The sequence below is a fragment of the Mucilaginibacter sp. UR6-11 genome, assembly GCF_020880695.1.
Taxonomy (GTDB): Bacteria; Bacteroidota; Bacteroidia; order Sphingobacteriales; family Sphingobacteriaceae; genus Mucilaginibacter.
In genome coordinates, this window is record NZ_JAJIWO010000005.1 from 115,343 (window position 1) to 230,685 (window position 115,343).

At 43.1% G+C, this 115,343-nt stretch carries 110 protein-coding genes and 2 tRNA genes (2 of these 112 running past the window's edge); 67 read left to right on the top strand and 45 right to left on the bottom strand.

The genetic code is table 11. The features are described from left to right. On the top strand, positions 1 to 146 hold the end of the coding sequence (locus LJ658_RS13000; RefSeq protein ID WP_230546953.1) for a hypothetical protein. 217 nt of this gene lie to the left of the window's left edge; 146 of the gene's 363 nt are visible here — the last part of the coding sequence; its start codon lies off the left edge, out of view; its stop codon occupies positions 144 to 146. Between the two features lie 123 nt (positions 147 to 269). On the opposite strand, the gene LJ658_RS13005 is transcribed toward LJ658_RS13000, so the two are convergent. From LJ658_RS13005 to LJ658_RS13040, 8 genes are read right to left on the bottom strand one after another with little or no spacing between them, the layout of a single operon-like run. After that, positions 270 to 533 (bottom strand): phosphopantetheine-binding protein, encoded by a 264-nt coding sequence (locus tag LJ658_RS13005; RefSeq protein WP_230546954.1) that lies wholly within the window; start codon positions 531 to 533, stop codon positions 270 to 272. Positions 534 to 540: 7 nt separating this feature from the next. Then, positions 541 to 1,827 carry an ABC transporter permease gene (locus LJ658_RS13010; RefSeq protein ID WP_230546955.1) on the bottom strand — a complete coding sequence of 429 codons (1,287 nt, stop codon included), beginning with the start codon at positions 1,825 to 1,827 and terminating at the stop codon, positions 541 to 543. Continuing rightward, positions 1,827 to 2,582, bottom strand: coding sequence for an ABC transporter ATP-binding protein (locus LJ658_RS13015; RefSeq protein ID WP_230546956.1), 756 nt, complete (start codon positions 2,580 to 2,582; stop codon positions 1,827 to 1,829). The genes LJ658_RS13010 and LJ658_RS13015 overlap by 1 nt, the downstream gene beginning before the upstream one ends. Beyond that, positions 2,573 to 3,589 carry a BtrH N-terminal domain-containing protein gene (locus LJ658_RS13020; RefSeq protein ID WP_230546957.1) on the bottom strand — a complete coding sequence of 339 codons (1,017 nt, stop codon included), beginning with the start codon at positions 3,587 to 3,589 and terminating at the stop codon, positions 2,573 to 2,575. The genes LJ658_RS13015 and LJ658_RS13020 overlap by 10 nt, the downstream gene beginning before the upstream one ends. Beyond that, positions 3,579 to 3,986 carry a hypothetical protein gene (locus tag LJ658_RS13025; protein WP_230546958.1) on the bottom strand — a complete coding sequence of 136 codons (408 nt, stop codon included), beginning with the start codon at positions 3,984 to 3,986 and terminating at the stop codon, positions 3,579 to 3,581. Before LJ658_RS13025 ends, LJ658_RS13020 begins: the two co-directional genes overlap by 11 nt. 59 nt (positions 3,987 to 4,045) lie before the next feature. Beyond that, positions 4,046 to 5,185 (bottom strand): beta-ketoacyl-ACP synthase III, encoded by a 1,140-nt coding sequence (locus LJ658_RS13030; protein ID WP_230546959.1) that lies wholly within the window; start codon positions 5,183 to 5,185, stop codon positions 4,046 to 4,048. 5 nt (positions 5,186 to 5,190) lie between these two features. Next, the gene (locus LJ658_RS13035) at positions 5,191 to 6,090 is read right to left on the bottom strand and encodes a hypothetical protein (protein ID WP_230546960.1); all 900 of its coding nucleotides are present in this window, start codon (positions 6,088 to 6,090) and stop codon (positions 5,191 to 5,193) included. A gap of 9 nt (positions 6,091 to 6,099) precedes the next feature. Beyond that, positions 6,100 to 6,591, bottom strand: a complete 492-nt coding sequence (locus LJ658_RS13040) for a hypothetical protein (protein ID WP_230546961.1) — start codon at positions 6,589 to 6,591, stop codon at positions 6,100 to 6,102. 129 nt (positions 6,592 to 6,720) lie between these two features. On the opposite strand from LJ658_RS13040, the gene LJ658_RS13045 reads away from it, so the two are divergent. The 6 genes from LJ658_RS13045 to LJ658_RS13070 are packed head-to-tail and all read left to right on the top strand — an operon-like array spanning position 6,721 to position 11,139. Further along, positions 6,721 to 7,521 carry an SDR family oxidoreductase gene (locus LJ658_RS13045; protein WP_230546962.1) on the top strand — a complete coding sequence of 267 codons (801 nt, stop codon included), beginning with the start codon at positions 6,721 to 6,723 and terminating at the stop codon, positions 7,519 to 7,521. A 43-nt stretch (positions 7,522 to 7,564) separates the two neighbouring features. Further along, positions 7,565 to 8,044, top strand: a complete 480-nt coding sequence (locus tag LJ658_RS13050) for a 3-hydroxyacyl-ACP dehydratase FabZ family protein (RefSeq protein ID WP_230546963.1) — start codon at positions 7,565 to 7,567, stop codon at positions 8,042 to 8,044. Then, entirely contained in the window at positions 8,037 to 9,311 is a 1,275-nt protein-coding gene (locus LJ658_RS13055; RefSeq protein WP_230546964.1) for a beta-ketoacyl synthase, read from the top strand. Before LJ658_RS13050 ends, LJ658_RS13055 begins: the two co-directional genes overlap by 8 nt. Continuing rightward, complete coding sequence (locus LJ658_RS13060; RefSeq protein ID WP_230546965.1) at positions 9,311 to 9,568, top strand: acyl carrier protein; 258 nt, start codon at positions 9,311 to 9,313, stop codon at positions 9,566 to 9,568. The genes LJ658_RS13055 and LJ658_RS13060 overlap by 1 nt, the downstream gene beginning before the upstream one ends. Further along, a complete protein-coding gene (locus tag LJ658_RS13065) occupies positions 9,565 to 10,194 on the top strand; it encodes a 4'-phosphopantetheinyl transferase superfamily protein (RefSeq protein ID WP_230546966.1) in 630 nt (209 codons plus the stop codon). The genes LJ658_RS13060 and LJ658_RS13065 overlap by 4 nt, the downstream gene beginning before the upstream one ends. A gap of 24 nt (positions 10,195 to 10,218) precedes the next feature. Continuing rightward, positions 10,219 to 11,139 (top strand): hypothetical protein, encoded by a 921-nt coding sequence (locus LJ658_RS13070; protein WP_230546967.1) that lies wholly within the window; start codon positions 10,219 to 10,221, stop codon positions 11,137 to 11,139. A gap of 78 nt (positions 11,140 to 11,217) precedes the next feature. On the opposite strand, the gene LJ658_RS13075 is transcribed toward LJ658_RS13070, so the two are convergent. Together LJ658_RS13075 and LJ658_RS13080 are read right to left on the bottom strand one after the other, a co-directional pair. After that, positions 11,218 to 11,580, bottom strand: a complete 363-nt coding sequence (locus LJ658_RS13075; protein ID WP_230546968.1) for a hypothetical protein — start codon at positions 11,578 to 11,580, stop codon at positions 11,218 to 11,220. 162 nt (positions 11,581 to 11,742) lie between these two features. Continuing rightward, positions 11,743 to 12,327: a hypothetical protein gene (locus LJ658_RS13080; RefSeq protein WP_230546969.1), complete on the bottom strand. Its 585-nt coding sequence runs from the start codon at positions 12,325 to 12,327 to the stop codon at positions 11,743 to 11,745. Positions 12,328 to 12,548: 221 nt separating this feature from the next. On the opposite strand from LJ658_RS13080, the gene ald reads away from it, so the two are divergent. From ald to LJ658_RS13105, 5 genes are all read left to right on the top strand, one after another. Beyond that, on the top strand, positions 12,549 to 13,661 hold the full coding sequence (gene ald, locus LJ658_RS13085; protein WP_230546970.1) for an alanine dehydrogenase: 1,113 nt from the start codon (positions 12,549 to 12,551) through the stop codon (positions 13,659 to 13,661). 226 nt (positions 13,662 to 13,887) lie between these two features. After that, on the top strand, positions 13,888 to 14,481 hold the full coding sequence (locus LJ658_RS13090; RefSeq protein WP_230546971.1) for a 2OG-Fe(II) oxygenase: 594 nt from the start codon (positions 13,888 to 13,890) through the stop codon (positions 14,479 to 14,481). Between the two features lie 181 nt (positions 14,482 to 14,662). Continuing rightward, entirely contained in the window at positions 14,663 to 14,860 is a 198-nt protein-coding gene (locus tag LJ658_RS13095; protein ID WP_230546972.1) for a hypothetical protein, read from the top strand. Positions 14,861 to 15,044: 184 nt separating this feature from the next. Continuing rightward, positions 15,045 to 16,670: a sodium/sugar symporter gene (locus LJ658_RS13100; protein WP_230546973.1), complete on the top strand. Its 1,626-nt coding sequence runs from the start codon at positions 15,045 to 15,047 to the stop codon at positions 16,668 to 16,670. A gap of 21 nt (positions 16,671 to 16,691) precedes the next feature. Further along, the gene (locus LJ658_RS13105; RefSeq protein WP_230546974.1) at positions 16,692 to 17,561 is read left to right on the top strand and encodes an inositol oxygenase; all 870 of its coding nucleotides are present in this window, start codon (positions 16,692 to 16,694) and stop codon (positions 17,559 to 17,561) included. A 46-nt stretch (positions 17,562 to 17,607) separates the two neighbouring features. Here the strand turns inward: LJ658_RS13105 and LJ658_RS13110 are convergent, their stop codons facing one another. From LJ658_RS13110 to LJ658_RS13145, 8 genes are all read right to left on the bottom strand, one after another. Then, positions 17,608 to 19,920, bottom strand: coding sequence for a GH92 family glycosyl hydrolase (locus LJ658_RS13110; RefSeq protein WP_230546975.1), 2,313 nt, complete (start codon positions 19,918 to 19,920; stop codon positions 17,608 to 17,610). A gap of 15 nt (positions 19,921 to 19,935) precedes the next feature. After that, the gene (locus LJ658_RS13115) at positions 19,936 to 21,477 is read right to left on the bottom strand and encodes a hypothetical protein (RefSeq protein WP_230546976.1); all 1,542 of its coding nucleotides are present in this window, start codon (positions 21,475 to 21,477) and stop codon (positions 19,936 to 19,938) included. Positions 21,478 to 21,669: 192 nt separating this feature from the next. Next, positions 21,670 to 22,161, bottom strand: coding sequence for an energy transducer TonB (locus LJ658_RS13120; RefSeq protein WP_230546977.1), 492 nt, complete (start codon positions 22,159 to 22,161; stop codon positions 21,670 to 21,672). Between the two features lie 12 nt (positions 22,162 to 22,173). Beyond that, on the bottom strand, positions 22,174 to 23,148 hold the full coding sequence (locus LJ658_RS13125; protein ID WP_230546978.1) for a polyprenyl synthetase family protein: 975 nt from the start codon (positions 23,146 to 23,148) through the stop codon (positions 22,174 to 22,176). A 105-nt stretch (positions 23,149 to 23,253) separates the two neighbouring features. After that, positions 23,254 to 25,392 carry a ribonuclease R gene (gene rnr / locus LJ658_RS13130; RefSeq protein ID WP_230546979.1) on the bottom strand — a complete coding sequence of 713 codons (2,139 nt, stop codon included), beginning with the start codon at positions 25,390 to 25,392 and terminating at the stop codon, positions 23,254 to 23,256. Between the two features lie 149 nt (positions 25,393 to 25,541). Then, positions 25,542 to 27,233: an ABC transporter ATP-binding protein gene (locus tag LJ658_RS13135; RefSeq protein ID WP_230546980.1), complete on the bottom strand. Its 1,692-nt coding sequence runs from the start codon at positions 27,231 to 27,233 to the stop codon at positions 25,542 to 25,544. Between the two features lies 1 nt (position 27,234). Further along, the gene (locus LJ658_RS13140) at positions 27,235 to 27,942 is read right to left on the bottom strand and encodes a 3'-5' exonuclease (RefSeq protein ID WP_230546981.1); all 708 of its coding nucleotides are present in this window, start codon (positions 27,940 to 27,942) and stop codon (positions 27,235 to 27,237) included. 119 nt (positions 27,943 to 28,061) lie between these two features. Further along, positions 28,062 to 29,564 (bottom strand): PAS domain-containing sensor histidine kinase, encoded by a 1,503-nt coding sequence (locus LJ658_RS13145; RefSeq protein ID WP_230546982.1) that lies wholly within the window; start codon positions 29,562 to 29,564, stop codon positions 28,062 to 28,064. A gap of 333 nt (positions 29,565 to 29,897) precedes the next feature. Here LJ658_RS13145 and LJ658_RS13150 point away from each other — a divergent pair, with 333 nt between their 5' ends. Both LJ658_RS13150 and LJ658_RS13155 read left to right on the top strand, forming a co-directional pair. Beyond that, positions 29,898 to 30,284 (top strand): two-component system response regulator, encoded by a 387-nt coding sequence (locus tag LJ658_RS13150; RefSeq protein WP_230546983.1) that lies wholly within the window; start codon positions 29,898 to 29,900, stop codon positions 30,282 to 30,284. Between the two features lie 36 nt (positions 30,285 to 30,320). Then, complete coding sequence (locus LJ658_RS13155; protein ID WP_230546984.1) at positions 30,321 to 30,704, top strand: single-stranded DNA-binding protein; 384 nt, start codon at positions 30,321 to 30,323, stop codon at positions 30,702 to 30,704. 2 nt (positions 30,705 to 30,706) lie between these two features. On the opposite strand, the gene LJ658_RS13160 is transcribed toward LJ658_RS13155, so the two are convergent. Continuing rightward, positions 30,707 to 31,399 carry a hypothetical protein gene (locus tag LJ658_RS13160; RefSeq protein ID WP_230546985.1) on the bottom strand — a complete coding sequence of 231 codons (693 nt, stop codon included), beginning with the start codon at positions 31,397 to 31,399 and terminating at the stop codon, positions 30,707 to 30,709. 176 nt (positions 31,400 to 31,575) lie between these two features. After that, positions 31,576 to 32,970, bottom strand: coding sequence for an arginine decarboxylase (locus LJ658_RS13165; protein ID WP_230546986.1), 1,395 nt, complete (start codon positions 32,968 to 32,970; stop codon positions 31,576 to 31,578). A gap of 241 nt (positions 32,971 to 33,211) precedes the next feature. Between LJ658_RS13165 and eat the strand changes: the two genes are divergently transcribed. The 3 genes from eat to eutC are packed head-to-tail and all read left to right on the top strand — an operon-like array spanning position 33,212 to position 36,695. After that, positions 33,212 to 34,567, top strand: a complete 1,356-nt coding sequence (gene eat, locus LJ658_RS13170; RefSeq protein WP_230546987.1) for an ethanolamine permease — start codon at positions 33,212 to 33,214, stop codon at positions 34,565 to 34,567. Between the two features lie 2 nt (positions 34,568 to 34,569). Further along, positions 34,570 to 35,946, top strand: coding sequence for an ethanolamine ammonia-lyase subunit EutB (locus tag LJ658_RS13175; RefSeq protein WP_230546988.1), 1,377 nt, complete (start codon positions 34,570 to 34,572; stop codon positions 35,944 to 35,946). Continuing rightward, the gene (gene eutC / locus LJ658_RS13180) at positions 35,943 to 36,695 is read left to right on the top strand and encodes an ethanolamine ammonia-lyase subunit EutC (RefSeq protein ID WP_230546989.1); all 753 of its coding nucleotides are present in this window, start codon (positions 35,943 to 35,945) and stop codon (positions 36,693 to 36,695) included. Before LJ658_RS13175 ends, eutC begins: the two co-directional genes overlap by 4 nt. A 28-nt stretch (positions 36,696 to 36,723) precedes the next feature. Here eutC and LJ658_RS13185 read toward each other — a convergent pair whose 3' ends face one another. The 3 genes from LJ658_RS13185 to htpG form a co-directional block, all read right to left on the bottom strand. Beyond that, a complete protein-coding gene (locus LJ658_RS13185) occupies positions 36,724 to 37,236 on the bottom strand; it encodes a DUF4251 domain-containing protein (protein ID WP_230546990.1) in 513 nt (170 codons plus the stop codon). Positions 37,237 to 37,371: 135 nt separating this feature from the next. After that, positions 37,372 to 37,764, bottom strand: coding sequence for a hypothetical protein (locus LJ658_RS13190; protein ID WP_230546991.1), 393 nt, complete (start codon positions 37,762 to 37,764; stop codon positions 37,372 to 37,374). A gap of 10 nt (positions 37,765 to 37,774) precedes the next feature. Beyond that, positions 37,775 to 39,658: a molecular chaperone HtpG gene (htpG, locus tag LJ658_RS13195; protein ID WP_230546992.1), complete on the bottom strand. Its 1,884-nt coding sequence runs from the start codon at positions 39,656 to 39,658 to the stop codon at positions 37,775 to 37,777. A 144-nt stretch (positions 39,659 to 39,802) separates the two neighbouring features. On the opposite strand from htpG, the gene LJ658_RS13200 reads away from it, so the two are divergent. Continuing rightward, the gene (locus LJ658_RS13200; protein WP_230546993.1) at positions 39,803 to 40,771 is read left to right on the top strand and encodes a hypothetical protein; all 969 of its coding nucleotides are present in this window, start codon (positions 39,803 to 39,805) and stop codon (positions 40,769 to 40,771) included. Positions 40,772 to 40,867: 96 nt separating this feature from the next. Here the strand turns inward: LJ658_RS13200 and LJ658_RS13205 are convergent, their stop codons facing one another. Beyond that, positions 40,868 to 41,389: an NADPH-dependent FMN reductase gene (locus LJ658_RS13205; RefSeq protein WP_230546994.1), complete on the bottom strand. Its 522-nt coding sequence runs from the start codon at positions 41,387 to 41,389 to the stop codon at positions 40,868 to 40,870. Between the two features lie 378 nt (positions 41,390 to 41,767). Between LJ658_RS13205 and trxB the strand changes: the two genes are divergently transcribed. From trxB to LJ658_RS13240, 7 genes are all read left to right on the top strand, one after another. Then, the gene (trxB, locus tag LJ658_RS13210) at positions 41,768 to 42,724 is read left to right on the top strand and encodes a thioredoxin-disulfide reductase (RefSeq protein WP_230546995.1); all 957 of its coding nucleotides are present in this window, start codon (positions 41,768 to 41,770) and stop codon (positions 42,722 to 42,724) included. Between the two features lie 137 nt (positions 42,725 to 42,861). Then, positions 42,862 to 45,162, top strand: a complete 2,301-nt coding sequence (locus tag LJ658_RS13215) for a family 20 glycosylhydrolase (protein ID WP_230546996.1) — start codon at positions 42,862 to 42,864, stop codon at positions 45,160 to 45,162. Positions 45,163 to 45,167: 5 nt separating this feature from the next. Continuing rightward, complete coding sequence (locus LJ658_RS13220) at positions 45,168 to 45,929, top strand: PliI family lysozyme inhibitor of I-type lysozyme (RefSeq protein ID WP_230546997.1); 762 nt, start codon at positions 45,168 to 45,170, stop codon at positions 45,927 to 45,929. Positions 45,930 to 46,019: 90 nt separating this feature from the next. Continuing rightward, entirely contained in the window at positions 46,020 to 48,092 is a 2,073-nt protein-coding gene (locus tag LJ658_RS13225) for a BatA domain-containing protein (protein ID WP_230546998.1), read from the top strand. 10 nt (positions 48,093 to 48,102) lie between these two features. Continuing rightward, a complete protein-coding gene (locus tag LJ658_RS13230; RefSeq protein WP_230546999.1) occupies positions 48,103 to 49,362 on the top strand; it encodes a dihydroorotase family protein in 1,260 nt (419 codons plus the stop codon). Continuing rightward, positions 49,362 to 50,030 (top strand): hypothetical protein, encoded by a 669-nt coding sequence (locus LJ658_RS13235; RefSeq protein ID WP_230547000.1) that lies wholly within the window; start codon positions 49,362 to 49,364, stop codon positions 50,028 to 50,030. Before LJ658_RS13230 ends, LJ658_RS13235 begins: the two co-directional genes overlap by 1 nt. 16 nt (positions 50,031 to 50,046) lie before the next feature. Continuing rightward, positions 50,047 to 50,637 (top strand): DUF4199 domain-containing protein, encoded by a 591-nt coding sequence (locus tag LJ658_RS13240; RefSeq protein ID WP_230547001.1) that lies wholly within the window; start codon positions 50,047 to 50,049, stop codon positions 50,635 to 50,637. Between the two features lie 109 nt (positions 50,638 to 50,746). On the opposite strand, the gene rseP is transcribed toward LJ658_RS13240, so the two are convergent. The 10 genes from rseP to LJ658_RS13290 all read right to left on the bottom strand — a co-directional run bounded on the left by rseP (position 50,747) and on the right by LJ658_RS13290 (position 60,206). Then, a complete protein-coding gene (gene rseP / locus LJ658_RS13245; RefSeq protein ID WP_230547002.1) occupies positions 50,747 to 52,105 on the bottom strand; it encodes an RIP metalloprotease RseP in 1,359 nt (452 codons plus the stop codon). A 3-nt stretch (positions 52,106 to 52,108) separates the two neighbouring features. Then, on the bottom strand, positions 52,109 to 53,299 hold the full coding sequence (locus LJ658_RS13250; RefSeq protein ID WP_230547003.1) for a 1-deoxy-D-xylulose-5-phosphate reductoisomerase: 1,191 nt from the start codon (positions 53,297 to 53,299) through the stop codon (positions 52,109 to 52,111). 3 nt (positions 53,300 to 53,302) lie between these two features. After that, the gene (locus LJ658_RS13255; RefSeq protein ID WP_230547004.1) at positions 53,303 to 54,802 is read right to left on the bottom strand and encodes a GH3 auxin-responsive promoter family protein; all 1,500 of its coding nucleotides are present in this window, start codon (positions 54,800 to 54,802) and stop codon (positions 53,303 to 53,305) included. Positions 54,803 to 54,805: 3 nt separating this feature from the next. After that, on the bottom strand, positions 54,806 to 55,540 hold the full coding sequence (locus LJ658_RS13260) for a hypothetical protein (protein ID WP_230547005.1): 735 nt from the start codon (positions 55,538 to 55,540) through the stop codon (positions 54,806 to 54,808). A gap of 6 nt (positions 55,541 to 55,546) precedes the next feature. Then, a complete protein-coding gene (locus tag LJ658_RS13265) occupies positions 55,547 to 56,515 on the bottom strand; it encodes a glycosyltransferase (protein ID WP_230547006.1) in 969 nt (322 codons plus the stop codon). A gap of 119 nt (positions 56,516 to 56,634) precedes the next feature. Next, complete coding sequence (locus LJ658_RS13270; protein ID WP_230547007.1) at positions 56,635 to 57,588, bottom strand: glycosyltransferase family 2 protein; 954 nt, start codon at positions 57,586 to 57,588, stop codon at positions 56,635 to 56,637. 79 nt (positions 57,589 to 57,667) lie between these two features. Continuing rightward, on the bottom strand, positions 57,668 to 58,402 hold the full coding sequence (locus LJ658_RS13275) for a hypothetical protein (protein ID WP_230547008.1): 735 nt from the start codon (positions 58,400 to 58,402) through the stop codon (positions 57,668 to 57,670). A gap of 157 nt (positions 58,403 to 58,559) precedes the next feature. After that, positions 58,560 to 59,150, bottom strand: coding sequence for a hypothetical protein (locus tag LJ658_RS13280; RefSeq protein WP_230547009.1), 591 nt, complete (start codon positions 59,148 to 59,150; stop codon positions 58,560 to 58,562). After that, positions 59,137 to 59,634 carry an RNA polymerase sigma factor gene (locus LJ658_RS13285; protein ID WP_230547010.1) on the bottom strand — a complete coding sequence of 166 codons (498 nt, stop codon included), beginning with the start codon at positions 59,632 to 59,634 and terminating at the stop codon, positions 59,137 to 59,139. Before LJ658_RS13285 ends, LJ658_RS13280 begins: the two co-directional genes overlap by 14 nt. 44 nt (positions 59,635 to 59,678) lie before the next feature. Beyond that, entirely contained in the window at positions 59,679 to 60,206 is a 528-nt protein-coding gene (locus tag LJ658_RS13290; RefSeq protein WP_230547011.1) for a hypothetical protein, read from the bottom strand. Positions 60,207 to 60,272: 66 nt separating this feature from the next. On the opposite strand from LJ658_RS13290, the gene LJ658_RS13295 reads away from it, so the two are divergent. The 28 genes from LJ658_RS13295 (at position 60,273) to LJ658_RS13430 (ending at position 90,830) form a co-directional block, all read left to right on the top strand. Continuing rightward, positions 60,273 to 61,667: a dicarboxylate/amino acid:cation symporter gene (locus LJ658_RS13295; RefSeq protein WP_230547012.1), complete on the top strand. Its 1,395-nt coding sequence runs from the start codon at positions 60,273 to 60,275 to the stop codon at positions 61,665 to 61,667. A gap of 113 nt (positions 61,668 to 61,780) precedes the next feature. Then, a complete protein-coding gene (locus tag LJ658_RS13300) occupies positions 61,781 to 62,203 on the top strand; it encodes a hypothetical protein (RefSeq protein WP_230547013.1) in 423 nt (140 codons plus the stop codon). A 6-nt stretch (positions 62,204 to 62,209) separates the two neighbouring features. Further along, entirely contained in the window at positions 62,210 to 62,896 is a 687-nt protein-coding gene (locus tag LJ658_RS13305; RefSeq protein WP_230547014.1) for a M48 family metallopeptidase, read from the top strand. Positions 62,897 to 62,972: 76 nt separating this feature from the next. Next, positions 62,973 to 63,281 carry a 50S ribosomal protein L21 gene (gene rplU / locus LJ658_RS13310; RefSeq protein ID WP_175269628.1) on the top strand — a complete coding sequence of 103 codons (309 nt, stop codon included), beginning with the start codon at positions 62,973 to 62,975 and terminating at the stop codon, positions 63,279 to 63,281. A gap of 51 nt (positions 63,282 to 63,332) precedes the next feature. Then, positions 63,333 to 63,785 (top strand): 50S ribosomal protein L27, encoded by a 453-nt coding sequence (rpmA, locus tag LJ658_RS13315; protein ID WP_230547015.1) that lies wholly within the window; start codon positions 63,333 to 63,335, stop codon positions 63,783 to 63,785. Positions 63,786 to 63,923: 138 nt separating this feature from the next. Further along, the gene (locus tag LJ658_RS13320) at positions 63,924 to 65,930 is read left to right on the top strand and encodes a hypothetical protein (protein ID WP_230547016.1); all 2,007 of its coding nucleotides are present in this window, start codon (positions 63,924 to 63,926) and stop codon (positions 65,928 to 65,930) included. Between the two features lie 101 nt (positions 65,931 to 66,031). Then, on the top strand, positions 66,032 to 66,787 hold the full coding sequence (locus tag LJ658_RS13325) for an MBL fold metallo-hydrolase (RefSeq protein ID WP_230547017.1): 756 nt from the start codon (positions 66,032 to 66,034) through the stop codon (positions 66,785 to 66,787). Positions 66,788 to 66,923: 136 nt separating this feature from the next. Continuing rightward, complete coding sequence (locus LJ658_RS13330) at positions 66,924 to 67,244, top strand: helix-turn-helix transcriptional regulator (protein ID WP_230547018.1); 321 nt, start codon at positions 66,924 to 66,926, stop codon at positions 67,242 to 67,244. Between the two features lies 1 nt (position 67,245). Beyond that, positions 67,246 to 67,713, top strand: a complete 468-nt coding sequence (locus LJ658_RS13335; RefSeq protein ID WP_230547019.1) for an SRPBCC domain-containing protein — start codon at positions 67,246 to 67,248, stop codon at positions 67,711 to 67,713. Between the two features lie 6 nt (positions 67,714 to 67,719). Next, positions 67,720 to 68,112, top strand: a complete 393-nt coding sequence (locus LJ658_RS13340) for a DoxX family protein (protein WP_230547020.1) — start codon at positions 67,720 to 67,722, stop codon at positions 68,110 to 68,112. An 8-nt stretch (positions 68,113 to 68,120) separates the two neighbouring features. Next, positions 68,121 to 68,678 carry a DUF4256 domain-containing protein gene (locus LJ658_RS13345; protein ID WP_230547021.1) on the top strand — a complete coding sequence of 186 codons (558 nt, stop codon included), beginning with the start codon at positions 68,121 to 68,123 and terminating at the stop codon, positions 68,676 to 68,678. 134 nt (positions 68,679 to 68,812) lie between these two features. Beyond that, a complete protein-coding gene (locus tag LJ658_RS13350) occupies positions 68,813 to 69,154 on the top strand; it encodes a HopJ type III effector protein (RefSeq protein WP_230547022.1) in 342 nt (113 codons plus the stop codon). Between the two features lie 120 nt (positions 69,155 to 69,274). Further along, positions 69,275 to 69,763, top strand: coding sequence for a hypothetical protein (locus tag LJ658_RS13355; RefSeq protein ID WP_230547023.1), 489 nt, complete (start codon positions 69,275 to 69,277; stop codon positions 69,761 to 69,763). Between the two features lie 372 nt (positions 69,764 to 70,135). Next, entirely contained in the window at positions 70,136 to 70,525 is a 390-nt protein-coding gene (locus LJ658_RS13360) for a BlaI/MecI/CopY family transcriptional regulator (protein WP_230547024.1), read from the top strand. A gap of 3 nt (positions 70,526 to 70,528) precedes the next feature. Further along, entirely contained in the window at positions 70,529 to 72,082 is a 1,554-nt protein-coding gene (locus LJ658_RS13365) for a M56 family metallopeptidase (protein ID WP_230547025.1), read from the top strand. Between the two features lie 19 nt (positions 72,083 to 72,101). Continuing rightward, positions 72,102 to 74,516: a TonB dependent receptor gene (locus LJ658_RS13370; protein ID WP_230547026.1), complete on the top strand. Its 2,415-nt coding sequence runs from the start codon at positions 72,102 to 72,104 to the stop codon at positions 74,514 to 74,516. Between the two features lie 169 nt (positions 74,517 to 74,685). Next, positions 74,686 to 75,126 carry a hypothetical protein gene (locus tag LJ658_RS13375; RefSeq protein ID WP_230547027.1) on the top strand — a complete coding sequence of 147 codons (441 nt, stop codon included), beginning with the start codon at positions 74,686 to 74,688 and terminating at the stop codon, positions 75,124 to 75,126. A gap of 150 nt (positions 75,127 to 75,276) precedes the next feature. Beyond that, positions 75,277 to 75,846, top strand: a complete 570-nt coding sequence (locus LJ658_RS13380; protein ID WP_230547028.1) for an RNA polymerase sigma factor — start codon at positions 75,277 to 75,279, stop codon at positions 75,844 to 75,846. A 61-nt stretch (positions 75,847 to 75,907) separates the two neighbouring features. After that, positions 75,908 to 77,011, top strand: coding sequence for a FecR family protein (locus LJ658_RS13385; RefSeq protein ID WP_230547029.1), 1,104 nt, complete (start codon positions 75,908 to 75,910; stop codon positions 77,009 to 77,011). A 230-nt stretch (positions 77,012 to 77,241) separates the two neighbouring features. After that, positions 77,242 to 80,838: a SusC/RagA family TonB-linked outer membrane protein gene (locus LJ658_RS13390; RefSeq protein WP_230547030.1), complete on the top strand. Its 3,597-nt coding sequence runs from the start codon at positions 77,242 to 77,244 to the stop codon at positions 80,836 to 80,838. An 11-nt stretch (positions 80,839 to 80,849) separates the two neighbouring features. Further along, the gene (locus LJ658_RS13395; protein WP_230547031.1) at positions 80,850 to 82,343 is read left to right on the top strand and encodes a RagB/SusD family nutrient uptake outer membrane protein; all 1,494 of its coding nucleotides are present in this window, start codon (positions 80,850 to 80,852) and stop codon (positions 82,341 to 82,343) included. Positions 82,344 to 82,441: 98 nt separating this feature from the next. After that, positions 82,442 to 83,299, top strand: coding sequence for a DUF3738 domain-containing protein (locus tag LJ658_RS13400; protein WP_230547032.1), 858 nt, complete (start codon positions 82,442 to 82,444; stop codon positions 83,297 to 83,299). A 5-nt stretch (positions 83,300 to 83,304) separates the two neighbouring features. Next, positions 83,305 to 85,074 (top strand): FKBP-type peptidyl-prolyl cis-trans isomerase, encoded by a 1,770-nt coding sequence (locus tag LJ658_RS13405; RefSeq protein WP_230547033.1) that lies wholly within the window; start codon positions 83,305 to 83,307, stop codon positions 85,072 to 85,074. Positions 85,075 to 85,136: 62 nt separating this feature from the next. Then, complete coding sequence (locus LJ658_RS13410) at positions 85,137 to 86,600, top strand: S8 family serine peptidase (RefSeq protein ID WP_230547034.1); 1,464 nt, start codon at positions 85,137 to 85,139, stop codon at positions 86,598 to 86,600. 28 nt (positions 86,601 to 86,628) lie between these two features. Beyond that, complete coding sequence (locus LJ658_RS13415) at positions 86,629 to 88,794, top strand: endo alpha-1,4 polygalactosaminidase (RefSeq protein ID WP_230547035.1); 2,166 nt, start codon at positions 86,629 to 86,631, stop codon at positions 88,792 to 88,794. A gap of 318 nt (positions 88,795 to 89,112) precedes the next feature. Then, positions 89,113 to 89,478, top strand: a complete 366-nt coding sequence (locus LJ658_RS13420; RefSeq protein ID WP_230547036.1) for a GntR family transcriptional regulator — start codon at positions 89,113 to 89,115, stop codon at positions 89,476 to 89,478. A gap of 1 nt (position 89,479) precedes the next feature. After that, complete coding sequence (locus tag LJ658_RS13425) at positions 89,480 to 90,430, top strand: slipin family protein (RefSeq protein ID WP_230547037.1); 951 nt, start codon at positions 89,480 to 89,482, stop codon at positions 90,428 to 90,430. 16 nt (positions 90,431 to 90,446) lie between these two features. Further along, entirely contained in the window at positions 90,447 to 90,830 is a 384-nt protein-coding gene (locus LJ658_RS13430; protein ID WP_230547038.1) for a hypothetical protein, read from the top strand. A gap of 146 nt (positions 90,831 to 90,976) precedes the next feature. Here the strand turns inward: LJ658_RS13430 and LJ658_RS13435 are convergent. The 3 genes from LJ658_RS13435 to LJ658_RS13445 all read right to left on the bottom strand — a co-directional run bounded on the left by LJ658_RS13435 (position 90,977) and on the right by LJ658_RS13445 (position 91,775). Beyond that, positions 90,977 to 91,061, bottom strand: a tRNA-Leu gene (locus LJ658_RS13435). Positions 91,062 to 91,109: 48 nt separating this feature from the next. Then, positions 91,110 to 91,182: transfer RNA gene (locus tag LJ658_RS13440), tRNA-Gly, on the bottom strand. 110 nt (positions 91,183 to 91,292) lie between these two features. Continuing rightward, a complete protein-coding gene (locus tag LJ658_RS13445) occupies positions 91,293 to 91,775 on the bottom strand; it encodes a regulatory protein RecX (RefSeq protein ID WP_230547039.1) in 483 nt (160 codons plus the stop codon). A 60-nt stretch (positions 91,776 to 91,835) separates the two neighbouring features. Here LJ658_RS13445 and LJ658_RS13450 point away from each other — a divergent pair, with 60 nt between their 5' ends. After that, complete coding sequence (locus LJ658_RS13450; protein ID WP_230547040.1) at positions 91,836 to 94,298, top strand: bifunctional UDP-N-acetylmuramoyl-tripeptide:D-alanyl-D-alanine ligase/alanine racemase; 2,463 nt, start codon at positions 91,836 to 91,838, stop codon at positions 94,296 to 94,298. A 15-nt stretch (positions 94,299 to 94,313) separates the two neighbouring features. Continuing rightward, entirely contained in the window at positions 94,314 to 94,907 is a 594-nt protein-coding gene (locus LJ658_RS13455) for a DUF502 domain-containing protein (protein WP_230547041.1), read from the top strand. On the opposite strand, the gene LJ658_RS13460 is transcribed toward LJ658_RS13455, so the two are convergent. Together LJ658_RS13460 and LJ658_RS13465 are read right to left on the bottom strand one after the other, a co-directional pair. Further along, positions 94,881 to 96,176: a TCR/Tet family MFS transporter gene (locus LJ658_RS13460; protein ID WP_230547042.1), complete on the bottom strand. Its 1,296-nt coding sequence runs from the start codon at positions 96,174 to 96,176 to the stop codon at positions 94,881 to 94,883. The two genes, LJ658_RS13455 and LJ658_RS13460, sit on opposite strands and share 27 nt — an antisense overlap. Before the next feature lie 40 nt (positions 96,177 to 96,216). Continuing rightward, entirely contained in the window at positions 96,217 to 97,443 is a 1,227-nt protein-coding gene (locus LJ658_RS13465; RefSeq protein WP_230547043.1) for a TCR/Tet family MFS transporter, read from the bottom strand. Positions 97,444 to 97,557: 114 nt separating this feature from the next. Between LJ658_RS13465 and LJ658_RS13470 the strand changes: the two genes are divergently transcribed. Further along, the gene (locus LJ658_RS13470) at positions 97,558 to 99,489 is read left to right on the top strand and encodes a TlpA disulfide reductase family protein (RefSeq protein ID WP_230547044.1); all 1,932 of its coding nucleotides are present in this window, start codon (positions 97,558 to 97,560) and stop codon (positions 99,487 to 99,489) included. Between the two features lie 73 nt (positions 99,490 to 99,562). Here the strand turns inward: LJ658_RS13470 and LJ658_RS13475 are convergent, their stop codons facing one another. Together LJ658_RS13475 and LJ658_RS13480 are read right to left on the bottom strand one after the other, a co-directional pair. After that, entirely contained in the window at positions 99,563 to 100,270 is a 708-nt protein-coding gene (locus LJ658_RS13475) for a TIGR00730 family Rossman fold protein (RefSeq protein ID WP_230547045.1), read from the bottom strand. Between the two features lie 4 nt (positions 100,271 to 100,274). Continuing rightward, on the bottom strand, positions 100,275 to 101,777 hold the full coding sequence (locus tag LJ658_RS13480; RefSeq protein ID WP_230547046.1) for a sodium:solute symporter: 1,503 nt from the start codon (positions 101,775 to 101,777) through the stop codon (positions 100,275 to 100,277). Between the two features lie 218 nt (positions 101,778 to 101,995). Between LJ658_RS13480 and recR the strand changes: the two genes are divergently transcribed. Genes recR through LJ658_RS13495 form a run of 3 tightly spaced genes read left to right on the top strand, consistent with a single transcriptional unit; the run spans position 101,996 to position 104,248 of the window. After that, positions 101,996 to 102,613 (top strand): recombination mediator RecR, encoded by a 618-nt coding sequence (recR, locus tag LJ658_RS13485; protein WP_230547047.1) that lies wholly within the window; start codon positions 101,996 to 101,998, stop codon positions 102,611 to 102,613. 2 nt (positions 102,614 to 102,615) lie between these two features. Beyond that, positions 102,616 to 103,449, top strand: coding sequence for a glycosyltransferase family 2 protein (locus LJ658_RS13490; protein WP_255670505.1), 834 nt, complete (start codon positions 102,616 to 102,618; stop codon positions 103,447 to 103,449). Continuing rightward, on the top strand, positions 103,433 to 104,248 hold the full coding sequence (locus LJ658_RS13495; protein ID WP_230547049.1) for an SDR family oxidoreductase: 816 nt from the start codon (positions 103,433 to 103,435) through the stop codon (positions 104,246 to 104,248). The genes LJ658_RS13490 and LJ658_RS13495 overlap by 17 nt, the downstream gene beginning before the upstream one ends. A 4-nt stretch (positions 104,249 to 104,252) precedes the next feature. On the opposite strand, the gene LJ658_RS13500 is transcribed toward LJ658_RS13495, so the two are convergent. Further along, on the bottom strand, positions 104,253 to 105,230 hold the full coding sequence (locus LJ658_RS13500; protein WP_230547050.1) for an ion channel: 978 nt from the start codon (positions 105,228 to 105,230) through the stop codon (positions 104,253 to 104,255). 313 nt (positions 105,231 to 105,543) lie between these two features. On the opposite strand from LJ658_RS13500, the gene trpD reads away from it, so the two are divergent. Genes trpD through trpA form a run of 4 tightly spaced genes read left to right on the top strand, consistent with a single transcriptional unit; the run spans position 105,544 to position 109,114 of the window. Next, entirely contained in the window at positions 105,544 to 106,533 is a 990-nt protein-coding gene (gene trpD, locus LJ658_RS13505; RefSeq protein WP_230547051.1) for an anthranilate phosphoribosyltransferase, read from the top strand. Between the two features lies 1 nt (position 106,534). Then, positions 106,535 to 107,176, top strand: coding sequence for a phosphoribosylanthranilate isomerase (locus LJ658_RS13510; RefSeq protein WP_230547052.1), 642 nt, complete (start codon positions 106,535 to 106,537; stop codon positions 107,174 to 107,176). After that, entirely contained in the window at positions 107,160 to 108,341 is a 1,182-nt protein-coding gene (trpB, locus tag LJ658_RS13515; RefSeq protein ID WP_230547053.1) for a tryptophan synthase subunit beta, read from the top strand. The genes LJ658_RS13510 and trpB overlap by 17 nt, the downstream gene beginning before the upstream one ends. A gap of 2 nt (positions 108,342 to 108,343) precedes the next feature. Then, a complete protein-coding gene (trpA, locus tag LJ658_RS13520) occupies positions 108,344 to 109,114 on the top strand; it encodes a tryptophan synthase subunit alpha (protein ID WP_230547054.1) in 771 nt (256 codons plus the stop codon). A 9-nt stretch (positions 109,115 to 109,123) separates the two neighbouring features. Here the strand turns inward: trpA and LJ658_RS13525 are convergent, their stop codons facing one another. The 3 genes from LJ658_RS13525 to sucC form a co-directional block, all read right to left on the bottom strand. Then, on the bottom strand, positions 109,124 to 109,744 hold the full coding sequence (locus LJ658_RS13525; protein ID WP_230547055.1) for an L-threonylcarbamoyladenylate synthase: 621 nt from the start codon (positions 109,742 to 109,744) through the stop codon (positions 109,124 to 109,126). 93 nt (positions 109,745 to 109,837) lie between these two features. Next, entirely contained in the window at positions 109,838 to 110,368 is a 531-nt protein-coding gene (locus tag LJ658_RS13530; RefSeq protein ID WP_230547056.1) for a YceI family protein, read from the bottom strand. Positions 110,369 to 110,820: 452 nt separating this feature from the next. Beyond that, positions 110,821 to 112,011 carry an ADP-forming succinate--CoA ligase subunit beta gene (gene sucC, locus LJ658_RS13535; protein WP_230547057.1) on the bottom strand — a complete coding sequence of 397 codons (1,191 nt, stop codon included), beginning with the start codon at positions 112,009 to 112,011 and terminating at the stop codon, positions 110,821 to 110,823. Between the two features lie 258 nt (positions 112,012 to 112,269). On the opposite strand from sucC, the gene LJ658_RS13540 reads away from it, so the two are divergent. The 4 genes in view from LJ658_RS13540 to LJ658_RS13555 are tightly spaced (at most 51 nt apart) and all read left to right on the top strand, a layout consistent with a single transcriptional unit that may run on beyond the window. After that, positions 112,270 to 112,923: an ABC transporter ATP-binding protein gene (locus tag LJ658_RS13540; protein WP_230547058.1), complete on the top strand. Its 654-nt coding sequence runs from the start codon at positions 112,270 to 112,272 to the stop codon at positions 112,921 to 112,923. A 3-nt stretch (positions 112,924 to 112,926) separates the two neighbouring features. After that, a complete protein-coding gene (locus LJ658_RS13545) occupies positions 112,927 to 113,235 on the top strand; it encodes a hypothetical protein (protein ID WP_230547059.1) in 309 nt (102 codons plus the stop codon). Beyond that, positions 113,222 to 113,833, top strand: coding sequence for an HAD family hydrolase (locus LJ658_RS13550; RefSeq protein ID WP_230547060.1), 612 nt, complete (start codon positions 113,222 to 113,224; stop codon positions 113,831 to 113,833). The genes LJ658_RS13545 and LJ658_RS13550 overlap by 14 nt, the downstream gene beginning before the upstream one ends. A 51-nt stretch (positions 113,834 to 113,884) precedes the next feature. After that, positions 113,885 to 115,343: the 5' portion of a S41 family peptidase gene (locus LJ658_RS13555; RefSeq protein ID WP_230547061.1), read on the top strand. It continues 89 nt past the right edge of the window; the window shows 1,459 of its 1,548 coding nt (coding positions 1–1,459); its start codon is at positions 113,885 to 113,887; the stop codon falls past the right edge of the window.

Here is a 115,343-nt window from a genome sequence, read left to right on the forward strand (position 1 = left end):
TTCTGTCGTTGGTAGAGCCATCAACGCCATCACTTCAGTTAAATATAGCTTATCAGCCGGGTGAAACCGATATTAAGGTCAATGCCAGCCTAATGGCCGCCAGGACCGTTTGTATGAAATTACAAGCGATTTTTATTAAAGCGTAATCCGGTATTATACCTACAGCTCAAAACGAATCGGTAACGTATTAGAGTTACGACTGATTTGAAATTATTTGCCAGATACCTGTTTCGGGGGTTAAAACATCCCACCTTTATCGGGTGGTGCTTCTATTTCTTGCGGTGTTCCTCAATATAATCAGCCATCGTATTGATATCTACCAATGCCTTACGGCCCTCCTTGGGGTCACGGATATCAATGCCATATTCTTTCTTCAATAAGACGATCAGCTCAAGCGAGTCTATAGAGTCTAATCCAAGGCCATCGCCAAATAAAGGCTCTTCGTCTTTTATATCGGCAGGGGTAAGGTCCGTTAAGTTTAAAAATTGTATGATCTGTACTTTTAACTGCTCTTTCAGCGCTTCTTTTTCCATAAGGTAATTATATCAAATTTTTTCTTTTCAACCCTAAATAAGTTATGAATTGAATGATAATGGTAATAATAAATAACGAGCCAATATTGTTTAACACATCTTTTAATTTGGCACCCTCTAAAAACAAACTGTAGTAAGCCTGCAGGCACCAATGCATTGGTGATATATTGGTTAATGTTTTTGCCATGCCCTGCATTGCAAAACTGGGCACCATCAAACCACCTATGCAGGCAAGTATAACTATTGATATGGCACCAAAGCCGTTGGCCTGTTCCTGCGTATTAGCGAACACGCCTACACAGATAGCATAGCTAACGGCGCACCAGCCGCAAACCAGGGTAACTACAAACAGGCCAAATAAGTCGGCTGGTAAATTTAAAGCGGGTAGCCCTATAACCGGAAACAACCATATACCAATAGAAAATATTACAACAGCCTGAATTAAGGTAACTGCCAGGTAGGTCATCTGCTTTGATAATAAACCAACCAGGTAATTAGTAGGTAATGTTTTTAGACGGATAAAGCTGCCGCTAACTTTTTCTCTGACCACACTGCCCCCCAGCGACATGATTACAAAGAACATGGCGAAGATGGTCCATGCCGGTACGTTGTGCTGTGAAGCATTGGGCGTAGTGCGGGTGCCGTCTTTAGATACCGGGAGCATGTTGATGGTGGTATTGCTATTCAGCATTTCATTTTCCAGGCTTTTAGGCAGCTCCTTTTCGTTTGATGCGTAGTAAAGCGTTCGCAACGTTTCGCGGGTTTGCACCAGCTGCAGCGCACTGCGTATTGCACCTTGTATAGAAAACCGGAGAGACTCCTGTAAAACAGGATTATAGTATAGCGTCAGCGGATCAATATTGGCTGCTTGTTTTGTAACCGCTTTAACAGAATCTGTTTGACCGCTAAAAGCTGCCATAGCTTTATCTGAAGCCGCTTTGGCTTTATTATTTACCTGGGAAGAGAAATTTGTCGGGATCACTATTCCCAGCAGCGCGTCTTTATCATGCATCGCGTCAGCAATAGTTGTTGCTTTTTCGCCGGGGATTTGTGATACATTGAACATCCCGATTTTATTGACAGATTCAATAAACTGCGCGCCGGCCTTACCCGTGTCTGTATTACAAATAATGATGGGCAGTTTATTTTTATTAACCAGTTGGAAAGTGCTGTTTTGGATACTGGTTACCACAATAACCAATATTATGGGCATAACAAACATCAGCGAGATACCTACTTTATCACGAAGCAGTATCCTTATATCTTTCTTTATTGAGATCCAGAGCTTAAACATTAGTTTCTGTATGCTTTTCCGGTTAAATTGATAAACAGTTCTTCCAGGCTTTCGTGCTTATGCTCTTTTAATACATCGCCAATGGCGCCTTGCGTTATAATTTTACCTTCATCTATCATGGCTATCTGTTCGCACAGGTCCTCGGCCTCATTTAACTGATGCGAAGTGTAGATCAGGGTTGTACCGTTGTCATTGAGCGTGCGCAGGTAGCTGATAATGGCTGTGCGGGTTTGTACGTCAACGCCGACGGTAGGTTCATCTAAAAATAATATCTGCGGATTATGGATTACACCGATAGCCAGGTTAACCCGGCGCTTCATACCGCCCGAGAATTTTTCCACGGGTTTATCACGTACGTCCTCCAATCCCAATATATGCAACAGTTCATCGGTACGGTTAGCAATTTGGATTTTGTTTAGTCCGGCCCAGGCGCCAAAAAATTCCAGATTTTCGGCGGGGGATAGTTCCTGGTAAAAAGAAAAATCCTGTGGGACAAAACCAAATAGCCTGTTTACTTCTTTATTTTGATTGCCTGTTTCCTGTCCCAATAACTTAATGCTTCCTTCATCTGCCGATAGTACGCCGGTCATTAAGTTCATTAAAGTAGTTTTGCCCGCTCCGTTTGGTCCAAATAAGCCAAAACGTGTTCCTGTCGCTACCTGCAAATTCAAATCAGCAAAGGATACGGTAGTGTTATCAGGGTACTTGAATCCCATCTGCTCAATACTTATCGCAAGAGAAGGAGTTACTGCCATTTTATATTTTTTAATGCTGTAAAAGCTTTTTTCTCTATTTCGGCAATTTCTAATAAGTAATCGCCCATGGTATTAAAATCTTCCTGGCTACCCAAGCGGCCCTTGTAAATTCCGGCTGCCTGTACCGCGGCGGTACGCCATAAGTCGCCGGAAGCGGTGAATTGGGTTGATGTTTCTAATAATTCATCATTCGGAATATAAGCATAGGCCTCCTGTAAAAAAGCGCCATAAATATACCTGAAGCCACCGCCGCCTGTGCCTATTTCTTCCTGCATACGCACCAGTTGCGCTAAATATAAACCAGCCTCTTTTAAACCCAATTTATCGCGCCAGCCCTTTATTTTTTTTCCGGTATATCTTATTCCGTTTACGCCGGCTATTGGTCCGGTAAATGGCGATATCATATTGAATACGTTTTTTTTAATACCGCCCTTAATACCCATCTTCATCTGCTCCTTGGTCACCGCTTTTGTTTCTTTCGGATAGTATAACTGACCGTTGGGAGCCAAAGCTCCTTTGGCAAACCGTACACGCTCAAGCTCGTAAGCCGTCATTACATTTGTACCCTCCATTACGGGGTCGCTTACCATATAGTTGCCATCCTCGGTACCATAAACTATCAGATTATGGGCGTTGAAATGAAAGCGGTATTCTTTAGGGAAATAAGGTAAATAATAAACGCCAACCTGGCAGCCAACAGGGTGGCCTCCGGCGAGGCATTCGTTTAAGAATGCTTCTGCCGCTTCTTTCGACCGGAACTTTTTACGTACTACCGGTATATCCAAAGCCTTGCAGGTTCTTTTAAATATTAATCCGGGTAAGGTACGGAAGGCTATTACCGGCCCGTTGTTAATTTTTAATAACGGAAGATAAACAAAGAATAAACCTGCGCCAATACCAAACGCCAAAGGTTCCGTAATCTGTTGAACGCCTGCATTTTTCAACAAGCTCATGGTCACGCCGTTTTCACAGTGTGCGGCCTGTAGGTGTTCAAAATCAAGCTTCATTAATAGTCATTGTTTTTAAATCGGGTACACTAACGTTAAAAACATCAGCATATTTTTGCAGTTTTTTATCAGACAGGGTATTAAATACTTCAGGCTTTAAATGTCGTTTAACCTGCCATTGCCAGAACCCGGTATAACCCGCTAATATTTGTATATCCATTAAGCCTTTTTCCATGAAGAACAGGAGGGGGCTTGCTTCGTTATTCAGCACTTTTTGTTTTGCTGCCGCGATACGCTTTTCTACCTGTTGCCAGGCCGTAGCCAAAGCGGTCGATTTAACGTCCCAGCCATTGCTTAATTGTGTAGTATATTTACCGGATGCGTCCGTAGCATAACAAACCTCCTTGGTTATTTTACCCAAAGCGCCTAAATCCTGCGGAACGTCCTCTTTTTTCATATGTGTATCTTAATTACCAAGAAGAGACGACTTCTTAAAAGTTGTCAAATCTAATGAATTTAGCAAACGGTAAGCATCGCATACATATAGGAGAAGCGTGAGCTTTCAGGGACAAGCAGTAATATCTTTTCGCCTTTCTTTAAACGGCCGCTGTGGAATAGCTCGTCTATCATTAAATACACGGATGCCGCACCAACGTTACCTACGGTATAAAGATTGATAAACCATTTCTCGTAAGGGATGCCGCCACCATAAATTTCAACCAGGTCATATATTTTACTCCTGAAGAAATTGCTGGATATATGTGGCAGAAAATGGTCAATATCACTTGCTGAAAGTCCTCTTTTCTCGAAAATCTCTTTTATTTTTTTGCCGCCAAGCGGGACGATGTTATCGCTCAATAAATTGATATCCTGTTTAACGCTAAAGATGGATTTGGTCATGATCTCTTCGGGCGTGTAATCCATAAAACCTTTCAACGTGCCATCGGCCTGCTTGTCGCCACCCATGTACATACAGGTCTCCATTTCGTTAGCGTAGGATACGCCTTCAATCCAATCTACCTCTAAGCTTATTCCATCTTCATTCGGCTCATCACTTAAATGAAATGCCGAGGCGCCGTCAGATAACATCCAGCGTAAAAAATCTTTTTGAAAAGCAATGAACGGATTATCTGTCAGTTCTTTTAATTTTTGCGCTTCCTCTTCAAATACATCAGAAACCAGCAAACCCGAAAAACGCTCAGAACCGGTCGCGACAGCCGACTTAATTTCGCCGGCTTTTATAGCCAGGTAGGCAAATTTTAACGAGTGCATACCTGCGCAGCAGACCCCGGATGGCGATACTACTTCTATAGGCCCGATCTCTGGCAACCAGCCGTGGGTCATCACGCCGTGCGACGGCATCATCTGGTCGGGTGAAGAAGTGCCGCACGACAGTAATTCAGTCCCGGCCATTTTTTCCGGATTGTTCTTAAATAGTTCTTTAACTGCAAGCGCCGTCATTTCGGCGTTGGTATGGGTAGGTTTGCCACCTTTTTCTAATGCATAATAACGGGTTTTTATACCGTTATTGCGTAATACAATGCTTTTTGATTTTGACGGCTTATCATTAATATAACCCAGGTATAGTTCCATATCTTCATTAGGAACTGGTTCATTCGGCAAAAACTTAGAAGTATTAGTAATATAAACGGGCATACCGGTTAATTTAAATTTAAATAATATTGTTTTTTCGCCTTAATACGTTTAGGCGAGGTAAACCTGAATAAAATTGCATCCAATGTTATTAAGATGGGTGCCCCTACAAAAAAAGCGATCAACAGGTAATATTTATAAGCCCTTATCCAGGGCAGTTTATTTTTCTTTTTAGCTATAATATTGGCCCAAACCTTAAATATTTTGCTGGCTGTGCTTTCAATAACCATAAGGTTATAGTTAAGCACAACAGCTTTATCAACATCGAACTCGTCCTGCAGTCCTTCCCAGTTATTGTTTTGCAAATGCGGCACGACGTGTTCACCAAATACACTGGTATGCTTTATATCTGAATCTGAAACACCCGGAGGGGGGAAAATGTTTAGATACCTGTCTTTTTTTCCGTGCAGCATCCAGTGGAATATGGTTATAAAGCTAACCGGGTTAGGGTGGGTATCAACTAAAGCTATATTACCCACCATTTTGGCCCCGGCAGACCGTAAAAGTTTTTTTACTCTTACAAAGGCGCTCAACCACATATTACGTGCACCGGTAGCGGTAATAACCGGGGTGTCCTTTAATACCGCCCTCAGCTCAGCATTTTGCATTAACGAATTAAAAGGGATGCTGGGCGATAAAAACCATGCCTGGTAGCCCAGGACAACCAGGTCGTATTTTGTTTCTTTTAATTGAAAGGGCTGTAGCTCGGCCGGGATATCCAGCTGGCAATCCGGCATTACGCTAAAAAAAGTATCTGCTGTCCAGGGGAAGTTGGGCTCGTTAACCAAGCTTACGCGCACTTTTTCAACCGAAATACCGGCATCTATTAGTGGCTGGGTAAAATTATCAATGATCTCGCCTAACTGGCCCGATTGCGAATAATATATAGCTAATACTTTTTTGCTCATTCTGCTATTTTAGTTAAGATCCTGAGCGCGTAATAATTTTGAATTTCGGGTATAATCCATAATGGCATGCTGTACAACCGGCGACAGGTTTTTATAAGCCCTGATGATGATTTTTTTATCGGCTTCCAGATCAGCATGGTATTTAACTATTTTGGGCGCATGCTCCTGTATAGCAAAACGCAGGAAATGAAATTCAACATTGTCTTTATCGGCAGATATTGCTGTGTCAAACTTTATCCGGCCGGCTTTAAACAGTTTAAGTTTTTCGGCCGGTCGTTTTACCAATCCCGCTTTTCGCATCAGCAATGCGCCGGTATAACCATCTTTGTCAGCCAATGATAAGGCTGACACAACATCGATCTCACTACTGACTTCGTCTAAATTGCCGCGGTCCATAACCATATAAAATGCAGCTTTATCAAACTTTTGCTGGTTGTTTTTGCTCAAAACAATCGCGCCGGGCATCAATAAAAGCAAGGCAAATATCATTCTTCTTTTCATATTTTAGTTATGGATGTCAGTGGTTACAAATATAGCCAATAATACTGTCTTGTCTAATTAAGTGAGCGGCATAAGCTGTAAATACGAGGATTTGCCTTACTTTTAGACTTTAATATTTATAAAAGTTAAGTGCAAAATAATAATAAACAATTTTCTGATAACTGGGCGCTGATTTTAGGTGGATCCAGCGGGTTTGGATTTGCAACGGTTGAAAAACTGGCACGGCATGGAATGAACATCGCCGTATTATATCGTGAAACCGCGGCTATAGAAAGAGCGTTAAAAGTAAAGCTTTCCGCTATAGCCGAATCTAATCAGGTAATTATAAGCCCTTATAATATCAATGCATTAGATGTATCCGCGCGCAAGGCGTTTGTTGATCAGTTTAGTGCTGATAGAAAACAAAAAGTTAAACTCTTGTTACATTCTATAGCCCGCGGTAACTTGAAGCCGTTAGTTAAGGAGGGGGATAATGAAGCGCTTACACAAGAAGATATCCAGCTTACAACCTATGCGATGGCCACCAGCCTGCTTGACTGGACAAAGGACCTGATTGCTGCCGGTCTGTTTCATGCTGACGGACGTATTATTGGTTTGACAAGTGAAGGCTCAGATAAATATTGGGAGGGATATGCCGCTGTTTCTATCGCAAAAGCATCCCTGGAAAGTTTGACAACTTACATGGCTGTCGAGCTGGCAAAATATGGTTTAAAAACCAACCTGATACTGGCAGGCATAACAGCCACACCATCCCTGAAAAGGATACCTGACAGTGAACGTTTGATAGCGCATGCTCTCGCCAGGAATCCATCTGGAAGAATAACAAAACCAGAAGACGTTGCAAACGTTATATACCTGCTTTGTACAGATGAGGCGGCCTGGATAAATGGCACCGTGATACAGGTAGACGGCGGGGAGCACTGCAGGTAACAGCCTGATTCCAGTTGTTTTATACCTAATTGATTAATTTTAAATGAACGATATCTTAAAATATTTACCTTATAAATCCTCTTTCCTGTTTGTAGATAACATCACATCATTAAACGATGAGGGTGTGTCGGGCGATTTTACATTGAAGGGAGACGCCTTTTTTTACGAAGATCATTTCCCGGGTAACCCGGTAACGCCGGGTGTTATTATCACCGAGATAATGGCGCAGATAGGATTAGTTGTACTGGGGATACATTTAATGATCAGCGGCACACGGCAGGAAGGTGTGGTAATGGATGAAGGTTCTTTCCCGCTGTTAACCTCAACCAACGTCGAGTTTTTTAAAATGGTGCTGCCCGGTGAGAAGGTTATCGTAACTTCTAAAAAACAATATTTTCGGTTCGGTAAATTGAAGTGTTTGGTTGAAATGCAAAACGCGGACGGCGAATTAGTGGCAAAAGGGATATTTTCAGGCATCATTAAAAATGCTGTTAAACAAATGTTAAGTATAAATAATGGGTAACCGCGTTGTTATTACAGGTTTGGGTGTTGTATCGCCAAACGGATTAAATATCCCTGATTTTTTACATGCCATACAAAACGGCATTTCGGGCATTCGGTTTATACCGGAATATGAGGAGCTGAAATTTAATTGCCAGGTGAGCGGCATACCCGAGTTTGAATGGGAGCAGCTGCGTAATTATATTACGGAAACCAGTTTATATGGCCTAAAAGGAAAAGGCATTGCCTACGGTATAAAAGCGGCGCTTGACGCCTGGACAGATGCCGGTAATGAAATTGTAGCTCAAGATACGCTCTGGGAAACAGGCTGTGTATTTGGCAGCAGTGTTGCCGATACAGATGTTATAAAAAATGCCATAACCCGGGTAGATGCCCACGAATCAAAAAAGCTGGGCTCGCGTGTGGTTGAACAAATCATGAACAGTGGGGTTACCGCTTATATATCCGGAAGGTTAGGTTTAGGCAATAAAATTATCAATAACTCTGCTGCCTGCGCCACCGGTACGCAATCCATCTTAATGGGTTTTGAATATATAAAATTTGGCATGGCCAAACGAATGGTGGTTGGCAGCTGTGAATATGTAGATAAATACGTTTTTGGCGGATTCGATTCAATGCGCGTGCTATCACGTAAGTTTAACCATGAGCCCGAAAGAGCATCAAGGCCAATGAGTATGTCGGCCGGTGGGTTTGTACCGGGGTCAGGCGCGGGAGCTTTAGTTTTAGAGGATCTGGATTTTGCTTTGGCCCGCGGTGCTAAAATTTATGGCGAACTCTTAGGGGGCTCAACCAATTCGGGCGGCCAGCGCAACGGTGGCAGCATGACGGCTCCCGGACCGGAAGGCGTTGTAAAATGTATCAGAGAGGCCATAAGCAACGCAAACATTAACGCCAACGATATCGACCTGGTGAGCGGACACTTAACCGCAACGATTGCTGATAAACTGGAAATTCAGAATTGGGTACATGCTCTTAAACGTAGCGGTGATGATTTTCCGATGGTAAATTCATTAAAATCAATGGTAGGACATTCGCTTAGCGCAGCCGGCTCTATTGAGACAGTTGCAGCGGTTTTGCAGCTAAAACATAACTTTGTACACGCTAATTTAAATTTAGAAGACCCAATTCCGGAAATTTTAGATATAATTGGGGAAAACAATTTGCCTACAATTAAGGTAGACAAGGAGATTAACACTGTTGCGAAGGCCAATTTTGGTTTTGGTGACGTTAACAGCTGTTTAATTATCTCAAAATATAAAAACGACTGATGGATAGAAAAGAAATTTTAATTGAATTAAAAAAAGTACTGGCCCCGTACACGGAAAGCAAGGAGATGTTAGAAGGGATTAATGAACAAACAGACCTTATAAAAGACTTAAAAATCAACTCGGCTAACCTGGTTGATATTATTATAGATGCTGAAGCGCAATACAATATTGAAATTGATTTTGATGCAGCTGAAAAAATGTACAACGTTGGGAATTGCATCGACGTGATTGCCGATAAAATCAACAAAACTGCGTGATAAGTGCCGGCAATGATATTGTCGCGCTTAAAGCTATTGATAAAGAGCGGACCTGTCTGCCCGCATTTTATTCAAAATTTATAATCCCTGCAGAACTTTTACTCCATAATCCTGATCAAATTTCTTTCGAAAATTTTGTATGGTTATTATGGTCTGTTAAAGAATCGGCCTATAAATATCTTAAAAGAGGAGATAGTGACCTGGTTTTTGCACCGCATAAATTATCAATCACAGAAATTCGAGTTCCTGATGACCTGGAAACCACGGAATTAAACACCGACCAATCAGTCGGCTTGTTTTACGCTGGAACTGTAAGTTTCAAGGGTGCAGAACACCATTTCCAGTCGGTACTTAATGATGATTTTGTCGGCAGTATAATTAAGGGCCGCCATAGCTGCTGGGGTATCAGGAGAATCAATGCAACCGACTATTCAAGTCAATCAGCAGCGGTACGATTATTTGTACTGGATAAATTGAAGGAATCCCTTACGTTGGATAGCCTGGAAATTAAAAAGCATGCCGCCGGTTACCCCGTTTTATACAACGGAAATGAGCCAATAGATATCCCCATATCATTTTCGCATCATGATCGTTACATAGCTTACTCATTCCAGATTCCGAATTAAAAATTTAATCTGCATTTTTACGACATGCCATCCGCTTATATTCGCCACTATACATTAATTGCCCTGATAAGTGTTGTTTGCTTTGCGTGCAAATTTAATGATCCCATAAAAAACAAAATATCTTTTGAACCGGTAAAACGAATTAACTATATCGAAGTGAGGCGTAGTTTTGATAGCGGGCTGATATTTAACAAAGACGGCTACCAGCTTGCGCCCATATGGAAACTGATGTTTTATTCGGATAAATGGGCAAGTGTTTATAGTCCGGATAAAGATAAGTTCCTGAATTTCGCGGTTACGTTAGATCACGATTCTATTTTCAACATTTCTGGTACCTGGTTAAAAGCAATGCACATAAGCAAAGACAGCCTGAGGTTCCAGGTGTTAAAGGTTGAAGGTAAAACGGTGTATTACGTAAAGTCAAATGTCTATATGACCATGTATGCCGAAAACTATATCAAAAACGTTTTACACAAAACTATTGACGAAGTAAGAAAACCACTAAGGCGGGATAGTTTATACCTTGTTAAACGAACAGCCAGTGTAAACGTTAAGCCTGATAGTTTCTTTGCCGCACGGAAACCGGTGCAGTTTATAAGCGAAAGCCCGCGGGCTACAGTAATAAAAAAAGGTGTGGAAGCAGATATTATGAATAAATGGGATGCCTCAGACGAGTATATGTTTCCTGAATATACCATCACTATAAAAAAAGCCTACGAAGATTTCTCGTATTCTTTTTGGGCTACGGTAGATACAAAGGGTCAGATCCATTACCAAAAATCACTGACCTATGTGTATCCTGAATTTGTAAAATCAACAGATCACACCATAAAGGCCATTATCGATGGCTATTTAAAAGCGTATTTTCAGGTTATTCCAGGCACTACATTAGATATACCGCATAATAGCGCAGTTGCCTTAAATGTAATAGGCAGAAAAAACTAACCTAATTTTGCGGAGCATTTTTTAAATGCTGATATGTAATTATAGAGACGCAAATTTGCATCTCTATAATTACGTGTGTTATTTTTTTGCAACCGGCTTCGCAGGCGCTTTGGCAGCCGGCTTTACCGCGGTTTTTGCAGGTGATTTCACTGCTGCCGGTCTTGCCGGAGCAGCTTTAGGTGCTGTTTCTACTGCTACCGTGGGTGTTTTAGCTACGCTGGCAGGCCTCTTCTTTGCAACAGCCGGTTTATTGTTTGTTATTTTTGTTAATTTTTTTGCAAGATTTTTAGCCGCTTTTTCTATTGCTTTCTCAGCTTTTTTTAGTCCGGGTCCAAATTCACTTACCAGGGTTTTTATTTGACCGGAAATTTTGTCGCTTAAATCTTTCTTTAGCTCTTTTTTAGCTTTTTTTTCTATCGCGTTATTTTTATTTTTTTTCATTTTGTAATATATAGATGTACAATAAGGTTTTGAATTTATGTGTGCAAAGTTAGGTTAATATAAGATGTATTTAATATTATATTTATGTTAACAAAGAATAGTGTGTTAAGTGTTTTAATAAAATTATTAATAAGAGTTGACTGACATTCAGATTATTAACTTTTAAAAATTTACCAACATTCCAATTTTTTGCCCGTCAAAAGTAATTGGATTTTTCATTAAAAATGCGCGTAATTTGTTGCCCGCATTTTTTTCAGAACTGTACATAACCGTATCAAACAACAGTAAAAAAGCACCCTGCATGATTATGGCGTTGCCATAGCCCCGGGATTGATCTGAATTGTTAACAATACCCCGGTGGCTGACATATAAACCGCTCCCGATATAAACCAGGTCCAGCGCACCGTTAACCAGGAATATTTTTTCGAGCTTCTTCTGTTCATCCAGGCTTTCGCGGGCGGTATAGGTGCGGTTCCTATCGCGTTGTGTGCTTGCATAACCCAGTATGGCCACGCCTAAATTAGCGACGTTCCAGATAGCATTCATCTGGTGAAAATACCTTGTTTGACCGGCGGTACGTGCCCAGCCAATGCCGCCAACTGCGATATTGGCCACAGCCCAGCCGCCCAACACCTGCATACCCGTATTTTTGATATGATTTCGGTTAAAATTTAAAGTTTGTAAACTGTCCTGCGCAAAGCATTTTATACTGATAATTAGAAACAATAAAGTATAAAGTTTTTTCATCTTATAATATTAACTGTTAAGCTGATAACATTGTTTGTCACGCCAAATTAAACAAATTGTATTATCTCAATTAATTGATTGCAAAATCTTCAAAGGCAGATTATTTGACTATTTTTGCGGCCTGAAATTTAACTGTCTCAGCATTATATCGCTATACCAGTTGACCCGTTAAAAGGTCAATCAATGATGATTTATTTATCTTATAAAGTAATACTATAAAAATGATAATTGGCGTTCCAAAAGAAATCAAAAACAACGAAAACAGGGTAGCCCTGACCCCGGCAGGTGTAGAAGCATTAGTTGCGGCAGGTCACAAAGTATTAATTCAAAAAACAGCCGGCGAAGGATCTGGTTTTACCAACGCCAGTTATGAAAAAGCCGGGGCTACGCTGGTAGATGCCGCTGCTGAAGCATGGGGCGCCGAGATGGTGATGAAGGTTAAAGAACCTATTGAAAGTGAATTTCAATATTTCCGCAGCGATTTAATGCTGTTTACCTACCTGCATCTTGCTGCCGAGCCAAAACTAACCACAGCATTATTAGAAAATAAGGTTACCGCTATAGCTTACGAAACTATACAGTTGCCAAACGGTACCTTGCCGTTACTTACGCCTATGAGCGAGGTTGCCGGCCGAATGTCAGTACAGGTGGGTGCAAGCTTTTTAGAAAAACCCAACGGTGGCAAGGGCGTTTTATTGAGCGGCGTACCGGGTGTCCGGCGCGGTAAGGTTACCATTATTGGTGGCGGCGTAGCGGGTACAAACGCTGCAAAAATTGCCATTGGTCTGGGCGCCGATGTTACTATTATTGATAATAACTTAGATAGATTACGCCAGCTGGACGATATTTTTGGTTACCAGATATCAACACTTGCTTCAAACTCAAGCAACATAGCTAAGGCGGTTAAAAATTCGGATCTGGTTATTGGTGCTGTTTTGATTCCGGGTGCCAAATCACCTAAGCTGGTAACAGAGGCCATGATTGTCACGATGGAGCCGGGTTCTGTTATTGTTGATATCGCTATTGATCAGGGTGGTATGTTTGAAACTGCTGACCATGCGACCACACATGATAATCCGGTTTATGTAAAACATAACGTATTGCATTATTCTGTAGGCAATATGCCCGGTGCCGTGCCAAATACATCAACCATAGCGCTTACCAACGCAACTTTGGGTTACGCTTTGCAAATTGCTAACAAAGGTTACCGTAAAGCATTTTCTGAAAACCCAGCCTTGTTGAAAGGACTGAATACTTATAACGGTACGGTAGCTTATAAAGCCGTGGCCGATGTCTATCAACATCCTTTTGTTGAGGCCATATTTAAAAATTAAAAATCAACAAATCCGTTTAAAACCACGCTTTTCCAAAAAAGAAAGCGTGGTTTTTTTATACAACACTGCCGGGTTGTCTCGGTAACATGCCCCGCCGGCTATTCCCACAAACCAGCTTAACCTGGTGATGGTACACCAGGCATCTTTAAATTGAAACTTATAACCAAAAGCAATAAATTACAGGTACCTTGACGCCATATCGTTCATTGTGCTTATCTGCTGATTATTGGAAGAAATATTTAATGCCCTTATTGACAGCTTTATAGCGGATAAGGTAGGCATCACTCAAAATTTTATCAGCGCGCAGCTTTCGTTGCAGCTTAAACAAAATTTAGCAGATTGTTATTCCCAAAATCGTTTTAAACAAGCAGGTACTGGAAACGGTACGGATGCTTTGCATGATAGCAAGGTAAGAGGTGATATGATTTATTGGCTTGACCGGAGGCACAACAATAAGCATGAAAACGCTTTTTTTGATTTGATGGACGGCTTTGTGCTTTATTTAAATAATACCTGTTATACGAGTATTACCGGTTACGAATTTCATTACACGTTATATCCCAAAGGCAGCTTCTATAAAAAACACTTAGACCAGTTTAAAAATAATGACAGCCGTAAATACTCGATGATCATTTATTTAAATACCGGCTGGCTGCAGGCAGATGGGGGAGAACTGTGCATCCATCATAAAGACGGCCCACAGAATATATCTCCTGAAGATGGCAAGAGCGTGTTTTTTAAAAGCGGTGAACTGGTACATGAGGTTTTGTGCACCAATAAGCCAAGGATGAGTATAACAGGTTGGCTAAAAGTCGACTAGCCGGTAATTTCTTTAAATTCAGGTCAGTATTCACAGGATAGTGTCTTTTGCTATACAATGCCTTGAATCTCCATAAACTACAAAATACCCTTAAATTAACTTAAAAGGGGTTTTTATAGTCATTAAAATCGCGGCACTCTTTTTGGTTAACTGGTAGCATGAAAAACTAAACAGATAAATTATGTTACTGATAGCCCTACAAATAGGATTAATATTAAGCGCGATATTATTACCCTTATATGTTAAAATACGCCGTTCAACTCAATATAAAATTGATACTGATACTAATGACGCAAATTACGCTATCAATGAACATGGGGTATTAGAGCGGTATAAACGCATTCGTTTAGGTAATCCAAAACAACAGGTAAAAAATTAGGATACCGTTCCTGAAAAAATTCTGCTTCCGTTAAGTAAACTTTGATGTCCCAAAGTCTTGGGGTTATAATTTAACAAAATACCACCATTAATTAAAGGCAATATTAATGGTGGTGATTTGTTTATGACAAATATTTTGCGGTACTTCGATAGTGCCAATTTATAACCCTAATATTTCTACATAAATGAATCATTTATCTACCGGAGATTACATTGTATTCTTCATTTATTTTATTGTGGTATCCGGTTACGGATATTGGGTTTATTACAGTAAGAAAACTAAAAACGTCGATACAAAAGATTATTTCCTGGCGCAGGGTTCATTAACCTGGTGGGCCATCGGCGCCTCCATAATCGCCTCAAACATCTCTTCCGAACACTTTATCGCCATGTCGGGCTCCGGGTTTGCCATGGGGCTGGCAATAGCCAGTTATGAATGGATGGCCGCCGCCACTTTAATTATTGTAGCGGTGTTCTTCCTGCCAATCTACATCAAAAATAAAATTTACACCATGCCGCAATTTTTGTCTCAGCGCTATAACGATATGGTAAGCGGGCTAATGGCGATATTATGGTTGTTGATCTATGTATTTGTTAATTTAACGTCGATATTCTTTTTAGGAGCCCTCGCAATTGAGACTATTACCGGGATCTCTTTTAATGTATGTGTAATAGCTCTTGCTATATTCTCGGCAATAATTACTTTGGGCGGAATGAAGGTTATTGGTTACACTGATGTTATACAGGTGTTTGTGCTGGTAATGGGTGGTTTAATTACCTGCTATATGGCCTTGCACCTGGTATCAGAGAAATTGGGGGCCAAAACCGTTTTTGATGCGTTGCCCTTATTAAGAGAGCAGGCGTCCGACCACTTTCATATGATATTTCATAAAGGCGACAAGTATTACAACGAATTACCAGGCATAGCTGTACTGGCCGGCGGCTTATGGATAAACAACCTAAATTATTGGGGTTGCAACCAATATATTGTACAGCGCGCCTTAGGTGCAGATTTAAAAACCGGGCGCAGTGGTTTAATATTCGCTGCTTTTTTAAAATTATTGATCCCGGTTATTGTGGTGATACCAGGCATTGCAGCTTATGTATTATATCAGCACGGATATTTTCATGCGGAAATGTTAGATGGTAAAGATGTAAAACCAGATCATGCCTACCCGATATTAATGAATTTATTGCCCGGTGGACTAAAAGGATTGGCATTTGCAGCGCTTACGGCAGCCATTGTGGCGTCACTTGCAGGCAAAAGCAATAGTATAGCTACAATTTTTACGCTGGATGTTTATAAAAAGCATATCGATAAAAATGCGTCAGAGCGTAAATTGGTTAATGTGGGCAGGCTGACGGTTATTTTCGCTTCGGTTATAGCCATGTTGATAGCACCTGCTTTACGTACGTTTGACCAGGTTTACCAATTTATTCAGGAATATGTAGGCTTCATTTCGCCCGGCATATTCGCCATATTCCTGCTGGGTTTTTTCTGGAAACGGACAACTTCAAGGGCTGCTTTGGTTACGGCTATTGTTACTATACCGCTATCAGTTCTGTTTAAATACCTTCCACAGCTAAGCCACGGATATATTGAACCCATTCCGTTCTTAAACCGTATGTCATGGGTGTTTTTAATTGTAATTTTGTTAATGGTTGCGGTAACACTTACCGATCCTGAAAGTAAGGATAACAAAAAAGGACTCGAGGTTGATAGCAGCATGTTTAAGGTTACCCCGGGTTTTGTTATTGCGTCGGTAGCTATATGTGGCATATTAACAGCGCTTTATACAATTTTTTGGTAACTTTAATTAAAGAAAACATATATGGAAAATCTAAATGAAAAGGACCTGTCCCCGTTAGCCAGTCTGGACGTATGGGAAGATGATGTTTTAAAAAGATATCCTGAAACCGGGCCCGCGAAAGCTAAAGAAGAATTTAGAAATTATGATGCGCCTGAAATTGATGGCGTCCGCGAGTTTTATCGCCTTAACCATAAATATCAAACCTACGATAATGTGTTAGCTAAGAAAGCTAACTTTTTAAGATTTGATAAAATGGAAATGCCCTGGTGGAAAGCCATGGAGTATCTGAATACATTGGTTGATGATTCAGATCCTGATATCTCCCTGGATCAGCTGCAACACTTGTTGCAAACCGCCGAAGCCATCCGCGCTGATGGTTATCCGGATTGGTTTATACTAACCGGTTTTATCCATGACCTGGGCAAAGTGCTTTGCTTATTTGGCGAGCCGCAATGGAACGTGGTAGGAGATACCTTTCCTGTCGGATGCGCATTCTCTGATAAAATAGTTTACCCGGAGTTTTTTGCTGACAACCCGGATATTCATGACGAGCGCTTTAATACCAAATACGGTGTTTACTCGCACGAGTGCGGATTAGATAATGTCCATATGTCATGGGGGCATGATGAATATTTGTATCATATTACCAAAGATTATTTACCGGAGCCGGCGTTGTATATGATCCGTTATCATTCGTTTTATTCACAACATCGCGAAAACGCTTATCGTCATTTATTAAGTCCGCACGATAAAGAGATGTTTAAATGGGTGGATAAATTTAATCCATATGATCTTTACTCAAAAAGCCCGAAAGTGCCGGTGGTGTCAGAACTTAAACCTTATTATGAGGATTTAATAGCTAAATATTTACCGGCGACAGTTAAATTGTAATACACTGGAAAAGCCTTTCTGCCAAGAAAGGCTTTTCTTATATACATTAAGCTCTAAGCGGCATTTCACCCATCTCCAGCACCAATGTTCCGCCGTTTACCAGGTCATCATGTGAGAACCACATCGAGTCCAGTTTTTTGCCATTCATGGTTGCCGACTGGATATATTTTTTGGTTTTTGAACTGCCGTTGGCTAATAGGGTAAACACCTTACCGTTTGGCAGGTCTATACTAACCTTGCTAAATACCGGACTGGTTATTGTATATACCGGCGATCCTGGTTTTAATGGAAAAAAGCCCATTGCACTAAATACAACCACCGAAGACATGGAACCTCCGTCTTCATCGCCGGGCACACCTAATACCGTATCGTTAAAATAAACATCTAATATAAAGCGCGTCCATTTCTGCGTTTTCCACGGCGAACCGGTGTAGTTAAAGAGGAACGGGATCTGGAACGAACATTGATTGCCCATAGCAAACTGGCCGATGAGCCCCGTCATATCCGGAAATTTGGAATAGAACGTGGCACGGCTGCTTCCCAGCCCTTCTCTGAAAAATTGGTCGAGCTCCTGTTCAAATTTGTCTTTTCCGCCCATCAACTCTATCAGGCCCTCTATATCATGCGTTACGCCCCACTTATAGGTATAACCGTTGTTTTCGTTATAATAGGATTGTCCCTGTGTTTTTGGGTCAATATCTACCCACTCACCTTTATCATCCTTAGGCATAAACAAAACCTTATCCCTGCTCCATAAATTTTTATAGTTTTTGGCTCTGGGCGCAAATTTAAGGTGAACCGGGATGTTACCCAATTCTTTAGCCAGCTCGCTAACCGCCCAATCATTATAGCTTGCAGCCAGCGTAACCGCAACGGCCGATCGCGCGCTGTGGTGGGCCTTAGCCACCGGGTCAGACTCAGCCTCGCCGGGGTGCAGGGCAGGGTAGTAGCCTTTTTCATAATAAAAGTCTTCCAGGGCACCTTTTGGACCGTTGGTAGAGGCGAGCATGGTAGCCTGCTCTGCATTCTTTACCATGCCTTCCAGGGCCTTTTTTGTATCGAAGTTTTTTATTCCCTTACGATAGGCATCCAAAAACATTACCGACGAATAAAACCCAAACATACCCGGCCGGTCGCCAAACACTTTGGGGTATTCGGGCATCCAGCCGCTTTGCTCATACATGTTAACGTACGATTGCAACATATCTCCTTCCTGTTGCGGATTGAGTATTGCGCGCAGCGGGTGTTGAGCGATATAATCGCCCCAGGTATAGTCATCGGTATAGATGTTGCGTTTATCATCATGTACCTTGTTATCATACCCGCTAAAATATTGGCCATCTTCGGTAATATTCACCATGCGTACATAACTACGGTATAATGCGGTATAGAAAGTCCGTTTTTGCGATACGGTGCCGCCTTCAACCTTTATTTGGTTAATAACTTTCTGCCATACTGCTTTGCCTTTAGCGGCCAGCTGATCAAATGTAATACCGGCAAGCTCTTTGTCGTGGTTTTTCTTCGCCTGTTCGGGACTAATGAATGATACACCGAATCTGAATTCAATAACATCCGGATCATTTTTAGCGTAGCTCATAGCCACTTTTTCGCCATTCATCATTTTAGGCGTAGCTAAAGCGCCCTGTACCGTATATTTTCCCCAATCCTTATCTCCCTCTGATTTTGTACCCGCCGGTTTACCTGAAAAGGTTCCGTACATATAAGCTTTCCCCTTTTGCGCATGGATACTGTCAATTACAAACTCGGTTCCGGTAACGCTGTTATCAGTGTCAATGCTGTATAAGCCGTTATCGTAACAGTGTGTAAGCAACACGTGTTTCTCAACATCTTTCGGAAATCTGAACCGGTAAATACCACCTTTATTGCTTACGGTATGTTCAACCCGTATGTCCTTTTCAATCAACGTAGTAGCATAGTACCATGGGCGGGTAATTTCCAGATCGTGGTCATAGGTCAGCCGCTCGTTCCAGTCGGCATCCGTAATCGGGCCTTTTGCCGGCCTTACCGAAAAGATTACCTGTGGCGTAATAACATTTAAGGACAGTAACGTAAAACCCGATACCTGGTCATCCAGATAGTCCTGGCGCCGCGGGTGCGTCCTTACCATTTGATTGGGTAAATGTACCACCGGGCGGTTTGTATTAAGCAGCGGGGCTATATTACCTATTGTTGGGTCGATATATTGCAGGTAATCATCTTCCGGGATATTAACAGTGCTTTCGGCCTGTTTTTCCGCGCCGTTTACAACTTTGGCAGGGATAACTGCAGTGGCGGCAATCATACCGCCGGCTTGCACGAATTTACGTCGCGAGATCCCGTCTTTTAAATCTTCTTTCATATAAAAGTATGTTTGTTAACCTTTCGTCGCTTCGCGGATCGCCCGTCCGGCGGCGTCAATAAGGTTCAAATTCATCTCAGAGTATTTGCGTGATATAATAATCCCGTCCGCACCGGCCCTATAAGCGGCAAGGGTAGCCTTATAAACATCATCAGTGGTTTGTTTACGGCTGTTTTTTCCGGTCGGGATACCGATATCAATACCGGGAAATATCAAACATTTGCCTTTAACACCTTTAAGGGCACGTTGCGTTTCGCGGTAAACATAATCGGGTGATAAGCCGGCCATAGGCAGATTATCGTAAGATGCTTCGTTCTCGCTATAACCCAGCAGGCGGCTGTTAAACCGCATAAGCTCTTCGTGCGGGATATCCTTGAATATCGTCGAACCTATATTTTTTATAAAATGCTGGTAACGCTCGCCGCCGCAGTTGTTATAAACCACTATTTTCAGGAAATCAACCCGGGTAGCGAGGTCTGCATAATCACGCGTAGCGCGAAAGAAAGGATTAAATGAGTTTACATGCTCAATATGCAAACCAACCAATTGCTTTTTACCGAGGGCCTTAATAGCTTTATAAACGTCGTCAACAATCTGGTGCTTGCCGTAGTCAAATAACTGATCCCAGGCAACAATCTCCGGGTATTCCAGCATGATCCGTTGAAACTCGACATAATAGCCATCGCTGGGTCGTTGATCAGCTAAAGCCGCTTTTGCAAAAGCATCCAGTTTATGATAGCCTTCTTTAGTACGTTCTAAGTTAATCCCGCGTTTCTTTGCCGCTTCCTGGTGATACCGGCAAAAGCAGGTAGATTTAGAAGGATCTACCGTGCCAACCAAATGGCTCGCCCCTAAAGCATTCAATAGCGGGCCGCTGCGTTCGTTAAAAAACACAAGCCCGTCAAGATCATAACTCGCGCAGGTATCGGTAGCCAGGGCTGTCCAAAAGGCGCGTACATTTGGGTTGAACAGGCAGGTTGTTTTTGTTTTACGGCCCAGCAGATCAACCTCGCGGCAATCATCAATGCCGGGTACATCATCGCGCCATTGATCTTCAATGGTGGCAAACAATTTCATGCCACGTTTGCGGGTGCCTTTGATCACTTCGGCAACTAAGTCGCGGCTCCCATATTCCGGCGACCGTGTATCTTTTAATGTTGTATTATTATAATATTGGGGATGGGGGATAGCATAGTTACCGCCATGATAATTCAGATCCTTTTCTTGCGGGCCGTGATCAGGAAACGGCTGGCCGCTAACCTGCCTGCCCGAAAGTCCGTCACCATAAGTAAATGTGTTTAAGAATATGGTGTTGATGGCACCGCGTTTTTGCAGGGTATCCAAAACTACATCTACGCCTTCATCAGCAAAGGAAGCTATGCCCACCTGGAGGCCATTGATCAATTCTTTAGCGGGTTTGTTTGCCGCAAATGCCGACATTTTTACCAGCGGGCCGGCAGCTAGCAAAGCAGCCAGTGCTGCACTGTTTTTAATGAATATACGACGTGGATTTTTACCAACAGCCGAAGCGACAGGCGATAGCTTTTTAGGATTCATAAAATCAGTTTATTATTGGTTGACTAAATATGCTAAATCTTCTTAGCATAATGGGTTACAACTGTTGTAAAAAAACTGATACTATAAGGATTTCCTGATGCTGAAGTATGAACAAAATACTTCAATCTTTACACGGCAGGCTGTAATAGGTGTACAAGAGGCCTTTTATTGGTATAATAAACACCCACCGGGCTATTTATTATACAGATCAGACGTTATCGGAATAGTGTAACTAACCCTTACAGGTTTGCCATTCAATAAACCGGGAAGCCATTTGGGGCTAAGCTTCAATACCCTTACTACTTCTGCATTAAAATCGTCTGAAAGGCCCCGTACAATTTTAATATTAGTTATCATTCCGTTTTTTTCTACAACAAAATTGGCAATAACTTTTTCTTTGTAGTCTTTATCTAAATAAGGCCACTTTAGATTTTTTTTCAGAAAAGAAGAGAGTTTTTCCATGCCTCCCCGGAATTGAGGCTGTGATTCAACCTGGTTATAGATAAAATTCTTATCATGCGTTGGGTTTACTTCCGGCTCAGGGATTGGCTCATCAATTCGTATGTCGATTGTTGAGTTATCTTTTGCTTTATCCAATTCGGTTTTTTTAGAATTTTGGGCGTATGTGCAGAATGAAGAAAGAACTCCGAAAAACAATACGTAATAAACTTTGATAAAAGACATATATTAAAGTTACTAATATTCCCTCACCATTAACCCATCAGCAAAATCGCGCAGGTATTGCTTGTTTTCTTCCGGCAGATTGATTTTCTCTAATGCCTCAAAAGCTTTATCGGCGTAGGCCTGCATCGTGGTTTCTGCATGTTGTTTTACCTGCACGGCGCTATAAACAGCCGTAACAGCCTCTACTTTTTCATGGTTATCAAATTGTTTGGCATCAATCCATTTGGTTAGTTCTGCGGTTTGTGTAGCATCCGCCAATTCCAGTGCTTTTATCAGCAGGTAAGTTTTTTTATTGGAGATAATATCGCCGCCAACCTGCTTGCCAAACTTTTCAGGGGAACCATATACATCCAGGATATCATCCTGTAACTGAAAAGCAATGCCAAGGTTTTCGCCAAATTCTGCAATCAGCTCAGCATCTTTCATATCGGCGCCGCCTAATATCGAACCAATTTTTAATGCGCCGCCTAACACAACAGCAGTTTTAAGCTTAATCATGTAAATATACTCGTTGATCTTAACGTCATTCCGGACCTCAAAATCCATATCCAGTTGCTGCCCCTCGCAAACGCCTACAGCAGTTTTGTTAAATATATCCAGGATCACCCGCAGCAAACGGTCCTCAACCTGCATCATCAGCTTGTAACCTTCAATCAACATGACATCGCCCGATAAAATAGCCGCATTGTGGTTCCAGCGCTCGTGTACCGTGACTTTGCCACGGCGTAAGGGGGCGTTGTCCATTATGTCATCATGCATCAGGGTGAAGTTATGGAACACTTCAATAGCCAAGGCAGGAGACAGGGCTTTTTCAACATCGCCACCAAAAAGATCGCAGGCCATTAAAAGCAGGGCAGGGCGCATGCGTTTGCCGCCCATGCCCAGGATATAATTTATAGGCTCATACAGCTCTGAGGGATACTCGGGGTATTTAAGCTGGGTAATCGCGTTGTCAATTAATAATTGTAATTCCTGTAGTTCTCTCATGTTTTGGTAAATGGTGAATGGTTGACTGAGTTAGCGGTAGCCAGATTTAATATCATCCGGACTTTATAACTCAATCAACCAAATCCAACTTAAATCAGCTATATACTAGTCTTGTACTAACGAAAAATCAATTTGTTTTTTTGCCAGATCAACGTTTTTAACACGGATATTTACTTCATCGCCCAACTGGTAAATTTTCTTTTTACGTTGTCCGATGATGGCATAATTTTTCTCGTCTAAAGTATAAAAATCATCAGAGATATCCCGCAGCCGGATCATGCCTTCGCATTTATTTTCAATGATCTCAACATACATACCCCATTCGGTAACGCCGGAGATCACTCCGCTGTAAATTGAACCAACCTGGTCCTTCAGGAACTCGGCTTGCTTATATTTAACTGACGAGCGCTCGGCATCAGCAGCTTTCTTTTCCATTTGTGATGCATGCTGGCACATTTTTTCATAATGATCTGCATTAACCGACTGGCCGCCGTCTAAATAATACTGCAATAAACGGTGTACCATCACATCCGGATAACGGCGGATAGGCGAGGTAAAGTGCGTATAATGATCAAACGCCAAACCGTAGTGACTGCTGGTTTTAGTGGTATAAATAGCTTTCGCCATTGACCGTATAGCTAAATGCGTCAATACGTTTTGTTCTTTCTTGCCCTCTACATCCTCCATTAAAAAATTAAGGGATTTGGCGATTTCTTTGTCTGATTTGGTATTGATTTTATACCCAAACCTGGCCGCGAAATTAGCAAAACTAGCCAGCGCGTCTGGTTTTGGCGAATCGTGCGCGCGGTATACAAAGGTGTATTTCTGTTTGCCCTTGCCCTTGTTGCTAACAAATTCGGCAACCTTGCGGTTGGCTAAAAGCATGTAATCCTCTATCAGTTTATGGGCATCTTTGCGTTCTTTTATATATACGCCCGTTGGCTTGCCCTTTTCGTCCAGGTGAAATTTAACCTCGGTTGTTTCAAAGCTGATAGCACCGTTCTTAAACTTACGATCGCGCAAGATATAGGCAAGTTCATTTAGTTTTAATAGTTCGACTGAATAGTCGCCTTGTTTGGCTTCAATTATTTCCTGCGCCTCCTCATAAGTAAAACGGCGGTTTGAGTTGATAACCGTTTTACCAAACCATTCGGTAACAACGTTAGCTTTGTTATCCAGTTCAAATACTGCCGCGAAACAAAGTTTATCTTCGTTTGGACGCAAAGAGCACAGCCCGTTTGACAGTCGCTCCGGTAACATCGGGATCACGCGGTCTACCAGGTAAACCGAAGTGCCACGGTCAAACGCTTCTTTATCCAGTGCAGAGTCGGTGATAATATAATGCGATACATCAGCGATATGCACCCCGATCTCGTAATTGCCATTCTCTAAAACTTTAAACGATATGGCATCATCAAAATCTTTAGCGTCAAAGGGGTCGATAGTAAAGGTTGTAACGTCCCTGAAATCTCTCCGTTTAGCAATCTCGTGCGCGGTTATGTCCGCTGATATTTCTTCGGCGTCATGTTCAACCTCGGCAGAGAACGATAGCGGGAAACCATACTCGGCAAGGATGGCGTTCATCTCGGTATCATTCTCGCCCTGCGCACCCAGGATATGTTTGATACGTCCCACCGGGTTCTTAGCCTGCGCCGGCCAGTCGGTAATTTCTGCAACGGCTTTGATCCCGTTTTTTGCCCCGTTGAGTTCGCTCATCGGGATAAAAATATCGTGCATCATTTTGCGGTCGTCGGGAATAAAAAAAGCGTACCGGTCTGACAGTTTTACGATACCGGTAAACTCCATTTTAGCGCGTTGTAATATTTCAATTACCTCGCCTTCCTGGCGTTTCCCTTTACTTATTGCATATACATAAACTTTAACGCGGTCGCCATTTAAAGCGTTGCGTAATTTACGCGGGGCAACAAATATGTCGGTTTCATCCGGATCATCCGTAACAATAAAAGCCGAGCCATCATTGGTCAGGTCAACCTTGCCCTCAACAAAAGTTTTTAATTCAATTAATTGAAACTTGCCGGGAGTAACTTCTTTTAAGGTTTGCTTAAATGCCTCCTCTTTTAAAATATCAAGTATGGTATATTTTGCATCAGGATCGCGGATATTTAATTTTGCTGATACCTGTTTGTAGTTTAGTGGTGTATTGCCATTTTGCTCAAAAATATCAAGCACCATTTGCGTGAGCACCTGGTTAATAGTTGAGCTGTGTTTCTTTTTATTAGACATAGATAGATATGTATTTATGCGAAGATACGGAAAAGAAGAATGCGGATTATGCAAAGCCCCGTACGGAAATTTGAATGTGTTTTTGAAATGATGTGGCTGTAACGCTAACTTAAGTGCAGTTTGCAACGTGCATTCACGCTAAAGCAAATTTAAAAATGCGGGATGGAGTCGATCAACCACTTTGTGTAGTCTTGTTTGGGATGATTATAAATATCGTCCGGATCGCCAATTTCAACTATTTCGCCTTTATTCATCACCATCATCCGGTCTGAAATATGTCTGATGACTGACAGGTCATGCGATATAAAAATATAGGTCAGTTTAAATTCCTGTTGCAACTCGCGTATCAGGTTTAACACCTGCGCCTGTACGGAAACGTCTAACGCGGATACCGACTCATCACAAATAATAAACCGGGGTTGTAATGCAAGGGCGCGCGCTATTACAATACGTTGCCGCTGCCCGCCCGAAAACTCGTGCGGGTACCGGTTAAAGTGGGCGGGCAGCAAATTCACCCTTTCCAGCAGTTCCATAACCTTTTGTTTACGTTGCTTGTCCCCGCTATATACGCCATGTACCTGCAGCGGCTCCATAATCGATTCGCCAACAGTTAACTGGGGATTTAAAGAAGAGTAAGGGTCCTGGAAAATGATCTGGATGTTACGCCGCATACGGCGCAGTTCATCTTTACCCAAACTCCGCAGATCATTCCCTTCAAAATTAATGTTTCCTGAGGTTGGCTCGATCAATCGCAGGATGCTCCTGCCCAATGTGGTTTTACCGCAACCTGATTCGCCAACCAGGCCCAGCGTTTCACCGGGGTAAACGTCAAAACTGACCTTGTTAACCGCCTTAATAACATTTTTCGGCTGACCAAAAATGCCGGTGCCGACCGGGAACCAGGTGCTGAGGCCCGTAACCTTTAAAATGGGATCCTGATTGTATAGTTTTGTTTTGTGCTCGGCCCGTTCTTTTTGGGTATAACTATAGGCTGCGCGCAATTGTGCTATGGTTGTATCACTATCCAAAAAGTCGGCAATTACCGGCAGTTTTTTAAGATGATATTTAACCGATGGCCGACAGGCCAGCAAGCCTTTGGTATAAGGGTGCTTCGGGTGGGTAAATAATGTTTTGGCGGCTCCTTCTTCCACTATTTCGCCTTTATACATCACCAGCACGCGGTCTGCTATTTCATTAACCACGCCAAGATCATGCGATATAAAAACAAGGCTCATCCCGCGTTCGTCCTTGATTTTTTTCAGGAGGTCGATGATAGTTTTTTGCACGGTTACATCCAGCGCCGTTGTTGGCTCATCAGCAATTAATATTTCCGGATCACAGGATAGCGCCATAGCAATCATTACCCGTTGCTTTTGGCCGCCGGATAGCTGGTGCGGGTAGCTGTCAAATATGGCTTCAGGGCGGGGGAGTTGCACCTCCTGAAACAGTTTGATGGTTTGAGCCTTTGCCTCCGCTTTGGTTGCCCCTAAGTGTAGCTGTATGGCTTCGGCCACCTGGAAACCGCAAGTCAGCACCGGGTTAAGCGAGGTCATGGGTTCCTGGAAGATCATCGCCAGCCGGTTACCGCGTACGGCCCGCATTTCTTCTTCAGTTAAATCAAAAAGACTAAATTCGTCCAGAACTACTTTTCCGCCGACTATAGAATTGCCTTTGTCCAGCAAACGCATTAAAGCCAGCGAAGTAACAGATTTGCCCGAACCCGATTCGCCTACGATGCCAATGGTCTCGCCTTTGGCCAGATTGAACGATACGTCTTTAACGGCATCAAATAAGCCGTTCGGCGTTTTAAACCCGATGTTAAGATTGGTTACGCTGAGCATATCAACCTACTATGGTAATATTTTCGTCAGCTATCAGCGCTTCGCCGCGGTATCGCCTTAATAGCTGGGCGGTAGCTATTACATCTTTTTGGCAATAGGTGCAAATGCGCTCCAGTTGATTTTCCTTCCAGTATACCGAGCCCACCATACTGCCGTCGATATCATCTTTTGGCGTAGGTATGTTAAATATAGAAGTAAGCAGGTTTAATGATGTATAGCTTTTATAATCGCCAAATTTCCAAAGTTCCATGGTATCCAGGTGACCGATCTCCCAGGGTTTCTTGCCGGCTATGTCCAACTGTTTGGGCAGGGGCAGGCCATTGATAAGCATACGGCGGCAGATGTATGGAAAATCAAATTCTTTACCATTGTGCGCGCACAATACCAGGTTGTTAGACTGGCCCGCCAGCATGCCTGAAAATCTTTCCAACAGGTCCTTTTCATCATGGCCGGCAAACGATTTTATGCGGAGCCCGCGGCTGCTGCCGCCGGTAAAAATACCTACCGATATACAAATGATCTTACCAAACTCTGCCCATATCCCGGCGCTTTCGTAAAACTCTTCGGCGGTTTCATCCTTGCGGATGCGCTGGGTTTTAAGGTCCCAGAGTTTTTTGAAATGGTCGGGCAGGTCATCATGCGTGCTGTATTGGGGCACGGTTTCAATATCCAATACCAATAAATTACCCAGATCGTACTGTTCAAGCATGCGTGTAGTTTATAACAGGCAATATAATAATTGACCGGGAACAATTAAACTAATATAAATCTTACTGACAGCCGCCTGACAGTGCAATGGCTGCTGAATAAGCCTGCAGTAGTTATCAGCTATCCCTCCGGCGGCAGCGTAAACCAAAATATACTGCCGACGCCCGGTTCGCTTTCGGCCCAGATCCGGCCACCGTGACGGCTGATGATCTCCTGCGAGAGGTAAAGGCCAATACCCAGCCCTGATACATTAGGGTTGGATTCGTCAACCCGGTAAAAGCGGGAGAAAACATGCTTTATTTTTTCCGGGGCGATACCTATACCGAAATCCCGGATGCCTACTTTCACATTGCCGGCTTCACGGCTCAGGTAAATAATTATCCGGTTGTTACCGGGCGAATAACGAATGGCATTGGTAAGCAGGTTGTTGATTACCTGTTCAATACGGTTAGGATCGGCGCTTATCATTAATTCGGCCAGGTCCGTCTCCAGTGTAATCTGGTAATTGTTATTACCGTACGAGAACAGCTCGATCACTTCGGTAATGACCTGCCGGATATCAAACCGCTCGATAGAAAAACGCAACTTGCCGGCCTCTATTTTGGATACATCCAGCAGATCTGATACCAGCACGCTCAGCTTTTTAAGCTGCCGGCGGGTTTTTTCCACAAACCGCGCGGCTTTTTCATCTTTTATCAGCGTACTTAATATCTGCAAATAACCACCGATGCTGGTGAGCGGGGTTTTTAATTCATGGCTTGCCAGCCCTATAAATTCGTCTTTCTTGTCATTAAGCGCTTTTACCTGTTCATAAAGCCGGGCCCTTTCTTGCTCGCCGTCCAGCTGTTCGCTAATATCACGTGCGATCTTTGAAGCACCGATTATCTTACCCGTGTCATCCACAATAGGAGATACGGAAAGCGAAATGGGTACCAGGCGCCCGTCTTTGGCCTTGCGGATGGTTTGAAAATGATCCAGCTTGTTGCCTTTTGATACCTCGCCAATGATGAAAATCTCTTCCTCAATCCTCTCGGGCGGAATAATGATGGTGACGTGTTTGCCGATAATCTCCTGTGCGGTATAGCCAAACATTTTCTCCGCAGCTTTATTCCAGCTGGTAATAATCCCGTCCAATGTTTTGCTCAGGATGGTATCGTCTGAACTGTCGACGATTGCAGCCAGCATTCCCTGTTTTTCAGTTACTTTTTTGTAAATGGAAATATCACGAACGATCTTTGAGGCACCGATGATCTTGCCTGACCGGTCGGTGATAGGCGAAATTGTAACCGATATGGGGATCAGGTGGCCGTCTTTAGCCATACGTATGGTTTCAAAGTGGTCTACCTTATTGCCTTTTGCTACGTTACTGATGATCAACTCCTCCTCGTTCATTCTGTCAGGGGGGATAATGAGCGAAATATGACGGCCAACGGCTTCCTGTTCTGTATAACCAAACATTTTTATGGCCGCCGGGTTCCAACTGGTAATAATACCTGCCAGCGTTTTGCTGATAATGGCATCGTCCGAATCAGCAATGATAGCTGCCAGTATAGCCTGCTTTTGGTCAGCTATACTCAGATCGCCCGACAGTAAGGGTATTTGCTTAGGAGCGTTCTTATCCATGTCAACAAATTAACCATTAATATTCCGATTTGTTATAATGTAGTTTCGCTTAGCCTCAGGCGGCCCCGGGTATTAACTGGTAATTATACCGGCATAAAATTGGCGACGTGTTTCAAACCCTAACCCGTTTTTGAACCATCTTATTCAATTAATTGAAAGTTAAGCCATTGTATATTTTATTATATTATACAGGTAGCAATTAAATTATAAAGAAACTTATTTTATTTACCTTTGTTGTTATAAGCGTATATCAGATTTATTTCACAGCCGCATCCTCCCCTTGCTAATTGCCGATAATTCTTTCAGATTTATTTAGTACTAACCCAAAAAGGCATGGAAAAGCGCATTTTAGTTATTGACGACGATATTGAACTCCTGGAAATATTGGACGGTGTTTTTACCCGGAATGGATTTCAGGTAGAGACAGTTACCGGGACGAACGACATCTTTAAAACAATAAAAGAGCGGTCGCCTGATTTGATTGTGGTTGACTACCTGTTAGAGGGTGTTAACGGCGGAGATATTTGTGCGCAAATTAAAAAGAATCCGTTTACGTGTGCTATACCGGTTGTTTTGATGACGGCTTTTCCCAGGGTACTGTTATCATTAGGCACTTATCAATGCGACGAATTTATTGAAAAGCCGTTTGATCTGGATCATCTGGTTAACCGGGTACAATATTATTCAGAAACTCCTGTTATTTCCAATAATATCAACTAACTTTATAATTAGATAATTTCATTTTCAATATGTTATATGCCCGGGATTAATAAGGTTATACTGGTTGGTTATTTAGGAGAGGACCCTGACTTTAAGGTACTGCCTGATGATACCGCAGTTTTATCGTTTCCGTTAGCTACCATTGAAACGGTAAACAAAAACGGGGCAAAGGTTGAACAAACCGAATGGCATAATATTGTTATGCTGCGCAGCCTGGCGTCGGCGGCAGCGCAGGTGCTTAAAAAAGGAAAGTTACTTTACCTGGAAGGAAAATGCCGCACCCGGACATTTGAAGACAACGAACGCGTTAAAAGATATATTACCGAGATATTTGTCGAGAGTTTTAAAATACTCGGCGCAAACAATGATCTTCAGGAAGAAAGCCTGACCAATGAACAATTGCACCTGTTAAAAAAATAGTTTCACTCTTTTACAGAAGGCGTCTTGTGTTTCTTCATCCATCCCCAGTTATAATAATTCATATCAAAGCCCTGTAAGTAACTGATCTTCCAGGTGCCGTTTTCTTTTTTAGCCTTTACGTTATAAAAAAAATTATCACCCCAGGTCCATTTAAAACTGGCTGCGTCCGTGGTGTATTTAATGCCGGTCAGGGTTAATTTATCCCAGTATCTGTCGGGATAGTCCTGGCAATTGCACCATTCGTTTACGTCGTCGTTAAATGTTGGTAACTCTCCTTCAATCCACAAGGACGATCCGTCTTTAAGCTCTTTGTCCATGCGTACGGCAACTGCGCGGTAATCCGCTAAAAATTCGGCGGCAAAAAAGCCGGTTTTAGTTAGGGCTTCAATAGCCCTGCTGTTTTCGGCCAGGTCAATGCCGTTGTATATGGTGTCTGCCGGGTTTTTCTTTGTGCCCGCAAAACCCTCAACTTTGGGCGTGGTGTCATACCATTTGTACATGGCCCTTACCAGTTTGGTAAGTTCGGCGCTATCCCGTTCATGATCAGCAGCAGCGGTCTTAATCTCAGTGATAGTTTTTTTTATTGTACCGGTGCTTTTTGTGGACGTATTTTGCCCGGGTTTATTGTCATTGCCACAACCCGTGACAAGGACGATGATCAACATATAAAAGGAGGCTGAGAGGATTAACTTCATATACTACAAATTAGTTTCCGAATAAAGATCATGGTAATTCCGGTATGATGGCGGGCAGCCAAAGATAATTCTGTCATAAGTTAGATATCACGTCTATAAAGCTAACCATTTGTCTAAAAATAACAAAGCCCGGTAGTTTATTACCGGGCTTTGTTTATGGATGAGTCAGCAAAATCTTAGGTAGTATAGCCTAAGATCTTCAACACCTGTTTACTGTTTTGTTCCTCGCCAAAAACCTCGAAGTTAAATGTCTCGTCGCGGTTGCGGCGGATAATAACATGTTTGGGCGATGGCAACAGGCAATGGTGTATGCCGCCATAGCCGCTTAAAACTTCCTGGTAGGCGCCGGTGTTGAAAAAGCCAAGGTATTGTACCTTACGGGTTTTAGGCATAAAAACACTGTTCATGTGTGCTTCCTGGTTGTAGTAATCCTGGCCGTCGCAGGTTATGCCGCCAAGGTTAACACGCTCGTATTCAGAGTCCCAATTGTTTATTGGCAACAGGATGTATTTTTGGTTAAGCGCCCAAACGTCGGGCAGATTGGTAATGAATGATCCGTCCAGCATCAGCCATTTCTCGCGGTCGTTTTGTTGTTTACGGCCCAATACTTTGTATAATATCGCCGACGCTTCGGCACAGGTATACTTGCCAAATTCGGTAATGATATCCGGTTCAACAGTATCGTTATCGGCACAGATCTCTTTGATCCGGCTCACGATCTCGTTGATCATGTACTCGTAATCAAAATCAAATACCAGCGAATCTTTAAACGGCATACCGCCGCCAATATCCAAAGTATCTAAATGCGGGTTGATCTTTTTAAACTTGCAGTATAGTGTTACGTATTTCTCCAGCTCGTTCCAGTAGTATGGCGTATCAGAGATACCCGAGTTAATGAAAAAATGCAGCAGCTTAACCTGGAAGTTAGGGTTGTTCTCTATCTTGTTATAATAAAAATCAATAATATCCTCCATGCGGATACCCAGGCGCGAGGTGTAGAATTGTGAGTCGGGTTGCTCCTCAGCAGCTATCCTTATACCCAGGTTGCACGGGGTAGCCATTTCTACCTCGTCATCATACAGGTTAAATTCTTCCTTATTATCCAGTACCGGGATGATGTTTTTAAAACCATCGTGCAGCATATCAATAATATATTGCTTGTACTGGAAGGTTTTAAAGCCGTTGCAGATAACGGTCATGTCCTTGGTCAAAGCGCCTTTTTTCTCCAGCGCGTCAATCATCGGCATATCAAAGGCTGATGATGTTTCCAGGTGGATCTCGTTCTTCAGCGCTTCTTCAACGATATGTTTAAAGTGCGAGCTTTTGGTGCAATAGCAATACTTATAGCTGCCGCGATAATTATTTTTGACGATGGCCTGCTGAAACAGCAACTTTGCCTGCTGGATTTTTTTGGTGACCATTGGCAAATAAGTGAAGCGCAGGGGCGTGCCGTACGTTTCAATCATCTCCATCAGATTAAGATCGTGGAAATATAATTCATCATCAATAATCTCGAAGCCTTCTTGCGGGAAGCCAACACTTAAGTCAAGAAATTCCTGGTAACTCTGCATTAATTAAAATTTTGGCAAAAATGTAATTTTTTAACGGAATTAACCGCTATTTGTTAGCGTAATTTTATTGTTGGAATGTAATTATTATAAAGTCGGTACTCAACAGCGCCTCTGGTTATTGATTTCATGGGGATAATGGCGGTTGTTTTTTCTTTTTTGGGGGTGACGCGCCGACAGTAATTTTGAAATCCCGCCCTCAATCCTTATCTTAACGGTGCAATAATTAACACCTCATCAGGATATGGCAGGTACCGGTACGGAGCAGTTAAAGCGGGTATTAAAGCCTGTGCATTTATGGGCAATAGGGGTGGGCCTGGTTATATCCGGCGAGTATTTCGGCTGGAACCTGGGCTGGGGGGTAGCAGGCACCATTGGTTTGCTGATAGCGACCATCGTGGTCACCATTATGTACGTAACTTTTATATTTAGTTACACCGAACTTACCGCCGCCATACCCCATGCCGGCGGCGCCTTTGCTTATGCTTACCGGGCCATGGGGCCATTCGGCGGCCTTATTGCCGGCTACGCCACCCTGATAGATTTCTTGTTGGCTACGCCCGCTATCGCAGTTTCTTTAGGCGCTTATTTACACTTTTTATACCCGGCCATCCCCATTATGCAGTCGGCTATGCTTTTTAACGCCACATTTATATTGCTGAATATATCCGGCGTAAAGGAGTCGGCCACCTTCTCTGTGTTCATCACCCTGCTGGCGGTGGCCGAACTGTTGTTGTATATGGGGGTCGTGGCCCCGCATTTTAAAATGGCCAGTTATTTAACCGACCCTATGCCGTTTGGCTGGCCGGGGGTTTTCGCGGCCCTGCCATTTGCTGTGTGGTTTTACCTGGCGATTGAAGGCATGGCTATGGTGGTTGAAGAAGTTAAAGAGCCTAAAAAGAATATCCCCAAAGGCTATATATCGGCTATAATAACCTTGGTGTTTTTGGCACTGGCTGTAATGGTGCTAACCGGCGGTATCACCAACTGGCATAGGCTAAGTACGCTTGATTACCCGCTGCCCGAAGCCATAGGCATTGTACTGGGCAAGGCCAACGGACTAACCCGGATATTCGCCAGTATCGGTTTGTTTGGATTGATAGCTTCGCTGCACGGCACCATCCTGGCCTCGTCAAGGCAGGTGTTTGCAATGGCCCGCAGCGGTTATTTGCCGCGTGGACTGGCGCAGATTAACCATCGGTTTAAAACACCGCACCGGGCTTTAATAAGTGGTGGAGTAATAAGTTTTATTGCTATTTATATCGGCACTACGGCGCAGATCATTATTTTATCAGTGCTAGGTGCCGTGGTGATGTACATGATGAGCATGATAAGCCTGTTTATCCTCCGCAAAAAAGAACCTGGTTTGGACAGGCCGTTTATATCCCCGTTTTACCCTGTTTTTCCGGCGGTAGCCTTGGTTATATCCATCATATGTTTATTCGCTATTATGTATTTTAACCTGGCGGTAGGTTTAATATTCTTCGCAGTGCTGGCTCTTGCCATCATAATTTTTATGCTGATGGGAAAACATAAGATAAAGATCATGGACGATGTGCTAATGGTACAGGCAGAAAGTATGATTAAAGGCAAAAGCTAGCTATGTACCGCCATATCATCAAAAGCAAAGTTTACAAATTTGCAGATCTTAAAGATCTGCTGGCCAAAGCCTCACCCTGCCGGTCGGGCGATGAACTGGCAGGGGTTTGCGCTGCTACCTATGAAGAACGCGTCGCCGCGCAGATCACCCTGGCCGATGTGCCGTTAAAAACTTTCCTGAATGAGGTGGTTATCCCGTATGAAAATGACGAGGTTACCCGCCTGATCATCGATACGCATAACGTTAACGCCTTCGGGCAGATCAGCCATTTAACCGTTGGCGATTTTTGCGACTGGCTGCTGAGCGACCACACCACTACCGAAACGCTGCAAAACATCGCCGCAGGCATAACACCCGAGATGGCGGCGGCAGTATCCAAACTGATGCGTAACCAGGACCTTATCGCGGTAGCAAAAAAATGTGAGGTGGTTACCCGCTTTAGAAACACGATCGGGCTCCGCGGACATTTCTCTACCCGCCTGCAACCCAATCATCCAACAGACGAACCAAAAGGCGTTGCAGCCAGTATTATTGACGGTTTACTGTATGGCAGCGGCGACGCCGTTATCGGTATTAACCCGGCAACCGACAGCCCGGCGGCGGTGGCCAATTTATTAAGGTTGATTGATAACCTGAGACAGCAATTTGACATCCCGACGCAGTCATGCGTATTGAGCCATATTACCACAACCCTGCAACTGATCAATGAAGGTGCGCCGGTTGACCTTTGCTTCCAGTCGATAGCCGGCACCGGCCGGACCAACGCCAGCTTCGGCATTGATCTGGCTTTGCTGGATGAAGCATACGACGCCACGCTGTCACTAAACCGGGGCACGGTTGGCAACAACGTCATGTATTTTGAAACCGGACAGGGCAGCTCGTTATCCGCAAATGCCAGTTTCGGGGTGGATCAGCAAACGTGCGAAGCACGGGCCTATGCGGTTGCCAGGAGATATAATCCGTTGTTGGTTAATACCGTTGTAGGTTTTATCGGCCCTGAATATTTATATGACGGCAAGCAGATCATCCGCGCAGCGCTTGAGGACCATTTCTGTGGAAAGCTATTGGGACTGCCCATGGGGGTCGACGTTTGTTATACCAACCATGCCGAGGCCGACCAGGACGATATGGATAACCTGTTGACTTTACTCGGCGTTGCCGGCTGCAATTTTGTAATGGGCATCCCCGGATCAGACGATATTATGCTTAACTATCAGTCCACCTCGTTTCATGATGCTTTATATCTGCGTAAAGTATTAGGCCTGCGGCCCGCGCCCGAGTTTGAATTATGGCTGATGAAACAGGGGATAATTGATGATAAGGGCAACTTATTGTCAGTTAACCCGGCGCATGGGTTATTAGCCGGAGGTATAACATGAAAAAGGTAATTAAACCAGCCGATCCCTTAATTGCCCTGCAGGAGTATACCGCCGCGCGGATAGCCATAGGCCGTGCCGGAACCAGCATTCCGCTGAAACAATCGCTGGAGTTTAAGCTGGCCCATGCCCATGCGCGCGACGCCGTATATTCGGCGTTGGCTGTTGAGGCTTTAACTGTCCGCCTCAAGCAGTTTGAATTACCCGTTTTACACCTGCACAGTATGGCCGGTTACCGCGAGCAATATTTGCAAAGACCTGATCTCGGCCGTAAATTGAGCCAGGAATCGGTAACGGAGTTGGCGCACGGTGCAACACCGGCGGACATAGCTGTAATTATTGCTGACGGCCTTTCGGCTATAGCTATCAATACCAATGTTATAGAGTTGCTTGAGTTATTGATACCGATGTTACGGTTTGCCGGTTTTACGTTAGCTGACATCGTACTGGTGGAACAGGGAAGGGTAGCCATAGGCGATGAAATTGCATCGGCGTTAAGGGCCAGGCTTTCCCTGGTGCTGATAGGCGAGCGGCCCGGCCTCAGCTCGGCCGATAGTGTCGGCGCCTACTTAACCTATAATCCCAAACCCGGTTTAACCGATGAACTGCGTAACTGCGTTTCAAATATCCGCCCGCAGGGGCTTACTTATAAACAGGCCTCCAAAAAGATCTTTTATTTAGTGCAGGAAGCTTTCAGGCGTAAATTATCGGGGGTTGCGTTAAAAGACAACGCGGGTTCACTCCATGAATAAACCCGCGTTGCTATTTCAGAATCAGCTCTTAGTTCTTTTTAAACTCCTCGATATAACCGTTATAGGATATCGGCTGCTTGTTAAGTGATGTTACCCGCAATGAAGCATATCCGTCGGGGTTTACGGTTAACTGTAATACCTGTACATCTTTAACACCCGGAGGATTAGAGTCGGTTGGTTTGAGGGTGATTTCCCAGCTGCCTTTTTTATTAACGGTAACATTGCTAAAGTTTGATGTCTTTAATTTGATACCGCCATCATTCAGATCGCGCGGCGCGGCATAGGCCCGGCCAAAATAAGGCAGGTACACCTCTAATTTATCTTTGGTTACCGTAACATCATAATCGCTGGTTAAATAACGCGGCGTCATGGTGGTAGGTATTACATAATTTGCTTTAAATACGTAACTCCCCGAAGTTATGATCCGCTTAACCTCGGCCGCCTTGGCGGCTTTTTTATCAATTTTGGTGGCTTGCGCATAACTCAGGTTTAAACCTAAAGCGCAAATAAACAGGATGCAGAATAATTTTAAGTTTTTCATAATACATGGTTTTAAAGGTTAACAGGTTTATAACGAATGGGTTTCGTTTTTCTATATAAAGTTACCTAATAACTTTTGACAAAACAAAAAAGCCGCTTACATGGTAAGCGGCTGGTATTTTATAATGTCCGTCGGTTAAAACTCATCAATAGTATCCCGCCTTATCGGGTCGTGGATATGAAGCAGCAGTTTGTTGTTTACTGCGTCAATTTCAAAGTCTGATTTCTCATTAGCCGGCTCATCGCTGCTGATATCCGAACATCCAAAAAAGAAACGGACCCGGTACCTTAAAACAACTTTACCGGTATGCGCTCCAGGATGATAGGTTACTTCCCCGGGTAAAATCGTAAACGTTTCAACCTCCGGCGATCCGCCGTCACCATCATGGAAGGCAACCAAGCCCGCGCAGATGATTTCCAGGTTGTCATCAGCGCCCAAAACATCAGCCAAAAGTTGGCTGACGGCCAGTTTGCCGCCCTCCAGCTTTTTAATTAAATCATTCGGGACATCAAACGTTACCGTTGCCATTAATGGTTGATCAGATCAAATTAACGCTGCGGTTAACAAATTCGGTCAGCTCGGCTCCGGTTAATAAACCCTGCGATAACAGCGCCAGGTCAAACGCCTGTTTTGCTAACTGCAACTGTACCTCTTCGTTTTCATCCTGTAATATCCGGCTCACCAGTTTATGGTTGCCGTTTATCACCACTTTATAATTATCAGGCATATTGCCATAAAAGCCCATACCGCCGCCCATGGCTGCCATATCTTTCATCCGGCGCATAAACTCGTCCATGGTTACGGTAACCGGTAACTCGTCAGGGTTCAGGCTTTCCAGCTCAACTTTATAAGCCGGGCGGTTAATTGCCTTATCAAAAATGGCTTTTACTTTGGTGCCCTGTTCTTCGGTTAAAACATGCTCAGGCGCATCATCTTTTTTAATCAGTTTATCGGCAACATCCGCGTCAACACGTTTCAACGATGTCTTCTCCAGTTTTTGCTCCAGGTGGCTTATAAAATGGGTATCAATCGGCGAATCCATCAACAACACATCATAACCTTTTTTATTGGCAGACTGGATAAACGCATCCTGTTTTGAAGGATCGTTGGTATAGATATAAACCAGCTGACCGTCTTTATCGGTTTGTACCGGCGCTACCTTGTCTTTGTATTCGGTTAAAGTAAAGTTTTCTTTAGCGGTGTTGGTTAGTAAAACAAAGTCTTTGGCTTTATCATAAAATTTATCTTCGCTCACCATACCATATTTTACAAACAGGCCAATGTCGGTCCATTTTTCTTCGTAACCTTTACGGTCGTTTTTAAACAGCTCTGCCAGTTTATCAGCCACTTTTTTGGTGATGTAGCTGTTTATCTTCTTAACGTTACTATCTGCCTGCAAGAAACTACGGGATACGTTAAGCGGGATATCCGGCGAATCAATAACACCATGCAGCAGCATTAAAAACTCGGGCACAATATCTTTTACCTCATCGGTAATAAATACCTGGCGCGAGAATAATTTGATCTTATTACGCTGGATCTCGAAATCCTTCTTCAGCTTAGGGAAATATAATACACCGGTTAAGTTGAACGGATAGTCAACATTCAGGTGGATCCAGAACAACGGGTCCTCGCTAAACGGATACAGCTCTTTATAAAACGCCAGGTAATCTTCATCTTTCAATTCAGACGGCGCTTTTGTCCAGATAGGGCTGGTGTTGTTAATCACATTGTCAACCTCAACATCGTTGTATTTTGGTTTGCCTTCTTCATCAACGCCATCCTCAACCGACTCGGTTTTTTTACCGAACACAATCGGTACCGGTAAGAAACGGCAGTATTTATCCAGGATCTCCTGCAGGCGGTGCTTGCTTAGAAACTCTTCAGACTCCGCGTTAATATGTAAAGTGATCTCGGTACCGCGCTCTGCAAGTGTACCTTCGGTTATTTCAAATTCGGTGCTGCCATCACAGGTCCAGTGTGCAGGTTCTGCACCATCCTGGTATGACAGGGTTTCTATTTCAACCTTATCGGCTACCATAAAGGCAGAGTAAAAGCCCAAACCAAAGCGGCCGATGATCTCGTTGGCATCTTTTGCCTCTTTAAACTTCTCTACAAACTCGGTAGCGCCGCTAAATGCGATCTGGTTAATGTATTTTTTGATCTCTTCGGCGGTCATACCCAAACCATTATCAGATATGGTGATGGTTTTTGCCTTTTCGTCGAAAGCTATTTCAACACGCAGATCGCCCAGTTCGCCGTTATATTGACCCAGTGAGGCCAGCCGTTTAATTTTTTGGGTGGCGTCAACCGCGTTTGATACCAGTTCGCGTAAAAATATCTCGGTATCAGAGTACAGGAATTTTTTAATTATCGGAAAAATGTTTTCGGTGTGGATCGAAATGGTTCCTTTTTCTTGCATAATTTTATAATGATTATTTGGAATTAATGTTTAGTAACAACCCTGCATATCAATGAGCGTTCCAAAGGGTAATGTTTGTCAAATTGTCAGTGATGTGATTTCGCAGTAACTGGATAATAACTATCTTAGCATAAACTTATCACAATGAAGTCCGTTTTATTTACCATTATAATGCTCTTGTATTCATTTTTGGGATATACTCAAATTAGCAAGATGTATCTAAACAATAAGGCCGAAAATGTTGCTCCCGAAAAAGCTACTTCTTATATTTTAATAGAAAAAGTTGGAGACTCTGCTTATGTAGCCCAACAGAATGACATGACTAACAAAATATTATTGAAAGGAAGTTATAAGGACGAAATGTTGACCATACCGCACGGAAAATTTTTTTATTATAACAAATGGATACATTATCCGAATATATATGATAAGCAACATGCAGATACCACTACTTATTTAGAATATGCAGGTTTCTTTTTAAATGGTGTTAAGGTTGGTACCTGGATTGACTATGATAAAAATGGAAAAAAGGTGTTTATGTATACGTTTGTTAACAACAAGGTGAAAGGACCATTTCAGGCCTACAATTCCTCCGGCCAGTTAATTCAAAAAGGCAATTTAGATGACAATAAAAAAGAGGGAGATTGGGAGACATATGAGCCGGGAATGAATAAACCTTCGTATACAGAAGTTTACTTACAGGATAAGTTAATCAAAAAGAGTATTCATTTTGTAAAAGCAGTACCTCCCCGAAACTTTGAAAGTTATTTAAAGAAAGCATTAAAAAAACATATGGATTCATTAAATAATGTAACCGTTTTACTGTCCATAAATAAAGAGGGGAAAATTGACAGTGTGACTGTCAATAAAGTATTAAATGCAGCTATTTCCAAAGCGGTCATCAATGCATTTTTAAATGCTCCATTATTTAGCCCGGGTTTGTATGACGGTCAGCCAGTTAAACAAACTTCTTATTTTAGTTTTTCTCTTATGCTGAGTAAAGAAATATTTATTGAAAGGGAAAACAGTAAAAATGTAGACATTGTTACCAGACATGCTGAGTCCATAGGTAGAGGACTAAATAGTATAGGATTGGGTACACGGCTAGATTAAGTCTTTGTGTGGATACATATTAGTTTAGTGTACAACTTTAACAGGACATCAATAATGAAGGATAATATCGATGACCAACCAAACGTTTTTTGAAATTTAGACAGCTTTTAAAAAAACGGCAATTGTTTCCTGTAATTTTTTCGCTGTTTCCTCATCCTTAACATTTCCTTCACTATCCATCTTCGACCGGATAAATTGGATCAGCAAGGTAGTTTCCGGTATAACATTAGCAGTTAACGCCCCCAAAGTAAGCAGGAGCGAAGCATGGGCATACTCGCCAGCTGATGACGCGGTGATCAGCGCCACAGGTTTATCAACCAAAGTGCTGCTTGACACCAGCCAGTCCAGCGCGTTTTTTAACGAACCGGGCACCCCAAAAGCATATTCGGGTGTACAGATAATAAGGCCGTCGGCTTCCGTTAATAATTTACGTAGCGAGGCCACCGGTGCGGGCGGACAATCGTTATCCAGCCCGGGATCAAATGCCGGGATCTGCGAAAGTCCGTTATAAATAGTGTATTCAACATCTGCAGGAGCCATCGAACCCAAAAACTGAAGGATTGAATGGTTGGACGAACCCCAGCGTAAACTGCCCGATATGGCTAAGATTTTTTTCATGATAATGACCGGGGCAAGTTATTATAAAATTAATAAATGCAGCGGGTGTAACAGACGTTTTTCCGGCGAAATCAGGTGATCCGTTTTATTGATCCGCTTCTCAAAAACAGGCAAAAATATGCTGTTTTTCAATTACTTGATTATCAAATAGATTTGGTTAATTTATACCTGAAAATCCTGACGAATAGGGCTGATCCAAAGTGATCCGCTTAAAATTATAACTTACTTATTTACAGTATTTTAACAAAAATAGGTGATCCGGGTGATCCATATTTTTAAGTGGATCACCCAACCCCAAAATCTAATGGCAATATACTGACTAATGCCTATTGCCGGGCACCGCAATAAATGCTACTTTTGTGCTTCATTTTTTAAAAGATGTCTGAAACTATTGAACATGTAAAATGCCTGATCATCGGGTCGGGGCCCGCAGGTTATACTGCTGCTATTTACGCGTCGCGTGCTGATCTGAAACCGGTGATGTATACCGGTATGCTGGCTGGTGGCCAGCTTACCCAAACTACGGATGTAGAGAACTTTCCGGGTTATCCGCACGGTATCATGGGTCCTGAGATGATGGAAGATTTCCGTCAGCAGGCCGAGCGGCTGGGTACCGATATCCGTTTTGGTTATGTAAGTTCTGTTGATTTTTCAAGCCTGCCCCACAAGGTTGTGGTTGATGAGAACAAAACCATACTGGCTGACACCGTGATTATATCAACCGGCGCCTCTGCCAAATGGCTGGGGCTGGAGTCTGAGCAGAAGTATAGCGGTTTTGGCGTTTCGGCCTGCGCGGTATGCGATGGCTTCTTTTTTAAAGGCCAGGACGTTGCCATAGTAGGCGCAGGTGATACTGCTGCCGAGGAAGCGACCTATTTAGCCAAGCTATGTCGTAAGGTTTATATGATCGTTCGCCGGGATGAGTTTCGTGCTTCAAAAGCAATGGTGCACCGCACGTTGAACACACATAATATAGAGATCCTGTACAATACCGAAACTAAAGAGATCCTGGGCGACGGCCAAAGTGTGACCGGTGTGCAGGTAATCAATAACAAAACAAACGAAGAAAGGACACTGGATGTTACCGGTTTCTTTGTAGCCATCGGCCACTCGCCCAATACCGAGATATTTAAAGGTTGGATAAATATGGATGAGACCGGCTATATCCTAACCAAACCGGGGTCGACCCAAACCAATATAGAAGGCGTGTTTTGCTGCGGCGATGCGCAGGATCATATTTATCGCCAGGCGGTTACCGCGGCCGGTACCGGCTGTATGGCTGCCATTGACGCCGAGCGTTACCTGGCTGCCAAAGAGCATGTAGTGACCGCTTAATTGATCCGCAGATACAAAATAAAAAGGTTGTCTATACAGGCAACCTTTTTTTTTGGCATATTTTACAGGATAGGCTGCGATATATTTTTAAAATCTTTTAACTTCACCATCTTTAAATTATTGGTCAATCTATAATTATGTATAAAAAGATATTTCTGCTGCTGGTTGCTTTTTTTAGTTTATCCCTCGCCAATGCGCAAGACAAAGACCCAAACGTTGGCATAATCCCGGCTCCGGTATCTGTTAAAAAGGCCTCCGGCACATTCATACTAAGCCAGGAAACGCAGTTATTTGCGGATTCGGTAGACAACAAGGCAGTTGTTTTTTTGTCAGATTATTTGAAAAATACAGCCATGTTGCACATGCCTGTAAAGCTGAACAGCGGTAATAAGGTGGGCAACAGCGTGGTATTAACCAGTGCGGGTACCGATGGTTTACCTGCAGAAGGTTACCGGTTAACGATCACCCCAACCAATATTACCATAGCGGCTAAAGGCGCAGGTTTGTTTTATGGCATCCAAACCCTTATCCAGCTAATCCCGGCTGATAAAGGCGCGGTGGCCAGGCTTCCCTGTGTACAAATAGAGGATTACCCCCGATTTGGCTACCGTGGCTTAATGCTTGACGTTTGCCGCCATTTTTTCTCCGTGCAGTTTGTTAAAAAATATATCGATTTGATGGCGGCCTACAAGTTAAATACTTTTCACTGGCACTTAACGGATGATCAGGGCTGGCGCATCGAGATTAAGAAATATCCTAAACTCACCGAAATTGGCAGCCGGCGCGCCGAAACCGTTATAGGTAACTATCATGACCGCACACCACAACAATATGATAATACCCCTTACGGCGGTTACTACACCCAGGACGAGATCCGCGACGTAGTTAAATATGCAGCAGACAGGTATATTACCGTAGTGCCTGAAATTGAGATGCCGGGGCACGCCATGGCTGCCTTAGCTTCGTACCCCGAGTTAGGCTGCGAGCCCACCTCAGGATACCAGGTACAGGGCACCTGGGGCATATTCAGAAATGTCTACTGCCCGTCAGAGAAAACATTTGCTTTTTTGGAAGATGTGTTGACCGAGGTGATGGCGCTCTTTCCAAGTAAGTATATCCATATCGGCGGCGATGAAGCCCCTAAAGATGTCTGGAAAGAATCTAAATTTTGCCAGCAACTGATCAAAAAATTAAAGCTGAAAGACGAGCATGGCTTGCAAAGCTATTTTATCCAGCGGATAGAGAAATTTGTAAACTCAAAAGGCCGCAGCATAATAGGCTGGGACGAGATATTAGAAGGCGGCCTTGCGCCAAACGCTACCGTAATGAGCTGGCGTGGTGAACAGGGCGGTATTGACGCCGCAAAGCAAAATCATGATGTAATTATGACCCCGGGAAGCGGCGGTATGTATATAGATGCCGCCCAGGGTAAATTAAGTACAGAGCCCTTAAGTATAGGTGGTTTTACACCATTGGTCAAAACTTATCGTTATGATCCAACCCCGGAGGCGCTAAATGCAGATCAGAAAAAACATATCCTCGGCGTACAGGCAAATATGTGGACCGAGTATATCGCTACCGAAAATAAGATAGAGTATATGTTATTGCCGCGGATGCTAGCGCTGGCTGAAGTAGCCTGGACACCATTGGCTAATAAAAATTTCACAGATTTCTCTGAGGTGCGGCTGCCGTCCCATCTGGCCTGGTTAGATAAAAATGGCTTTGATTATCGTGTACCCACAGCTATTGGCGCAAAAGATACCGTAGCCTTTGGTAACCAGTTAACAGTTAACTTAAAGCCATCTGTAAAAGGAGCAAAGGTTTACTATACTATTGACGGTTACACTCCCCGCGAAACGGATATTGAATTTAATTTGCCCGTTACCTATAACGTACCTGCTGATCAGTACCGCGAATTACAAACTATCGTAATTACACCAACCGGAAAGCGCAGTGTGGTTACCAAAATGGTAGTATATAACAAGGCGCCGTTGCCACCTGTAAATTACAGCGGTAACAGCAACGGGTTACGTTACCAGATCTTCCCGGGCGAGTATAACAGTACCGGCGAATTTAAGCTGTCTGCTGATGGTGCCGACTCCCTGATCTCCAAAAGCTTTAACATCAATCCGTTCCGTAAAATGACGGCGTTTGGGGTTATCTATACCGGTTATATCCGCGTCGATACCGACGGTGTTTACGGCTTTGGTACCTCATCTGATGACGGATCAACTTTATTGGTGGATGATCAGCTGGTTGTGGATAATGACGGTAAACATCCGGTGAGCGGTAAAAATGGCGCTATAGCTTTACAAAAAGGTTATCACCGCTTTACCGTAAAATATTTCAATATAGGTACCACCGGAAGCCTGAAAGTTTTTATTACGTTACCCGGAAAACCAACCGGCGAACTGGGTTCTGATTTGCTTTATAACTAAACAACATGAGCACAAGGTTTTATTTTTTTATACTGATAGGATGTGCAATTTTAGCCGGCTGCGCACAAGAGCAAAAAAAGCCGGTTGTTGCCGATAATATGCCCAAACAGCCATTACTGATGGATCCTTTTAAGTTCCATAAAATGGTTGAAGTTGCGCCCGGCCAATACTATGATGTAATGAGCTGGGGCAGGGGCGCCACAGATACCGGGTCGTTTTTAATCCTTCATTCAGATTCGGCCGGAAGAAAATACACCACTACTACGGGCGATCTTAACGGTCAGATAGTTGATGTTTATAACGCTGATATGGATATTGACGGCCATCCGGAGATATTGATCCAGGCCAAACGGAAGGATACCATTAACTATACAACCATTTATGCTTTTGAATTTTACGAAAGCAAAGTGCAAAAGCTTGATTTTCCTAAATTAACCGGCTCGCAACGAAAAGGTTATCGAGGCAATGATAACTTTTACATATCCGAAGGTAAGTTTATCAGGGAATTCCCTATTTACGAAGGGAGCGGCCCGTCTGCGAAATTAACCGGTGCAAAGCGCAAATTCGAGTATAGTTTAAGTAACAACAGTTTTAATGTAAAACAGTTAAGTAAGGACTCTACCACGGTTAAAAATAAACCGGCAGCTATCCAAACACAGCAGAAAGCTCCGGAAAAAAAATCTGCCAAAATTAAAAAGACCGAGAAGAAACATCATCATAAAACAGAGACGCATAAAAAGAAACGCAAAAAGCACCATCGCAGCTAAATATCAGTGCCGTAAATTTTGTTTACCGACGGAGGGGTCTTTGCGGTAAAAATTTGCACATTTGTATATCTGCACATTTGCACATCAAAAATGCACTTTCTATATCCGGCTTTTTTATTTGCATTCATATCCCTGGCTATACCCATATTGGTTCACTTGTTTAATTTCAGGCGATATCAAAAAGTTTATTTCAGTAACGTTCAGTTCCTAAAAGAGATACAGGAACAGCAGTCATCCCGCAGAAATTTAAAAGAACTTTTGATATTGGCAGCGCGCTTATTGGCGCTTGCTTTTTTGGTACTGGCTTTTGCCCGGCCGTATATTTCAAACCGTAACCATACCAATGCAGGGGCTAGCCGCACTATCAGTGTTTTTCTGGACAATTCATATTCTATGCAAACGCTGAACCGCGAAGGTTCATTACTGGACGAGGCTAAACGGCGCGCAAAAGAAATCGTATCTGCCTATTCAATGAATGATAAATTCCACTTGCTTACCCAGGATTTTGAAGGTAAGCATCAGCGCCTGCTCAGCCGCGAAGAATTTAATGATGCGGTTGATGCCGTTAAGATTAGTCCCAGAAGCCGCAGTTTACAGGAGATCATTAACCGTCAGCAAAATTTATTGAGCATGCAGCCCGGTGCCGGCCGTTCAATCGACATTATTTCCGACTTCCAGAAGAACATAGCCGGCACACAGCCTTTAAAAATTGATACCGGCGTCCAGGTGAGCCTGATCCGGCTCAATGCCAATCCGCAGGTCAATGTTACGGTTGATTCGGTATGGCTGTTAAGTGCCATCCATCGCCCCGGCGAAACAGAAAAACTGGTGGTTAAATTACATAACTATGCCGGCGAAAACTCGGCTAAAATACCACTTAAGCTAACCATTAACGGCGAGCAGAAGGCATTGGGTGGCTTTACTCTGGCGGCCCGCTCCATACAAAATGACACGCTTACTTTTTCCGGCTTAAAGCCGGGTTGGCAAAGGGGAGAGATCAGCCTGCAGGACAACCCAGTTACGTTTGATAACCAGTTTTACTTTACCTTTAATGTGAAGCAACAGATGCCGGTGCTGTTAATTGATGGTGGTACGGTTAATCCGTATTTAAAGGCGGTTTTTGGCATCGATCAATTTTTTAAAGCTTACCGGGTGCCCGAGGGTAACGTAGATTACGCAGGTTTAGGTACTTACCCGTTAATTGTTATAAGCGACATTAAATCGGTTTCGGCAGGGTTGTCACAACAATTAAAAGTCTATGTTAGCAAAGGTGGTACTTTGGCGGTATTTCCTGCAGCCGACGCCGATCTGGCTGGCTACCGGTCATTTCTGCAGCAAATGGGTGCAGCTTATCCCGAGAAACTGAATACCGAAGATATCAAAGTATCCGCGCTTAATTTGCAGAACCCGGTATTTAAAAATATTTTCGAGGACTTTCCGAATAATCCGGATTTACCCGTGGTAAAAAAATATTTTCAGATTAACCCGGCGTCTGCCAGTTCTGAAAACCTGATGCTGCTGCCGGGTGGGTTACCATTTTGGGCCGGATACAGGAGCGGTAAAGGTAAGGTATATGTTTGCGCAGTGGCGTTAAATGAAGATTTTAGCAACCTGCCGCGTCACGCGCTTTTTGTGCCGGTAATGTTTAGAATAGCGCTGCTAAGCGGTCATGATCAGCCCTTGTTTTACAGCCTTGGGCATGACGAAACTATTGAGACCGCCCCGGTACAATCATCTGGAAAACAATTATTAAAATTAATAAAAGGAAAGCAGAGTATTATACCTGACGTAAGACAACGGGAGGGAAGCACGCTTTTATATGTATCAGACCAGTTGCAGGAAACCGGCCTTTATGAGCTTAAAAAACAGGACAGTACAATTTCTGTAATGGCATTTAATGACAACAGGAATGAATCTGACCTGAGTTATTATACGGCAGCAGAGCTTCATAAAATACTGCCGGATAAAAGCAATGTTATTGAAGTTAATAAAGGCTCGATAAAAGATATTGTAAGCCAGGCAGATTTTGGTGTGCAATTATGGAAACTTTGTATAATTTTGGCATTGATTTTTCTGGCTGCCGAAATACTGCTAACCAGGTACTACAAAGCTGATAAAGCAGTACTTTTGCAAAACGAAAAATCAACCTCAATCCATACATAAAGCAGCGCTAATGAATTTGCTTATCAAATCCGCTATCATTGTTGATCCCAACTCGCCCTTTAATCAACAAGTTGCTGATATTTTAATAAAGAACGGAACTATTACAGAAATTGCCCCGAACATTAAAACCGATGAAAAAGTGTTTGATGCCACGGGAAAGCAGCTATCTCCCGGTTTTTTTGACCTGAATTGTAACATAGGCGAACTTGGCCTTGAAACCAAGGAAAATCTGCAAACCGGTACTGCCGCTGCTGCTGCGGGTGGTTTTACTGGTATAGCGCTAATGCCCAATACCCAACCACCTGTGCACTCAAAGGCCGAAGTGGAGTACCTGCTTAACCGCGCAAAAGGTAACCTGGTTGATGTATATCCGTTGGGAACATTATCACATAAACGCGAGGGTAGGGACCTGGCCGAAATGTACGATATGTACCTGAGCGGCGCAAAGGCTTTTACCGATGGCAACCGCCCGGTGCAGGATGCCGGTTTAATGGAGCGTGCCTTACTTTATACCAAAGGGTTTGAAGCAACTGTTTTCTCTTATCCTGAAGATACCGCTATTGCCGGAAAGGCCAAAGTGAACGAAGGTGAGATGAGCACACTACTCGGGATGAAGGGTATACCATCGCTGGCCGAAGAACTGATGATTGCACGCGATCTTTACCTGGCGGAATATACCGACTCAAAAATACATTTCAGTACCATATCCACAGCACGGTCTGTTGAACTGATAAGAGATGCCAGGAAAAAAGGCCTGAAAGTCACCTGTGACGTGGCTGCCCATCACCTTGTACTTACTGATGATGTTTTAGCCGGGTTTGACAGTCTTTATAAGGTAAAACCACCACTACGTACCCATAGTGATGTTAAAGCGCTTTTAAACGGCTTAAAAGACGGTACAATTGATGCCATCGTATCGCAACATACCCCGCACGAGATTGAATTTAAAGATGTAGAGTTTGAGGTAGCCGAATTTGGAATAACCGGTTTCCAAACGGTATTATCATTAGCGATCAAAGCCGGCTTGTCAATTGAGCTCATCATACAAAAACTGGCCGTAAACCCGCGTACAATACTTGATGTTGAGGTGCCTGCAATAGCAGCAGGCCGGCAAGCCAACCTGGTTGTCTTTGATAAGGACGCCGAATGGGAATATACCAGAGCAAATAATCGCTCCAAATCATATAATTCGCCTTACCTGGGGCAGACTTTAAAAGGACAGGTACTTTTAACTATTAATAATAATCACTTATATAAATCAAATACATAATGGTCGACCCTAAAATACAAATCGCACTTGGTGCAGCTTTACAGGCTTTTTCGAAATATAACGGATTAGATGTAAGTAAAATACACGGCGAGTTTCAGTCGGTATTTGAGTTGGAGGATGACTTTTTAACAAAAGTTGACGCCTTAGACCGTGTCTTTGATGATTATCCGCAGATAGAAATTTTGCACGAGGTGTTTTTTGACTTGCTGATGATCAACTTTTTTAGCGCCGATGTTAAAAAACTGGAAGAAGATTATCTGGACACCCCTGAATGGGAAGATATAGAAGAGCAGACATTGGATAGGGGTACAGAACTGTTGAACCTGCTGCTTTATTTAAATGAATGCGAAGATGAAGGCATTGAACCCGAACTGGAAGATTACTTAAAAGAGTTTTTATTGGTTGATGATGACGAGTTTCAGGATGAATACCGCATTTATGAGCCGGTGATAGCACACCAGATTTTGATGGAAAGCCCCGTTACAGAAATAGCTGCTGTAGCAGCTAAATTGCCCGAGGATTCTGAATTAAAAGAGTTGTTTTACCCGATGATGTGTTTTTTCCAGAACACAGATCCAACTGACGAGGACAAAAATAATATTGCCGCCAATGCGGTAGATAAAGAATTCGATATGCCAGTGTTAAGTATATTAGAGTCATTTATTTAACCTTAAAACAATTAAAATGGAAGATCAAACCAAAAAAGCAACTATCGGCAAACTTGGCGTTCGCTATGGGCTATTGATAGGCGGCATATCGCTTGTGCTGTCTGTCGTATGCAGGATAGTAGATCCGCTAATGCAGTTTACAAATATCTGGATGCAGTTATTGGGCGGTGTAATTGCAATAACATTATTAGTGGTTTTCGGAATTGAAATCAGGAAAGCTATTGGTGGTTATTGGAGTTTTGGTGAAGCCTTTAGAGGGCTGATGACTATGGCCGTATTTATAACCTTAATTAGCGTATTATATAGTTTTATCCTTTTTAAGTTTGTTGACCCCGATATGCCGGCAAAAATAAACGACGCATCAGAGAGGGTGATGACAGAACGTTTAGCAAAAATGGGGATGGATCAGGATAAAATTGATCAGGTATCAAAAACATTTGAAAATGGCGAGTTTAAAGCAAAACTTGAACCAACCTTTAAAAATGAAGCTACCGCCTTTTGCTTCGGATTAGTTTTTTACGCGATAATTAACTTAATTGTGGCTGCCTGCATTAAGAAAAACCAGCCACTTGTTGTTTTGGATAATGCGGTTGATGATGCGGTATAGCCCAACAAGACAGGATATAATAAAAGAAGCCGCTTCAATTTGAAGCGGCTTCTTTTATTATAATTTAAACCCTAAAGTTATTACTACAGCATTTACAATGCACCGGGTTTTATGGTTTACTCTTCAATACCTGTTTAACAATATCATTACCAAATACAAATACCATTAATGATATTAACAGTACAAATCCAACTATCTGGGCACGCTCCAGGAATTTGTCACTTAGTGGCTTGCCTTTTATCATCTCAATAAGTAAGAAAACTGCATGGCCGCCGTCAAGAGCGGGTATAGGTAACAAGTTGGTAAATGCCAGCACCATTGACAGGAAGCCTACCAGGGTCCAGAAATGCACCCAGTCAACCTTGCTGCCAAACATAGTTGCAATAACTACCGGGCCGCCAACTACTTTATTGAATTTAGCCTCACCTTTAAACACCTTGCCGATAGCTTTGGCATTGTTTGAAAACGTACCCCAGGCCTTATTAGCGCCTACCGGCAATGAGCCAAAGAAGCCATATTTCACCGTTTTTTCTTCGGGTAAATTAAATTTAGCGGCAATGCCAAAGCCGCCGCCTTTTGCGCCCAGTTTGCCTTCTTTATTAACATCTACGGTTAATAATTTAACTTCATTATTGCGTTTTATCTGAAGCGCTGCGGTTTTATTTGCATTTTTTTTCAATTCGGTTTGCAGTTCATCATAGAACCTTATCGGTGTTCCGTTTACTGCAGTTATGCTGTCGCCTTTTACCAAGCCGGCTATCTGCGCGCCGCTACCCGGTACAACAGAATCAATGGCAAAGGTTGTACGCGGCAAGGGGCTTATAAACTGGTCAATGCCATAGTCAGACAGGTCATTTATAATATTAGCCGGTACAGTAAGGTTCATTGTTTTGTCGCCTCTTTGCAGGGTTAAAATCGTATGATCCAATAACACCTTTGAGCTCATCAGGTCCTCAAACCGGTCAACAGGCTTGCCATTTACCGCAATAATTTTATCACCTGCTTCAAGGCCCATTTTTTTACCAATGGTACCTGGTACAATACCATATTTAATGCTCGAGTTTGCTATATAGCTTTCGCCTAAACGTGCGGTAAGCATCCAAAATATAAATATACCCAATACTATGTTCACAAAAACACCGCCAAGCATAACAATTAAGCGCTGCCAGGCCGGTTTTGAACGGAACTCCCATGGTTGCGCCGGCCCCGCCATTTGCTCGGTATCCATTGACTCGTCTATCATGCCCGCAATTTTAACATACCCGCCTAACGGTAACCAGCCAATGCCATACTCAACACCTTTATAGTTAAATTTAAAAAGGCTAAAGCCCCAGGCATCAAAAAATAAATAAAACTTATCCACTTTAATACCAAAAGCTCTTGCAGCTAAAAAGTGGCCCAGCTCATGCAATATCACCAAAATCGAAAGTCCCAGTATCAACTGGCCAACCATAATTACTATACTCATTCTTTATATTAAATTGTATGCCTTTACCGGCATTTGTTTTATTAAATTTTGCGCAAATATGCGTGTTTCTTTGTCAGTATTCAAATAATCGTCAAGGGTAGGTTGGGTTTGGTATTTAATGCTTTGCATACTGCTTTCGATAATATCGCTCATGGCCATAAAGCCCAGCTCATTATTTAAAAAACCTGCAACCGCTACCTCATTAGCCGCATTTACAATGCAAGGCATATTACCGCCTTTATTTAGTGCCTCAAATGCTAACCCCAGATTTTTAAAAGTTTTAATATCCGCCTTTTCAAAGGTAAGATTAGGATAATCCATAAAATCAAACCGTTTAAAATTATTTTTTAAACGACCGGGGTGGGCCAGCGCATACTGTATGGGTAATTTCATATCCGGCAATCCCATCTGTGCCTTTAGTGAACCATCCTCAAACTGAACCATTGAATGGATGATAGATTGCGGATGGACAATAACCTCTATTTGTTCTGCCTCAAGATCAAAAAGCCATTTAGCCTCAATTACTTCCAGCCCTTTATTCATTAACGTAGCCGAGTCGATTGTTATTTTGGCCCCCATTACCCAATTAGGATGCTTTAACGCATGCTCGCGCGTTACGTTTACCAGGTAGTCAGAAGTTTTCCCCCTAAAAGGGCCGCCCGAAGCTGTCAGGATAATTTTCTCAATAGTGTTATCCTCTTCGCCGGCCAGACACTGGTAAATAGCCGAATGTTCAGAATCAACCGGTAATATTTTAACGCCATGTTGTTTGGCCAGTTCGGTAATAAGCCCTCCGGCAACAACCAGGGTTTCTTTATTTGCTAACGCGATGTTTTTGCCCGCTTTTATCGCAGCTATGGTAGGCTCCAAACCGGCAAATCCCACCATCGCCGTAAGCACAACCTCAATTTCGGGATGGGTAACAATCTCTATAATTGAATTGATGCCCGAAAGTACTTTAGTTGCTGTGCCTGCCAAGGCCTGTTTTACCTCGGGGTATTTGCTTTCGTCGCAAATGACCACATAGGCGGGGTTAAACTGCAGCGCCTGTATGATCAACAGATGGGCATTACTGTGAGCAGTTAAAACATAAGCTTTAAATAATGACGGGTTTTCGCCTATCACTTCCAGCGCCTGTGTGCCTATACTACCTGTCGAGCCAAGAATGGCTATATTTTTAATATCGTTACTCAATTCTTAAAGAATATATTCTTTTAATCCATCGGCTATTTTCCGGTCATTGGCCAGCCGCGGCACTTTGTTTTGACCCCCAAGTTTACCCTGCGAACGCATATAATTAATAAACGCATCTTTTTTCAGGCTTTGGATGATCAAAGGTTGCAAAATGTTACCATCAATAAGGTCAAAATAATAAATATTTTTTGCTTGTAAGGCTTTATCAACTTTTAATGAGAAGCTTTTCAGGTCCTTAGGTTCAGTAACAAACTCTATGAACCATTCGTGGTAAGGCAACTGGTTTGCTTGCGGGTTTACCTGCGGCGCTACCGTAAATTCAACTATTTCAATTCCCTCCTGGTTAGCTGCGCTCATTAACGCCTGTTCAACTTCCTCGCCAATAACATGTTCTCCAAACGCAGAAATGTAATGTTTAATACGTCCGGTCACTAATATTTTATAGGGGTTCCTGGAGACAAATTTTACGGTATCGCCCAAGCTGTACCCCCATAAACCTGCGTTTGTGTTCAATATTAACGCGTAGTTCTTGTCTAATTCCACATCCTGCAAGCTGACCCGGGTCGGATTTTCATTGAAATATTCATCAGTAGGTATAAATTCATAAAAGATGCCTGAATTAACCAACAGTAATAATCCTTTTTCTTTTTGTGAATCCTGGAAAGCTATAAAACCTTCTGAGGCAGGGTAGGTTTCTATTGAATCAATAGCAAAACCAATGGTCTCCTGCATGCGGGACCGGTAGGGTTCAAAATTTACCCCTCCGTATACAAATAATTTAAAATTGGGAAAGATATCTTTTATTTTTTTGCCGCCTGATATTGCCGAAAGCCTGTCGAAATACATCTGGCACCACGGCGGGATACCTGATATAAGGCGCATATCCTCCTTCGCTGTTTCCTTTACGATGGCGTCAACCTTTTCCTCCCAATCCTCAATACAATTAACCTCATAGCTCGGCAGGCGATTTTTTTGAAGATATGCCGGGACATGATGCGCGACGATACCCGATAACCGGCCTGTAGGTATGCCGGCCTTCTCGGCAAGCACCGGGCTGCCCTGTAAAAATATCATCTTACCATCCAGAAAATCAGACTTGCCAGTTTCATGGATATAGCTCAATAAAGCATTGCGGGCAGCTTTAATATGCTCGGGCATACTTTCTTTGCTTATGGGAATATATTTTACGCCTGATGTAGTGCCTGATGTTTTGGTGAGATAGGTTGGTTTGCCGGGCCAGAGCACATCAGCTTCGCCATTGGCAGTGCGTTTAATATAAGAACTCAGCTCTTCGTAGTCGCGGATGGGGACGTATTTTTTAAAGTCCTCATAGGTTTTTACCTGATTGAAGTTATGATCTTTGCCAAATGCCGTATTTTGGGCATGGTGTACCAGGTACTCAAAAGTTTTTTGCTGTAGTTGTACCGCGTTTTTGCGGATGCGATTGAGGTCTGTATTTACCCATGCGGCAAAAACCTTGCTTAATATGGCTTTTAAACCCATAGCTTAATTTGTTTCGGCAATATCGTCATCCACATCCTGGTGGCTGTAAACCAGCTTGCGATAGGTTACCGCCAACAGGATATTAACAAGGGGATACGTAAATATGATGGCAATTGATACAAATCCAAATCCGTCATACCTCGAAATAGCAGCAGGAAGCGCAATGAATAATAGAATTATGCCCAGCATTATCAATACTTTGAAAAAATAACCCCTGGTAAGTTCAAAGCTTTGGCGGATAGATTCAAAAGCCCCCGACTGGTCGTCAACCACAAACGTGATAAAAAACATAACACGTAAAGCAATATAAAGCGCTACAATGGCGGCAATATTTTCAAGAACCGTCTGAATGTTGGGATAGTTATCAAATTTTACCATCAAAAAATGAAATGTGGTCACCAGGAAAGCGATAAAGAAAACCACGATAAGATAGCTCACTATACTTTTAAAGGCGGGCAATACCTGCCTGAATTCAAATTCGTAATACTCACTGTCAATCACCGTAAAAATTAATTTATAGAGCCCAAGTGTGGTGTAGGCCTGTACAAATATCATGATAAAAGAAACCGTCATTTTGCCCGCGAATGCTTCGGGCGAGATCAAATATTCTATTATGATACCCAGAATGGAAAGCAGCAAAAACGATATAAATGAGTAAACAATTATAGTGATAAAGTTTTTTTTAAAAATAGTCCAGGCAGTTTTGGTGGTTTCTGCTACAGAAAATGGATGATACATACTTGTTTACGACCTTTTTAATATTACGCGCTTCCAGAAATCCTGCATAAAACCCAACCCGTAAGCGGTTAATTGAATAAAGGAAGCCATTACGCTCAAAAATGCAATTTTTACCGACTTGTTTTTACTTAATGAGTGAAAAAATATCAAAATAATAATAAGTACGGCAATCACATTACATAAAGTAGCAATTGGCCAGCCAAAAATGTTTGCAATAGCTGTAAATATTACACCTAAAGTAAATATCGCCGGGAAGAAATGTACCGCCTTAAGCTCGTGGGGGTAAAATTTATAAACATTAATGCGGGCCCTGCCAAAAAAATGGAGCTGTTTATAAAATTGCAAAAGGCTGGTGCGACGTTTATGGTACACTTTGGCACGTGGTATAAGCCCTATTTTATAGCCCATTGAATGGATACGGATGCTATATTCAATGTCTTCGCCTGAGCGGGTGATGATAAAGCCGCCCGCTTTTTCCCATACCTGCCTTGACAGCCCCATATTGAAACTACGCGGATGGAACTGGCCTATTCCGTTTTTGTTTCCTCTGATACCGCCGGTGGTGAACGGCGACGTCATGGCATAACTAATGGCTTTTTGGGTAGGGGTAAAGGATGGGTGTGCTGCATCCGGCCCGCCGTAGGCATCAAGCCAGTTTTCGGCAAGAGCCGTATTAACGATCTCCAGGTAATCTTCGGGGATCAGGCAGTCAGAATCAAATATGATGAAGTAGTCGCCTGCAGCGCGTTCAAAAGCAAAATTGCGCGCGAAGCCCTGCCCTGCATTTTCTTTTACAAAATATTTTATATCCAGCTGTCCTGAAAAACTCTTAACAATTTCTTCGGCGTCGTCTGTTGATCCATCCTCAATAACCAGCACCTCAAAGTTTTTGTAACGCTGTAGCGTAAGCGTCTCCAGCAATTCTTTTATCTCTTGCGGGCGATTGTATAAAGGTATAATGATGGAAAAAAACATATGTTATACAATGTGCAGATATGCAAAAGTGCAAATGTGCAGTTTTTTTTTAATTGGGATTAAGTTGTTGAAAAATGGCTCGTGTTTATTTGCAGGTCTACACATCATGCCTTTGTGTATCAAATACTATCCTCTATCTGGTATTTATTCCGCTCGGGGGCGCTGCGGGCTACCAGTTCGGCAACAAAGCCGGTTAAAAACAACTGCGAACCTATAATTATAGCTACCAACGCAATGTAAAACAATGGCTGGGCAGTTATTTCGCGCTGATATTTGATGTGGTGGGCAATATCGTAAAGTTTATCGCTTATTATCCATAAGGCACAAACCGTACCTGCAAAGAAGCTTAAACTGCCCATAGCACCAAAAAAATGCATTGGGCGTTTGCCGAATTTTCCTACAAAAAATATCGAAAGCAGATCCAGGAAACCATTTATAAAACGGCTTAACCCAAATTTTGTAACGCCGTATTTGCGGGCACGGTGTTCAACTACCTGCTCGCCAATTTTTGTAAACCCCGCCCATTTGGCTATAACGGGTATATAACGGTGCATCTCGCCATACACTTCTATATTTTTAACTACCGCCTTACGGTAAGCCTTAAGGCCGCAGTTAAAATCGTGCAGGTTATTAATGCCCGACATTTTACGGGTGGCATAGTTAAATAATTTAGTAGGGACGGTTTTGGTGATCGGGTCATACCGTTTTGCCTTCCAGCCCGATATCAGATCGTATTTTTCTTCAACTATACGGCGATATAATTCAGGTATCTCATCCGGGCTGTCTTGCAGGTCAGCATCCATCGTTATAATTACGTTGCCCTCTGCAGCGTCAAAACCAACGTTTAAAGCAGCCGATTTGCCATAGTTGCGCCTAAACTTAATCCCCTTGATAAAAGGATTGTTTAACCGGAGTTTATGGATCATTTCCCACGACCCGTCTGTGCTGCCATCATCAATCAACACAATCTCGTACAGAAAATTATTTTCATCCATTACCTTGCTTATCCATGAGGTAAGCTCGGGTAATGATTCAACTTCGTTATATAAAGGTATTACAACTGATATATCCATTTATTGGTGATAGGGCCGGAGCTAGTGCTATTATAAACCCCTGCAAAAATATAAAAAATGTGCATTGATTTCGCACGGATTAGTCCCAATTATCAAGCAGCGGTTTTTCCCGTTGCGATTCGTGTTTTAAGTCGTCATTATTGAACCACGCGATCCAGCATTGGTGCTTATTACTGTATTTAACAAGGGCCTCAACAGCCAGGTTATCAGCTTTATCGTTATCGTAGTCTTCATCCCATACAATTGCCCTCATGTCGTCATATAATCTTATCTTCTTGTTATTGCCCTGCCTGGCGGTAGCTCCCTTTGTAACAAGCTTTACTCCACCATCACGCCGGTTATTAAAATCAACCTTAAGTAATGCTAAGCGCTCTGCAGGCCATTCTTTCCTTTTTAAAAGATAAACCAGGATACTGCCGATCAGCATAGTTACCATACTTGCCAGCCATAGCCAGTAACCTGATCTGTAATCGGTTATAAAAGATGATCTGCCGGCCCTGACATCCGTTATTTTGGTAGCCAGCAGGAATGATGCGGCTATTATTGCCGCGGCCAAACTAAAAAGGACTGTTCGTTGAGGGCTTTTGTTTATAAGCGACCATGCTACCCATAGCAACGGATTGGCATACCACGTTAACCCGGCTACACTCATAATTCCGCCAATAGCGCCCAGGGCTACAAGGTAAAGGCCCGACCAATGGTCGCCGCATGAGCCGGTAACGCAATAGCATTCGCGGGTTAATGAAATAAGGTATAAACCAATGCTTGTCGCTAAAGTTATTTTGGCAGCTGTTACATACGGTCTGGTTTTCATCGTCATTTATAGTCACACAAAATAACAAGAAATATTACTTTATAACATGCAGGCGAAATCAACTTTTAAATACTTATTCAGTGTATTAATTGTCAGCGTCTTAATAATCAGTGCGGGTTATAAATACCGGGTAATCAGGTCATTCAAAGTAACCCGGTTAATCAAATTGGTTTTGCAGGCGGATAAGGCGGTCAATCATCAGGTTAAGCTTATCCTGCTCGCTTTTTACAAACCGGCCCCTGATATAAAAAGTAGAAAATAAGATGAAGGCAAAATAAACAGCGTAGGCCACTATTTTAAAACCTGTAGAAGTATTTTGCAGCACCTCATAAAAATAGAGTAACAGGCCTGTATTTATTGAAAATACGTATAGGTAAAACATCCATCCATAAACTTCGGCTCGGTTTTTTTGATATTCTTTAAGGCTCTGCAGATAGTCGGCAGGGTTAATGGTTCTATCCTGTTTACTAATGATGCGGTAATCGCGCAACATCATCATCAAGGATAAAATAATAGTAATAAGTATGATGATTATCCCCAGGTAAGTTATCCATGAGTTAAAGACAAAAAACAACAGCACTGCAAACAAGCCCGCAAAAGAAATGGTCATACTGGTAATATTCCACAGCAATTTCCTGCTCAGGGCGCTCATCCCTTTCTTTACCTGTTTCAGCACATCATCCACTGAAAGCTGATCCTTCTTTGGCTGTTCCTGCCAGACCGACATTAAATGATCAAAGTCTTTCATATTGATTATATAATTCTGTCAATTTCTGTTTAATACGGAAAATCTTCACCCGCAGATTTCCATCCGATATCCCCGATATTTCTGCTATTTCAGGATATGGCATTTCGTCAAGCACCATCGTTATTATAATTCTTTCTGACTCCTCTAACTTCGATATACACTTATATAATAAAGCAACCTGCTCATTTTTGTCAGAAACCTCTTCCATTTTGGTTTCGGCTATCTGTGGGGTAAGCTCATCCTTTGCCTGGCGTTTTTCAGATCTGAGATACGTCAAACAGGTGTTTACCGCAATCCGGTATATCCAGGTTGATATCATCGCCTGATTACGGAACTTATCCAGGTTTTGCCAAACTTTTAAAAATGTTTCTTGTAAAAGGTCGTTCGCAGCATCATCATCCCCGGTATAGCTATAGCACAAATGGAATATTTTCTTTGAATTAGCTTCAAATATTTGCTTAAAGACAATCTCCTTTTCGGCCACAGTTATAGGTCACTTTTTATTTAGATGCAAAGATAAGCGTATTGTTACAACAAGTAATCGTTCCTATTAAACCAGCTTAACTTTTTTGCGGCATCTTCCAGCATCAGGTTGTAGTCATTAACGTAATCAAACTGCAGCTCTTCGTGTAATTTACCAACCGCTACGCGCACTTTTTCAATCTGCCGCACTAAAATAAGCCGTAAGGGTTTGTAAGGTGTCCGGCTATCGGCATACTGGATATAGTTGTTGCAAAAGTTTATTAACAATTCAATCTCCGCTTCTTTTGATGCGATGAATTTAACGTATTTACCTATCAGCCTTAAAATTTTACGTAGGTATTTTGCGGCATCATAGCTTCGCACCGGCAGCTGGCTAAACATAAAACCAACCTCGGCCTTTACTTTCTCAATAAACGCGGATTGGTTATCGGCTTCAAACAATAAATAGGCCAACAGTTCTTTATTCTCTTTTTTATGCCTCGCCAAACGCAGGCACAGATCTGCTATTTGCAGGCCTGATAAGTGCTGTAATTCTTTTTTTATATCCTGTAAGCCATAAGTGGCTGTGCTCATGTTATTGAATTTATATTTTTAGCAAAATAGTAAATAGTTGTAGCTTCGCACCGTTATATTATATAAATGAAAAAAAACAAGCTTACGTTTTACATTTTTATCGCGCTTATTTTAGGTGTGATCGTTGGCTACATCTATAATGTATCTGTAATTACTGCTTACAATAACAAAATTAATGCCGCAGAAACCGCAATCAAGGTTATTGATAATAAGTTGGTTTTGATAAAAGACACCACTTCGGTTAACTATAAAGATCTGCAGGCGCAGCGAATATCCCAGGCTAAAATCCGTAAACTAAATGATGGCATACGTGAAGGTAAAGTACAATACTTTACTATTTTAAGTGATATATTTTTACGATTAATAAAGATGATTGTGGCGCCGCTGGTGTTCACCACGTTGGTTGTTGGTGTTGCCAAAGTTGGCGATATAAAGGCTGTGGGCCGTATTGGCGGTAAAACGCTGCTTTGGTTTTTAAGCGCAACGCTGGTGTCGTTATTATTGGGCATGGTACTGGTTAATTTATTTGAACCGGGCCGCGAAATGCACCTGATGTTACCTGACAGCCATTTAGGTACCGAAATACAAAGGACGGCTCTTTCTTTAAAAGACTTCATCAGTCATGTTTTTCCGAAGAGTTTTTTCGAGTCGATGTCAAACAACGAGATATTGCAGATTGTGGTATTTGCCTTGTTTTTTGGTGTTGCAACTGCCGCAATAGGCGAGAAGGGTGAGATTGTGGTAAAGGCATTTGATGCTATAGCGCATGTTATCCTGAAAATTACCGGTTACGTGATGATGCTGGCGCCCTTCGCCGTATTTGGCGCAATTACAGCCATAGTCGCTAAACAGGGATTGGGTATATTGTCAACCTATGCCATATTTATCGGCGAATTTTATTTCTCACTCATCATACTATGGGCGGCCATTATCCTGGCGGGGTTTTTCGTATTAAAGGGCCGCGTGTTTAAACTGGTTAACAGTATAAAGGATGCCATGTTGGTAGCGTTTGGTACCTCAACCAGCGAAGCAGCTTATCCACGGGTGTTAATTGAAATGGAACGCTTTGGCTGCAGTAACAAAATTGTAAGTTTTGTATTGCCGCTTGGCTATTCATTTAACCTGGACGGCTCTATGATGTATATGACGTTCGCTTCCTTGTTTTTAGCCCAGGCTTACAATATTCACCTTTCATTTGCCCAGCAGCTTGTTATGTTGTTAACTTTAATGTTAACCAGTAAGGGCATTGCCGGTGTGCCGCGTGCGTCGCTGGTAGTAATAGCGGGTACAATAGCGATGTTTAATATCCCCGAAGCCGGATTGGCATTGTTGATCGGGATTGACCCATTGTTAGACATGGGCAGATCGGCCACCAACGTTTTAGGCAATGCGATGGCTACGGCAGTAGTAAGTAAGTGGGAGGGCGAATTGACGGAAGGCAACCCTATCGTTATAGAATAATCAATAATTCAATAATTCAATAATTAATTTATATGTTATCTAACTCAAAAAAAATATTCCTCGCTGTCAGTATAATCGTTCCGTTTTTGTTCTACTGTATTTATTATTATGGCATGATGTTAAAAAACGCACCTTATAAGTTTACAGAGTTTGATTCTATGAACATCCAATACGGCAACCGGGATAGCCTGATCAATAAATATGATTCAAAAACCGGAAATTACCAATATTTGAACAACCGCGATTCATTGGTTAAAAAGCATTTGCACCTTAATCAAAAGGACCTGTTGTATTTGCACCGTAAAGCTGCTGATCTGGGTTTCTGGGATTTTCCTGCTAATGAAACCGGCGACAGTTTAAAAAACGGCCCCCAGCCGTTGCGTTATATTATCGAGTTTAAATATAAACGTAAAAGTAAAAAGGTGGTGTTTGATGCCAATTTTAACGGCGACCCAAGGTTGGTGGACGCCAACCAGCGCCTGATAAAGGAAATAACGCAGGTTTTGGAGACTGAAGAGGCTAATCAGAAAAAATAGTCATAGATGAAAAGCTTTTTGTTATTGCCTGCCCTCTTAATTTCTTTTTCTTCATTTGCACAGCAATTTAATTATACGCAATGGAAAGAAGAAGCTAAAACCGAGATTAACTTAATACCCGAGTATGGAAATGTTGCAAAAACCAAGGGGCAATTAGCCGAAGACGATACCTTTATTAAACTTTGCCTAAAAGAGGACGGAACTTACCGGAAAGCATCCGAGCATATGGTTCAGCTGGGCTTTAAGTATTTATATCAGAGTGATATTAAAACAGCGATGCGCCGCTTTAATCAAGCATGGTTGCTTGATCATCAAAACGAGAATGTATATTGGGGTTTTGGTGCAATATATTTTTCATTTAATGACTATGATGAGGCTTTAAAGCAATTAGACAAAGGTCTTGCCATCAACCCTAACAGTTCAAACATCCTCACTGATAAAGCCACTATTTATACGGGATATTTTGTGATTAAACACGATAAGAACGATTTAAATAATGCTATTAACTTGTTTACTAAATCATATAAAATGGATCCGGTTAATCAAAATACATTGTTTAAACTGTCAGTAGCTTACTTTTATAAACAAGATTGCGTTAACGCCTTAAAATATTATAATGAGTGCGACAAGCTTGGCGGGCAACCAATTCCACCAGGGTATGCTGATGCATTGAAAAAGCAATGCGAAAAGTAATTGAGAACGTTGTTGCATATTGAAAATGTAATTCCTATATTTGCACCTCGAATTTTAAAACATTAATTAACAAACCATGTACGCAATAGTAAGTATAGCAGGACAGCAATTTAAAGTTGCTAAAGACCAGCAGATCTTTGTACACAGATTACAAGGTGACGAGGGCGCTAGTATTGAATTTGACAATGTGTTGTTAGGAGAAAACGAAGGTAAATTCAAATTAGGAACTGATTTGAAAAGCGCTAAGGTATCTGCTACGATCCTGTCTCATTTAAAAGGTGATAAAGTAATAATCTTCAAAAAGAAAAGAAGAAAAGGTTACAAAAAGAAAAACGGTCACCGTCAGCAATTTACCAAGATCCAGATCACCGGTATCACTTTATAATCAGATTTTTAAAACGATCAGCCGAAAGGCCGGTCATAAAAATATAAGAAAATGGCACACAAAAAAGGGGCCGGTAGTTCAAGAAACGGCCGCGAGTCACATAGCAAACGTTTAGGTATCAAGATATTTGGTGGTCAGCCGGCAATAGCAGGTAACATCATCGTACGTCAGCGTGGTACAAAACACAATCCGGGCCTTAACGTAGGTATCGGCAGAGACCATACTTTATTTGCTTTGACGGCAGGTAATGTAGTTTTCAAAAAGAAAGCTGATAACCGTTCATACGTATCAGTTATTCCTTTTGCAACTGCACCTGTGGCAGAAGATGCCGCACCGGCACCTAAAGCAAAAGCAGCCGCTAAACCGGTTGCTGAAAAAGCAACGGCGGTTGTAGCAGAAACTGAAGCAGCTCCGGCGGCTGAAGAAGCAGCACCAAAAGTAAAAAAAGCAGCAGCTCCTAAAAAGAAAGCCGCTGATACTGAAGAAGCACCTGCAGCTGAGTAATTAGCAACGCGATAAGATAAAAGGCCTGTATCAATTTGATACAGGCCTTTTTTTTGCGATTTTTAATCGTTTTTAAAATGCAACGCAGGTTATATACAGGTTTATTAATATGTTTGGATAGTATAGTCCTAATCCACCATGAAAAAAACGGCCCTGGTATTTTCTTTTTTCCTAATGTCTGCATTATATGCAGCGGCGCAGAACCGGTTACAAGTAAATAAATACCGTGATTTATATCCGGATACCTGGGTTGCCACCGATGCGCTTGGCCGTACAATGCCCGGGTTTAACGTGGTTGGCCCGATAAAAACGGATCATAAGCGAGTGGTGGGCATTTTTTACATTACCTGGCACAGTGATAACCTGGCCGGTATGAAAAATCCATATTCGGCAGATGTAACCCGGGTTTTGGCAGCTGATTCGAATGCCAGGCTCGATGCGCATAATCCGCAGTGGAAAGAGGGCTCATATCATTGGGGTGAGCCCGAGATGGGCTATTTTTTAAGCCGCGATGAATATGTTATCCGTAAAGATATGTCAATGCTTGCCGACGCGGGAGTTGATGTGGTGATATTTGATGTCACCAATGCCGTAAGGTACTGGAGCGAGTGGGAAACCATTTTTACCGTTATGGAAAAAATGAAGGCAGAGGGCAATAAAGTGCCGCAATTTTGTTTTTGGGCATATAACGGCCCGGTCATCACGGTAGTTCAGGATCTGTATGATAAAATTTATAAGGTCCATAAGTACCAGGATCTTTGGTTTTATTGGGAGGGTAAACCTTTGTTATTGTATAACGGCACACCACAAGCCAAAGATGCCACGGGTAATGTGCAGCAAAACCCCAATCCGCATTATGACGGGGCCGCACTTACGGATAAAAACAATCCTCATTATGGCGATAAGGACTATACAGATAAATTCTACACGGATTATACCCGGGAGGTTAAAAATACATTTACGCAGCGCAGTATGTGGTGGGGTTACTATAAATGGGCCGGTAAGCGCTATGTAGGCACAGAAGATAACTGGAGCTTTGGGTATGATCTGGGTGATAAAAAGGTAAGGGCGCTAAATCCGGATAGTTTAATGGCCACGCACCTTGGTAAGCGCGAAGAAATGGCGGTTACCCCGGCACAACACCCGTCAAGCCTGGTTGGTAAATCCTGGTCAAGGGCCGATGGCGAACCCCGACTCAACGCCCGGGATATGCCGGTTGAAGCTTATGTGCCATGGCTGAAAAAGAAAGTGGAACATCCCGAAGGCTACGGGATTTATTTCCAGGAGCGCTGGGATGAAGCATTGAAAGCTGATCCGTCATTTTTATACCTGAACGACTGGAACGAGTGGACCGCAGGTAAATATCAGCCCGACGCCGGTAAAACCTTTGATTTTATGCGCCGCAAAAATTCTTATTTTTTTGTCGACCAGTATAACGCCGAGTTTAACCGTGCCATACAGCCCATGAAAGGTGGCTATACCGACAACTATTACATGCAGATGGCCGAAAATATCCGGCGTTATAAAGGAGCGAGGCCAGTCCCGGTATTAAAAGGCGTTAACCCTATCAAAATTGATGGCAATTTTCATGACTGGGACATGATACGGACGGAATACCGTGATACAAAAGGAGATGTGATACACCGCGACTATAACGGTTACGGAGGTTTGCATTATACGGATACTTCGGGCCGGAATGATATCCTGACCTGTAAGGTTGGGGTAGATAATGCGAATATATATTTCTATGCACAAACCGACCAGCCGCTCAGCAGATCATCGGGTAATAACTGGATGTTGCTGCTGCTGGATGCCGATCAAAACCCGGCTACCGGTTGGTACGGGTATGATTTTATGATCAATAAAAAGGTGATCGACAGCAAAACAACGACATTAATGCAGTATGATGCCAAGGCACCCGGGGATCACTGGATTGAGGCAGCTCGGATCAATTACCGGTACAAAGGCAATCAATTCGAAGTCGCTGTTCCGCGTATATTGCTGAAACTAAAAGGGAACGCCATAAGCTTTGATTACCACTGGAGCGATAATGCAGCAAGTTTGGAAGACCCCATATCATTGAGTACCAGTGGCGATAGTGCACCAAACAGGCGGTTTAACTATAGGTGTATCTGGAAGAAATAGTTAGATACCGTTTCACTAAGAGCCAATATGTGTAACAGTAAAAGCCAACCAAACATTAGAATATTATTTTTAGTTTAGTAATATATTCAAACACAACAACCATGAAAGTTAAAATTATACTGGCCCTTTTTGCGGCTATAGGCCTGTCGTCTGCCAGAGCGCAGTTAATAACCCCGGATCATGAAATGATAAAAGGCACCGGGCTAACCATTCAGCCGGTTAATCATGCTACGCTGGTACTTAGCTATCAGCATAAAAATATTTATGTTGATCCGGTTGGCGGCGCGGAAGCTTTTAAAGGTTTGGCAACGCCTGACATGATCATGATTACTGATATACACGGTGATCATTTCGATCCAAAAACTCTTGATGCGATCAACACAAATCATGCTGTACTATTGGTTCCGCAAGCGGTAGCTGATAAAATGCCGCCGACAACAGATAGGTCGAAACTGGTGATCGTTAAAAATGGAGAGACAGTTAAACAGATCGGCATCAGCATTACTGCTATGCCCATGTATAATTTACCGGAGTCGCCAAAGGCATTTCATATAAAGGGCAGGGGCAATGGCTACCTATTAAATATTGGTGGTAAAAATATTTATATATCAGGTGACACCGCAGACATCCCCGAAATGCGTTCACTCAAAAATATTGACATCGCTTTTGTTTGCATGAACCTCCCTTATACCATGGATGTTGTAACCGCGGCAAAAGCAGTATTGGCCTTTAAACCGAAGGTAGTTTACCCTTATCACTATCGCGGCCAGGATGTTAATCAATTTAAAAGCCTGGTTAATGCCGGTGATAAAGATATTGAAGTAAGATTGCGGAATTGGTATCCAACTGCTAAATAAGAGACAACTTTACAGTATGTAGCAAAGCCCCGTTTACCGGGGCTTTGCGTTTTTGGCTGATTTATCCTGTGAAAAATCTAGAAATATTTGCGTAGTTAAGTAGCTACGCATATATTTGTAGTCATATAGCTACAAGATGAATTTAAGACGAGACGTATTTCAAGCCATTGCGGACCCGACAAGAAGGGCGATACTACTGTTGGTTGCTTCGCAGTCAATGACAGCAGGCGTAATAGCCTCAAACTTCGATACGGCAAGGCCGACTGTTTCTAAACACCTGCAAATACTTACCGAGTGCGAGTTGCTTGAACAGCAACAAAATGGCAGGGAGATTTATTATCATATCAACGCAAAAAAAATGAAAGAGGTGGCCGACTTTATTGAGCCGTTCCGCCAAATGTGGGATGATCGGTTTAATAAACTGGAAGCCATAATGAAGAAATATAAAAGCGAATAGCATGGAATCAAAAACAAAAATTAAAGCGGAAGAGGGTAAACAGGAGTTGGTGATTACCAGGGAATTTGATTTACCCTTAGCCTTACTTTTTAAAGCTTATACCGATGCTGAAATTGTTGAGCAATGGATGGGAACGAAAGTGCAGAAACTTGAAAATAAAAGGCACGGCAGTTACCGGTTTGAAACCAGCGATGTTCAGGGAAATGTGGTATTTAAGGCAAATGGAGTGATCCATGATTTTGTTCCGGAACAAAAAATCACGCGGACGTTTGAGATGGAGAACACGCCTTTTGCTGTTCAGCTTGAATTCCTGGAATTTGAACAACTCGCTGACGGCACCAGCAAACTCACTATGCATATCGTCTATAAATCAGTTACAATAAGAGATCAGATACTTCGGTTGCCGTTTGCCCAGGGTATAAATATGGCTCATAACCGATTGCAGGACATCGTCAATAAATTAAAATAGCATACCATGGCAAAAAGGAATAAAATCATTTACTGGATTGCTACGATCTGGCTGGCGCTTGGAATGTTATCAACCGGGGCAGTACAACTATTAAAAGCGAAAGCAGGAGCAGGGGGACTGGATAGTATTACCCATCTGGGCTATCCTGCTTATTTTTTAACGATATTAGGTGTGTGGAAAATTTTAGGGGCTATAACTGTCCTGATTCCTAAATTTGGGCTAGTAAAGGAATGGGCTTATGCAGGCTTTTTCTTTATCATGACAGGAGCGGTATTTTCGCACTTAGCCGGCGGAGATGGTGCCAAAGAATTTTTTGGACCGATATTATTATTGATCCTAACAGTAGTATCCTGGTATTTCAGACCAGCGGACAGAAAGATCATTTCAATCAGTCAATAAACATTAGTATGAAGAAAGATTTGTTGCCAAAACAACGTGAAGAACTGCTCAACACATTGAAAACGCGTTTTGAGAAAAACAGAGATCGCCATAAAGGTATTGAATGGCCTAAGGTCATGGCCAGGCTGGAAGCTGATACCGAAAAACTCTGGACGCTAAATGAAATGGAATTGACCGGCGGCGAACCCGATGTTGTCGGTCACGACCAAAATACGGGCGAATACCTTTTTTATGATTGTTCGGCGGAAAGCCCAAAGGGCCGCAGAAGCGTTTGTTATGACCGCGAAGCGCTGGATTCGAGAAAAGAATATAAACCGGCAGACAGCGCTGTTGATATGGCTGCCGCTATGGGTATTGAGCTTTTAACCGAGGAACAATATCGCGGACTACAGGAACTCGGAAGCTTCGATTTGAAGACGTCGAGCTGGGTAAAGACACCTGCCGGTATCAGGAAACTGGGCGGAGCCCTCTTTTGCGATCGTCGTTACGATACAGTCTTCGTTTACCATAACGGGGCAGAATCCTATTATGCCGCCAGGGGCTTCCGTGGGGCACTTAAGGTTTGAATTATATACAACTAAAACAAAATAGTCAAATGCCTGCGGGTCAAGGGTTGAGAAATTCTTGATGGAAAAGGATTGGATGATTAGTAAGTTTGATGAGAAATCAATCAATCAAATTTTACGGTCTTATATTAAAAATGAAACAGCAACTACTTAACTTAATTACAGCTTTAAAAGAAAACTCACTGGCGTTTAAGGATGTGATTGAATTTATAGAAACCTACTACCAACATCAGCCAACGGCATTTAAAAATGGTGAGGCCTATAACGAAGCAGCCCAAAACCAGGGCAGTGCGAAGGTTTTTGCCTTTGCCCGGCTAAATCACTTAAGTGCTGCAGATACGCTTTACTTATTTGCAGAACATTATCAGTCGGTACTGGCCCATCCTGATGCAGCGGATCATCAAAATATCAGGCAGTTTATGGTTCACGGCTGGCCGGGGATAGTTTTTGAAGGACGGCCCCTGGTTGCAAAATAAGAGGTTCTACCGCCCCGCAGCCTGATATACTTTACTTTTACGTCATTTTATGGAGAAAAGGGCAATTTAAGCTGCCCCTCTCATTTGGCTGCTTCTTAAAATATTGCCAACTTTGCTGCCATGACGGAATTGAATGAATATGAAGCTGAAATGCTGGATGCCGTCCTGGAAGCCTTTGGTATTCCCGACAGCCTTACGCGTACACAGTTGCTTGAGCTTTTTGACCAGGATGAAGCCACCGCTTTCGCTATGGTGCAGGTATTGCTTAGGGAATCGTTTATAGCGGCATCAGGCAAACCCGGTCCGTTTGATTTGCCCGAGAAGCTGGTGCTGAAGCCGAAAGGAGAAAAATTTCTGAAAGAAGGCGGCTTTACCAGGCGTTATAAACTGGAACAGGAAAAACCGGTAGAGATTGGCGGGACGCAGGCAAAACTTCAACAACAAAATATGCGGTTGCAAAACGAAAAGCTGTCCAACCAATCACAGATCAGGGAGCTGCAAAAGACAATTGACAAGCTTCGGGCCCGGCAGTATATCTTCTTTGTATTAATCATAATCGCGCTCATCGTCGGTTGCTGGCTCGGGCATGCCTTGTTTGGGAAAGGGTAGGAGGCCGTTGCTGATCCACTTAAAAATATGGATCACCCGGATCATCGTTTTTAAATAACTATTTGAAAATAAGATAGTTGACTTTTTTAGCGGATCACTTTGGATCAACCTTATTCGTCAGGATTTTTAAACTGAAATCTCAACTAAATTATTGATAATCAACAAGTTTAAAAACAGTCATTTTTTACCTTTTTTTGAGGAGCGGATCACCAAAAGCGGATCACCCCCTGAGCAATGACCCGGCCCGTAACTGAATTTTCCGGCTCTCGCTTTCCTCTTTTTTCTACGAAAATCCACTCCGGATAAGTGCTGTATAAAAAATATTAAGATAATATTTGCATCGTACGATAAAAATCGTACCTTGGTTTTATTATGAGTGATAAAGAGCAAAACAAGGCATTAGAGCCTACCAGATCTGAGTTGGAAATTTTACAGGTATTGTGGGAATCGGGGCCGTCAACTGTGCGTGAGGTAAACAATAAACTGCAACATCAGAAAGAAGTAAACTACACAACCACTTTAAAGCAAATGCAACTGATGGTTGATAAGGGCATGCTTAACCGGGACGAGGGCCAGATGAAACATATTTACAGCGTAGCCGAGGACGAACAAAAGACTAAATCGTATTTGTTGGATAAATTTGTGGATTCAATGTATAAAGGTTCTGCCGGTAAACTCATGATGCAACTTATCGGAAATAAAAAACCTTCGAAAGATGAGTTAGACGAAATCAAGGAAATGATCAAAAAATTAGAAGAATAAGTTATGGAAAATGTTATTGTTAAAGCACTTTGTACAACGCTGATGGCTTCAGTTTGGCAAGGTTTAATTTTAGCCGTCATTACCGGGCTCATCGTGTTGCTGACCCGCCGGTCATCACCCGCCAAACGTTATAATTTATTGCTGGCCGCAATGTTGTTGTTTGCTTTAGTAACAGGCATTACGTTTGTAAACGCTTTAACATCCGGCGGCAGGGGGGCATCTGCCGTTTTTACATCTCCTGCCTTAACTGTCTTCACCGGGGCAACAGCCATCGCGCCCAACTATGCAAAGGTTGGTTTTTTTGAGAATCTTAGCGACTATTTGTTCCGTAACTCCGGCACTATTGTATTGATCTGGTTCCTGGTTGTTTGCGCCCGCTGCCTGCAGCTTGCAATGGGTTTACAAAATATTTACACCCTGCGGCGCCGGTACGTTGATGAAGTTGACCGGCAATGGAGCGATAGGGTGGCCTTATTATCGCGAAAGTTGGGTATTCACCGTAGTGTCAGGCTCGCTGAATCAGGTATTGCGAAAGTTCCGCTGGTAGTTGGTTATCTTAAACCGCTGATCTTAATTCCGGCCGGTTTGCTGGCGTCCCTGCCTGCAGAGGCTGTTGAAGCTATCCTGGTACATGAACTTGCCCATATCCGGCGGGCAGATTATGCAGTGAACCTGCTGCAAAGTCTGCTGGAAATTATATTTTTCTTTAACCCGGCCATCTGGTGGCTGTCTTCGCTCATCCGGGCAGAACGGGAAAACTGTTGCGACGATATCGCCGTTGCGCAAAGCAGCAGTACGGTTGCCTACATCAAAGCGCTGGTAGCCTGCCAGGAATACCGCGAGGGCTCTGCACCAGCTTTTGCAATGGCTTTAAAAGACAATAAAAAGCATCTAAAAAACCGCGTAACGCGGTTGATTTCCAGCCAAAACCATTCACTGAACCACCTAGAAAAATCATTGCTGGCAATTACGCTTATAACCACAGGTTTATTTGTTGCCGCTTTTACCAACGCCAAAAAAATAGAAAACCTGGTTGTAACTACCCAACATAAAGTTGCCCAAATAATCAGTTTACCCGGCGCCCGCCTGCAACCCAAATCAGCCGTTGATTATGCCGATACGGTAAATAAACTTAAAAAAGCTGCGAACAAAAAAGCAATCCCTGCCCGGCCGGATTCGGCTGGTGCAGCTGCCGGGGACACTATGCGGCATATTCCGTACCCGGCTCATCCATCAGCCTATCAATCCATACCGCCGCATGATCCTAGCGCTCCCGGTTATAAAGCTTACGCAACCGTTAATGATGATACCAGGAAAGCAGCCATCATCAATGATATGCTTAAAGATGGTATTATCAGTACGACGGATAACTTATCCTTTAAGATCAGCACGAATGAATTTATTGTTAATAGCAAAAAGCAGCCGGACGATGTATACCAAACCTATCGGAGAAAGTATGTTAAAGTTGTTGGCAATGGCGAATGGTCATGGATGTATAATTTCGATACCGGCAAAAAGCAGGAAACCAATAGCGTAGTTGACAACCCTAAAAATTAAGACTTAATCTCACTTACTTATGAAATTAAAATTAACGGCTTTTATAGCCGCCTGGCTTACTATTGCCGCAACTTTTGGCTACGCCCAAACTTTTAAAATAGCCGGTAAGATAAAACACGGCGACGGCGCAACGATATACCTGAATACCGCTGCAGATTCCATATTGGTAAAAACGGCACTTGCTGATAGCGCGGGCGGCTTTGTATTTGAACATCAAAAACAGGGACGTTATAAGCTGACGGTAAGCAGTGTGGGCTTTCAAACCTATCATAGCGGGATTATCCGGTTAGACAGTAATAAGTTACTGTCAATAACGCTTGTGCCCAACGCCGTCGGTTTAAATGCAGTTACTATTAATGCCCAAAAGCCGTTGGTAGAGCATCGGATTGACCGGACCGTGGTTAATGTGGACGCGCTGATCAGCAATACCGGGTCGACTGCGCTTGACGTGTTGGAAAAGTCGCCGGGCGTAATTGTTGACGAAAACGGCGCCATCAGCCTGAAGGGCAAAAGCGTTAAGATCTTTATTGATGATAAGCCCACTTACTTATCCGGTGCGGAGCTTGAGAGTTACCTGCGGTCATTACCATCATCGGCGATGGACCAGGTGGAACTGATGAGCAACCCGCCGGCCAGATACGATGCCGCCGGAAACGGCGGTATCATCAATATCCGAACAAAAAAATCAAAACTGAGAGGCTTCAACGGGGGGATAAACCTGTCCTATTCACAGGGTATTTATAGCAAAACCAATAATAGCTTTAATTTTAATTACCGCAATAACAAGCTCAACGTTTCCGGCAGCCTGGGTTACCTTACCAATAATAATTTTAATGACCTGAATATTAACCGGCATTTTTTTAAACCGGATGGCAGCGCGGCATCTAATTTTATTCAAAACTCCTTTATCAGGCGCACGGCTAAAAACTACCGTAGCAAACTGGCTGTTGATTATTACCTGTCAGATCAAACTACACTGGGTATCGGCTTAACCGGCCTTAGCATACCTTCTGATGAAAATACGCTGGCTGCCAGCCAAAGCCTGGACGCCGGTAACAAACCCGACTCGACCATACTTGCTGATAACCGGACGTATGAAAAATTTAAAAATGGCGGCGTCAACCTGAATTATCGTCACCAATATGACAAAAAAGGGACCGAGCTGGCTGCTGATTTTGATTATATCCGTTATACGGATCAGCAGCAGCAAACTTTTCTTAACAGTTCTTACCTGCCCGGCGGCCGGTTTACCGGCACCGACCTGCTGACCGGCAGTTTACCATCTAATATCAATATTTACGCTTTTAAAACCGATTATTCGCATCCATTAAGCAATGGGCTCAAGCTTGATGCCGGGCTGAAAACCAGCTATACCCGAACTGATAATATCGCCGAATATTTTGAAACCGTTGGCTCGGCAGTCTCACCGGATTATACCAAAACCAACCATTTTATCTATAAAGAAAACATCAATGCGGCCTATTTAAACGCCGGCCGTGATTGGAAACGGTTGTCAGTACAAACGGGGCTGCGTTTTGAAAACACCGGCTCTAACGGGCACCAACTGGGTAATGTGCAAAAACCAGACTCGGTATTTAAAAGAAACTATAACGGGTTGTTTCTAACCGTTTATGTGCAATACAAACTGGATACGGCCGGCAAACAATTGTTAAGCCTTACTTATGGCCGCCGCATTGACCGGCCCTATTTCGAGGACCTGAACCCGTTCCTTAAACCGCTGGATAAATTTACCTATTATACGGGCAACCCTTTTTTAAAACCATCCTATACACAAAACACCGAACTATCTTATAGCTGGCATAATATTACCGGCTCGGTCAGTTACAGTAAAAGCCATGATGATGTTAACGAAACCATTGAAATTTTAAACGGGATTTATTACAGCCGCCCAGGCAATTTAGGCAGTACGGTAATAAAAAGCCTGACGATAGACGCCGCCTTTGAACCAGCTAAATGGTTTAACTTTCACCTGTTCGGCTTTATCCAAAATATCCATGTTGTCAGCGACTTTTATACCGGTACGTTAAATACGCAGGGTACCTTCTATTTTATCAAACCCGTTACCGAGTTTAAACCGGGCAAAGACTGGACGGTACAGTTGGATGGCGGCTACCAAAGCAAAATTACCAGCGGCCAGTTTGTTGTTGGTAACCGGGGGAAATTGAATACTGCGTTATCAAAAAAATTAACTGCCGGCACCACGGTTAAATTAGTGGTTAATGATATATTCCACAGCTTCACTAATAGCGGACAGATTAATAACCTTGCCGCCACGAAAGCCGACTATCGCAATATCAGCGATACGCGCACGGCAGTGTTGTCATTAAGTTATCGGTTTGGCCAAACAATTGCCGGCCAGCGAAAAAAAGGTAATAATGCTGCCGAGGATGAGCAGAACCGGGTAAAAAATTAAGGGCAGCGATGGTCGGCCGTAGCGGGAATTTTTTTCGCATTATGCGGAAGATATGCCCCCTTGCCACACCTGTTTATCGCCCCGCTTACAGATAATTTGGTTGGATTGCTTTTTGTTAAGTGGTACCCGTAGCTGCTTAGGATACCCCGGGCAGCTGCGTAATTTCAACATGAAGCCTGTATACGCAATTTTATTATCCTTATTATTAACGGGCTGTTTAAAGGCTAACATCGCACCAATATCTTCAAAAAACAATACCGGCGCTATTAAACCTGATACATTGGGTAACAATGCCGGCACCACGCAAGGCGTTACATTAAATACTTACGATTGGTTTAACGGAACAAAGGGCGCTGCATTGATACAGGTTACCTGTAACGACTGTAATGCGATAGCGACCATAGGCAATGTTAGTATACCATTCCTGTTTAACGGGCAGGGGATAGGGCAGCTTAAATATACCCCGGCACCCGGCCTTGCCGTTTATATAGCGGTATGTCCCGGAGCCGTCAAAGCAATCAAAGCTGAAATTTTTGATGCGGCAAATACCTCCTTATACACCTATTACGGCGTTAGCGGTAACTGGAATAACACTTATATTATTAAATAACGCCGGAAGTTTAACCGATATACGGTCAAAAAAGCCACTTATTCTCCCGGATCCCGGTAGCATTTCATGTGCTAAATGGATATCAAACGATCCATAACAGCATATTTGCCAAATACCGGCCAAAATGCTAAATTTGTTAACCCAATTGTTATGACCGCCTTAAGTACCCTCTCTGATCCCGAATTAGTAGCCTTGTTGCAGCAGGGCGACCATGCCGCGTTCACAGAGATATATGATCGTTATAACGGGTTGTTATATGTTTTTGCTTATAAACGTTTGCATGACCGTGAGGAAGCCAGGGATGTTATTCATGAACTGTTCCTGCATTTCTGGACAGGTCACCAGGATCTGTTTCTGACCAATAATTTGTCTGCCTACCTGTATACTGCTACCCGTAACCGTATTATTAATGTGGTTACGCGTCAAAAAGTAGCCAGCCGCTACATTGATTCTTTTCAATCCTATCTTGACCAGTCGCCGGCGGCCGGTACCGATTATCTGGTGCGGTATAATGAGCTTAATGAATTTATAGAGCACGAGATTGCGGCCCTGCCGGAGCGAATACGCCTTGTGTTTGAATTAAGCCGAAAAACCAACCTGACCAGAAAGGAGATCGCCGAAAAACTGGGTGTTTCCGAAGAAACGGTCAAGAGCCAGATGCACAGCGCACTGAAGGCCTTGAAAACAAAACTGGGGCCTTTCTTCTTCTTCGTTTTTTAATTTAAAAAAAAGATCCTTTCGACTCACCCCTTACGCCGACTTGCTTGTCATGGTGTTATAAATGGAACGAAAACAAGCAACAGAAATTTTAGCAAGGTACCGGGCGGGTACCGCCACCGAACAAGAGAAAGTCTTGATAGAGGATTGGCTGCTGCATGGCGCGGCTGGGCCGTTTGACCTGAGTGAAGATGAATTGTTAGCCGACCTCCTGGCCGTCCGCCGGAGACTGGCCCGGGATCTGCCGAAGAAGCGGATAATACCGCTCTGGGCCAGGATCGCAGCTGCGGCTTCGGTTTTGGTTATCATAAGCTTAGGCGCATACCGGCTGTTGCGGGGTGAACAAAGACCCCAGTTGGCGGCCGCCATCCTGCCAGGTAGTAATAAGGCTGTCCTGACCTTAGCCAATGGGCAAAGAATCTATTTAAACGATGCTAAGAGCGGTGCCTTGGTTCAAACCGCCGGGATAAAGGTTATTAAAGATAAAAAGGGGCAAATCACTTACGTCGTGGAAAAGCAGGGACCGAATCAGCTGGTACAATATAACACGACCACCACGCCCAAAGGCGGGCAATGGCATTTGGTACTGGCGGATGGTACCAATGTCTGGCTAAATGCAGCTTCGTCCTTATATTATCCCACAGCATTTGCCGGTAAGGAAAGGATCGTGAGGTTAACAGGCGAGGGGTATTTTGAGGTTACAAAGGATAAGACGCACCCTTTTATTGTACAAACCGCCGATGAGAATATAAGGGTTTTAGGCACACATTTTAATGTTAATACCTATACCAATGAGCCATCGGTTAAAACCACTTTGCTGGAAGGTTCTGTGCAGGTTGAGCATGGCGAACGATCGGTCTTTATTAAACCTGGCGAACAGGCCGTATTGACAAACGACAGTTTAAAAGTAAAGGAGGCTGACACTGAAGAAGTAACCAGCTGGAAAGACGGGTTGTTTATTTTTAATGATGAGTCGCTTGAGAGTATTATGCGCAAAGTAGCCCGTTGGTATGATGTGGAAATTGTTTACCGCGGTGTCAGCCCGAAAAAAACCTTTTGGGGCGGGGTATCCCGGTATGAACACGTAGAACAGCTACTGCACAAACTTGAATTGACCAAAGGTGTTCATTTTAAGATCGAAGGAAGGAGGATCATCGCGACGCCGTAGATATTTACCCTAAAACCGATAGGCAAAAAAAACCGGAAGTAATTTGACCTACTTCCGGCGTGTTTTGACCGTCTACTGATTAATTAAAATTTTGTTAAACCGTGGCAGCCGCCGGAGATTTTCGACGATTTAGGGCAGCGCCAGCATCAAAACAATACAAATTTATGAATAATTATCCGCTCCACGGGTATATCACACACTGTATTATACCCGGGCAAGTCCTGAGAATTATGAAAATTGTCATAGTGATCATTATGGCCGCTTTAGTACAGGTAAGTGCTGCGACAAGGGCGCAGCAAATAACCCTGAATGCAAATAAAGCCAGCCTTAAAAGTGTATTTAACCAGATACGCAAGCAAACCGGCTATACGGTATTGTGCCAGTCTGAGCAGCTTAATCATGCGCGGCCGGTTACCGTTAAGCTCCATAATGCTCCGCTCAGTGAGGCTTTAAACAGTATCCTGACAGATCAGGATCTGACCTATACGATCGAAGACAAAGCTATTGTCATCAATGAAAAAAACCAGGCCCTGGCAGACAGTAAACCAATAGCGCCTGCCGATTCGGTAGTTTATAAAGGCCGGGTATTGGATGAAAAAGGGCAGCCGCTTATCGGCGCCACTATTCGGCTGAAAGGTGGTACTAAAGTTTCTATTTCTGTGCCCGGTGGTTATTTTGAACGTTATGGAACACCTAAAAATACACTGGTAGTATCTTATATAGGATATCAAACCGCTGAAATTTCCCTGTCAGGCCGAAGCCCTAACGACCTGATCCTTGTAAACATGGTGCCAAGCCTGAGCCAGTTAACAGAAGTGGGCGTGGTAAGTACCGGTTACCAGGATATACCCAAAGAACGCGCAACTGGTTCTTTTGAATTGGTTACCGCTAAAGATCTTGCTCATAGTACTGATCCCAGTCTGCTAAACAGGCTGCAGGGCATAACTACGAGTCTTGATTTCAGGAACGATACAAGAGCGATCAATTCGGGCACGGCAACAAAACCATTGCCTGCTATCAGCACTTTAACGATCCGTGGCAGGAATACGCTCAATACAGCAATTACAAGTTCAGCGTCTATTAATAAAAACCCCAGCGGCACGCCATTGGTCGTTGTAGATGGGATCGCCGGAGCTTATGATATTGAAAGTATAGACCCGAATGATGTGGAAAGCATTTCAATTTTAAAGGATGCGGCAGCAGCATCTATTTGGGGCTCAAGGGCAGCTAACGGTGTTATCGTTATCAAAACCAAAAGGGGGGGATTTAACCGCCCAACGCGTGTCTCCTTTAACGCGAATTATAACGTAACTGAGAAAATAGACCTGTTTTATAAAAAACTGATGAGCACCTCTGATTTTATTGATGCCCAGGTGTATGCCAACCAGTTTGATTATCCCAATCCGGTGCCCGATCCTACCGATTATCACCAACCTCAGCCTTTTATGTCTCCGGTAGCAGAGATCCTGAACCAACAGAAGCTGGGAGTGATCAGTGCCGGCGAAGCGAACAAGCAACTGGATGCTTTACGAGGCAACGATATCCGGCGTGATTATAATAAATACATACTTCGCAATGCGCAGACACAATCTTATTCGCTTGCTATTGACGGAGGCACTAAAGCGATTGCATCGCGCCTTTCAGGCAACTTCAGCAATACCTTAAATAATACGATAGGTTCAAGTTCAGATCGTTTCACATTAAGCTATAATGCCTCCGCTCAGCCCTTAAAGAACCTGTCCGTAAATGCCAATATCAATCTAACCCGGCAGGATAGCAGGAGCCAGGCATCCTCCAGTTTAATTGACCCTTCTAATTATACCGCTCCGTTTTACCCTTATACACGGCTTGCGGACGATCAGGGAAATGCCCTGACCGTTTCAAGGGATTACCGACCTGCCTATTTAAATCTCCTGACAAATGTTTATGGCAGTAAACTCCTGAATATGAGTTATACCCCTTTGAATGATATGAAAGAAGGCTACTTAAAAAATACCAATTATGGTATCAACCTGAACACCACTATCGGCTATCAGATCAATCCCGTATTTTCAGTAAACGTTACCTATAGCTATAATAAAGCGATCAGCTCGGCCAAAGAGTTAAGAACGCAGCAATCCTATTATATGCGAAATCTGATCAACCAGTTTACAGACAGTACCACCTTTAGCAGGGCCGTTCCGTTAGGTGGCTATTATGCCCCCAACAATACCCAATCAGATACACATACCTTGCGCGGCTTGTTAAATGTAAACAAGACCTGGAACGATAAGCATAACCTGACTGGCATCATTGGCGTGGACGTCAGCCAAACCTATAGCACCTATAATCAAAATCAGTATTACGGATATGATCCAAATACCCTTAAAGTAAACAACGCGCTTAATTTCAGCACGGCGCTGACGACCTTCTTTAGCAACCCGATTGACGGCAGCACGACAGCATTAATCCCATCAAGCGCTGCCTTTCTTGACTATTGGAACCGGCAGTACAGTTTATTCGCTAACGGAGCTTATACCTACAACAACCGGTATATCCTGTCGGGTAGTGTACGTAAAGATGCTTCCAGCGCATTTGGGCCTGCCACTAATAAAAGCGGTTCGCCCTACTATTCATTTGGTTCCGCCTGGCTTATTAATAATGAGGACTTCTATAAACTTTCCTGGTTGCCTAGTCTGAAGCTGCGCGTAACCTATGGCTATAACGGCAATGTGAATACCAGGGTGACGGCTAATCCACTGATCACTTACAGCACCACGCCGGGATCAAATGGTTTATTTTACGCTACCACCGCAGCAGCTGTGGCCACTAACAGCAAGCTCCGGCCGGAAAGATCAGGCATATTGAATATCGGACTTGATTTTGGCTTAAAAAACGACTGGCTGTCTGGTAGTATAGAGTATTACGACAGAAAGACCTTCGACCTGCTTACGCCAAACAACGTAGACCCTACCATTGGCTATAACCAGCTTACATTTAATACAGGTAACCTCAGGTCGCAGGGGGTAGATCTGACCCTGAACTCGGTTAACCTGCAGACAGGAGCTTTTAACTGGACCAGCAATTTATTGTTTAGTTATAACAGGGTTAAAGTGACCCGGCTATTCATACCCGGAGCCAATACAGCAGGATATATCGTAGGCAATCAGTATACCGAGGGGTATGACCTGAACCGCTTATTCGCCTGGAAATGGGCCGGGCTGGATCCCCAAACAGGAAATCCGAGGGTGTTTTTGAACGGGCAACCAGTAACTGTTGACGGAACGGACTTTACGGTGATTGATAAATTAAATAACGCTCCGATAACTGAGCTAAAATACTTCGGATCAGCAGTTCCGGTTTATTTCGGTTCGTTTCGCAATACCTTTACCTATGGCGCATTCTCCATATCAGCAAACCTGCTTTACAAGCTTGGATATTTTGCACGTAGATCAGCCCAAAGTGTAGTACAATATTCCAATTTATATGGCGAGTTCGGAGTTAACATCCCGCAGAGTGCTGACTACGCACAGCGCTGGCAGAAACCCGGAGACGAAAAAACAACCAATGTACCTTCACCGGTTTATAGTCCGGGGGCTACGGCACGGGATAGCTACTATTATTATGCAGATGTCAATGTTTATAAGGCCGATCATATCCGCCTTCAGGAAATAAATTTATCTTATGTGTTTCCAAAACGCAATTGGTTTATCAAAAATCCAAGGATCTATGCCAACGTCAGCAATTTGGGGATCATATGGCGGGCCAATAAGTTAGGGCTTGATCCTGATGTTTTTGATTATCCTGTTCCCCGTCAATATAGTTTGGGCTTTTCAGCAAATTTTTAATGTAAACAGCAATGAAAACATATCAAATATTTTTACTTACAGCCGCATTCAGCTGCATGCTGGCATCCTGCCAGAAATACCTGGATATTAAGCAAAACAGTAATCAAAACTTTATTACTACCGCTAATGATTGTCAGTTGCTCCTGGATAACTATGCAACAATGAACGTGCTATACCCGAGCGACGGGGAAGCGTCGGCGGATGATTATTACCTGTTTGATGCCAGGTACGCCGCTTTATCACAGGAAAATAAGGATTTTTACAGTTGGCAGCCAACCGCCCAGCGCGCGCTGGCTATTGATCAATGGCAAAACCCTTACCGGATCGTATTCAATGCCAATCTTGCCCTTGAAGGGATAGCTAAACAAAATACAGCGACTTCAGACCAGGCCACGCTGAACAGCATCAGGGGGCAGGCCCTGTTTTTTCGATCCTTTGCGTTTTATGCCTTAGCGCAGCTCTATACCGCTCCCTATAATGCTGCTTCTGCAAATCAGGATCCGGGAATCCCGTTGAAAATGACCTCCGACCTTAACGAAGTATCGTCAAGGGGAACGGTGCAGCAAACCTACACGCGCATTTTGCAGGATCTTCAGGAAGCCGTAACCCTGTTGCCAACAACCTCGCCGGTAAATTCGAGGCCGAACAAGGTGGCCGCCTACGCCATGCTGGCGCGTGTTTATCTGGCAATGCAAGATTACCCGAACGCTCTTATTAATGCCAACGCGGCGCTTGCACTCAACAATAAACTTATTAATTACAATAGTTTAAGTACTACATCCAGTACTCCTTTTACGCCCAGATTCCAAAATATCGAAGATATCTTTCATGCGGTGATGGTAGCTAATAATGCGCTGTTAAACCCGGCTACAAGCGCCACTTCAAACGTAGCTAAAATAGACCCTGATCTTGTTGCATCTTACGCAACCACTGATTTGAGAAAGTCGGTATTTCTGAAAGCCAATACGGTTACGGTAAAACTGCCTATCAATTTATCCAATCCCGCTGTCACCGCCAATGTCACCGTCCCCGACGGGTCGTATCGCTTCAGCGGTAATTATGAACCGGTAACCAATTCTGCCTTGTATACCGGACTGGCGACCGATGAACTTTACCTGATAGCTGCGGAATGTAATGCCAGGGCAGGGAATGCTGATGCCGCTATGGCGGGTTTAAATGCATTGCTGATAAAACGTTATAAAACCGGGACCTACACTGCCCAGACGGCAAGCAACGCAACTGATGCCTTAAATAAGGTGCTTGATGAAAGACGGAAGGAGCTCCTGATGCGCGGTTTACGCTGGACAGATCTGCGCAGGTTGAATAAAGGTGCCGTGAGAAAGACCCGGACGATTACATTTACCGGCACTACCACAAGCCCGATACGTACAGAAACCATAACAGCAACATACACACTTGCGCCAAATGATTTACGCTATGCACTGCTTCTGCCGACGGAAGTAATCACCAATACCAACGGCGGCCTCCAACAAAACCGTCGATAACGCTCAGGCGTCCACCATTACGCTGCTGAATACCCGTCGGGAAACGGATGGTATTCAGCGGCCATGGCTGGTGCATGGCAATTAATAGATCATAAAAAATGAAATTAAAATATAAATTATTAACAGGGATGCTGTCCCTTATTGTATTTCAGGCGCAGGCGCAAAAAGATACGACAGGATTTGTTTACCGGAAACCGCTGTTTGATTTTGACTATGCCAAACCCGTATTCAAACTGGATACACAGCAAGAGGCAAATATCGACAGGTTGCTGCGGTTTTCTGTTTTTACGGGCTATCGCGAAGGCGTTGAACCCGTACATCGTGAATTCGGATTCAATATGGCCACCCAGGAAAACAGGGAGCAGGGCACTATCAGGCAAAGTATCTACAATGCGTCCATCGTAGAAATGCTAACCCATGGCTTCGAAACACCCATGCAGAGCAGGATCTTGCTTGAAGTAAAGGACCCGTCAGCCTATCGGTACCTGCCGGCATACGGTAATAAACAGGCATGGCTCCGTAAAAATGCCTATTGCTACGAACTGCTGGTGCCACGCGCTGCCTTTTCAGTAAGGAAAGTTAAGATGATTGAGGATGACGTTGCTCAGCACTTTAACATCAGCTTTGGCTACGAAACACGGAAGGTGAAGACACTGGTACTGGTGCGTACTTCCGGGCTAGATAAGCTTAAACCAAGTGGTTCGTCCGAGCCTGTTTTTGGGAAAAGCGGCGTGTTCAGAAATGTTGGGTTAGGCTATCTAACCCAGGCTGTTGAAAAAACAGGATTAACGCCGGTAGTTGACGATACAGGTTATCCCGGAGCCGTGGATATAGACCTGGGTTCTGTAGACTACTCCAACACGCAGCTACTGCGGTTGGCATTAAGCAAATATGACCTGGACCTAAAGGAAGACATGCGCGAATTGAAAATTTTTGTGATCAAAGAACTTAAATGAAATCCATGAAGATAATATATCTGCTTACGGCATTCTTAATCATGTTGTCAGTTAATGCGTCCGCGCAAACCCGCGGGTTAAAAATCGGCGACCGGCTCCCGGAATTTACCATCAACAATATATGGCACGGAGCGCAGCACAGTGCTGAAGTTGCGGACTTCAAAGACCGGCTGCTCATTATAGATTTTTGGGCCACCAGCTGCGGGGGCTGCGTAGAAGCCTTACCTAAAATGGAAAGCCTGCAAAAGCAATTCGGGGGCCGGGTAAAGATATTGCCCGTTACTTACGAGACCCGTGCTTATACAGAGACTTTCTGGAAGGCGAATGTTTTTACCCGGAAACTTACCCTGCCTGTTGTTACAGACGATAAGTTATTTAACAAATATTTCCCTCACGAAGTTATTCCTCATGAAATATGGATCAACAAAGGTAAAGTGATCGGTATTACTTCTGAAGGATATGTTGACAGTTATAATATCCGGCAGGTGCTTGATGGCCAAATCCCCAACTGGCCCATAAAAGACGATTATTATATGTTTGACGGAGCCAAACAACCGCTGTTTACGCCGGATGAAAACCAGATCGATATGGAAGGTACCCGGCTGGAATATGCAGCCATTTGCGGGTATAAAGAAAAAAACGGGGCAAGCGCGGCGGGTCCTTTTGGCAATTCAGGTATTGTCAGGGATTCTGTTCATAATACTGTCCGGGTTTATTTTATTAATCAAAGCATCTTATCCATTTATACTACCTGCTGGAATAAATTGGTTAAACTCGGAAAGTTGGTCAAACCCTCTGTAGTCGGCACGGTCAACCAAACCGTATGGGAAGTTACAGATCCGGCAAAATATACCCACCAAACCTATCTCACGCCACAGTTAAAAACGGGGTACATTGAAGATTGGGTGAGGGAGCATGCTATCTGTTTTGAATCGCAATACAAGGATAACGGACAAACGGATATCGAAATTACGCAAAGCGTTATTGCCGACCTTGATCGCTTGTTAGGTTTACATGTAGGCTGGCAGAAACGTCGCGAAAAGGTATGGATAGTTAAAGCCAAACCGGGACGAACTGCGAATAAAAACGTGAAAAGCAACGAGTCACTAGGATCGGTGCTTTACCAGATTAACCAGCAACCGGGCAATCCTTACATATTTAATGAAACAGGCATAAAAAGCGACTATCCTGTCGCTGTTAAATTAAATTCATGGACAGACATTGAAAGCATCCGCGACGCCCTGGGAGCCAATGGTTTTGAACTGAAGGAAGAAGAAAGAATAGTGGATAAATTTGTGTTTGCCGAAGTTGAAGGCGGCCTGATCGTCGATACAAAAAAGATAAGAGCGGCAAAAGCCAGAAGAGAGGCTCAGGGGCACATGGCACTGCCCTTGGCAGAAGAAAATAAGGATTTCCTGCGGCGGAATAAATTGCAGCCGGGGGTTATTGAACTGCCATCCGGCTTACAGTATAAAGTAATCAAAACAGGAACCGGTAATAAACCGTCTGGCGATAGTAAAGTCCTGGTAGATTATACCGGCAGTTTTGTTAACGGCAAAATATTTGAAAGCTCACTGGAAGGCGGCCTGCCTTATGTCACCAAATTAACAGACGTTATTAAAGGCTGGACAGAGGCCTTACAGCTGATGCCCACAGGCTCTAAATGGATCATTTACGTTCCCGCCGAATTGGCCTATGGCGATAGGGGAACGGGCAATATCCCGCCAAATAGTAGCTTGATCTTTGAACTCGAACTGTTGCAAATCACACCCTGATAAAAATGAATAAAATTTATAAAAGTTGCCCAAAACGCAAATTAATAATATGGCTGTTTCTGATGTTTTTTCAAGCCGCCGGTGCATTGGCGCAGCAACCGGAAAGCCCGTCGGTAAACTGGCAGTTGATGGATTTAAAAGCGGATGGTGTATTTGGCATCAGCATGGAAAAGGCTTACGCCGAAATCTTAAAGGGTAAAAAGGCAAAAACGGTTATAGTAGCGGTGCTGGACGGCGGTGTGGATGTGAGACACGAAGACCTGAAACAAGTGATCTGGACCAATGCCGGGGAAATTCCCGGAAACGGTAAGGATGATGATCATAATGGTTTCGCGGATGATCTGCATGGCTGGAACTTCTATAGCCCGATGACCAAAGGTGACCCGGAATTTGATATCGCCGAATTGACCAAATCAATCAGGGCCAGTCAAGCGGAAGGGAAGGATGTTTCGCAGCTCCGGAAAGCACTGGACGAAAAACTATTGCCCTTAAAACAAAAGCTGGAAACAGCAACAGCAGAAAAAAAGGCACTTGAAAACATGACCGGGCGCATAGGCAGGCCGGTGCCCACGCAATCAGACTTCAGGAACTTTATACCCCGAAATGAGACGGAATTGAGCTTGCAAAAAAATATGGTTTACGGCTTAAAAGTTTATCCGGACTATGTCAACTATAAGCGGCACCTGATAGACCGGTCCGTAACTCAGTATCAAATGGAAATGGATTTTTACCTTGATCAGGATTATGACCTCAAAACAGGCGGCCCGACAACTTATCATGGCACACACATCGCCGGCATTATTGCTGCCGTACGTAACAACAAAATTGGCATGAATGGGGTAGCCGATAAAGCCCGGCTGATGGTGGTACGTACCATAGGCGGAATTGATTTAACGGACAGCCCCGGCGAATTTACCCGGCCGAAAATTGCCGGTGAAGAGGAAGAAGCCGATTTACGGGTTGCTTCGGCTATCCGTTACGCGGTAAATAACGGTGCCCGGGTGATCAATATCAGCTTTGGTCAGCGTAAAAGCATGCTCGCCGGAAAACGGCTGGAAGCTATCAACTATGCGCTTTCAAAAGATGTGCTTATTGTTCACGCGTCAGGCAACCAGGGACAGGATGAGGACCTGTTAAATAACGCAGACAATGCCGTACCGTCTCCGGCTAACTGGATTGAGGTTGGTGCCTCAGGCTTTAAAAACGATGGCTCACTGGCGGCTGCCTTCTCTAATTACGGTAAAACAACTGTTGACGTATTTGCGCCGGGTGTAGCTATTTATTCAACGGCCCCCCGTTCGGCCTATGCGGTTGATTCTGGAACCAGCATGGCGGCACCGGTAGTTTCAGGCTTGGCGGCTGTGTTAAGGGAATACTATCCTGATCTTTCTGCCGAACAGGTGAAAAACATTATAATTGCATCAGTAACTAAATCTGAATTTTTAAAGGATAAATGTTTGTCGGGAGGCGTGGTCAATGCCTGCCAGGCGCTTAAACTTGCCGCCGGGACCATGAAAAGAAATTGATATGAATCTTAGGCTATACTTCATACTGATGCTGTGCTTATTTTCAGCCACTGTCCGGGCCTGGCAACTACCTGTTTGGCAAGCCGCGAGCCAGCCCGCCGATTGGCTGATCAAAGCTCCGGCGGTTAAAGCCGGGGTATTTAAAAGCGCCGACGGCAAAGACCTTATCCTGGATAACGGGTTGCTCAAAAGAACTTTCCGACTCGGGCCAAACCTGGCCTGTACCGGTTTCCGTAACCTGAGCAGCGGCGAAGAACTTTTACGTGCCGTTGGCCCGGATGCAAAGTTGACCATTGACGGTAAAACCTACGCCATAGGCGGTCTGTACGGGCAACCGGAGAAGGCTTACCTGAAAAAAGAATGGATAGACGGCTTAAAAGCGCATGACGGGGATTTTAAATTTAAGTCCTATGCGGTCGGCCCGATAGTGCCTTATGTTAACTGGAAACCGGTTAGCAAAATATGGGCCGCCAACAAAAAGCAGCCGACCGGGAAAATGCTGAGTTTGCTGTTTACCTCAACCGAACCCGCATTATCGGGCATCGGGGTGCGGGTCAATTATGAACTCTATGATGGTATCCCGCTCATCTGTAAATGGCTAAGCGTGGAGAATAAAGGTTCGCATAAGATCAGGTTAAATAAGGTCATTAACGAGGTGCTGGCCGTACACGAAGAAGAATCTTCGGTTGCGGGTCCTGCTGCCCTGTTCCGTCCGCCGCACGGGATCTATGTGGAAAGTAACTATGCTTTTAACGATGCCATGAATGCCCGGTTTTCTGACCAAACCACGCACTGGCAAACCGATACGACCTATACGTCGCAGGTGAGCTATGACCTCCAAACCCCCTGTGTGCTGGAAGTCTATCCGCCAATCGGACCGGGCGTAGAACTGGCGCCCGGGCAGATCTTCAAATCAATCCGTACGAACGAGTTACTGCTGGAGGGTTATGACCGCGAACGTAACGGGCTTGCCCAGCGCCTGATGTACCAAACCATTGCCCCCTGGGCTACCCAGGCGCCTACCTACCTGTTTTGTAAAAGTTTTGATGAGCGGGTGGTTAAAAATGCAATCGACCAGTGTGCCGCAACGGGTTATGATATGTTGGTGCTCAGTTTCCATACCGGCTTTAGTATGGAGGATACAACTAAAAGCAATATCAGGTATTGTAAAATGCTGGCCGATTATGCGCACAGTAAGGGCATCCTTATCGGCGGCTATTCCCTGCTGGCCAGCAGGCGTATCAGTGATAATGATGATGTTATCGATCCGAAAACCGGCAAGCCGGATGTCCATGCTCTTTACGCTCATTCTCCGTGCCTGGGCAGCCGGTGGGGACTGGCATATTTTGAGAAGTTAAAATACTTTTTGAAAACGACTGGTTTTGACGAATTTGACCAGGATGGTGCTTATCCCGGCGACGTCTGCGCCTCGACCACCCATCCCGGCCACAAAGGGCTGGAAGATTCGCAATGGACGCAAATGGAGCAACAAAAAGCATTTTACCATTGGTGCGCAGAGAACGGAATCTTTGTAAATACGCCCGACTGGTACTTTTTGGACGGTGGCAGCAAATGTGCGCTGGGGTACCGGGAGGTAAATTTCTCGCTGCCGCGGCCACAGCAAATGATCCTGAACCGGCAGAATATTTATGACGGGACCTGGGAAAAGATGCCAACCATGGGCTGGGGCTTTGTGCCGCTAACGGAATATCAGGGCGGTGGGGCGGAGGCGACCATCGAGCCGCTATCAGAACACCTGGATGCCTATGAACAACTGATGATGCAATATTACGGCGCCGGAATCCAGGCCTGTTACCTGGGCACCCGGCTGTACGACACCGAAGCAACCAAACAGCTCGTCTTGAAAACGTTAAACTGGTATCACCAATACCGTGATATTTTAAGTTCACAACTTATTCACCTGCGCCGGGCCGACGGGCAGGACTGGGACGGGATATTGCATGTTAATCCGAATTTGAAAATTAAGGGAATGGCGATGCTATATAATCCGACCAGGGAGGTGATGGTCAGGAAAATTAAACTGCCGCTGTATTATACCGGCTTAAACAATACAGCGCTAATCAGTGAGATGGGCGATACCGGTAAAATTTATCAATTGAGCCGGGACTACAATGTGGAGGTGCAAGTTCATATCCCTGCCAATGGTTATACCTGGCTAACAGTACAAGAATAACAGTTTCCGGGCATAGCCATAGCCATAACCTAACTTACCGCCTGGACAGTTTTACTCAATCTGTACGGCGCCGTCTTTTATCTCAAAATATTATTGGTTACAAATAACTTAATATTTGCAAAGAGATTGCATTATCCGCCCATTCACTTTCTTTAAATCTTATTACCCACATCATGCCTGATAACCATTTTCCGGTTCAACTGCCGTGTCAAATCAAAAGGCCGATAAAAAACAATTAATGATACTATTAAATTTATTTTTTTTAATAAAAAGTTGTTGTATGTTTGTACTATATATATAGTACAATAGTATTTTAAAATGATCAAGTTCAAATTAGATCCCAAAACGGGCACCCCGTTTTATCGACAGATAATAGATCAAATCACATTCGGTATAGCAGCAGGAAACCTGAAAACGGGCGAACAATTACCAACCGTGCGTTCGCTGGCTGTAGATTTAAAAGTAAATCTGAATACGGTGGCCAAAGCATACAAAGAATTGGAAATTCAGAAGGTTTTAGAAACGCAGCAGGGGACGGGCACATTTATCAATGAAATAAAAATTCAGATATCTGATCGGGAGAGGGGCGCTAAATTAAAAGACATCTGTAATGAGTTTTCCTCCATTGCATTTAGTTACGGTTTTTCAACAGACGACATTATTAATCAACTTAAAAAACAATAATATGATAACTACAAAAAAGAACACCAAGCTGGTGGCTAATCCAATTTCAACGGTAATTGCGCTTGTATTGATAGGGGCATCCGTCGGGGCTTATTGTGCAGGCTATATTAATGGTTTGGTTGGAGTTTTGCTCGTGATAGTTTCCCTGTTTATTTCCGGTTCGATACATATAGCAGACCAATGGGAAAAGGCTATTGTTTTACGCATGGGCAAATACACCGGATTACGGGGGCCCGGTATCTTTTTTACGATCCCTATTATTGATACAGTTGATAACTATATCGATCAGCGGGTTAGGGTTACAGAATTTAAAGCGGAACAAACACTGACAAAAGATACAGTGCCGGTAAATGTTGACGCCGTTGTTTACTGGACGGTATGGGACGTTGAAAAAGCTGCTTTAGAAGTGCAGGATTATGAAATGGCTATCGCCTATATCGCTCAAACCGGACTAAGAGATGTAATAGGTAAACATGAACTGGCTGAACTGCTGCAGGAACGGGATAAGGTAACGGACCTGCTGCAAAGGATATTGGACGAGCATACCAATCCCTGGGGAATAACCTGTCAGAATGTAGGTATTAAAGATATTGTTATTCCGCAATTGCTAGCCGATGCCATGAGCAAGGAGGCCCAGGCAGAACGTGAACGCCGGGCAAGGGTGATATTGGGAACAGCTGAAACAGAAATTGCCGAAAAATTCGCCGAGGCAAGCCTGCAATACATAAATAACCCGGTAGCCCTGCACTTAAGAGGAATGAATATGCTGTTTGAAGGTTTAAAAGAAAAAGGTTCCATGGTTATTGTGCCAAGTTCGGCATTGGATTCAATGAATCTTGGAGCTATGGGTGGATTAATCTCATTGGCAAAATCAAATGAGTCGCAGCCTGTACAACAAGCCGAACAGGCCCAAGAAACTAAAAAGAAAGCTAAGCCAGGGAAGAAAGCATAATAAAAAGATAGTTATAATGGAATTCAATTTTATAGCAGTTGACCAATTTAGCATTGACACTTTAGATGACCTGGAAAAATTCGTTGCTATTTATCCAGATTTTCAAACTGTAATGTTGGCCGATGAAAATGAACTTACATTACTGTTGAAATTAATGGAAATGCCAGAATTTGTTAGCCAAAACCTAAATAACAGTGATTTTAGTAAATTTTGGGACTTGTCCGGGTTTAAGTTACCGGAATTAGATAATCAACAATTTGACAAATTTTATGAGAACTGGATTCAGAAATCGCATAGGGAAAATAACATGGATGAATATGGGAACCTGATTTTTCTACAGGGACTAAGTACGAAATGGAATAAACTTAAATATAGATTGATAGTCAAGAGTAATATTTAACTTATCGATCGTTGATATTTCCAACACAACACGCACCCTATTTAAAATCTCCAGGCATTTAGCCTATGGTAAGTGTTATCACCGCACATTTCAAATTTAACTCATAAAAAAAGTAGCCAATAAAATTGGCTACTTGTCATAAATAGTACTCAGAGCGGGAATCGAACCCGCACTCCTTTAACGGGAACAGGATTTTAAGTCCTGCGTGTCTACCAGTTCCACCATCTGAGCAGGTGATTAACCTTTTAACAATAAATCCCTTCTTGTGAAAGGGATTTGAGCGAAAGACGAGATTCGAACTCGCGACCCCGACCTTGGCAAGGTCGTGCTCTACCAACTGAGCTACTTTCGCGTTGGTTATTTCCGTTTGTGATCAGCATTACTGCCTTCTCGCTTGCGGAGTGCAAATATAGACAGAATTGAACATTCTGCAAGAAATTTCTGCATTTTTTTTGAAGGTTTTTATAAGTCGCTGTTTTTCAAAACTTCCAATATCAAATCATTTTCAAATCCGCGGCCCATGGCATATTGTTGCAGCTTGTAGCGGCGTTTATAACTGTCTTTTTCGGTTAATATAATTGCCTTTTTTGTTAAAATAGTGGTCAGTGTATCCAGGTAGGCATCGCCGTCAATTAACAAAAGCGCTTTTTTTATCAAAACGTCGGGTACTTTTTTAAATTTAAGCCCCTGTTTAATCTTGATCCTGCCCCAGGCTTTCTGCCTGAACTTGCCCAGGGTGTAAGCCCTGGCAAATCTTTCCTCGTTTAAAAACCCGGCGCCAATCAGGTCTGAAACGATACGCTCTACCGCTTCGGGCCACAGTCCCCATTCATATAACTTATCCCTTACTTCCTGCTGCGAACGTTCCTGGTAGGCGCAATAATGCTCGGCTTTGGTTAAGGCTACCTTTGGGTCGGTTATTTTTTGTTTTTTGGGCGCGTCCATTAAAACCAAAGTTGTTAAAAATTCTTCTATTGACAGAAATATAAGCAAATTAGTACCGTTATGCTAAGCAATCAATATTCAATTACAGAAGTTAAGCAAATTATAAATGCCGAAGGCGAGATCATCAAAGAAGATCTCATCAGCGTATTACTAACAGATAGCCGCCGGATCAACATAGCCGCCGAAGGTTTGTTTTTTGCGTTGAGCGGCAGGCGTAACGGTCATGAATTTATTGCCGAAGCATACTCGGCAGGTGTACGCAACTTTGTCGTTAAGCAGGGCCCCGAAATTAAACTTCCGGATGCTAATTTTTTAATCGTGGTAGACGTGTTGCTGGCCCTGCAAACATTGGCCCGGCATCACCGCAACCGTTTTAATCTGGATGTGATAGGCATTACCGGCAGCAATGGTAAAACTATTGTTAAAGAATGGTTATACCAGTTAATGGCTGCTGATAAAATTATTGTTCGCAATCCTAAAAGCTATAATTCGCAAATCGGCGTACCGTTGTCGGTATGGCAGATCAATGAAAAAAATAACCTGGGCATATTTGAAGCCGGCATATCATTACCCGGCGAAATGGAAAAGCTGGAGGCCGTTATTAAACCCAACATAGGGATACTGACCCATTTGGGTACCGCGCATGACAGCGGCTTTGAAAACACCCGCGAAAAGGTGCTGGAGAAACTCAAACTTTTTAAACATTGCACCTTGCTTATCCATAACTATGATCAGCTGGTCGATTACCAACAAGATATCCCTGCAACCACCTGTTTTACCTGGAGCCGAAGCTTTAAACAGGCAGACCTGTATGTTTTTAGCGAGACGGTGATCAAGAAGAACTATTATCTGCGGGCTATATTCAGGGAAAAAGAGATCGAATGTTTAATACCGTTCCTTGACCAGGCCTCGATAGAGAACGCTATAATTTGCTGGGCTGCGTTATTAGCTTTAGGTTACCCGGCCGCTGAGGTTGATAAGCGATTAGAACGCCTTAACCCGGTTAGTATGCGCCTTGAGCTTAAAACGGGCATTAACGACTGCTCGGTAATTGACGACTCCTATAATTCAGATATTCAGTCGCTGGAGATTGCGCTTAATTTCCTGAATCAGCAAAATCAGCATCATAAAAAGACATTGATCTTGTCTGATATCTTTCAGTCAGGCTTGCAGGAGGATGTGTTATACAAACAGGTTGCAGAGCTGATCAAATCAAAAAAAGTCGATAAATTTATTGGAGTAGGTACCGCGCTTTTGAGCCGCCAGGAATATTTTGACGTACCTGAAAAGTTTTTTTTTACAGATACCACCGAATTACTCAACAACCTGCTCACGCCCGGGTTTAAAAGCGAAACCATTTTGATCAAAGGCTCGCGCAGTTTTGAGTTTGAGCGGGTAAGCAGGGCACTGGTGCAGAAAACGCATGAAACTGTGATGGAGATCAACCTGAACGCCATGCTGAACAACCTGAACTATTATAAGTCGAAGCTAAAGCCGGGCGTGAAATTAATGGCAATGGTAAAGGCTTTTAGCTATGGCAGCGGTACTTTCGAGCTGGCCAACATGCTGCAGTATAATAAGGTAGATTATTTAGCGGTAGCCTATACAGACGAAGGTATTTCATTACGGCAGGCCGGCATAACCATGCCAATAATGGTGTTAAATGCTGAGCAATCCGCATTTGATAAACTGGCAGAATTTAAATTGGAGCCCGTTATCTATAGCTTTGGTTTGTTTGATAATTTTATAAAATTTGTACAACAAAACGATATTTTAAATTATCCGGTACACCTTAAGATCGATACCGGAATGCACCGTTTGGGATTTGAGCCGGTTGATATGGACCTGCTATGCGATTTACTGGAAGAAAATAAATATATAAGGGTTCTGTCCATGTTCTCCCATCTGGCAGCCAGCGAGGCGCCAGAGCATGATCAGTTTACCCGAGAACAGATCGGAAGGTTTGAAAAAGCGGCCGGTGCAATTGAAGACTGTCTTAATTACAAGGTGATTAAACATCTTTCTAATACGTCAGGTATTACACGCTGGCCCTCGGCGCAATTTGATATGGTGAGGCTGGGCATCGGTTTATACGGAATTGATGCTGCTGTGCCGGCAGATGACAGCGCCTTACAGCCCATCACGAGTTTAAAAACCAGTATATCCCAGGTAAAAAAATTAGTTGCCGGCGACACGGTAGGCTATGGCCGCAATGGTGTAATGAAAAACGACGGCAGAATTGCTACGGTACGGATAGGCTATGCAGATGGCTATTTGCGGGCCTTTGGAAATGGCGTGGGCAATATGCTGGTTAACGGGGTACTGGTGCCCACCATAGGCAATGTATCTATGGATATGTGTATGATTGATGTAAGCGGGGTGGAGGTTAAAGAAGGCGACGAGGTTATTGTATTTAATGAGCAGCATAGAATTGAAGAGCTGGCAACCCAGATAGGCACTATTCCGTACGAAATATTAACTAATATTTCACAGCGCGTAAAAAGGGTGTATTTTTACGAGTAGAATTTGCAGATCAAAATGAAGAGAATAGCCACGGCCTTATTAAATTACTTTTTTAAAGGATTAATTGTTGTTGTGCCGATAGGAGCAGCGGCCTTTTTAATATTTTGGGCGGTTTCAAGCGTTGACAGCGCATTAAATCTAAGTGACGTTTTATGGACAGACAGCCACGGCAAGCCAATGCATATCCCCGGCCTGGGCATATTAAATGTTTTATTGGTTATAATGATTGCCGGGATATTGGTAACCAACGTAATCACCGACCCGATAAAGCGCTGGTTTAAAAGATGGCTGAACAGGCTGCCATTTTTTAACTTTCTCTATTCCTCTATAAAAGATCTCACCGAAGCATTTGTTGGCGACGAGAAGAAATTTAACGAAGCTGTTATTGTTGAGGTTAATGAGTTTGGCTTAAAAAAAATCGGCTTCCTGGTGCAAAAAGATCTGGCTAAATTAAATTTACCCGGCGAGGTGGCTGTATATTTTCCATACTCTTATTCATTTGCCGGCCAGGTAATTATCATATCGGCCGATAAGGTAAAACCGATTAACCGGAACGCCGCGGATATGATGAAGTTTGTGATATCAGGAGGGGTTAGCGGACTTGACTGACCGCACTTTGCCAACATGGTTCCTGAAACTTTTTATCGCCAGAAATACGCTGATCAGCATCAGGAACGCGGCCAGCAGGTATGGCGCCCCGGGGAAATAAGTACCATGCGTTTTATTGGTGAAATTGTAAAATATATAACTGAATATAAACGGCCCGATAATAACGCTTATGCTGTTGATAATGGTTAAAGCGCCCTGTAATTCTCCCTGCTCGTTTTTTGCCACTTTTTTTGTAGCCAGTCCCTGTAATGCCGGGCCGGATATACCACCCAAACAATATGGGATCATAAATAAATACATCATCCAGCCCTTTGTTGCAAAAGCTATGAGGGTAAGCCCCAGCGCATAAAAGATCAGTCCGAATACAATGTTTTTTTCCTGCCCGAATTTTGGGATGGTATAACGTATCAAACCACCCTGGATGGCTACCAGCACCACCCCGATAAAAATACCCAGGGTACCAACGCTGCTTAGTGCCCAGTTAAACTTCTCAAACAGGAAGAACGATAGTAAATACTCTACAGCTTTTTGGGCGATATAAACCAGGGTGATGCAGCCTATTAAACCGCCCAGCCCGGTATGTTTGGTAAATACCCTTATCAGGGCACCAAGGGGATTGGCCCGTTTCCATTCAAATTTTCTGCGGTGCTCGGGTTTTAACGATTCAGGCAATACAAATAAACCGTACAAGCCGTTAAAAAAGGCAAACCCGGCAGCAGCCATAAAAGGGAATTTGATATTGATCTCGCCCAGGTAGGCGCCTAAGGCAATGCCAATAATTACACCAAAGCCGGATGCCGCGCCAACCAAACCAAAATTAGCGTCGCGCTTATGCCCGGTGCTGATATCAGCTATATAGGCCGTTGCCGTTGATGTACTGGCACCTGTAATCCCCGCGATGAAGCGGCCCAGGAACAGCCAGGCTATTGATGGCGCAAAGGCCATAAACATATAATCAATACTAAACCCAAATAACGATATCAGTAAAACCGGCCGGCGTCCGTACCTGTCACTTAAATTACCCATTATTGAGGCAAATACCAGCTGCATGGTAGCATAAATAAGCGTTAGCCAGCCATTGTATTTTGATGCGGTACTCACATCAACATGACCCAGCATTTGCAATAATTTAGGCATTACCGGTATAATAATGCCAAGCCCCAGTACATCAATAAAAATGGTGATGAAAATAAATCCTAACGCGGCGGACGGCTTTGATTTGGTAACCTTTTTAGTAATTTTAGTAACAGGGGGAAGCTTGTCAGCCATAGGATAAATTTGAACTTTGCAGTCAGTATAACCAATAAAATTAGTTTGTGTTTCTTTTAAAACTTCGCACGGCCAGCAAGGCGCTTAACAACATCAATATCGCGCCTAAAATAAACGGCGCCCCCGGCAGATAAAGCGGTGCGCCCGGTTTGGTAAATTTGTAAAAAAGGTAGGTCATTATCCAAGGCCCAAAAATTGAGCTCAGGCTTGCCAGGCTGGTTAAAGCGCCCTGTAGCTCGCCCTGCTCATTGGCGGGCACCTGTGCGGTCATAATTCCCTGTAGTGCGGGGCCGGCTATACCGCCTAAGGCATAAGGGATCATAAAGGCAAACATCATCCAGCCCTTGCTGGCTACAGCGAATAATATCAGCCCCATGGCATAAAAAGACAGCCCCATCCAGATGCTGCGTTGCTGGCCAAGTTTAGGTATCGCAATACGGATCAATCCGCCCTGTACAGCGGCAACGGTCAGCCCGACAAACCCTAATGAGTAGCCAACCCATGCCTCATTCCATTTAAATTTAGTCATGGTATAAAACGTCCAGACGCTTTGTACAGACTGCGCCGCAAAGTAAACCAGGAATAACGATGCTGCTAAACCTAATACCGCGGGATATTTGTTAAGTTGTAATAATGACCCCAGCGGATTGGCGCGTTTAAGCTCAAAAGGGCGCCGGTGCGCCTTATCTAAAGATTCGGGCAGTACAAAGTATCCGTAAATGGTGTTTAGCAAGGCCAGGCCCGCAGCGGCCAGAAAAGGGAGGTGTGTACTGTATTTACCAAGGATACCGCCAATAACTGGGCCTATGATAAATCCTATGCCAAATGCCACGCCTATCATACCAAAATTTTGCGCCCGCTTTTCGGGTGTGCTAACGTCGGCAATGTAGGCTGCCGCCGTGGTGAAACTTGCGCCGGTAACACCGGCTATGGCCCGGCCCAAAAATAGCCAGCCAATGCTGGGCGCAAAGGCCAAAAACAAATAATCAATACCAAATCCAAGTAAAGAGCCTAACAAAACCGGCCGCCGCCCGTATTTATCGCTTAAATTACCTAATACCGGCGCAAATAAAAACTGCATAACGGCATAAGCCAGCGTTAATAACCCGGCGTAACGCGACGCCTCGCTTAAATTACCGTGGATGAGTGTTTCTATCAGCTTCGGTAATACGGGGATTATGATACCTAATCCGGTTACGTCAATTAACAGGGTGATAAATATAAAACCTAAGGCAGCTTGCTTTTTTGATTTGGCAGGTTGTTCCATCCTTGCAAAATAAATAAACTATGCCGAAATCTTAATTAAATAATTATTAATTCTTTTTGACGGTATAAATTTTTATGTAAATTAGTATTGTAAACACCTTATCCTTACCATCCTATGAAAAACTTAAACGCGCTCTTGATCGTCGCAGGTGTGTTTTGCATGCAGCATGCAATGGCACAAACTAAATCACATCTTACCTTATCAACAGATTATCCCGAGGTTGAAAAGAAAGTCAGTTTTACGTATGATTCGGCGGGGACTGCGGTAGCGGGCCAAAAGGACATGTCGGCTATCGTTTATTTCTTTGATAATAAATTATACCCCGCTAAAGACGTTTCGCTAACGCCGTCGGGAAAAGCCTTTAAGGGAGTGTTGGAAATTCCGGCCAGCGCCAAAGCTTTTTTAATAAAAATAGTTGCCGGGGATAAAACTGACAATAACAATGGCGCAGGGTATATCTACCAGGTATTTAAAGGTAAGCAACCCGTACCGGGGGCTTATGCCATGCAGGGCTTTATATTGGCGGGCACCGGTAATAATATATCAGGGGTTAAGCAGGATATGAAAAAAAGCCTGGACCTGTATAAAAAGGAATTTGAACTACATCCCGATATAGAAAAAGATTACGCCAGTCCATATTATTATTATCTATTTCGTGTGCCTGAATATAAAACGCTGGCAGACAACAAGCTAAACGGTCTTAAAAAGAGCAGTAACGAAAAAGACCTGTTATTGGCAGTAGATTTGTTAAATGCAACCAAACAAACAACTATAGCAGATTCGCTGAAAGCCGCCATCAGTACAAACTTTCCTAACGGTACCGGAGCCAGGAACAACTTAATTGTTGCGGTGATGAAAGAGAAAAATCCGGCTATCAAAGAAGAATTATACAAGGCTTACAAAGTAAAATATGCCACTGGTGATGAAGAGAACGATGAACGTTTAAAAACCCGGTTGGCCGAAGCGTATTTATTTAACGGCAAACTGGATGATTTTCGGCGGGTTGAAGCGACTTTGAAGAGCAAACAGGATTTGATACTCCCTTTAAATGACGTTGCTTATGACCTTGCAAAAAAAGGGGAGCGTTTAACTGATGCCGAAGAGCTATCCCGACAGTCGCTGGATATGGTGCGGCCGTTAATTGAGAAACCACAGGTAATGTCGTTTATAGCACCGTCACAAGTGCAGCGTAACAATAAAGTTTACAATGCGATGTTTGAGGACACTTATGCCTACATTCTTTTTAGACAAAATAAATTTAATGAAGCGCTGCCACACGAAGAGGCGGCCCGTGCAGGCGGCCGGGGCGAAACCGAAACCTATGTTTTGATTTTAGATGCCCTTGGGAAAACCGATGAGGTAATTAAAGTAGCCGGCGAAAGTGTAAAATCAGGTTGGACGACAGACGTGATCAAAGAAAAATTAAAGAAAAACTATATTGCGAAAAACGGAACTGACAGCTATGATAAATTTTTGACGGATTTATTAAAACAGGCCAGGGAAGAAGCCAGAACCAAATTGGCAGCAAGCATGATTAATAAACCCGCGCCCGATTTTGAATTAAAAGACCTGGATGGCAACCCTGTATCGTTAAAAAGTTTAAAAGGCAAAACCGTTGTAGTTGATTTTTGGGCCACCTGGTGCGGTCCGTGTAAGGCATCTTTTCCTGGTATGCAAATGGCTGTAAATAAATACAAAGACGACCCCAATATCAAATTTCTTTTTGTTGATACCTGGGAAACTGGCGCCGATTATATTACCGGGGTGAAGAAATTTATTGCTGATAATAAATACACTTTCCATGTATTAGTTGACGAAAAGAACGATGCGGGCAAACAAGCGAAGGTGGTGAACGATTTTGGCGTAACCGGCATCCCCACTAAATTTTTGATTGACAAGAACGGCAATATCCGTTTTAAATACGTAGGCTATTCTGGCAGTTCTGACAAGGTTGCCGATGAAGTTAGCGATATGCTTGAGCTTACACAAACCGCCGGCGAAAAAACAGCAGGTACCAAACCCGAAACTAAAGAAAAATCAAAGTAGCCTAACTTAAAAGCATTATAGCAAAAAGGGAGCAGCTAACTTAGTTGCTCCCTTTTTGTTAGTGGTAAAATCCTTAAAAGTTGGGTTTCAATACATACTTATCATAGAAACGGAAGATATGCTCCGTAGCTTCTTCGGCTGTATCAACCAGGCGGTAAAGGTTCAGATCATCCGGGTGGATGTTATGTTCCTGGTTAAGCATTTTCTCAATTACCCAGTTAAACAAACCACCCCAATATTCAACACCAACAAACACAATAGGGAAACGGGCGATCTTACCGGTTTGAATCAGGGTGATGGCCTCGAACGATTCATCCAAAGTGCCAAAGCCACCCGGCAATACAATGAAGCCCTGCGAATATTTCATGAACATTACCTTACGGATAAAGAAGTAGTCAAACTCCAGTACCTTATCCCGGTCGATATATTTATTGTGGAACTGCTCAAAAGGGAGTTCAATATTTAAACCTACAGATTTACCGCCGGCTTCATAAGCGCCTTTGTTAGCGGCCTCCATAATACCCGGGCCTCCGCCTGATATCACGCCATAGCCGCGTTCGGTTAGCAATCTTGCGGTATCTTCCGCCAGTTTATAGTAAGGGTTGTCATTTTTTGTACGTGCCGATCCAAATATAGATACGCAAGGGCCTATTTTAGCCAGTTTTTCAAAGCCGTCAACAAACTCGGCCATTATTTTAAATATCTGCCAGGAATCGGTTACTTTAATTTCCTGCCAGTTCTTGTTCTCAAACGCTTGTCTTATTTTTTCTTCTCCGGTCATTATTTTATCTTGTAGTAGTATAATTAGCTATTTCCTCTTTTGTTTTAGGTTTGGAGGTAAATAACAATCCCGCAAATGTAATAATTCCATTCACCAGGATGAGTTCGTTATCAAAAGTATAGCCAAATAGCTGTGCAGAATGGGCGCTTAAGTAAAAACATATAGCTGGCGATATCAAACAAATAAACGGCACCAACTTATCCCTGACCTGCCTTTTACTAACAAACAAGCCAAAGGAATATAAACCCAATAACGGCCCGTAAGTATACGATGCAACCTTAAATATGGCGCTCACCACAGCATCGTTATTAATAGCATTAAATATAATAATGGTTAAAAACAATAAGCCCGAAAACGCGATATGCACGTAATGGCGGATGTTAACCATTTTCTTACTGTTTACGTCTTTACCCTTGTTAAAGTTTAAAAAGTCCACGCAAAATGAGGTAGTTAAAGCTGTAAGCGCCGAGTCGGTAGTAGCAAATGTAGCTGCCGTAAGCCCCAGCATAAATACAATTGCCGGTATTACTCCTAAATATTTTAGGGCAATGGTAGGATAAAGGAAATCTGTTTTTGCAGGTACCGTAATGCCGTAGCGGGTGGCATATATATATAGCAAAGCACCCACGCTTAAAAAGAAAATGTTGATCACCACGAACACCCCCGTAAAGCTGAACATGTTTTTTTGCGCTTCGCGGATGTTTTTCATGCTCAGGTTTTTCTGCATCAGGTCCTGGTCAAGCCCGGTCATGCCTACGGTAATAAACAGGCCACCAATAAATTCTTTACTTAAATGGAAGTGGCTCGTCATAAAATCATTAAAGAAAAAGATCTTTGAGTAGCTACTGTTTTTAACAGCTTCGACGGCTTCAAAAACGCTGAAGTTCATGGCCCGGCAAATAAAGAATATCGACAGAAAAACCGACGATACCAGGAACAGCGTTTGCAGGCTGTCGGTAATAATAATGGTTTTTAAGCCGCCTTTAAACGTATAGGCCCAGATCAACAAAAGGCATATTAAAACCGTAACCGCAAAGGGCACGCCGTAGTTGTCAAAAATAAATTTCTGTAATACAATAACCACCAGGTACAACCGGAATGATGAGCCAATTACGCGGCTTAATAAAAATATAGCTGCCGCCGTTTTATAGCTCCAGGTGCCTAACGCATGTTCTATATAGCTGTAGATGGAGGTCAGTTTCATGCGGTAATACAATGGCAGTAATACCGTAGCTATAATAATGAAACCGGCCGCGTTGCCTAACACAAATTGAAAATAAGCAAACTGATCCCCGCCCGGTGCGCCAACCTTACCCGGAACCGATATAAAAGTAACCCCGCTTAGCGCCGTGCCTATCATCCCAAAAGCTACCAGGTACCATTTGGAATTACGATTGGCTACGAAGAAAGTATCGTTATCTGAGGACTTACGCGATGTTAACCAGGATATAATCAATAACACTAAAAAATAGCCTATAATAAAGGATAACAGTATTCCTGGTGACATATGTTTTGTTTAAGCCCGGAAGCCCGAAAGTCGAGATAACCGGAAGATTTTCATTTATTTCCTGCACACAAGTTATGTATAGTACCGCACTAAACAAAAAAACTTTAATACTTAGTCTTTACCCCGGGCCTTTACAACCCTCGGTTTACGGGTAATTGACACTATTATTTCAGACCTCCGGTCTTTCGGGGTTGCAGACTAATAGCTATCTTCGCGGTATGAACTTTTCGTCGAAGTTATTAGAAAACGCGGTTGCCGAATTTGCGAAATTACCGGGTGTGGGACAAAAAACCGCATTGCGCCTGGTATTACACCTGCTTAACCAGGATAGGGAAGAGGTACACCAATTCAGCGCTACTATAAGCAAACTACGTAACGAAATCCAGTTCTGTAAAACCTGCCATAATATTTCTGATCAGCCGGTTTGCGAAATATGCGCCTCGCCTAAACGTGACCATAGCCTGATCTGCGTTGTTGAAGATACCCGTGACGTCATGGCAATTGAAAATACCAGCCAGTATAACGGCGTATACCATGTATTGGGCGGCTTAATATCACCTATGGACGGTATCGGCCCGTCTGACCTGGAGGTGGACACGCTGGTACAGCGCCTTGATGACGAAGAGGTAAAAGAGGTAATTTTTGCCTTAAGCGCTACCATGGAAGGCGACACCACTATCTTTTACCTGCATAAAAAGTTAAAACAATTTAATGTAAGTATCTCAACAATAGCTCGTGGCATAGCCTTTGGAGGAGAATTGGAGTACGTCGATGAGATTACGTTAGGTCGGTCTATTGCTACACGTGTTCCGTATGAAAATTCTTTATCCAGGTAAGTATGAAACTATCGGTAATTATTGTTAATCACAATCGTTGTGATTTGCTAAAGCTTGCACTTAATGCTTTAATTAAGGCCGGTAATTCTATTGATTATGAGTTAATTATGATTGATAATGCATCAACTGATAACTCGGTAGAAATGGTTAATGCCGATTATCCGGATGTCAGGATAATTGCCAACCTTGCCAACGAGGGCGTGGCAAAAGCTGGTAACCAGGGGATAGAAGTGTCCAGGGGAGAGTATATTTTACTGGTCAATGCGGATACTATTTGCGGCAAAGAGACGCTGGATAAAGTGCTTGATTTTATGAATGTTCATAACGAGGCTGCAGGCGTCGGTGTCAGAATGCTGGGAGCGCAGGGAAGCTTTTTGCCTGAGTCAAATCGCGGCCTTACCCAGCCATGGGTCACTTTCTTTAAACTGATAGGTTTTGCCAAAAATTTCCAGAAAACACGTTTGTCAAACCGTAACCATAAAGCCTGGGTTGAGGAATTTCAAACCTCAGAAGTTGATGTTTTGAATGACGCTTTTATGTTAATACGTAAATCTGTTTTAAATGAAGTGGGTTTGTTTGATGAGCGTTTTGTACAATATGGGCACAACATTGACCTGTCATACCGTATGCGGTTAGCCGGGTATAAAAATTATTACTTCCCCAAAACGTATATTATTAACTTTAAAAGCAACGATCAGTCAAAATTTAGCTGGCAGTACATAAAGAACTTTTATGGCGCTATGCTTATATTCGCCGCCAAGTACCTGTTTAGATTGCCTGAAATAAAAATAGAAGGCATGCAGATGTACCCGGCAGCCTATGAAGTTGAACAATAAGATCGTAATTATAACCGGCGCCTCGTCAGGCATCGGTAAATCATTAGCAGAAGAATTTGCCCGTCGCGGCGCTAACCTGGTTTTAGCAGCCCGTCAATATGTTACGCTGTGTGAAATTGCGCAGTCGTTACAGGATAAATATCAAATTAAGGCTGTGGCAGTGCAATGTGATGTAGCTGTTGAAAGCGATTGCGAACACCTGATCACACAAGCTATCACTACTTTCGGTAAAATTGATATCCTCATCAATAACGCCGGTATATCTATGCGGGCCCTGTTTAAAGATGCCGATTTACAGGTTTTAAAAACTTTAATGGATGTAAATTTCTGGGGGATGGTTTATTGTACCAAATACGCACTGCCCGAGATCATTAAAACAAAAGGATCTGTTGTTGGCGTGTCGTCTATAGCGGGTTATAAAGGTCTGCCCGGCCGAACAGGCTATTCGGCCTCTAAATTTGCCATGAATGGTTTTCTGGATGCTTTGCGGGTTGAGAATTTAAAAACCGGCGTACACGTAATGACCGCCTGCCCGGGTTTTACAGCTTCAAACATCCGCAACACCGCCCTTAATAAAGATGGCAACCAGCAGGGCGAGAGCACACTGCACGAAGAAAAAATGATGACAGCCGACGAAGTAGCTATAATCATTGCCGATGGCGTTGAAAAACGCGAACGTACTTTAATTATGACTGCGCAGGGGAAACTAACAGTATTGCTAAGCAAACTGATACCCGCCAGGCTGGATCAGCTGGTTTATAATGTGTTTGCAAAAGAAAAGGATGCCTTATTGAAATAGCCTGTCATACCTGCAAAGGTTGTTCCTGGGGCGCTATTGAAGCTACCAGCTCATAATCATCAATTTTATCCAGATTTAAAACAAGCCGGCCTTCTTCGTCCCTGTCAAACGCGGGTTTAAATTTAGCCCCCCATATTATTTCATCATACTGGTAGGAGGTACGTGAGTGTACGGTTTGCGAGAAAGTATCGTCAAATGCTTTTAACAATACTGCAAAGCTGGCTTCGGTATTAACCATTTCTTCGGGGGTTATGTCTTTTATCGGGCTGTCATTGTCCAACGGGTGAACCACCGTCCAGCTAAGCGTGAGTATGCTTACCCGTTTCCGCTCCAGTTCGAGCGATAAAAAACGCCGTACCATTTTACCGTCAACGTCTTCGTTATAGGAGAATATAACTTCCATCTGCAAATCGATCAATGTGTTTTTACGCAGATTGGTGAGCCTGAACATGATCCCTTTTCCATTATCCCGGTAAGGGGCAACCAGCAAATGATCGCTGTACCTTATTTTTGCCGATGGCTTTGAAAACCGCCCGTATAACAGGCCTGTAGCCAGTGCAAAAGCCAGGAGCCCCAGCATTGACTCTAAGGCCGCCACGCTGTTAGCGGCCATGCCATGCGGGCTTATATGGCCGTAACCCACCGTAGATATGGTTTGTGCCGAAAAAAAGAAGGCATCCATAAAACGGTAAAAAAAGGTATTGCCAACGGCGCCATCCAATGTACCCGGCCCAAGAGACACGTATATAAAAGCGAAAATTATATTGGCCGCCAAATATCCGGATAATACCAGCAGCCAGAATTTTATCCAGCTCATGGTGATTAACGTATGGTAATTATTTGAGGTATTGAAAATAGAGAGCCCCTTGCGTTTTACATTTATGGAGCCATCATGGTTCACCAGCCGCTGGTTTCTGATTACCGCCTGTGTACCGAAACCAAGATCATCCTCGGGGTTAAATTTTCTTTTATGTATGGCCATAGTTTGTGAGTAGTTTGAAGTAAGTTTGACGGTATCCGGTTTTAAGCAAACTACAGCTGTTTACTTAATCAACTTAATAAACCATCAACTTTCAGTAAAAATATCATTCTGCTTGCTTTTAGAAAAAACTATTTCCATATTTGCGCCGTAATGATAACTAAAATGTTAAATAATAATTGGTGGTGGCTTAACGATTAATCGTAAGGCAAACTCCTGTTATTTAAAATTATATTTAAAGGGTTGCCGTAAGGTAACCCTTTTTTGTTAGCAGCATTTAATAGTTTTTAATAAACAATCCCTTTGGGGGCAAAATATGAAACAAATACTTAACCATCTTTTTGAAAATAAAACACTTACCCGCGATCAGGCAAAGGATATTTTAACGCTGATATCCCAGGGTTTGTACAACAACTCGCAAATGGCCGCGTTTATGACGGCCTATTGCATGCGTACCATAACCGTTACCGAGTTGGAGGGTTTCAGAGATGCGATGCTGGACCTGTGCCTGCCTGTTGATTTGGGCACCGATGACCTGATAGACCTATGCGGTACCGGCGGCGATGGCAAGGATACGTTCAATATTTCAACCCTGGCGTCATTCGTAGTGGCCGGTGCGGGTTATAAAGTTGCCAAACATGGTAACTATGGTGTTTCCTCAGGTTGCGGATCATCAAATGTGATGGAATACCTGGGCTATAAGTTCACTAATAACCTTGCCGAACTGAAGCGAAACCTGGATACGGCCAATATCTGTTTTTTACATGCACCGCTGTTTCACCCGGCTATGAAAACTGTGGCGCCGATACGCCGTGAGCTGGGCGTAAAGACTTTTTTTAACATGTTGGGGCCGATGGTTAATCCGGCAAGACCCAAAAACCAGCTGGTTGGGGTTTATAATTTGGAGCTGGCACGGATGTATGCCTATCTTTATCAGCAGTCTGATAAAAAATATACGATCCTGAACGCCCTTGAAGGTTATGATGAGATTTCGCTTACCTGCGATTTTAAAACATTTACCCCGGAAGGTGAAAAATTAAATACACTGAAAAGTATAGGGTTTGATCGCCTTGATCCGTCTGCAATTACCGGCGGAAGTACGGTTGACGAGTCGGCTGATATTTTTATGCAGGTATTAGGCGGAAACGCCACAACGGCCCAAAGCGATGTGGTTTTAGCAAATGCTGCGCTGGCAATAAATACCATCAATCCTGAAAATAGTTTTGCTGATTGTTTTTACGAGGCCGAGGAATCTTTGCTGGGTAAAAAAGCATTGGCAAGTTTTAAAACCCTGATTGGAAATTAAAATGAAAATAAAGGTTTGCGGATTAAAATATCCGGATAATATCAACGCCGTGGCAAATTTAGTCCCCGATTATGTGGGCTTCATCTGCTATGACCGTTCACCGCGGTTTGTGGGGGATATTGCCGCTGATACTTTAAAAAGCTTACCTGCTTCAATATACAAAACAGGCGTATTTGTTAATGAAAGCCGGCAGGAAATAAACCGTCTTGCAGCTAACCTGGGTTTTAACGCCATACAACTTCATGGCGATGAGGATCCTGACTTTGCAAACTCATTTAGAAATAAGGTGCAGGTAATTAAAGCATTTGGCGTAAACCCGGATTTTGATTTTAATCAATTAAATGATTATGCCAACAAAGTGGATTATTTTCTGTTCGATACCAAAACAGCTGAATACGGCGGATCGGGAAAAGCATTTGACTGGTCTGTTTTAAATAAATACAACTTAAACGTGCCATTTTTTTTAAGCGGCGGTTTAAGTTTGGATAACCTGGCGCAGCTGGCAAAAATTACGCATCCGCAGTTTTACGGGGTTGATTTAAACAGCAGGTTTGAAATTGCGCCCGGCAACAAAGATTTAGAAAAACTAAAACAGGCCTTTAGCCTGATAAAACAATATACTACGCATGAAATACGGAGTTAACGAGCAGGGATATTATGGTGATTTTGGCGGCGCATATGTGCCCGAGATGCTTTACCCCAATGTTGAAGAATTAAGGCAGCGCTATTTAACAATTATCAGCGACCCGGATTTTAAAGCCGAGTTTGACCAGCTTTTAAAGGATTATGTTGGCCGGCCGTCTCCGCTTTATTTTGCGAAGCGGTATTCTGAAAAATACGGCGCCAATATATTTTTAAAGCGCGAGGACCTTAACCACACCGGTTCGCATAAGATCAACAATGCCATCGGCCAGATCTTATTGGCACGGCGGCTGGGTAAAAAACGCATCATTGCCGAAACCGGCGCCGGCCAGCATGGTGTTGCAACAGCCACCGTTTGTGCTTTAATGGGTATTGAATGCGTGGTTTATATGGGCGAGATCGACATGGCCCGCCAGGCTCCCAATGTATCCCGCATGAAAATGCTGGGCGCAAAGGTTGTGCCCGCTACATCGGGCAGTAAAACATTAAAAGACGCGACCAATGAAGCCATGCGCGACTGGATAGCAAACCCGGTGGATACGCATTATATCATCGGATCGGTTGTCGGCCCTTATCCATATCCGGATATGGTTGCGCGTTTCCAGTCTATCATATCATTTGAGACCAGGAAGCAGTTGCTTGAACATACCGGTAAAGAATTGCCCGAATATGTAATGGCCTGTGTAGGCGGCGGCAGTAATGCCATGGGCATGTTCTATCATTTCCTGGACGATGAAAGTGTAAAACTGATTGCTGTTGAAGCAGCCGGAAAAGGTGTGGACAGCGGCCATTCGGCAGCGACTACTTTTTTAGGTAAGGAAGGCGTATTACATGGCAGCCGCACTATTTTAATGCAAACTGACGACGGGCAGGTTGTTGAACCTTATTCAATATCAGCCGGGCTGGATTATCCCGGTATAGGCCCGCAACACGCGCATCTGTATAAAATAAACCGCGCGCAATATGCAAGCGTTACTGATGATGAGGCTTTGCAGGCAGGTTTATTATGCTGCCAGCTGGAGGGCATCATCCCGGCTATTGAATCGGCCCATGCGCTGGCACAACTGGATAAAATGAAATTTAAAAAGGATGATAACGTGGTTGTCTGCCTTTCCGGGCGCGGCGATAAGGATCTGGATACTTATATCAAATATTTTAACTACTAATAATGAACCGTCTAAACCACCTTTTCGCTACCAGGAAAACCAATTTATTATCCATCTATTATACCGCCGGTTATCCTGAAATCAATACTACGGTTGATATTGCCGCGGCATTAGAAAAAGCAGGTGCTGATTTTTTAGAAATCGGTTTTCCCTATTCGGACCCGGTTGCTGACGGGCCGACTATCCAGCACAGCTCACAGCAGGCGCTGGATAATGGCATGACCCTTAATGTTTTGTTTGAACAGTTAAAAGAGCTGCGCAAACGGGTTACCATTCCGGTATTATTAATGGGTTATGTAAACCCGATAGTGCAATATGGTGTTGAGCGTTTCTGCAAAAAGGCTGCCGAAGCAGGCGTAGACGGCATTATCGTGCCCGACCTGCCCATGTACGAATATGAGAGCATGTATGCTGATTTTTTCAGGGATAATAACCTAAGCAATATATTCCTGGTGACGCCGCAAACCTCGCCTGAGCGGATCCGCAAAATAGATGAGCTTAGCGACAGTTTCATTTATTTACTTTCATCATCATCAATTACCGGCGGCAGTTTAAATGTATCTGATAACATAGCGGCTTATTATACCCGGGTAAAGGCCATGGGGCTGAAAAATCCAACCATAATTGGTTTTGGCATATCAGACAACGCCACATTTACCAAGGCTTGTCAATACGCCAGCGGCGCAATAGTGGGCAGTAAGTTTGTACAGCTTTTGGCCGAAGAAAATTTTATGGATAAGATCCCGGGGTTTATCAAATCTATCCGGGGTTAAGATCTGCGATTACAGGTACTGCTCCAGATCGCCTTTACCTTCACGAATGATCTCAAAATCACCCGAGGTGCAATCAACAACGGTAGATGCGATGTTATCGCCGTAACCACCGTCAATCACCAGGTCAACCAGCCCTTCGTACTTCTCATGGATCAGCTCTGGATCGGTTGAATATTCCATGATATCGTCCTCATCCCTTATAGAGGTGGACAGGATAGGGTTACCCAGCTCTTTTACAATGCGGCGCGCTATGTCATTGTCGGGCACGCGGATACCTACCGTTTTTTTATTGGAGCTTAACAGCTTGGGCACATTATGGCTGGCATTGAAAATGAATGTGAACGGCCCCGGTAGGGCTTTTTTTAATACCCGGAAAACCGTATTGTCAATAGGCTTGATATAGTCTGATATATGGCTCAGGTCATAGCATACAAAAGAGAAGTTTGCTTTTTCAGGCTTAATGTTCCTGATCTTACATATAGCTTCAATAGCCTTATGATTGGTGATATCACAACCCAGGCCGTAAACAGTGTCGGTAGGGTAGATGATGATGCCGCCTTTGCGTAATACCTCAACAACCTGTTCTATAGCTTTGGGGTTTGGGTTTTCAGGATAGATCTTGATTAACATTATTGCAAAGGTAGTAAAAGTTAAACCGGCCAAAATAAAAAAGGCTGATAGTTTGCACTATCAACCCTTTTATTTATAGATCGTTTTTAAAATTTACGCTTGTTTGGTAAACTGAACGTTGATAGATAATTTAATGTCAGAACCTAAAACTACCGAACCTGCTTCAGTAATACCGTCCCAGGTTAAACCAAATTCTTTACGGTCAATTTTACCGGTTATTTCAAAACCAGCTTTAGTATTACCATAAAAATCAGCAGCTGAGCCACCGTATTCAACCGCCAATGTAACCGGTTTGGTAACGTCTTTTATAGTAAGATTACCTTTCAATTCGTAATCATCACCGGTTTTTGTAAACGAAGTTGATTTGAAAGTGATCTTTGGATAAGTTTCTGCATCAAAAAATTCAGCAGATTTTAAATGTCCGTCGCGTTGCTCCTGTGTAGTGTCAATGCTGTTAACGTCTAATGAAAAGCTGATGTCTGCTCCTTCGAAATTATCATTGTCTGTAGTTAATTCGCCTTCAAATGTTTTGAAAGATCCGGTTACAGTTGAAATAACCAGGTGTTTTACTTTAAATTGTACTTCTGAGTGTGCGGGGTCTAATACCCATTTAGTTGTTGCCATGATTGTTTTGTTTTAATGATACAAAGATAATATAATAGATGTTTAAACATGTAATTTTATTGTCATTTCTATTTGCTCATTTCAATGCCCGGCAGGAGGGGACGTTATTCTTCTGATTTCTTCCCAGTTAGCTATACCTAAGCTGCTTAGGGTGATCCGTTTCAGGTGATCCACTCATTAAAAAGGGGCAAAAAACAGCCTGTTTTCAATTAGTTGATAATCAATAAGTTACATGAGGTTCCAGTTTAAAAATCCTGACGAATAAGGCTGATCCAAAGTGATCCGCTCAAAACGTTAACCTTTTTATTTTCAATTGGTTAACAAAAAAAGGTGATTCGGGTGATCCACTTTTTTAACCGGATCACCCGTTGCTGTTTCGCGCTACAATCATACAACAAAAAAGGGGCTAAATGCCCCTTTAATAATTAAATAATATTAATATCAGCTTATAATCAGGCTAATACCTGTTTAACGATCTCAGCAGCTTCTTTTAATAAGATCGCCGAGTATACCTTTAAGCCCGAATTATCTATTAGTTCTTTTGCTTCTTTAGCGTTGGTACCCTGTAAACGTACAATGATGGGTACAGGGATATTTCCAATTTCTTTATAGGCGTCAATAACACCCTGGGCCACACGGTCGCAACGTACAATGCCCCCAAATATATTGATCAGGATAGCTTTAACGTTAGGGTCGCTTAAGATGATATTGAAACCGGCTTTAACCGTTTGCGCATTGGCAGTACCGCCAACGTCAAGGAAGTTAGCTGGTTCACCACCGGCAATTTTAATAATATCCATGGTAGCCATCGCCAAACCCGCACCGTTAACCATACAGCCAACGTTACCGTCAAGCTTTACATAGTTAAGGTTTGATTTACCCGCTTCAACCTCGGTAGGATCTTCTTCGTTGGTGTCGCGCATCGCCGCATAATCAGGATGGCGGTATAAAGCGTTATCATCTAAATTAACTTTAGCATCAACTGCCAGTATCTTGTTATCAGATGTTTTTAATACCGGGTTGATCTCAAACATTGATGAGTCGGTAGCATCGTAAGCTTTATATAACGCAGCAATAAACTTGGTCATATCCTTAAATGCCTCGCCCGATAAACCCAGGTTAAAAGCGATCTTACGGGTCTGGAAGCCCTGTAAGCCAACCTTAGGGTCAATCTCTTCTTTAAAAATTAAATGTGGTGTATGCTCGGCAACCTCTTCAATATCCATCCCGCCCTCGGTTGAATACATGATGATATTACGGCCCTTACCACGATCCAATAAAACGCTTATATAAAATTCTTTGGTTTCGCTTTCGCCCGGGTAGTAAACATCCTGCGCAACTAATACCTTACGTACCAGTTTGCCCTCGGCCCCGGTTTGCGGTGTAACCAGTTGCATACCTAAAATATCGGTAGCACGCTGCTTAACCTCATCTAAATTCTTAGCTAATTTTACACCGCCGCCTTTACCGCGGCCACCCGCGTGTATTTGTGCTTTTATTACCACCCAGCTCGAGTTGTAATCTTCTTTCAATTTTTTAGCGGCTTCAACAGCTTGTTCAGGCGTATCAGCAACAATGCCTTCCTGTACCCTAACACCAAAACTTTTTAATATTTGTTTTCCCTGGTATTCGTGAATGTTCATATATACTTTTTCGAAGAATTTGCGGTAAATCTAATGATTTTGTTTTGAAATCAGAGAGTAGTGATTGGAGATTAAAGATTAGTTTTTACTTTGGTATGATCAGGGTAAGTTGTTTAATAAAAATGTTACAAGACGGGGGCGTCGTTTTATAAAATTTGGTAACTAATCACCAATCTCTAACCGAAGCGTAGCGGGCTCATTAATACCTAATAAAAACAAATACTATATTAATAATCTCTAATCACTATTTTTGACCCCATGCTTAAAGCAACTGCTATTAATAAGTCATACGGTCAGCTTCAGATTTTAAAAGGAGTTGATTTCGAAGTTGAAAAAGGAGAGATCGTTACCATAGTCGGTGCATCGGGTGCCGGTAAAAGTACACTGCTTAACATCCTGGGCACCTTAGATAAGCCCGACTCGGGCCAGCTATTTATCAACAATGTGGAGCTAAACCGGCTAAGCAATAAAAATCTGAGCAATTTCCGTAACCGCGAAATTGGTTTTATATTTCAGTTTCATCATTTATTGGCCGAATTTGATGCTTTGGAGAATGTATGTATCCCCGCATTTATAAAAGGAACCTCGCGCCCGGAAGCAGAGCGGCGGGCCACGGAGCTTTTAGAGTTACTTGGGCTGGGGCACAGGCTCCAGCATAAGCCTAATAGTTTATCCGGGGGTGAGCAACAGCGGGTGGCGGTGGCGCGTGCGCTCATCAATAACCCGGCATTAATATTTGCCGATGAACCATCGGGTAATCTTGACTCAACCAATGCGCGCGAGTTGCATGAGTTGTTTGTCAGGCTGCGAAATGAATTTAATCAAACTTTTGTTATTGTAACACACAATGAGGATCTGGCTAACATATCAGATCGCAAGGTTTTAATGGTTGACGGCTTAATTGTTCAATAAACGGTGAAGGTTCTTATCACTTCTGCACTTTCGGCAACGGCCCACCGCTTAAAAAGCAAACTGAACATTGATAATGTTATTCTGGGAGATTATAATGATCTGCCGGCTTTTATGCTTTCGAGCGGTAAAATGATCAAATTACCTGATCCGTGCTCATTTTCCTACACACATGAAATGCTTGCGTTGTGCCTCGACAATTTAATTGATCTGGTTTATGTAGTTGATAGCGGGGAGATAAAACTGCTGCTTGAATCAAAGCAGCTTTTTGCAGAATATAACATAGATATAAAGGTAGCAGATGATGAAATATAGCGATATAGATCAGCAGAAGAGCGCTTTTGTATTTGAACTGGATAATGTTATCTATCCGGAAAAGGATTACCTTTTCCAGGTATATTACCTGTTTGCGAGTTTTTTAGAATATACCGAGTTAGTTGACGCGAAGTTAATCACCGCGTTAATGGTGGATACCTACAATACACAAGGCAAGGACGCGGTGTTTGACAAAGTGAAGGAAAAGTTTGCTATAGACGAGAAATACAGAATAAATTTTCAGCATTTGTTGCTTACAGTTAAACTTCCGTTAAAATTATTGGTCTATCAAGCTTTGCTTGATATGTTGCAGGAAATTGTGGTCGACCGTAAAAAAATCTTTATTGTTGCCAATGATAATCCGGCACTGCAGCTAAATAAAATCAAACAAACAGAGTGGCATGGGCTTGAGAATTATTTATTTTGCTATTTTGCGGAAGAAATTTCACCTATGCCCGAGCCGGATGTGCTTCACCTGTTAATGAAAGAACACGGTTTGGCGAGAAGGGATGTTGTTATGGTAGGATACTCAGAAGCTGCGGCCAACAGTGCCGAAGCTTGTGGAATTGATTATTATAATATCCGAGAAATTTTATAATCCTCAGTTATAAGATAATAAAGAGGGGTTCGTTATCAATAATTTAACAACATGAAAAAACTACTTTACATCACTATTTTACTTGCCGCTGCCGATACTATATCTTGTAAAAAAGATAAGAAGAATGCTTATAATGGAACCGCTCCGTCAAAAACTGGCTCAACCTTAGATCTTATAAGGGACTCTGTATTTCTTTATGCCAAGGAGGCTTATTATTGGTATGACGCATTACCATCTTATGCCAGCTTTAATCCACGCTCTTTCGCAGGGAGCACCGATTTGGCAGCATTAACCAAAGAAGTTGATGCCATATCTCAATATAAAATAAACCCAAACACAGGTCAGCCTTATGAATACTATTCCGGAGCTCCGGGCGAGGCCAAATATTCATTTATCGACGAGGGCCAGGTATCAACCGAGTTAAACGGCAGCAACAATAATTTTGGCTTTGCCCCACTATATAATGATGTTAATGATTTGCGTGTTAAATATGTATACCCTGGCTCGCCTGCCGATCTTGCCGGCGTTAAGCGCGGTTATAAAATAATTAGTATAAATGGCAATTCAGACATTGCTTATGATGGGGGTTCGGGCCCGCATACACAATTTGTAATCAATGCCTATTCTGGCAGCAACACAATAACCATGGTGCTTCAAAAAAGCGATTTGAGCACTATTACAGTAAATTTAACTGCCGCAGCTTATACCACTAATCCGGTAATAACTTATAAAACATTTAATGTGGGTAATGGCAAAGTAATAGGCTACGTGGTTTTTAATACGTTTACATCCGAAGCAAATGCTGACGCGAAGTTAGATGCTGCGTTTAATTATTTTCAATCACAGGGAATCACTGACCTGGTAGTTGATCTTCGTTATAATGGTGGTGGCTATGTGGCAACTGCCGAATACCTGGATAACCTGATTGTGCCGATTGCTAAAACCGGAGCTACGATGTACAGTTATTATTTTAATGACATACTTGCCAGCAACAAAGAGGTTTTACTAGGTAACCAGGTAAGACGTGAGCCTTCAACCAACCAGTTGTATAATTACGGCCAGTTTAGTTATACCGTTGCGGATAATACTACCAAATTCACCAAGAAAGGCTCGCTAAACATTGGCCGGGTATTTTTTATTGTAACCGGCTCAACAGCTTCGGCCAGTGAGTTAACTATTAATAATTTACGCCCTCACCTGGATGTGCAATTGATAGGTACCACCAGCTATGGTAAGCCGGTTGGGTTTTTTGACATCGATATTAATAAATATCAATTGTATATCCCTGAATTTGAAACTAAAAACTCAGCAGGCCAGGGGGGATACTATACCGGCATGACCCCGGGATCTGCTGAGTATCCAGGCGTAAAAGATTATGACGATGTTACAAAAGAGTTTGGCGATACTACCGAAACATTGCTTCACCATGCCGTAAATTATGTAAGAAGGGGCATTTATAGCTCGCCAACCGAAAGGATACAGGGATTATCCGGCAGGCAAAAGACATTTT

What these genes read in the sequence shown, in the direction of transcription:
- LJ658_RS13405 (WP_230547033.1), top strand. Translation starts at nt 83,305, where the DNA reads ATGAAGATAATATATCTGCTTACGGCATTCTTAATCATGTTGTCAGTT.
- htpG (WP_230546992.1), bottom strand. Translation starts at nt 39,658, where the DNA reads ATGCAAGAAAAAGGAACCATTTCGATCCACACCGAAAACATTTTTCCG.
- LJ658_RS13460 (WP_230547042.1), bottom strand. Translation starts at nt 96,176, where the DNA reads ATGGCTGACAAGCTTCCCCCTGTTACTAAAATTACTAAAAAGGTTACC.
- LJ658_RS13115 (WP_230546976.1), bottom strand. Translation starts at nt 21,477, where the DNA reads ATGAATCCTAAAAAGCTATCGCCTGTCGCTTCGGCTGTTGGTAAAAAT.
- LJ658_RS13120 (WP_230546977.1), bottom strand. Translation starts at nt 22,161, where the DNA reads ATGTCTTTTATCAAAGTTTATTACGTATTGTTTTTCGGAGTTCTTTCT.
- LJ658_RS13295 (WP_230547012.1), top strand. Translation starts at nt 60,273, where the DNA reads ATGAAAAAAAACAAGCTTACGTTTTACATTTTTATCGCGCTTATTTTA.
- LJ658_RS13075 (WP_230546968.1), bottom strand. Translation starts at nt 11,580, where the DNA reads ATGAAAAAAAATAAAAATAACGCGATAGAAAAAAAAGCTAAAAAAGAG.
- LJ658_RS13050 (WP_230546963.1), top strand. Translation starts at nt 7,565, where the DNA reads ATGAACGATATCTTAAAATATTTACCTTATAAATCCTCTTTCCTGTTT.
- LJ658_RS13540 (WP_230547058.1), top strand. Translation starts at nt 112,270, where the DNA reads ATGCTTAAAGCAACTGCTATTAATAAGTCATACGGTCAGCTTCAGATT.
- LJ658_RS13365 (WP_230547025.1), top strand. Translation starts at nt 70,529, where the DNA reads ATGGAAAATGTTATTGTTAAAGCACTTTGTACAACGCTGATGGCTTCA.
- LJ658_RS13415 (WP_230547035.1), top strand. Translation starts at nt 86,629, where the DNA reads ATGCTGTGCTTATTTTCAGCCACTGTCCGGGCCTGGCAACTACCTGTT.
- LJ658_RS13380 (WP_230547028.1), top strand. Translation starts at nt 75,277, where the DNA reads ATGACCGCCTTAAGTACCCTCTCTGATCCCGAATTAGTAGCCTTGTTG.
- LJ658_RS13450 (WP_230547040.1), top strand. Translation starts at nt 91,836, where the DNA reads ATGCTAAGCAATCAATATTCAATTACAGAAGTTAAGCAAATTATAAAT.
- LJ658_RS13335 (WP_230547019.1), top strand. Translation starts at nt 67,246, where the DNA reads ATGGAATCAAAAACAAAAATTAAAGCGGAAGAGGGTAAACAGGAGTTG.
- LJ658_RS13525 (WP_230547055.1), bottom strand. Translation starts at nt 109,744, where the DNA reads ATGTTAATCAAGATCTATCCTGAAAACCCAAACCCCAAAGCTATAGAA.
- LJ658_RS13480 (WP_230547046.1), bottom strand. Translation starts at nt 101,777, where the DNA reads ATGTCACCAGGAATACTGTTATCCTTTATTATAGGCTATTTTTTAGTG.
- LJ658_RS13360 (WP_230547024.1), top strand. Translation starts at nt 70,136, where the DNA reads ATGAGTGATAAAGAGCAAAACAAGGCATTAGAGCCTACCAGATCTGAG.
- LJ658_RS13375 (WP_230547027.1), top strand. Translation starts at nt 74,686, where the DNA reads ATGAAGCCTGTATACGCAATTTTATTATCCTTATTATTAACGGGCTGT.
- recR (WP_230547047.1), top strand. Translation starts at nt 101,996, where the DNA reads ATGAACTTTTCGTCGAAGTTATTAGAAAACGCGGTTGCCGAATTTGCG.
- LJ658_RS13290 (WP_230547011.1), bottom strand. Translation starts at nt 60,206, where the DNA reads ATGAGCACAGCCACTTATGGCTTACAGGATATAAAAAAAGAATTACAG.
- LJ658_RS13015 (WP_230546956.1), bottom strand. Translation starts at nt 2,582, where the DNA reads ATGGCAGTAACTCCTTCTCTTGCGATAAGTATTGAGCAGATGGGATTC.
- LJ658_RS13550 (WP_230547060.1), top strand. Translation starts at nt 113,222, where the DNA reads ATGATGAAATATAGCGATATAGATCAGCAGAAGAGCGCTTTTGTATTT.
- eutC (WP_230546989.1), top strand. Translation starts at nt 35,943, where the DNA reads ATGAAAAAGGTAATTAAACCAGCCGATCCCTTAATTGCCCTGCAGGAG.
- LJ658_RS13060 (WP_230546965.1), top strand. Translation starts at nt 9,311, where the DNA reads ATGGATAGAAAAGAAATTTTAATTGAATTAAAAAAAGTACTGGCCCCG.
- LJ658_RS13035 (WP_230546960.1), bottom strand. Translation starts at nt 6,090, where the DNA reads ATGAGCAAAAAAGTATTAGCTATATATTATTCGCAATCGGGCCAGTTA.
- LJ658_RS13205 (WP_230546994.1), bottom strand. Translation starts at nt 41,389, where the DNA reads ATGAAAAAAATCTTAGCCATATCGGGCAGTTTACGCTGGGGTTCGTCC.
- LJ658_RS13420 (WP_230547036.1), top strand. Translation starts at nt 89,113, where the DNA reads ATGATCAAGTTCAAATTAGATCCCAAAACGGGCACCCCGTTTTATCGA.
- LJ658_RS13400 (WP_230547032.1), top strand. Translation starts at nt 82,442, where the DNA reads ATGAAATTAAAATATAAATTATTAACAGGGATGCTGTCCCTTATTGTA.
- trxB (WP_230546995.1), top strand. Translation starts at nt 41,768, where the DNA reads ATGTCTGAAACTATTGAACATGTAAAATGCCTGATCATCGGGTCGGGG.
- LJ658_RS13150 (WP_230546983.1), top strand. Translation starts at nt 29,898, where the DNA reads ATGGAAAAGCGCATTTTAGTTATTGACGACGATATTGAACTCCTGGAA.
- LJ658_RS13055 (WP_230546964.1), top strand. Translation starts at nt 8,037, where the DNA reads ATGGGTAACCGCGTTGTTATTACAGGTTTGGGTGTTGTATCGCCAAAC.
- LJ658_RS13270 (WP_230547007.1), bottom strand. Translation starts at nt 57,588, where the DNA reads ATGGATATATCAGTTGTAATACCTTTATATAACGAAGTTGAATCATTA.
- LJ658_RS13225 (WP_230546998.1), top strand. Translation starts at nt 46,020, where the DNA reads ATGCACTTTCTATATCCGGCTTTTTTATTTGCATTCATATCCCTGGCT.
- LJ658_RS13215 (WP_230546996.1), top strand. Translation starts at nt 42,862, where the DNA reads ATGTATAAAAAGATATTTCTGCTGCTGGTTGCTTTTTTTAGTTTATCC.
- LJ658_RS13455 (WP_230547041.1), top strand. Translation starts at nt 94,314, where the DNA reads ATGAAGAGAATAGCCACGGCCTTATTAAATTACTTTTTTAAAGGATTA.
- LJ658_RS13320 (WP_230547016.1), top strand. Translation starts at nt 63,924, where the DNA reads ATGAAAAAAACGGCCCTGGTATTTTCTTTTTTCCTAATGTCTGCATTA.
- ald (WP_230546970.1), top strand. Translation starts at nt 12,549, where the DNA reads ATGATAATTGGCGTTCCAAAAGAAATCAAAAACAACGAAAACAGGGTA.
- LJ658_RS13510 (WP_230547052.1), top strand. Translation starts at nt 106,535, where the DNA reads ATGAAAATAAAGGTTTGCGGATTAAAATATCCGGATAATATCAACGCC.
- LJ658_RS13495 (WP_230547049.1), top strand. Translation starts at nt 103,433, where the DNA reads ATGAAGTTGAACAATAAGATCGTAATTATAACCGGCGCCTCGTCAGGC.
- LJ658_RS13300 (WP_230547013.1), top strand. Translation starts at nt 61,781, where the DNA reads ATGATGTTAAAAAACGCACCTTATAAGTTTACAGAGTTTGATTCTATG.
- LJ658_RS13165 (WP_230546986.1), bottom strand. Translation starts at nt 32,970, where the DNA reads ATGCAGAGTTACCAGGAATTTCTTGACTTAAGTGTTGGCTTCCCGCAA.
- LJ658_RS13190 (WP_230546991.1), bottom strand. Translation starts at nt 37,764, where the DNA reads ATGGCAACGGTAACGTTTGATGTCCCGAATGATTTAATTAAAAAGCTG.
- LJ658_RS13010 (WP_230546955.1), bottom strand. Translation starts at nt 1,827, where the DNA reads ATGTTTAAGCTCTGGATCTCAATAAAGAAAGATATAAGGATACTGCTT.
- LJ658_RS13160 (WP_230546985.1), bottom strand. Translation starts at nt 31,399, where the DNA reads ATGAAGTTAATCCTCTCAGCCTCCTTTTATATGTTGATCATCGTCCTT.
- LJ658_RS13235 (WP_230547000.1), top strand. Translation starts at nt 49,362, where the DNA reads ATGGTCGACCCTAAAATACAAATCGCACTTGGTGCAGCTTTACAGGCT.
- LJ658_RS13220 (WP_230546997.1), top strand. Translation starts at nt 45,168, where the DNA reads ATGAGCACAAGGTTTTATTTTTTTATACTGATAGGATGTGCAATTTTA.
- rplU (WP_175269628.1), top strand. Translation starts at nt 62,973, where the DNA reads ATGTACGCAATAGTAAGTATAGCAGGACAGCAATTTAAAGTTGCTAAA.
- LJ658_RS13100 (WP_230546973.1), top strand. Translation starts at nt 15,045, where the DNA reads ATGAATCATTTATCTACCGGAGATTACATTGTATTCTTCATTTATTTT.
- LJ658_RS13105 (WP_230546974.1), top strand. Translation starts at nt 16,692, where the DNA reads ATGGAAAATCTAAATGAAAAGGACCTGTCCCCGTTAGCCAGTCTGGAC.
- LJ658_RS13390 (WP_230547030.1), top strand. Translation starts at nt 77,242, where the DNA reads ATGAAAATTGTCATAGTGATCATTATGGCCGCTTTAGTACAGGTAAGT.
- LJ658_RS13470 (WP_230547044.1), top strand. Translation starts at nt 97,558, where the DNA reads ATGAAAAACTTAAACGCGCTCTTGATCGTCGCAGGTGTGTTTTGCATG.
- LJ658_RS13155 (WP_230546984.1), top strand. Translation starts at nt 30,321, where the DNA reads ATGCCCGGGATTAATAAGGTTATACTGGTTGGTTATTTAGGAGAGGAC.
- LJ658_RS13345 (WP_230547021.1), top strand. Translation starts at nt 68,121, where the DNA reads ATGAAGAAAGATTTGTTGCCAAAACAACGTGAAGAACTGCTCAACACA.
- LJ658_RS13185 (WP_230546990.1), bottom strand. Translation starts at nt 37,236, where the DNA reads ATGAAAAACTTAAAATTATTCTGCATCCTGTTTATTTGCGCTTTAGGT.
- LJ658_RS13330 (WP_230547018.1), top strand. Translation starts at nt 66,924, where the DNA reads ATGAATTTAAGACGAGACGTATTTCAAGCCATTGCGGACCCGACAAGA.
- LJ658_RS13265 (WP_230547006.1), bottom strand. Translation starts at nt 56,515, where the DNA reads ATGTTTTTTTCCATCATTATACCTTTATACAATCGCCCGCAAGAGATA.
- LJ658_RS13110 (WP_230546975.1), bottom strand. Translation starts at nt 19,920, where the DNA reads ATGAAAGAAGATTTAAAAGACGGGATCTCGCGACGTAAATTCGTGCAA.
- LJ658_RS13275 (WP_230547008.1), bottom strand. Translation starts at nt 58,402, where the DNA reads ATGAAAACCAGACCGTATGTAACAGCTGCCAAAATAACTTTAGCGACA.
- LJ658_RS13355 (WP_230547023.1), top strand. Translation starts at nt 69,275, where the DNA reads ATGACGGAATTGAATGAATATGAAGCTGAAATGCTGGATGCCGTCCTG.
- LJ658_RS13040 (WP_230546961.1), bottom strand. Translation starts at nt 6,591, where the DNA reads ATGAAAAGAAGAATGATATTTGCCTTGCTTTTATTGATGCCCGGCGCG.
- LJ658_RS13500 (WP_230547050.1), bottom strand. Translation starts at nt 105,230, where the DNA reads ATGGCCATACATAAAAGAAAATTTAACCCCGAGGATGATCTTGGTTTC.
- LJ658_RS13255 (WP_230547004.1), bottom strand. Translation starts at nt 54,802, where the DNA reads ATGGGTTTAAAAGCCATATTAAGCAAGGTTTTTGCCGCATGGGTAAAT.
- LJ658_RS13260 (WP_230547005.1), bottom strand. Translation starts at nt 55,540, where the DNA reads ATGTATCATCCATTTTCTGTAGCAGAAACCACCAAAACTGCCTGGACT.
- LJ658_RS13125 (WP_230546978.1), bottom strand. Translation starts at nt 23,148, where the DNA reads ATGAGAGAACTACAGGAATTACAATTATTAATTGACAACGCGATTACC.
- LJ658_RS13340 (WP_230547020.1), top strand. Translation starts at nt 67,720, where the DNA reads ATGGCAAAAAGGAATAAAATCATTTACTGGATTGCTACGATCTGGCTG.
- LJ658_RS13350 (WP_230547022.1), top strand. Translation starts at nt 68,813, where the DNA reads ATGAAACAGCAACTACTTAACTTAATTACAGCTTTAAAAGAAAACTCA.
- LJ658_RS13280 (WP_230547009.1), bottom strand. Translation starts at nt 59,150, where the DNA reads ATGAAAGACTTTGATCATTTAATGTCGGTCTGGCAGGAACAGCCAAAG.
- LJ658_RS13430 (WP_230547038.1), top strand. Translation starts at nt 90,447, where the DNA reads ATGGAATTCAATTTTATAGCAGTTGACCAATTTAGCATTGACACTTTA.
- trpA (WP_230547054.1), top strand. Translation starts at nt 108,344, where the DNA reads ATGAACCGTCTAAACCACCTTTTCGCTACCAGGAAAACCAATTTATTA.
- LJ658_RS13240 (WP_230547001.1), top strand. Translation starts at nt 50,047, where the DNA reads ATGGAAGATCAAACCAAAAAAGCAACTATCGGCAAACTTGGCGTTCGC.
- trpD (WP_230547051.1), top strand. Translation starts at nt 105,544, where the DNA reads ATGAAACAAATACTTAACCATCTTTTTGAAAATAAAACACTTACCCGC.
- trpB (WP_230547053.1), top strand. Translation starts at nt 107,160, where the DNA reads ATGAAATACGGAGTTAACGAGCAGGGATATTATGGTGATTTTGGCGGC.
- LJ658_RS13425 (WP_230547037.1), top strand. Translation starts at nt 89,480, where the DNA reads ATGATAACTACAAAAAAGAACACCAAGCTGGTGGCTAATCCAATTTCA.
- eat (WP_230546987.1), top strand. Translation starts at nt 33,212, where the DNA reads ATGGCAGGTACCGGTACGGAGCAGTTAAAGCGGGTATTAAAGCCTGTG.
- LJ658_RS13465 (WP_230547043.1), bottom strand. Translation starts at nt 97,443, where the DNA reads ATGGAACAACCTGCCAAATCAAAAAAGCAAGCTGCCTTAGGTTTTATA.
- LJ658_RS13080 (WP_230546969.1), bottom strand. Translation starts at nt 12,327, where the DNA reads ATGAAAAAACTTTATACTTTATTGTTTCTAATTATCAGTATAAAATGC.
- LJ658_RS13025 (WP_230546958.1), bottom strand. Translation starts at nt 3,986, where the DNA reads ATGAAAAAAGAGGACGTTCCGCAGGATTTAGGCGCTTTGGGTAAAATA.
- LJ658_RS13005 (WP_230546954.1), bottom strand. Translation starts at nt 533, where the DNA reads ATGGAAAAAGAAGCGCTGAAAGAGCAGTTAAAAGTACAGATCATACAA.
- LJ658_RS13140 (WP_230546981.1), bottom strand. Translation starts at nt 27,942, where the DNA reads ATGCTTGAACAGTACGATCTGGGTAATTTATTGGTATTGGATATTGAA.
- LJ658_RS13070 (WP_230546967.1), top strand. Translation starts at nt 10,219, where the DNA reads ATGCCATCCGCTTATATTCGCCACTATACATTAATTGCCCTGATAAGT.
- LJ658_RS13175 (WP_230546988.1), top strand. Translation starts at nt 34,570, where the DNA reads ATGTACCGCCATATCATCAAAAGCAAAGTTTACAAATTTGCAGATCTT.
- LJ658_RS13020 (WP_230546957.1), bottom strand. Translation starts at nt 3,589, where the DNA reads ATGAAGCTTGATTTTGAACACCTACAGGCCGCACACTGTGAAAACGGC.
- LJ658_RS13305 (WP_230547014.1), top strand. Translation starts at nt 62,210, where the DNA reads ATGAAAAGCTTTTTGTTATTGCCTGCCCTCTTAATTTCTTTTTCTTCA.
- rpmA (WP_230547015.1), top strand. Translation starts at nt 63,333, where the DNA reads ATGGCACACAAAAAAGGGGCCGGTAGTTCAAGAAACGGCCGCGAGTCA.
- LJ658_RS13200 (WP_230546993.1), top strand. Translation starts at nt 39,803, where the DNA reads ATGAAGTCCGTTTTATTTACCATTATAATGCTCTTGTATTCATTTTTG.
- sucC (WP_230547057.1), bottom strand. Translation starts at nt 112,011, where the DNA reads ATGAACATTCACGAATACCAGGGAAAACAAATATTAAAAAGTTTTGGT.
- LJ658_RS13530 (WP_230547056.1), bottom strand. Translation starts at nt 110,368, where the DNA reads ATGGCAACAACTAAATGGGTATTAGACCCCGCACACTCAGAAGTACAA.
- LJ658_RS13490 (WP_255670505.1), top strand. Translation starts at nt 102,616, where the DNA reads ATGAAACTATCGGTAATTATTGTTAATCACAATCGTTGTGATTTGCTA.
- LJ658_RS13145 (WP_230546982.1), bottom strand. Translation starts at nt 29,564, where the DNA reads ATGGATAAGAACGCTCCTAAGCAAATACCCTTACTGTCGGGCGATCTG.
- rnr (WP_230546979.1), bottom strand. Translation starts at nt 25,392, where the DNA reads ATGTCTAATAAAAAGAAACACAGCTCAACTATTAACCAGGTGCTCACG.
- LJ658_RS13385 (WP_230547029.1), top strand. Translation starts at nt 75,908, where the DNA reads ATGGAACGAAAACAAGCAACAGAAATTTTAGCAAGGTACCGGGCGGGT.
- rseP (WP_230547002.1), bottom strand. Translation starts at nt 52,105, where the DNA reads ATGAGTATAGTAATTATGGTTGGCCAGTTGATACTGGGACTTTCGATT.
- LJ658_RS13370 (WP_230547026.1), top strand. Translation starts at nt 72,102, where the DNA reads ATGAAATTAAAATTAACGGCTTTTATAGCCGCCTGGCTTACTATTGCC.
- LJ658_RS13230 (WP_230546999.1), top strand. Translation starts at nt 48,103, where the DNA reads ATGAATTTGCTTATCAAATCCGCTATCATTGTTGATCCCAACTCGCCC.
- LJ658_RS13325 (WP_230547017.1), top strand. Translation starts at nt 66,032, where the DNA reads ATGAAAGTTAAAATTATACTGGCCCTTTTTGCGGCTATAGGCCTGTCG.
- LJ658_RS13135 (WP_230546980.1), bottom strand. Translation starts at nt 27,233, where the DNA reads ATGCTCAGCGTAACCAATCTTAACATCGGGTTTAAAACGCCGAACGGC.
- LJ658_RS13395 (WP_230547031.1), top strand. Translation starts at nt 80,850, where the DNA reads ATGAAAACATATCAAATATTTTTACTTACAGCCGCATTCAGCTGCATG.
- LJ658_RS13475 (WP_230547045.1), bottom strand. Translation starts at nt 100,270, where the DNA reads ATGACCGGAGAAGAAAAAATAAGACAAGCGTTTGAGAACAAGAACTGG.
- LJ658_RS13410 (WP_230547034.1), top strand. Translation starts at nt 85,137, where the DNA reads ATGTTTTTTCAAGCCGCCGGTGCATTGGCGCAGCAACCGGAAAGCCCG.
- LJ658_RS13030 (WP_230546959.1), bottom strand. Translation starts at nt 5,185, where the DNA reads ATGCCCGTTTATATTACTAATACTTCTAAGTTTTTGCCGAATGAACCA.
- LJ658_RS13445 (WP_230547039.1), bottom strand. Translation starts at nt 91,775, where the DNA reads ATGGACGCGCCCAAAAAACAAAAAATAACCGACCCAAAGGTAGCCTTA.
- LJ658_RS13095 (WP_230546972.1), top strand. Translation starts at nt 14,663, where the DNA reads ATGTTACTGATAGCCCTACAAATAGGATTAATATTAAGCGCGATATTA.